The 115343-nt window shown below is 69.4% G+C and carries 92 protein-coding genes, 1 tRNA gene and 3 rRNA genes (2 of these 96 cut by a window edge); 56 read left to right on the plus strand and 40 right to left on the minus strand.

Annotation, left to right across the window (positions count from 1 at the left end):
* The 4 genes from PGH47_RS31050 to PGH47_RS31065 all read right to left on the minus strand — a co-directional run.
* Positions 1 to 732: the 5' portion of a hypothetical protein gene (locus tag PGH47_RS31050; RefSeq protein ID WP_271666116.1), read on the minus strand. The gene continues 510 nt to the left of window position 1, outside the view; the window shows 732 of its 1242 coding nt (coding positions 1–732); it begins with the start codon at positions 730 to 732; its stop codon lies off the left edge, out of view.
* Positions 732 to 1052, minus strand: coding sequence for a hypothetical protein (locus tag PGH47_RS31055; RefSeq protein ID WP_271666117.1), 321 nt, complete (start codon positions 1050 to 1052; stop codon positions 732 to 734). Before PGH47_RS31055 ends, PGH47_RS31050 begins: the two co-directional genes overlap by 1 nt.
* 330 nt (positions 1053 to 1382) lie before the next feature.
* A complete protein-coding gene (locus PGH47_RS31060) occupies positions 1383 to 1991 on the minus strand; it encodes a hypothetical protein (protein WP_271666118.1) in 609 nt (202 codons plus the stop codon).
* A gap of 33 nt (positions 1992 to 2024) precedes the next feature.
* On the minus strand, positions 2025 to 2531 hold the full coding sequence (locus PGH47_RS31065; protein WP_271666119.1) for a hypothetical protein: 507 nt from the start codon (positions 2529 to 2531) through the stop codon (positions 2025 to 2027).
* A gap of 201 nt (positions 2532 to 2732) precedes the next feature.
* On the opposite strand from PGH47_RS31065, the gene PGH47_RS31070 reads away from it, so the two are divergent.
* From PGH47_RS31070 to PGH47_RS31100, 7 genes are all read left to right on the plus strand, one after another.
* The gene (locus PGH47_RS31070) at positions 2733 to 3059 is read left to right on the plus strand and encodes a WXG100 family type VII secretion target (RefSeq protein WP_271666120.1); all 327 of its coding nucleotides are present in this window, start codon (positions 2733 to 2735) and stop codon (positions 3057 to 3059) included.
* A gap of 48 nt (positions 3060 to 3107) precedes the next feature.
* The gene (locus tag PGH47_RS31075; protein ID WP_271666121.1) at positions 3108 to 4220 is read left to right on the plus strand and encodes a WXG100-like domain-containing protein; all 1113 of its coding nucleotides are present in this window, start codon (positions 3108 to 3110) and stop codon (positions 4218 to 4220) included.
* A 48-nt stretch (positions 4221 to 4268) separates the two neighbouring features.
* Positions 4269 to 4685 (plus strand): hypothetical protein, encoded by a 417-nt coding sequence (locus PGH47_RS31080; RefSeq protein ID WP_271666122.1) that lies wholly within the window; start codon positions 4269 to 4271, stop codon positions 4683 to 4685.
* Between the two features lie 305 nt (positions 4686 to 4990).
* Entirely contained in the window at positions 4991 to 5371 is a 381-nt protein-coding gene (locus PGH47_RS31085) for a hypothetical protein (RefSeq protein ID WP_271666123.1), read from the plus strand.
* Positions 5372 to 5497: 126 nt separating this feature from the next.
* Positions 5498 to 6628 (plus strand): hypothetical protein, encoded by a 1131-nt coding sequence (locus PGH47_RS31090; protein ID WP_093747458.1) that lies wholly within the window; start codon positions 5498 to 5500, stop codon positions 6626 to 6628.
* An 18-nt stretch (positions 6629 to 6646) separates the two neighbouring features.
* Positions 6647 to 6937, plus strand: coding sequence for a hypothetical protein (locus PGH47_RS31095; protein ID WP_271666124.1), 291 nt, complete (start codon positions 6647 to 6649; stop codon positions 6935 to 6937).
* A 4-nt stretch (positions 6938 to 6941) separates the two neighbouring features.
* A complete protein-coding gene (locus tag PGH47_RS31100; protein WP_271666125.1) occupies positions 6942 to 7283 on the plus strand; it encodes a hypothetical protein in 342 nt (113 codons plus the stop codon).
* Positions 7284 to 7451: 168 nt separating this feature from the next.
* Here PGH47_RS31100 and PGH47_RS31105 read toward each other — a convergent pair whose 3' ends face one another.
* The 4 genes from PGH47_RS31105 to PGH47_RS31120 all read right to left on the minus strand — a co-directional run bounded on the left by PGH47_RS31105 (position 7452) and on the right by PGH47_RS31120 (position 17607).
* Positions 7452 to 7982, minus strand: a complete 531-nt coding sequence (locus PGH47_RS31105; protein ID WP_271666126.1) for a hypothetical protein — start codon at positions 7980 to 7982, stop codon at positions 7452 to 7454.
* Positions 7983 to 8505: 523 nt separating this feature from the next.
* Positions 8506 to 10665: an SUKH-4 family immunity protein gene (locus PGH47_RS31110; protein WP_271666127.1), complete on the minus strand. Its 2160-nt coding sequence runs from the start codon at positions 10663 to 10665 to the stop codon at positions 8506 to 8508.
* A 29-nt stretch (positions 10666 to 10694) separates the two neighbouring features.
* Positions 10695 to 16715, minus strand: a complete 6021-nt coding sequence (locus PGH47_RS31115) for a toxin glutamine deamidase domain-containing protein (RefSeq protein ID WP_271666128.1) — start codon at positions 16713 to 16715, stop codon at positions 10695 to 10697.
* A 313-nt stretch (positions 16716 to 17028) separates the two neighbouring features.
* The gene (locus PGH47_RS31120) at positions 17029 to 17607 is read right to left on the minus strand and encodes a hypothetical protein (protein WP_271666129.1); all 579 of its coding nucleotides are present in this window, start codon (positions 17605 to 17607) and stop codon (positions 17029 to 17031) included.
* Positions 17608 to 17803: 196 nt separating this feature from the next.
* On the opposite strand from PGH47_RS31120, the gene PGH47_RS31125 reads away from it, so the two are divergent.
* Positions 17804 to 18175 carry a hypothetical protein gene (locus PGH47_RS31125; RefSeq protein WP_271666130.1) on the plus strand — a complete coding sequence of 124 codons (372 nt, stop codon included), beginning with the start codon at positions 17804 to 17806 and terminating at the stop codon, positions 18173 to 18175.
* A gap of 53 nt (positions 18176 to 18228) precedes the next feature.
* Here PGH47_RS31125 and PGH47_RS31130 read toward each other — a convergent pair whose 3' ends face one another.
* Positions 18229 to 18576 carry an LppU/SCO3897 family protein gene (locus PGH47_RS31130; protein ID WP_443048622.1) on the minus strand — a complete coding sequence of 116 codons (348 nt, stop codon included), beginning with the start codon at positions 18574 to 18576 and terminating at the stop codon, positions 18229 to 18231.
* A 416-nt stretch (positions 18577 to 18992) separates the two neighbouring features.
* Here PGH47_RS31130 and PGH47_RS31135 point away from each other — a divergent pair, with 416 nt between their 5' ends.
* On the plus strand, positions 18993 to 19424 hold the full coding sequence (locus PGH47_RS31135) for a hypothetical protein (RefSeq protein WP_271666132.1): 432 nt from the start codon (positions 18993 to 18995) through the stop codon (positions 19422 to 19424).
* 59 nt (positions 19425 to 19483) lie between these two features.
* Here PGH47_RS31135 and PGH47_RS31140 read toward each other — a convergent pair whose 3' ends face one another.
* The 6 genes from PGH47_RS31140 to eccCa form a co-directional block, all read right to left on the minus strand.
* Positions 19484 to 19792: a hypothetical protein gene (locus PGH47_RS31140; RefSeq protein WP_030949654.1), complete on the minus strand. Its 309-nt coding sequence runs from the start codon at positions 19790 to 19792 to the stop codon at positions 19484 to 19486.
* Between the two features lie 70 nt (positions 19793 to 19862).
* The gene (locus tag PGH47_RS31145; protein WP_271666133.1) at positions 19863 to 21185 is read right to left on the minus strand and encodes an SUKH-4 family immunity protein; all 1323 of its coding nucleotides are present in this window, start codon (positions 21183 to 21185) and stop codon (positions 19863 to 19865) included.
* A 106-nt stretch (positions 21186 to 21291) separates the two neighbouring features.
* A complete protein-coding gene (locus tag PGH47_RS31150) occupies positions 21292 to 23229 on the minus strand; it encodes an ATP-binding protein (protein WP_271666134.1) in 1938 nt (645 codons plus the stop codon).
* Positions 23230 to 23340: 111 nt separating this feature from the next.
* A complete protein-coding gene (locus tag PGH47_RS31155; protein WP_271666135.1) occupies positions 23341 to 23658 on the minus strand; it encodes a DUF397 domain-containing protein in 318 nt (105 codons plus the stop codon).
* Positions 23659 to 23743: 85 nt separating this feature from the next.
* On the minus strand, positions 23744 to 24127 hold the full coding sequence (locus tag PGH47_RS31160; protein ID WP_063767554.1) for a hypothetical protein: 384 nt from the start codon (positions 24125 to 24127) through the stop codon (positions 23744 to 23746).
* Between the two features lie 181 nt (positions 24128 to 24308).
* On the minus strand, positions 24309 to 28253 hold the full coding sequence (gene eccCa / locus PGH47_RS31165) for a type VII secretion protein EccCa (RefSeq protein WP_271666136.1): 3945 nt from the start codon (positions 28251 to 28253) through the stop codon (positions 24309 to 24311).
* Between the two features lie 274 nt (positions 28254 to 28527).
* Between eccCa and eccD the strand changes: the two genes are divergently transcribed.
* The 6 genes from eccD to PGH47_RS31195 all read left to right on the plus strand — a co-directional run bounded on the left by eccD (position 28528) and on the right by PGH47_RS31195 (position 35645).
* The gene (gene eccD / locus PGH47_RS31170; RefSeq protein ID WP_271666137.1) at positions 28528 to 29985 is read left to right on the plus strand and encodes a type VII secretion integral membrane protein EccD; all 1458 of its coding nucleotides are present in this window, start codon (positions 28528 to 28530) and stop codon (positions 29983 to 29985) included.
* A 199-nt stretch (positions 29986 to 30184) separates the two neighbouring features.
* Positions 30185 to 30472, plus strand: a complete 288-nt coding sequence (rpsO, locus tag PGH47_RS31175) for a 30S ribosomal protein S15 (protein ID WP_020138875.1) — start codon at positions 30185 to 30187, stop codon at positions 30470 to 30472.
* 335 nt (positions 30473 to 30807) lie between these two features.
* The gene (locus PGH47_RS31180; RefSeq protein WP_271666138.1) at positions 30808 to 33036 is read left to right on the plus strand and encodes a polyribonucleotide nucleotidyltransferase; all 2229 of its coding nucleotides are present in this window, start codon (positions 30808 to 30810) and stop codon (positions 33034 to 33036) included.
* Positions 33033 to 34412, plus strand: coding sequence for a M16 family metallopeptidase (locus PGH47_RS31185; protein ID WP_107902169.1), 1380 nt, complete (start codon positions 33033 to 33035; stop codon positions 34410 to 34412). Before PGH47_RS31180 ends, PGH47_RS31185 begins: the two co-directional genes overlap by 4 nt.
* A gap of 28 nt (positions 34413 to 34440) precedes the next feature.
* Positions 34441 to 35193, plus strand: coding sequence for a 4-hydroxy-tetrahydrodipicolinate reductase (gene dapB / locus PGH47_RS31190; RefSeq protein WP_125526527.1), 753 nt, complete (start codon positions 34441 to 34443; stop codon positions 35191 to 35193).
* Positions 35193 to 35645, plus strand: coding sequence for a hypothetical protein (locus tag PGH47_RS31195; RefSeq protein WP_271666139.1), 453 nt, complete (start codon positions 35193 to 35195; stop codon positions 35643 to 35645). Before dapB ends, PGH47_RS31195 begins: the two co-directional genes overlap by 1 nt.
* Before the next feature lie 82 nt (positions 35646 to 35727).
* Here the strand turns inward: PGH47_RS31195 and PGH47_RS31200 are convergent, their stop codons facing one another.
* Together PGH47_RS31200 and PGH47_RS31205 are read right to left on the minus strand one after the other, a co-directional pair.
* Positions 35728 to 36282 carry a PH domain-containing protein gene (locus PGH47_RS31200; protein WP_271666140.1) on the minus strand — a complete coding sequence of 185 codons (555 nt, stop codon included), beginning with the start codon at positions 36280 to 36282 and terminating at the stop codon, positions 35728 to 35730.
* Positions 36283 to 36372: 90 nt separating this feature from the next.
* Positions 36373 to 36609 carry a hypothetical protein gene (locus PGH47_RS31205; RefSeq protein WP_126899454.1) on the minus strand — a complete coding sequence of 79 codons (237 nt, stop codon included), beginning with the start codon at positions 36607 to 36609 and terminating at the stop codon, positions 36373 to 36375.
* Positions 36610 to 36819: 210 nt separating this feature from the next.
* Here PGH47_RS31205 and thyX point away from each other — a divergent pair, with 210 nt between their 5' ends.
* The 8 genes from thyX to PGH47_RS31245 all read left to right on the plus strand — a co-directional run bounded on the left by thyX (position 36820) and on the right by PGH47_RS31245 (position 47097).
* Positions 36820 to 37560, plus strand: coding sequence for an FAD-dependent thymidylate synthase (gene thyX / locus PGH47_RS31210; RefSeq protein ID WP_093865877.1), 741 nt, complete (start codon positions 36820 to 36822; stop codon positions 37558 to 37560).
* 200 nt (positions 37561 to 37760) lie between these two features.
* Positions 37761 to 38660 (plus strand): 4-hydroxy-tetrahydrodipicolinate synthase, encoded by a 900-nt coding sequence (gene dapA, locus PGH47_RS31215; protein ID WP_030956132.1) that lies wholly within the window; start codon positions 37761 to 37763, stop codon positions 38658 to 38660.
* A gap of 157 nt (positions 38661 to 38817) precedes the next feature.
* A complete protein-coding gene (locus tag PGH47_RS31220) occupies positions 38818 to 40503 on the plus strand; it encodes a ribonuclease J (protein ID WP_271666141.1) in 1686 nt (561 codons plus the stop codon).
* Positions 40504 to 41003: 500 nt separating this feature from the next.
* Positions 41004 to 42529 (plus strand): 16S ribosomal RNA (locus PGH47_RS31225).
* Between the two features lie 310 nt (positions 42530 to 42839).
* Positions 42840 to 45967 (plus strand): 23S ribosomal RNA (locus PGH47_RS31230).
* Positions 45968 to 46052: 85 nt separating this feature from the next.
* Positions 46053 to 46169 (plus strand): 5S ribosomal RNA (gene rrf / locus PGH47_RS31235).
* The 16S, 23S and 5S rRNA genes sit together here, the layout of an rRNA operon.
* 113 nt (positions 46170 to 46282) lie before the next feature.
* Positions 46283 to 46945 (plus strand): DegT/DnrJ/EryC1/StrS family aminotransferase, encoded by a 663-nt coding sequence (locus PGH47_RS31240; protein ID WP_271668192.1) that lies wholly within the window; start codon positions 46283 to 46285, stop codon positions 46943 to 46945.
* Between the two features lie 76 nt (positions 46946 to 47021).
* Positions 47022 to 47097, plus strand: a tRNA-Thr gene (locus PGH47_RS31245).
* A gap of 58 nt (positions 47098 to 47155) precedes the next feature.
* Here the strand turns inward: PGH47_RS31245 and PGH47_RS31250 are convergent.
* Positions 47156 to 49900 (minus strand): SpoIIE family protein phosphatase, encoded by a 2745-nt coding sequence (locus PGH47_RS31250; protein WP_271666142.1) that lies wholly within the window; start codon positions 49898 to 49900, stop codon positions 47156 to 47158.
* A 380-nt stretch (positions 49901 to 50280) separates the two neighbouring features.
* On the opposite strand from PGH47_RS31250, the gene PGH47_RS31255 reads away from it, so the two are divergent.
* From PGH47_RS31255 to PGH47_RS31295, 9 genes are all read left to right on the plus strand, one after another.
* Entirely contained in the window at positions 50281 to 55761 is a 5481-nt protein-coding gene (locus PGH47_RS31255; RefSeq protein WP_271666143.1) for a HAMP domain-containing protein, read from the plus strand.
* A 244-nt stretch (positions 55762 to 56005) separates the two neighbouring features.
* A complete protein-coding gene (locus PGH47_RS31260) occupies positions 56006 to 56689 on the plus strand; it encodes a response regulator (protein WP_030949665.1) in 684 nt (227 codons plus the stop codon).
* Positions 56690 to 56850: 161 nt separating this feature from the next.
* The gene (locus PGH47_RS31265; RefSeq protein WP_271666144.1) at positions 56851 to 59586 is read left to right on the plus strand and encodes a DNA translocase FtsK; all 2736 of its coding nucleotides are present in this window, start codon (positions 56851 to 56853) and stop codon (positions 59584 to 59586) included.
* Positions 59587 to 59867: 281 nt separating this feature from the next.
* Positions 59868 to 60704, plus strand: a complete 837-nt coding sequence (locus PGH47_RS31270; RefSeq protein ID WP_271666145.1) for a helix-turn-helix domain-containing protein — start codon at positions 59868 to 59870, stop codon at positions 60702 to 60704.
* 94 nt (positions 60705 to 60798) lie between these two features.
* Positions 60799 to 62280, plus strand: coding sequence for a 30S ribosomal protein S12 methylthiotransferase RimO (gene rimO, locus PGH47_RS31275; protein WP_271666146.1), 1482 nt, complete (start codon positions 60799 to 60801; stop codon positions 62278 to 62280).
* Positions 62277 to 63068, plus strand: coding sequence for a CDP-diacylglycerol--glycerol-3-phosphate 3-phosphatidyltransferase (gene pgsA, locus PGH47_RS31280; protein ID WP_271666147.1), 792 nt, complete (start codon positions 62277 to 62279; stop codon positions 63066 to 63068). Before rimO ends, pgsA begins: the two co-directional genes overlap by 4 nt.
* A complete protein-coding gene (locus PGH47_RS31285; protein ID WP_269638211.1) occupies positions 63065 to 63610 on the plus strand; it encodes a CinA family protein in 546 nt (181 codons plus the stop codon). Before pgsA ends, PGH47_RS31285 begins: the two co-directional genes overlap by 4 nt.
* A 109-nt stretch (positions 63611 to 63719) precedes the next feature.
* On the plus strand, positions 63720 to 64100 hold the full coding sequence (locus PGH47_RS31290; protein ID WP_030960654.1) for a helix-turn-helix domain-containing protein: 381 nt from the start codon (positions 63720 to 63722) through the stop codon (positions 64098 to 64100).
* A gap of 311 nt (positions 64101 to 64411) precedes the next feature.
* Positions 64412 to 64711 (plus strand): hypothetical protein, encoded by a 300-nt coding sequence (locus tag PGH47_RS31295; protein WP_271666148.1) that lies wholly within the window; start codon positions 64412 to 64414, stop codon positions 64709 to 64711.
* Positions 64712 to 64778: 67 nt separating this feature from the next.
* Here PGH47_RS31295 and PGH47_RS31300 read toward each other — a convergent pair whose 3' ends face one another.
* The 3 genes from PGH47_RS31300 to PGH47_RS31310 form a co-directional block, all read right to left on the minus strand.
* Complete coding sequence (locus tag PGH47_RS31300; RefSeq protein WP_271666149.1) at positions 64779 to 65543, minus strand: SDR family NAD(P)-dependent oxidoreductase; 765 nt, start codon at positions 65541 to 65543, stop codon at positions 64779 to 64781.
* Between the two features lie 32 nt (positions 65544 to 65575).
* Positions 65576 to 66508, minus strand: coding sequence for a DNA-formamidopyrimidine glycosylase family protein (locus PGH47_RS31305; protein WP_271666150.1), 933 nt, complete (start codon positions 66506 to 66508; stop codon positions 65576 to 65578).
* Positions 66509 to 66641: 133 nt separating this feature from the next.
* A complete protein-coding gene (locus tag PGH47_RS31310) occupies positions 66642 to 71609 on the minus strand; it encodes an ATP-dependent helicase (RefSeq protein WP_271666151.1) in 4968 nt (1655 codons plus the stop codon).
* A 295-nt stretch (positions 71610 to 71904) separates the two neighbouring features.
* Between PGH47_RS31310 and PGH47_RS31315 the strand changes: the two genes are divergently transcribed.
* From PGH47_RS31315 to PGH47_RS31325, 3 genes are read left to right on the plus strand one after another with little or no spacing between them, the layout of a single operon-like run.
* Positions 71905 to 72750: an AraC family transcriptional regulator gene (locus PGH47_RS31315; protein WP_333938220.1), complete on the plus strand. Its 846-nt coding sequence runs from the start codon at positions 71905 to 71907 to the stop codon at positions 72748 to 72750.
* 22 nt (positions 72751 to 72772) lie between these two features.
* Positions 72773 to 73498: an AzlC family ABC transporter permease gene (locus tag PGH47_RS31320; protein WP_271666153.1), complete on the plus strand. Its 726-nt coding sequence runs from the start codon at positions 72773 to 72775 to the stop codon at positions 73496 to 73498.
* On the plus strand, positions 73495 to 73803 hold the full coding sequence (locus PGH47_RS31325) for an AzlD domain-containing protein (protein ID WP_271666154.1): 309 nt from the start codon (positions 73495 to 73497) through the stop codon (positions 73801 to 73803). The genes PGH47_RS31320 and PGH47_RS31325 overlap by 4 nt, the downstream gene beginning before the upstream one ends.
* A gap of 6 nt (positions 73804 to 73809) precedes the next feature.
* Here PGH47_RS31325 and PGH47_RS31330 read toward each other — a convergent pair whose 3' ends face one another.
* Positions 73810 to 74754 carry a hypothetical protein gene (locus PGH47_RS31330; protein ID WP_271666155.1) on the minus strand — a complete coding sequence of 315 codons (945 nt, stop codon included), beginning with the start codon at positions 74752 to 74754 and terminating at the stop codon, positions 73810 to 73812.
* A gap of 80 nt (positions 74755 to 74834) precedes the next feature.
* Between PGH47_RS31330 and PGH47_RS31335 the strand changes: the two genes are divergently transcribed.
* Together PGH47_RS31335 and PGH47_RS31340 are read left to right on the plus strand one after the other, a co-directional pair.
* Positions 74835 to 75029, plus strand: a complete 195-nt coding sequence (locus tag PGH47_RS31335) for a DUF3046 domain-containing protein (RefSeq protein ID WP_271666156.1) — start codon at positions 74835 to 74837, stop codon at positions 75027 to 75029.
* Positions 75030 to 75089: 60 nt separating this feature from the next.
* On the plus strand, positions 75090 to 76373 hold the full coding sequence (locus tag PGH47_RS31340; protein WP_271666157.1) for an AI-2E family transporter: 1284 nt from the start codon (positions 75090 to 75092) through the stop codon (positions 76371 to 76373).
* 69 nt (positions 76374 to 76442) lie between these two features.
* Here the strand turns inward: PGH47_RS31340 and PGH47_RS31345 are convergent, their stop codons facing one another.
* A complete protein-coding gene (locus PGH47_RS31345) occupies positions 76443 to 77660 on the minus strand; it encodes an MFS transporter (RefSeq protein WP_271666158.1) in 1218 nt (405 codons plus the stop codon).
* Entirely contained in the window at positions 77657 to 78247 is a 591-nt protein-coding gene (locus tag PGH47_RS31350; RefSeq protein WP_271666159.1) for a helix-turn-helix domain-containing protein, read from the minus strand. The genes PGH47_RS31345 and PGH47_RS31350 overlap by 4 nt, the downstream gene beginning before the upstream one ends.
* On the opposite strand from PGH47_RS31350, the gene PGH47_RS31355 reads away from it, so the two are divergent.
* The 3 genes from PGH47_RS31355 to recX all read left to right on the plus strand — a co-directional run bounded on the left by PGH47_RS31355 (position 78246) and on the right by recX (position 81149).
* Complete coding sequence (locus PGH47_RS31355) at positions 78246 to 78773, plus strand: GNAT family N-acetyltransferase (protein WP_271666160.1); 528 nt, start codon at positions 78246 to 78248, stop codon at positions 78771 to 78773. The two genes, PGH47_RS31350 and PGH47_RS31355, sit on opposite strands and share 2 nt — an antisense overlap.
* 298 nt (positions 78774 to 79071) lie before the next feature.
* Positions 79072 to 80199 (plus strand): recombinase RecA, encoded by a 1128-nt coding sequence (gene recA / locus PGH47_RS31360; protein WP_093747493.1) that lies wholly within the window; start codon positions 79072 to 79074, stop codon positions 80197 to 80199.
* A gap of 8 nt (positions 80200 to 80207) precedes the next feature.
* Positions 80208 to 81149 carry a recombination regulator RecX gene (recX, locus tag PGH47_RS31365; protein WP_443048577.1) on the plus strand — a complete coding sequence of 314 codons (942 nt, stop codon included), beginning with the start codon at positions 80208 to 80210 and terminating at the stop codon, positions 81147 to 81149.
* A 225-nt stretch (positions 81150 to 81374) separates the two neighbouring features.
* On the opposite strand, the gene PGH47_RS31370 is transcribed toward recX, so the two are convergent.
* The 8 genes from PGH47_RS31370 to PGH47_RS31400 form a co-directional block, all read right to left on the minus strand.
* Positions 81375 to 81824, minus strand: coding sequence for a rhodanese-like domain-containing protein (locus tag PGH47_RS31370; RefSeq protein ID WP_271668194.1), 450 nt, complete (start codon positions 81822 to 81824; stop codon positions 81375 to 81377).
* Between the two features lie 125 nt (positions 81825 to 81949).
* A complete protein-coding gene (locus PGH47_RS31375; protein ID WP_271666161.1) occupies positions 81950 to 82546 on the minus strand; it encodes a cysteine dioxygenase in 597 nt (198 codons plus the stop codon).
* 90 nt (positions 82547 to 82636) lie between these two features.
* Positions 82637 to 82834 carry a putative leader peptide gene (locus PGH47_RS43290; protein WP_443048578.1) on the minus strand — a complete coding sequence of 66 codons (198 nt, stop codon included), beginning with the start codon at positions 82832 to 82834 and terminating at the stop codon, positions 82637 to 82639.
* A gap of 305 nt (positions 82835 to 83139) precedes the next feature.
* Positions 83140 to 84783, minus strand: coding sequence for an FAD-dependent monooxygenase (locus PGH47_RS31380; protein WP_271666162.1), 1644 nt, complete (start codon positions 84781 to 84783; stop codon positions 83140 to 83142).
* Between the two features lie 176 nt (positions 84784 to 84959).
* Positions 84960 to 85868: an amino acid ABC transporter permease gene (locus tag PGH47_RS31385; RefSeq protein ID WP_271666163.1), complete on the minus strand. Its 909-nt coding sequence runs from the start codon at positions 85866 to 85868 to the stop codon at positions 84960 to 84962.
* Complete coding sequence (locus PGH47_RS31390) at positions 85865 to 86539, minus strand: amino acid ABC transporter permease (protein ID WP_125528945.1); 675 nt, start codon at positions 86537 to 86539, stop codon at positions 85865 to 85867. Before PGH47_RS31390 ends, PGH47_RS31385 begins: the two co-directional genes overlap by 4 nt.
* A 96-nt stretch (positions 86540 to 86635) precedes the next feature.
* Positions 86636 to 87478: a glutamate ABC transporter substrate-binding protein gene (locus tag PGH47_RS31395; RefSeq protein WP_271666164.1), complete on the minus strand. Its 843-nt coding sequence runs from the start codon at positions 87476 to 87478 to the stop codon at positions 86636 to 86638.
* 103 nt (positions 87479 to 87581) lie between these two features.
* Complete coding sequence (locus tag PGH47_RS31400; RefSeq protein WP_107907444.1) at positions 87582 to 88358, minus strand: amino acid ABC transporter ATP-binding protein; 777 nt, start codon at positions 88356 to 88358, stop codon at positions 87582 to 87584.
* Between the two features lie 288 nt (positions 88359 to 88646).
* On the opposite strand from PGH47_RS31400, the gene PGH47_RS31405 reads away from it, so the two are divergent.
* Entirely contained in the window at positions 88647 to 89333 is a 687-nt protein-coding gene (locus tag PGH47_RS31405) for a response regulator transcription factor (RefSeq protein WP_107907445.1), read from the plus strand.
* Positions 89334 to 89341: 8 nt separating this feature from the next.
* Positions 89342 to 90733, plus strand: coding sequence for a sensor histidine kinase (locus PGH47_RS31410; RefSeq protein WP_271666165.1), 1392 nt, complete (start codon positions 89342 to 89344; stop codon positions 90731 to 90733).
* A gap of 18 nt (positions 90734 to 90751) precedes the next feature.
* Here PGH47_RS31410 and PGH47_RS31415 read toward each other — a convergent pair whose 3' ends face one another.
* Positions 90752 to 91747, minus strand: coding sequence for a TAXI family TRAP transporter solute-binding subunit (locus PGH47_RS31415; RefSeq protein WP_271666166.1), 996 nt, complete (start codon positions 91745 to 91747; stop codon positions 90752 to 90754).
* A gap of 118 nt (positions 91748 to 91865) precedes the next feature.
* Between PGH47_RS31415 and PGH47_RS31420 the strand changes: the two genes are divergently transcribed.
* Positions 91866 to 92270: a MazG nucleotide pyrophosphohydrolase domain-containing protein gene (locus tag PGH47_RS31420; RefSeq protein ID WP_126899963.1), complete on the plus strand. Its 405-nt coding sequence runs from the start codon at positions 91866 to 91868 to the stop codon at positions 92268 to 92270.
* Positions 92271 to 92294: 24 nt separating this feature from the next.
* Here the strand turns inward: PGH47_RS31420 and PGH47_RS31425 are convergent, their stop codons facing one another.
* The 3 genes from PGH47_RS31425 to PGH47_RS31435 are packed head-to-tail and all read right to left on the minus strand — an operon-like array spanning position 92295 to position 94332.
* Positions 92295 to 93242 (minus strand): NADP-dependent oxidoreductase, encoded by a 948-nt coding sequence (locus PGH47_RS31425; protein WP_271666167.1) that lies wholly within the window; start codon positions 93240 to 93242, stop codon positions 92295 to 92297.
* A gap of 35 nt (positions 93243 to 93277) precedes the next feature.
* Positions 93278 to 93592, minus strand: coding sequence for a DUF2218 domain-containing protein (locus tag PGH47_RS31430; RefSeq protein ID WP_271666168.1), 315 nt, complete (start codon positions 93590 to 93592; stop codon positions 93278 to 93280).
* A 47-nt stretch (positions 93593 to 93639) separates the two neighbouring features.
* Positions 93640 to 94332, minus strand: a complete 693-nt coding sequence (locus PGH47_RS31435) for a GTP cyclohydrolase II (protein WP_271666169.1) — start codon at positions 94330 to 94332, stop codon at positions 93640 to 93642.
* 164 nt (positions 94333 to 94496) lie between these two features.
* Here PGH47_RS31435 and PGH47_RS31440 point away from each other — a divergent pair, with 164 nt between their 5' ends.
* From PGH47_RS31440 to PGH47_RS31455, 4 genes are all read left to right on the plus strand, one after another.
* On the plus strand, positions 94497 to 94976 hold the full coding sequence (locus PGH47_RS31440) for a MarR family winged helix-turn-helix transcriptional regulator (protein ID WP_271666170.1): 480 nt from the start codon (positions 94497 to 94499) through the stop codon (positions 94974 to 94976).
* 70 nt (positions 94977 to 95046) lie between these two features.
* Positions 95047 to 96573, plus strand: coding sequence for a tRNA (N6-isopentenyl adenosine(37)-C2)-methylthiotransferase MiaB (miaB, locus tag PGH47_RS31445; RefSeq protein WP_271666171.1), 1527 nt, complete (start codon positions 95047 to 95049; stop codon positions 96571 to 96573).
* A 45-nt stretch (positions 96574 to 96618) separates the two neighbouring features.
* A complete protein-coding gene (locus PGH47_RS31450; protein WP_271666172.1) occupies positions 96619 to 96909 on the plus strand; it encodes a hypothetical protein in 291 nt (96 codons plus the stop codon).
* 10 nt (positions 96910 to 96919) lie between these two features.
* The gene (locus tag PGH47_RS31455) at positions 96920 to 97642 is read left to right on the plus strand and encodes a class III extradiol dioxygenase subunit B-like domain-containing protein (protein ID WP_271666173.1); all 723 of its coding nucleotides are present in this window, start codon (positions 96920 to 96922) and stop codon (positions 97640 to 97642) included.
* A gap of 126 nt (positions 97643 to 97768) precedes the next feature.
* On the opposite strand, the gene PGH47_RS31460 is transcribed toward PGH47_RS31455, so the two are convergent.
* Together PGH47_RS31460 and PGH47_RS31465 are read right to left on the minus strand one after the other, a co-directional pair.
* Positions 97769 to 98041: an antitoxin gene (locus tag PGH47_RS31460; protein WP_271666174.1), complete on the minus strand. Its 273-nt coding sequence runs from the start codon at positions 98039 to 98041 to the stop codon at positions 97769 to 97771.
* Between the two features lie 24 nt (positions 98042 to 98065).
* Entirely contained in the window at positions 98066 to 98320 is a 255-nt protein-coding gene (locus tag PGH47_RS31465) for a hypothetical protein (protein ID WP_271666175.1), read from the minus strand.
* 182 nt (positions 98321 to 98502) lie between these two features.
* On the opposite strand from PGH47_RS31465, the gene miaA reads away from it, so the two are divergent.
* From miaA to hflX, 6 genes are all read left to right on the plus strand, one after another.
* Complete coding sequence (gene miaA, locus PGH47_RS31470; RefSeq protein ID WP_271666176.1) at positions 98503 to 99441, plus strand: tRNA (adenosine(37)-N6)-dimethylallyltransferase MiaA; 939 nt, start codon at positions 98503 to 98505, stop codon at positions 99439 to 99441.
* 108 nt (positions 99442 to 99549) lie between these two features.
* Entirely contained in the window at positions 99550 to 100053 is a 504-nt protein-coding gene (locus tag PGH47_RS31475) for a hypothetical protein (protein WP_030950452.1), read from the plus strand.
* 100 nt (positions 100054 to 100153) lie between these two features.
* Positions 100154 to 101029 (plus strand): diaminopimelate epimerase, encoded by an 876-nt coding sequence (gene dapF, locus PGH47_RS31480; RefSeq protein WP_271666177.1) that lies wholly within the window; start codon positions 100154 to 100156, stop codon positions 101027 to 101029.
* 297 nt (positions 101030 to 101326) lie between these two features.
* Positions 101327 to 103498, plus strand: a complete 2172-nt coding sequence (locus PGH47_RS31485; protein ID WP_271666178.1) for a RelA/SpoT family protein — start codon at positions 101327 to 101329, stop codon at positions 103496 to 103498.
* A 116-nt stretch (positions 103499 to 103614) separates the two neighbouring features.
* The gene (locus PGH47_RS31490) at positions 103615 to 105207 is read left to right on the plus strand and encodes a M1 family metallopeptidase (protein ID WP_376059089.1); all 1593 of its coding nucleotides are present in this window, start codon (positions 103615 to 103617) and stop codon (positions 105205 to 105207) included.
* 203 nt (positions 105208 to 105410) lie between these two features.
* Entirely contained in the window at positions 105411 to 106904 is a 1494-nt protein-coding gene (gene hflX, locus PGH47_RS31495; protein ID WP_271666180.1) for a GTPase HflX, read from the plus strand.
* A 152-nt stretch (positions 106905 to 107056) separates the two neighbouring features.
* Here the strand turns inward: hflX and PGH47_RS31500 are convergent, their stop codons facing one another.
* Positions 107057 to 108286: a trypsin-like serine peptidase gene (locus PGH47_RS31500; RefSeq protein ID WP_271666181.1), complete on the minus strand. Its 1230-nt coding sequence runs from the start codon at positions 108284 to 108286 to the stop codon at positions 107057 to 107059.
* A gap of 285 nt (positions 108287 to 108571) precedes the next feature.
* A complete protein-coding gene (locus PGH47_RS31505) occupies positions 108572 to 109792 on the minus strand; it encodes a trypsin-like serine peptidase (RefSeq protein ID WP_271666182.1) in 1221 nt (406 codons plus the stop codon).
* Between the two features lie 735 nt (positions 109793 to 110527).
* Between PGH47_RS31505 and PGH47_RS31510 the strand changes: the two genes are divergently transcribed.
* The 3 genes from PGH47_RS31510 to PGH47_RS31520 form a co-directional block, all read left to right on the plus strand.
* On the plus strand, positions 110528 to 112321 hold the full coding sequence (locus tag PGH47_RS31510) for a diaminobutyrate--2-oxoglutarate transaminase family protein (protein WP_271666183.1): 1794 nt from the start codon (positions 110528 to 110530) through the stop codon (positions 112319 to 112321).
* A 252-nt stretch (positions 112322 to 112573) separates the two neighbouring features.
* Positions 112574 to 114595, plus strand: coding sequence for an IucA/IucC family protein (locus PGH47_RS31515; RefSeq protein WP_443048579.1), 2022 nt, complete (start codon positions 112574 to 112576; stop codon positions 114593 to 114595).
* Positions 114596 to 114634: 39 nt separating this feature from the next.
* Positions 114635 to 115343 carry the 5' portion of a GNAT family N-acetyltransferase gene (locus tag PGH47_RS31520; RefSeq protein WP_271666184.1) on the plus strand. It continues 230 nt past the right edge of the window, so only the first 709 of its 939 coding nucleotides appear in the window; it begins with the start codon at positions 114635 to 114637; its stop codon lies off the right edge, out of view.

Consider the following 115343-nt stretch of genomic DNA (forward strand, 5'->3'; position numbering starts at 1 on the left):
GGCCAGGGCGGGGAAGAGGGCGAGCAGACCGGCGATGGCACCGATGGTGCCCGCGTGCTCCGCCAGGAACTTGCCGACCGACTCGAGGACGTCGCCGACGCTCTCCCAGAAGCCCTTGTCCGGAGCCTTCTCAGCGGTGCCTTCCAGCGCCTTGGCGATGATTTCGGCCTCGTGGGAGTGCTCGGACTCGAGCTCCTTGACCCTGCGGTTGAGGGACTCGTACTCGCTGTTGGCCTTGGTCACTGCCGTGCTCGCCTCGTTCAGCTCCCGCTCGGCGGAGCGCAGCCGCGCGGTCGCGTCGTCGGCCTCCTCCTGCGAGGGGAAGGTCTGGTTGGCGAGCTTGAGGTCCGGGTGCCGGGCTGCCTGGTCGTAAATGTGCTTGGCCTTGTCGGCGGCGGCCTTCTTGTCGGCCGCCTCGTCGTCGTACTTCTTCGCCAGTCCTCGGTTCGAGGCCAACTGGCCGTCCCACTTGTGCAGTTGGGTCGAGGCGGAGCGCAGCGCCGAGGCGGCCTTCTTGATGTACGTCGTCAGGTCGCCGTCGATGGACTTGCGGAACTCCTCGGCCGCGTCGCCCTCCCAGTAGCTGCTCTCGCCGGTGAGCTTCGTCAGCTGACGGTGTGTGTTCTCAAGCGCTGTCGCGGCCGCGGCTACTCGCTGCTGGAGCTTGGTGACCTCGGCGGGGATGCCCGGTACGGGGTTCCAACCGATGTTCGGGTACGGGTTCGCGGCCACTACTTGCCGCCCCCAGTGGTGCTCTTGTCCGCGATCTGCTTGAGCACCTTCTCCAAGGCCTGCTCGACCTCTTCGTAGCCCTTCTTGTTGGACTTCACGCCCTCTTTGATCTCGCTGACCATTTCCTTGGTCTTGTCGGACCCGTACTTCCATTCGTCCTGGAACTTGTCACAGGCCTCGTCGAGCCGAGGGGTGCCGATCTGGTCGGCACGCACGTGGTCGAGGGCGGACCGAGCTTCGTTCAACTCGTCGACGCATCTCTCGAGACTCGTCAGGAACTGCTCGAGCTGCCCGATGTCCGTCTTGAAGTGGTCCCCCATGGGCCGGTCTCTCCCCGCTCGGCTCTGGACACAACGGGCCCGGGTGAATCAGATGATCACCCAGGCCTCGAAGCACCATACATGGACTGACCTGAAGCCATGACCGAGCCTTTGCCTCGGCTTGGCCCTCCGTAGAAGCACCGCGGGATGGGCGCTCGCATGCGGCATGACCCGCGCTGAGCAGCGCCACGAGCCGACGGCAACGGCCGCCGGCGCGCACCGACTCGGCTTCTCGTGAACTGGAGTGTCCACCCTCCGGTCACAGTTCCTGCACCGAAGTCCCATGGAGGTGGCAGCGGCCGCGCGCCCGCCGTGCCACCCCGAGCTCCGTTATACGAAGAACATCACCAGCAAGCTGAGTGCGAAGCCGGCCACGCCCGTCGCGATCAAGGTGTAGACCGTGTTGATCAGGCCCTGGCCCGCTGTCCGCCGGGCGTTGCGGAAGTCGGTGGTGCCGGCGAAGGCGAAGCCTGTGGTGGTGCTGAGGAGGCCCAGGGCCAGGGGGATCAGGGCGGCGAACCACCAGACGCAGCCGACCGCGATGGCGCCGGTCCAGCCGTGGTCCTGCTGGTAGGTGGTGTCGCCGGTCTTGAGGGCCTCGATGACGTCGCCGCGCTGGTGCAGGGCGTCGCTCTTGAGTTCGGCGTTGATGTCCCTGGTGGAGCCGTCGGTCGAGGTGAAGGTGCCGTAGCACCACTTGGTCTTCGTCTTCTTGCGTGAGCTGCTCGACGTGCTGGAGCGGTACTTGTAGTCGACGGTGCAGGTTTCGACCGTGAGTTTGCCCTGTGTGGACGAGGAGTAGGTGTATGGGCCGAGGTAGGCGCCCAGAGCCAGGAGGACGAGGCTCAGGAGGATCAGGCCGGCGCCGATCAGGCGGCCGAGGCCCGTGCGGTCGCCGGGGGTGGCCGCGGGCGGCGGGGTTCCGTGTACTTGTGTCATGGGGGGGGGCTCCTCAGAGGGCGTTTGCGGGTGTCACAGGGCGAAGGCGCAGACCAGTGCTGCCAGGAGGCCCAGGGTGAACAGGCCGCCCACCAGGGGGCCCGTGACGGTCGGGGTCGGCAGGCGTCGCCAGGACGTCGTGAAGTCGGGTCCGTTGCGGGAGCCGAAGCCGGTGAGGAGGCAGTAGATGCCGGCGGCCAGCATGGCGAGGCAGAGCGCGAGAATCGCGGCGTCGTCTCCGGGGTCGCGATCCTGGGGCTGCTCGAACGAATCGTCCACCTGCACCACGGGGATTTTCGAGCCGGTCTCGAAACGCGATGAAGTGTCCACTTCGATATTTCGGTAAGAGGACTCACCGTGTTGCGCGGTCCAGTTTCCCGTGCAACTGAACTGGAGTTCTGTAGAACGCCGGTGCGTGCCGTAATGGGTCTTCGTGTGTGCTTCGCATGAAGAAACCGTGAGGGTTCCTTCGGTGCCCTCGCCTGCGAGTTCACTGCGCAGTTCCGGAATGGTCACCGTGGCGACGAGGGTGGCCGTCAACAGCAGTCCCGATCCGATGAGTCTCCCCATCCGCAGGCTCTCTGAGCTGCTGTAACGCCGTTGTGCTGTCACCACTTGAGGGTCCCTTGGATAACTTGACGATCTCTTTGCCGATCGACTTTCGGGGTCGTGCGCGAGGAGTCTAAGCTATCGGCCTGTCGTGCAATATGACGTGCTGCAAAGGGACTTCGGGGGAGAGCGATGACGTACGACTTCTTTGGCGTGGACACGGACGTACTCCGGCGGCAGGGGCAGAAGTTCGCCGATCTCGGGGGTGATTTCGCCCGCTCCTCCAAGCGACTCCAGAGCGATCTCGAAGGGATCGGGGAGCCGTGGGCGGACGCTGATTTCGGAGAGATTTTCGGCGAGATCTACGCGCCCATTCGTGACGGACTCCTCACGTCCATGGACAGCCTCGCCGAACGGCTTCAGCAGATCGGGCACAACCTCCAGGACAACGCTCGCAACTACGACACCTCGGATGTGTCGAACAGCGGTCTTCTGGGCGGGATCGCCGGCCAACTGTAAGAGCGTTCACGTCTATTGGGGTCATCGCGGTCAAACGGGGATATTGGTATGTCGCTCACACTGCCCGGCGAACTCGTCTGGGTGCTTGATCTGCTCGGTTACAGCTGGCCCGAGGCCGACGAGGAAGCACTCCATCAGGTCGCCGAGACCTGGCGTGCCTTCGGCGCGGAGCTGGAGAAGATCGAGGCGCAGGGCGAGGGTCTCGCCCGGACCGTCGTCGCAAGCAACTTCGGTACGGCCATGGAGGGTTTCAGCAAGGACTGGGGTGCCTACACCGGCGCGAACGGCGAGGACAGTTACCTCCCGGACGCCAGGACCGCGTGCGAAGTGATCGCCTTCGCCTTCGACTCGGCCGCGGTGGCGGTGCTCACGGCCAAGCTGGCCGTGATCGCGCAACTCATCGCCCTGGCCATCGAGATCATCGCGGCGCAGGCCGCTGCCCCCTTCACCTTCGGGCTGTCCGAGGTCGGTGCGCTGGGCGCGACCCAGGCCACTCGGCTGATCGTCCGGGAACTGCTGGACCGGCTCAAGAAGGAGGTCATGGAGGCGGTCACCAAGGCCATGGAGCACGCCACCATGGACGCCCTCAAGAAGATCGCCAAGAAGGTGGTCAAGGAGCAGGTCAAGCAGTTCGTCCAGGAGAAGGTCGTCGACGCCGCCAAGGACAAGGCCCGCGAGGCCGCCGTCGGCATGGCCCAGAACGTCGGCCGGCAGAGCATCGAGGCGTACTTCGACGCACGGTCCGGCATCGACCTCGGTGAGACCGCGGACGTCGCCAAGGATGCGGCCGGTGACTATCTGGGTGACCTCAAGAACGAGGTCACCGGGGGCGAGGGGTCGACGCTCGCCGGCTACGCGGATCCGAACACCTACCTCGACCATGCGAAGGAGACCGCCACGGGGGCGGTCTCGGATCGTGCACAGCAGGGTGTGGATGCAGTGGTCGGGCATGGTGCCGACGGCGGCGCGGACGCCACCCCCAACTCCGGCGCTGAGGCCGGTACGAGCACCGGCGCCGGGGCCGACGGCAGGCCGGCCGCCGACCGGGCTCCGGCCGCCGCCTCCGCGGGGCGCCCCGGATCCACCCGTACCGCCGGCTCCTCCAGCCCCTCCGGTGCCGGTGCGGGCGCGGACGACTGGGCCCGGAACGAGTTCGGGTGATGCCGCCGTCGTCCCCGCCGCCGCCGACCCGAAGGGCGTACCGAACTCATGACCGCGCACCGGGAGATCCAGGACGAGGAACTGATGGGCGTCGCCCAGGACCCCGAGCAGGCCCTGCGGCTGCACCGGTCGCTGCGGACCATCGCCGACACGACGTCGCTCGACCCGGACCTGCGCGAGATGGCGCGGTCCGTCCTGAGTGGGGGCATCGACATCAAGGACGCCTTCCAGGACCCGCGGTACACCGAGGCCGTATATCAGCGGATGCACGAGATCCGTCGGGCGGCGGACGAACGGACGTATGCGGAGCAGCAGCAGTCCAAGGCCCGCTTCGCGGAGTGGGATGCCGGGCAGGAGGCGGACCTGGACCGTGAGCGCGCCGAGCGGGACACGCCGGTGCACGGCTCCGGGCGGACAGGGGCCGGTGGGACGGCGGACGGCCCCGGGCGGTCCGCTCAGCGTTGAGGTTTCTCCTCGAAATTTTCACACCGACTCGGCTGCCGGTCATTTCAGGGTGATTTCCCTGAAAAGATCCACACGCGATTAAATCGTCGCAATCGCGCGAGTTTCCAGGGAGCGCGTGGGGAGAACGGCTTTCGATACATCAACGCGGCACAGGTGTTGTCGAGTTGCTGCGGTGCGTGAGCTTGACGCACAGGGCGTGTGTTGAGCGTTCGCAAGTGCGTTGGTAGGTTCACGCCGGTCGAGACATGCCGAACCGCCCGATGAGGTACCCCTTGGACAGCGCCGCGAATAGTTCCGAAAAGCGCGTGGACGACTCCGAGTTTCTGGAGATGACCCAGCAGGACCCCGCACAGGCCAAGATCCTGCGGAAGTCCCTGGAGCATCTCGCCTCGGGACTCGGCGGTCCGGCGCTCAAGGAGATGGCCCAGGAGGTTCTCTCCGGACGGATGGGGCTGCGCGAGGCGGCCAATGTGTCCGCGTACGCGGAGGAGGCGGTCGTGCAGTCCGCCCCGCTGGCCGAGAAGTGGGCCTCCATGTCCGACAGCGAACGTGAGGCGCTCGCCGCGGACGGGGAGCGCCGGCTCGAGGAGGAGCGGCAGCAGCTCGACGACGAGCGGCGTACGGAGTCCGAGAACCGGTCGGGCACGAAGTCGCGTCACGACGGTCGTGGCTGGTCCTTGTACTGAACGGTCGTGGACCGTCCGTCCTTGTGCCGAGCCCGGTACTGAGTGGCGGCGACGGGCCGTGGACGGTGACCTCGCGGCCGAGCTCGGACCGCCGGTCGTTGATCTGATGCAGGCAATGGGGGAGATGTGAACTTTCGGGTAGAGCCCGGCGCGATCGACGGCTTCTCGAAGCTGGTGGGACGTGCCGCCGACGGCAGCGCCCAGGCCGTCTCGTACACCGGTACGAACGCTCAGATCGACAACTCCGTGGGCGGAGCCGCCTGGGACCTCGTCGCGGGCGACCACGACCAGTACGTGACCGAGGCGAAGAAGGCTCTGGAGAAGGTCAAGAGCCTCATGGAGTCCTCCGAGAAGGAACTGACGGGGACCGCCAAGTACTACCGGGAGACGGACCGGGACACGGCGGCCAAGCTCGACGCCACCTACCCGGGTTCCAAAGTCGGGGACGGCGGCTCCGGCGGCGACCCGCAGGACTTCTCCGACGCCAGCGACGCCGTCGACGTACTGAAGGCGCCCGGCGACCCGAGCAACCCCATCGTCAAATACGCGTCCGGTCACGCCGACGAGTACAAGATGAACCCGGTGCAGAAGACGCTCGGCAGCGTCCTCGACCTGGGCAGTCCGTCCGCGATGGCGGTCGAGGCATGCAAGCTGCTCTTCGACTTCGACCCCTTCGCCGAATGCACCAACTGGGTGTTCGGCGACTGGAACAAGTACAACGACTGCTCCGACGTATGGGGCAATCTCGCCTCCTTCTGCGATGCGGTCGCCGCCAATGTCCGTAAGGGCACGCAGAACGTCGGTCTGAGCTGGGACGGCAATGCCGCGAATGCCGCGACCGTCTACTTCGACGAGTTCACCAAGAAGCTCGAGGAGATCAAGGAGACCTTCAAGTCTCTCCAGACCTGCTATGCGCAGGCGGCACAGATGGCGTTCCAGTTCGCGGAATTCCTGAAGTCGTTCCTGGTGATGTTCTCCGATCTGCTCGTCATCTGGCTGGTGAATCTGCTCGCGGCGCAGGCCGTCAACGCGATCCCGGTCGGCGGGCAGGCCGCGTCGATCGCGATGTTCGCGCTGGCCGCGGCGCAGGCCATCAGGCTGATGCAGATGTGGGCGGAGGCGGCCAAGGCATTCGATACGTTCGCCTCGGCGCTGGCCGCGCTCGGAGTGGTCATGTCCGCTGCTGTGAACGGCTTCTCCGCGGCGGACGGCTTTCCGCAGGTGGGCAGCAGTGGCTACGATCACGCCGCCGTCTAGGAGCTGGGAGCCCGCGTCATGAGTTTCTTCGGTGGGGCCGGTGACCTCGAGCTCTTCCTCTCCCGTGCGCGTGTCATGAGCGTCGGTGCGGTACCGGTCTGCCTGGCCGCGATGGTCTTCTTCATCGGCGAGGAGGGCTGGCGGTTCAGCCTGCTCCTGTGCGGTGTGCTGCCGCCGATCGCCGCCTATTTGGCCGTTCGGGCGAAGCGGGAGATCCGCATCCGCGGAGGGATGGCGGCGTCGGGGTTCGGCCTTGCCATGGCCGCGCTGCCGCTGACCTTCTTCCTGGCGTCGATCGAGGGGGCGTAGCGCGATGGGCTTGCTGCCGGGCGGGGATGGCGAGGAGCTGCGGGCGCGGTTCCGGGCTCAGGGACGGTCGGACCTCGAGGAGGGCCGGCAGCGTGAGGCGCGGCGGGCCCGTGGGATGCACGTGACGTTCGCGGGCCTGGTGGTCGTGGTCTGCCTGGGCCTCACCGTCGTACGGCTCGGTGCGGGTGATTCGGCGGGCGTCTGGGTCGCCTCGTACGCGGTGGGCGCGGTGCTCGGCGGTTTGGGGTTTCTGCTCGCCCGGCGTGGTCGTACGCGTTGGGCGCTGGTCGCCATCTGCGTCGCCGTGGCGGTGGCGAGTCTTGGTGACAGCCCTGCGTTCCGGTGAAGTGGGCCGACCGAACGCCTCGTTTCGGCAGCTGACCGGACCCCGAGAGAACGCCCCGAACGCCTCGGTTCGGCAGCCGACCAGGTCTTGAGAGAACGGCCCGAAAGCCTCGGTTCGGCAGCCGACCGGGCCCCAAGAGGACGGCCCGGAACGACACCTGACCTGACGTCACGCCTGACGGCGCCTGCTGCCGATGAGGTACGCGAGACCCCAGGCGGCCGCCGCGGCGAGCAGGAGCCCGAGTGGGGAGAACCAGTCGACTCCGCCCTCCATCTCGTTGTTCCACCAGGCTTTGGCCGGGATGAGCGGGTCGGCCTCCATCATGTCGCCGATGGCGGCGGGCGACTGGCGGTCGGCGATGATCAGCGGGAGGGCGTTGGTGTAGCCGAAGAAGGCGCCGGCCGCGGCGATCACGGCACCGCCGACGTGGGCGCCCGTGTTGCGGTGACCCACCAGGCCGATCAGCCAGCCGACGATCGCTCCGTTGATCAACGCGTGGACCAGGTACATGGTGTTGGCCTGGGTGACCGTCTGGTCCTCGTACGTGGCCAGGATGAGACCGCTGTAGAGCAACGAGACGATGACCGAGGCGAAGAAGCCGAGGAAGACCGCCCCTACGGGATGACCGCTTGCGTTCGGGCGCTGCCCGTAGGGCGCTTGGAACGGTGGGGTGGGCTGCATCGGGTACATCGGTTGCACCGGCTGTCCTGGGGCAGGGGGCATGCCGGGGTGCATCGGAGGCTGACCGGGAACCGGCGGCGGGCCGAACCCCGGTGCGTGCTGTGGCGGGGCAGGTTGCATGTACGGGTTGCTGCGGTCCTGCGGCGGCTGAGGAGGCTGCGGGGGTGGTTGGAAGGGCGGCTGGCTCATTGGATTCCCACGGAGTGATCGAATAGGAACAGCAAGTTATCAGTGAGATCGGGAGAGGGCCGTCGGGGGCGGAGCGGGCGGTGTGAAGGGCGCGGAGGATGATGCGATTCGCCGAACAGTCCGGTGCGGCGGCGTCAACCACAAACGCTGCGGCGAAGGCCGATCCGGAGGATCGTCAGTCGGTGGCTCGCAGTGCGGCAGTCCAGTAACTGGTGTTTGTGTCTGCGCCGCCGAGGCCCGATCAGTCAGTCGCTGCCGGCGCGCTCGGCTTCCGCAGGGATCACTCGTTCAACACTCCGATCAGGCCTGGTTGGCCGGGGCAGTGGCTGAGGCGGGGTGGTCTCGCGTCCCGTCAGACCCGGTCGTCGAAGTTGTAGTCCTCGAAGACCCTCTGCCAGCCCTGTGTCTGGAAGGCCGAGGGGTCGATGAGGTTCAGCCAGCGACGTACATCCGTCTCCGTGTCCTCGACCGACCAGTCGGAGGCGAACCACCAGTAGTAGAGGCGGACCATGGCGACGAACTGGCCGACACTGCTTCCGGCCAGTGCGTCGTCGAGCCCCGATGAACCGTCCTGCAGCACGCTCCCGTCGCGGCCGTCGAGGAGGAGCCGCGCGCCTTGCCAGGTGCCGAGGAAGAAGTACGTGGACTCTGCCTCGTCCGGCTTGTCGACCAGCCCGGCAACGGGGCGCAGGCCCGTGTCCGCGAGGCCGGTGGTGTCGAGTTCGAGGAAGCCGGTGACACAAGGAAAGCCGACTGTGGAGAGGAATTCGCGCGCGCCTGGGTCGGAGAGCGCGGCCGGCAGAGTCTCCTGCGGGTAACGGCTGACCGCGGCAGATCCCCAAACGGTCGTCAGCCACTCGACAGTGGGGGCCAGGGCAGCGTGCGGCACGACCGCCGGAGCGAGCTCCGTGCTGGTACCCACCAGACGCTTGAGGAGGTCTGCTGAGGTTTGCTGTACGGCGCTCTGATCGATCTCCACCACGCACACTCCGTCCGTGGAGGCCAGAGCGATGTGACGGCCCGATCGCACGCCTCGACGGATGTACTCGGGCATACGAGGCAGATCAACGTCGCCGGCGGCGGCTCCGGCAGGACGCCACCCTTGGGGCCCCTGATCCGCCTGCGTGGTGTCGGGCACCTCCGCGCTCTCTCCGGGCTCGGGCCGGGGTGTGCCCGTGACCAGGTCCCAGGTGCCGATGTGGTCGCGGCGGGTGCGGGCCGTGACCACATCGCCGGCCGGGGTGTGCACGATCCGGAGCGTCCGGACGATGGGGCGCCTGACCAGTGCGTCCGTACTGAACGCGCCGGCACCGACACCTTCGGCCCAGAGGGTCCGCCAGGGCAGGGCCGCCACGGGGCCGGCCGCCGTCAGGAGCCGCTCGGCGGCTGCTTCTTCCGTCGGACCGGCCTGCATCAGGGTCAGGTGCAACAGCGCCAGCCACTCACCCTGGGACGCAGGCTGCACACCACGGCGCACCAGGTAGTGGAGTCGGGCCCCGGCACTACCCTGCGCGATGGGCACGCCATGGAACGCGGCCTCGAACGCCTCGAAGAGCGACTCGTGACCGACCCGGGCGACTGCCGCGGTGTCCTCCACGAAAGCGTCGAACCGGCCGGCCGCCGCCGCGTGACCGGCCAGGGCACGACCGACGTACCAGCGCGTCGCCTCGGAGGCGTCTGCGGCCGACAGCGCGGTGACTGCGCGTGCGTGACAGGACCGGGCGTCCTCGGCGGGCATCTCCGTACGGAGTCGCCGGGCCATTGCCTCCTGCTCGAAGGACACGAGGGTAGTGCCCGCCCCGTCGTCCGACCGGTGGATCCAGCCCCGGGCCACCGCGACGCCGAGCAGCGACTCGAGCTGGGACTCCGGGACGTCCTGGCCGACGGCCGAACAGAGCAGGGCCCACACCGCCATGGGAACGAAACGGTGCTCGGCCATCGCCAGCCCACGGAGGGCGGCCGACAAAGCCGCATCCTCGTCCAGTTCCACGGGGGCGGGCATGCCCTCGAAGCCCCCCTGCAAGGTCAGGTGTCGTCCGCCCAACTCGGCGGCCTTGCCCGGAGCATCGTCGACCTCGACCAGCAGGCGCATCCGCAGCCCGCGCCGATGGTGCTCGATCAGTGCCCGCGCCACCAGATCGAGCACCCGCTCCGGTTCGCGCGAGGTGCGCAGGACCCCCGCCCACTGCGTGTTCGCGAGTACCACCACAGGGTCGTCGCTGACCCGACCGGCCATGGCGGCGAAGTTGCCTTTGAAGGAGTCCGTGGCGGAGAGGCCAAGGGCCCTTGCCACGGCCCGAGCCACCTCCTCCGCGGACCTGCCGGCGCAATCGACGTGCGCCGCGGTGGGGTGGCGAGCAACAACTTCGCGCAGCAGCGCCGTTCTGCCGCTGCCCGCGCGCCCGCCGATCCACAGCCAGGCGCTGGTGTCGCGAGGCCGGTCGATCCACCGCAGCGCACGGTTCAGCGCGAGTTCTGCAGTGACTTCATCCGGGTTCGGGGTGGTACTCATGCGTCAGGTCTTTCCTACCGTCAGGCTTTCTACGCAGGATTGTTTGGCGTCGGCATGGCATAAGCCTTGAGAATATCGGCGACCTTGTTCAAGTGGTCCTGGAAGTCGGCATCCATGGCCTGCGTCGCGTTGTTTATGCCCTCGCGTGGATCGCTGAACGGTGCGACCTGTTCGCCCTTTCGGTAAGCCGTGGCGTAGGTCGTCCCCATCTCCTCCGGCAGGTAGGCGCGAATATAGCCTCCGCAGTCCGCGTGCCCCTTCGACTCGGAGGGGTGGCCACAAGGCTCCCGCTCCGTGTACAGGTGCGTGGGGACGAGCGCCTCTTGCCCCTTGGCGGCGCGGTCCTCGTTGAGGCGTTCGATCCAGCCACCCAAGTGCGGTTCGGAGTGGTCGGGCCGTGGTCCGGCGTGGCTGAACGAACTGTCGGCCACGTAGTGGGTCTGCCCGGTTTCCGGGTCGTGCACCTCCATGACGGCGAAATTGCGCCCCGAGAAATTCGGTTTCAGGTCCTTGGTGGAGTCTACGATCTGGTCGGCCACGCTTTCGCCGTATGCCTGGTCGAGGTGGTGTCGGGTGCGCTGCGTCGGGCTGGCGGACGCTGCGTTGGAGCCGTCCACTTCGGAGAACGGCTTACCGCTCGCGGCCGCGACAGCGGCCCTTGAGTCCCTGAATTTCTCGGCGTCGTTGCCCGGGAAGTTCGTCTGCCGCTTTTCGTCGCGTGCCCGGTGCGCCTCTCGTGCCTCCTGAGTTTCTTCCGACTCCGACCAGCGGTAAGCCGACTGGTCGTCGTCGCGCCGGTAAGGACTGGCGCCTACGCCCTGATTCATGTGGAAATCGTTGCTCAGACGAGCCAGAACACCCACTGCCGCGGCTTGTTGACCTCGGCTCAGATCATTGAACCCGGGGATGCGATCGGCGAGTTCGTCGCGGCGCCAAGTCGTTCCGTTCTCGCTTCCTTCGAGCAGATCACGCAACCCGGCGTTGTCGTTGTTCGCAAAGTCCCGCAGGGTGTCGTAGACCGGGTCCAGGTCGATCTGCCGGATGTCCCGGTGTTCCCGGAAGTCCCGTTGTGCCTGGTCGCCGGCGACGCCATAGTGCTGGTGTTCCGGTTTCTGGTCCTCCTCGAACGGAGTTGAGCCCAGCCGCTCGGGGTCCTTCCCCGTGGTGTCACCGGTGTTGTCACCCTCGTCGTCCCAAGAGTCCTTTGCCTCATCGGGATCGGTTCCGGCAGGTGCCTCGGGGGCACTGCGGGGGGCGCTCGTGGCCTCGGAGGTCTTCGGCTGCGGCTGTGTACCGTCGTCGGAGCGCTGTTCGGGCGTGACCGGCTGTCGGTTCGAGTCCAGTGGGATCGCGAAGACGCCGTTGTTGCCGTTGTGCAGTGGCTTCGAGCTCTGCCGGCCCGTCTGGGCGTCGATGTAGGTGACGCGGCCGTTGTGATTGACGGCGTTCCAGGCGTGGGCGCGGCCGTTGGCGTCCTGGGTGATGATGACGGCCTGGGAGCCGTGGCCGCTGTTGCGGAGGGTGTTCTCCAGGCGGTTGAAGGCGCCGCGGCCGTTGCCCATGTCGCTGAAGCGGGCGCCGAGGGTGTTCTCGATGCGGTCGCGGCCGGCCTTCTCGCCGCGGTCCGACGGGGTCCCGTCCGGGTTGGGGTCTGGGGTGCGGGCGGCTGCTGCCGTGGGGTTGCCGGCGTATGTGTCGACGGTGGACAGGGCCACGTCGGTGCAGTTGTTGTTGCGGCCGGGGCTGTCGGCACCATCGCCGTTGATGTTCCGGACCCAGGGGCCGTCCGCCGGGTCCGGCGGACGGATGGGGTCGCCGTTCTCGTCTCGGGGGACCGAGTTCTCGAGCGACTGCTGCTCGGCGGGGGTGGGGTGGGTGACACCGCCGGGTGGGGTGGTGTCACGGGTGGCGGTGGCCGGGACCGGGTCTGGATGCGAAGGGTCCTGCGGGGAGCCGTCGGCGGAGTCCTCGGGGGTCGTCTGGTCCGCGTCCGTGGACTCGGCGGCGTCGGCATCCTTGGCCTCGGATGCGTCCGGGTCGGTGGACGGAGGATTGGAATCCTGGTCGGTGGGGGGATTCGAGTCCGGGTCGGTGGGCGGATTGGAATCCTTGGGCTGAGACGCTTCCGCGTTCTCGGGGTCGGCGGAGTCCTGGTCCTTGGTCTGGGAAGGTTCCGGGTCCGTGGGCTTGGTGGAGTCCGGGCTCTCGGACTGGGTGGTGTCCGGGCTCTCGGGCTTGGTGGCGTCCGAGTTGTCGGAAGGGTTGTCGTCCGTCGTTTCGGTTGACGGGTCCGACTCGTTGGTCTGCTCGTTCTCGTTCTCGTTCTGCTTCTGGCTGTGACTCGTGTCGGGGGAGTCGTCGGCCTTTTGCTGAGTGGTGTCGGGCCCGTCCTCGGAGGTCTGCGGGTCCTGCTGCGTGGTCTCGGGGCCCGGCGTTGAGTCGTCGGAACTCTGGTTCGCGTTGTCGTCCGGTTCCTGCTGGGAGGCGTCCGGTGCGTCCTGGGTGGTGTCGGACCCGTCCTGAGAGGTGTCCGTCCCGTTCTGGGAGCTGTCTGTTCCCTCTTGGGAGGCGTCCGTCCCCTGGTTGGAGTCCGTTGCGTCCGGCTGGCTCAGGTCGATCGGGTTGCGGTTGGCGTCCAGGGGGATGTGCCAGACGTGTTCCGCCTGGTCGAGGTGGAGGGGCTGGTCGCTGACGTCGCCGCTCTGGGTGTCGATCCAGACGATGTTGCCGTCGTGGTTGACGACGTTGAAGGCGTGGCCGCCTCCCCCGGGCCAGTCGACCTGGACGATGGCCGCCGAGCCGGGGCCGGACTTCTGCAGTACCGACGCGATGTTGTTGGCGGTGTTGGGGTCCCCGCCGGGACCGGCGTAGTTGTGCGACGCGCCCGTCCAGCGGATCTGGTTGTCGTTGGCGTTGTCCTCGGGGGACCAGTAGTCGGGGTTGCCGTTCGCGTCGGTGTCGACCGTGCGCGGCGCCGAGACCTGCGGGTTGCCGTACCAGGTCTCCAGGAAGGAGCGGGAGCAGTCCGCGCAGTTGTTGCTGCGGCCCGGGACCGTGTTGCCGCCGTCGTTCTGGAGCTGCGACCAGGGGCCGTGCGGGTCCGGGAAGCGCTCCGGCGTGCCGTCGTCGTTGCGCGGTACGGCGTCGGCCAGCGCCTGCTGGTCCGCCGGGTCCGGCTCGGTCAGGCCGCCGGGGTAGTGGTCCAGGTCGGCACGGATGTCATCCAGGCTGTCCTGGTTGGGGTGGTGCTGGTTGCCGGGGTCGTTGGGGGTGGCCTGGGGCGAGCCCGGGTTCTGGGGTGCCGTCGGGTCCGCGTGCGAGGGCGGCGGGGTGGTCACGACCGTGTGGATCGGGACCGGCGTCACCTGCTGCTGTTGCTGCTGATCCGGGTTCTGTTGCGAGTTCTCCGGCTTGTCGGGGTGCGCGGCCGGCTGCTGCGGGGTGTTCGGTGTGTTGCCCGTGGGCTGGTGTGCCGGCTTGTTGGGCGTCGGGCCCGCGCTCGGCTGGTTCGGAGTGCTCGGCGTGCCCGGTGTGCTCGGCGTGCCCTGAGTGGGGTGGTTCGACGTCGGGCCGGGCTGGTTCGACGGGGTCGATGGGTTCGACGCGTTGGGCGTGCGGTTGCTCGGCGTCGAGGGGTTGGAGTTGCTCGGCGTGCCGTTGTTCGGAGTCGAGCTGCGGTCCGGTCCCGTACCGGTCGACGTGGACGGCGTCGTCGTATTCGTATTCGGGTTCGTCGACGGCGGTGAGGTCCTGGACGGCGTCGACTGCGACGGGTTCGACTGCGACGGGTTCGACTGCGACGGGTTCGAATGGGACGGGTTCGAATGGGACGGCGTCTGGTTCGGAGCGCTCGTCCTGGGGTCCTGACCCGGAGTGTGCGTACGGGTGTTGCCCGACGCGTCCGGGGTGTTGCGCGGCGACGTCCGATCGCCCGGGGTCGTGTTCCCAGGCGTGTTGTGCGGCGTGGTCCGGTCACCCGGGGTCGTGTTCCCGGGGGTGTTCCGGGGAGTACTGCCATCACCCGGCGTCGCCGTCGTTCCGGGTGTGTTTCGGGGCGCATTCCGGTCGCCCGGGGTGTTCTGCGGTGCCGTACGGTCACCCGGCGTCGTACCCGGGATGTTGCGCGGCGACGTGCGATCACCCGGCGTCGTACCAGGCGTGTTCCGCGGCGCATTACGGTCGCCGCCCGGCGTCGCATTCCCAGCCGTGTTACCGGCCGTGCTGCCCGCCGCATTCCCAGCCGCACTACGAGCCCCGGCCCCGGCCCCGTCCCCCGGAGTCGCACCCCCAGGAGCCCGCTGAGGCCCCGTACGCCCGTCCCCCGCCCCGGCGCCTCGACCGTCCGAGGTCGACGTCGGTGTCGAAGCCGGCGTCGTGGCCGGTGTACTCCGAGGCCCCGTGCCCGCCGTCGGGCTGGGCGTGGAGGCAGGCCCGGTCCCCGTAGGAGACGGGTTGGCGGCGGAAGGATTTCTCGCCGGGCCAGAGTTGGGCGTCGGGCTCGTCGCGGAGGGCGAGCCACCGCCCGACGCGCTCCCGCCGTGATGCGAGCCCGCACCACCACCCGCCGCCGCGGCAGAGGCGACAGGCGACGACGGGATGGCCGAGCCGCCGTCCGAACGACCACCCGAGCTCGACGGCGACGGATCGGACGTGGCCGTCGTCGGCGCGGCGTTCGACTGGGTCGGCGTGGTCGCCGCCAGGCTGTCGATCGACGTGCCGATCGCCCCGTTCCCGGGCGACGACGAAGTGCCGCCGGACGACGACGGCGAGGGCGCCGAATGCGCCGTGGGGGAGGAGAGCCCCGAGACATGGGAGCCGCCGCTGTTGGACGGGCTGCCGGACGAACTCGGGGAGTTGGAGGAGCCGTTCCCGTCCCCGGCGCCGGACGACGGGCCGCCGGGCGACGGGTCGTCGAAGTCCGAAAGGGACGGGCCCGAGGAGGACCCCGTCGGCCTCGGGTACGAGGAGTCCGACGAGGACGAGTCGCGGCCCGAGTCCGAACCCGGGCCGGAGTCCGGGCCCGCGCCCACATCCGGCCCGCCGATGTCGTTGCCGCCCGTGTCGGCGGATATACCGCGGCCTATGTTCGAGCCGACATCGTTGGTCGAACGTGTCGAGGACGAATCCGACGAGGAGTCCGACGACCGTGAGGACCCGGAGTCCGAGCTCGAACCGGACCCCGAGTCGGACGAGGAGTTGGAATTCGAGTCCGACGACGAGTTGGAATCAGACGAGGAGCTGGAGCTGTTCGAGCCGGAGTCACCGTCACTCTTGCCCGTGTCGCCTCCGTCACCGCCCGCCCCGTCGGCCCCGAGGCCATTGCTCGACGGCCCGTTGTACCCGTCGATACGGCTGTCCACCGCGTGGTGGAACTTGTTGCCCGCCTTCTGTCCCAGGCTGTCGCGGACGCCCTCGGCGAGGGTCTGCGGGGTCTGCTTCAGGGCGTCCAGACCCGCCTGGCCACCGGCCTTGATGGTGGCGCTGACGTCGTAGCCCTCCTGGGCGCCGAAGCCGACGTTCACGGTCTGCCGGATGAGGTCGGTGATGATCGCCTCGATCGCGGAGATCGCCGGCTCCTTCATCGCCTCGACGATCGCCTCCATCAACGCCTTTTTCAGCTCGTCGAGGAGGCGGCGCACGATCAGCCGTGTGACCTGGGTGGCGCCGAGACCGGCGACCTCGGACAGGCCGAAGGTGAACGGCGCGGCGGCATGCGCGGCCACGATCTCGATGGCCAGGGCGATCAGCTGCGCGATCACCGCCCACTTGGCGAATTCGACCAGGTAGGCGCAGGCCTCCATCACGTTCGCGATGATGAAGGCGGCTTGTGCCGCGTTCTGGAGGTAGCCGTCGCCTCCGCCGCCGTCGAACTTCTCGTACGTCTTGGAGAACTTGTCGATCGACTCGCCGGCGTTGTGCGCCAGGACCTGCCGGGCGCTGGTGTTCGCCGTGGTGTGCAGGCCGTTGACCTTCTCGCCGAACTCCCGCCACAGCGCGGCCGAGTCCCTGAGCTTGTCCTCGTCCGCAGTGGGCCACCTGTAGCCCAGCATCTCGAGAACCCACTCGAGCTCGTCCGGCAGCATCATCGACACAGCAGCTAGCACCCCCGTAAGCCAGAACGGCCGTACAACTCCCTCACCCGTCAAGGGAAATCACACAGGAGTACAGCCGCCCGCAAAGTTTACGGAATCACCAGCAGGCTGGTTCAGGGGGTTGCTGTCACAAATCCGTTGCAGGATGCCGCGGTTGTCCGGAGAGGTGCACAATCACGTCGGCACGCCGACTGCAATCACGTCGGCAGGCCGACTGCAATCACGTCGGCCAACCGCAATCACGTCGGCCGGACAACCGCGATCCCATGGCTCACGGCGTACGGCCCCGGGTGCGTTCCCGGTGTCCCTTCACGTCGGGCCGGCCGATGTGACCCTGCGCGCGCTCGGACTCGCCGAGCCAGATGTGCGGGACGTACTGCCTGACCGCCGAGACCACCTGCTGCTGTTGGGCGGCGGGGAAGGGCAGCCGGTAGCGCAGGCCGGGCATGTCGGGGTGCAGGGGCTCCTCGTCGCGGACCAGCGTCCACAGGACCGGATCGTCGCGGTCGATCGGGCCGACGGGGAACAGTTCCAGCGAGTAGACCTTCTTGCTTCCGCCGCTCCAGAACAGGCCGACCCCGGCGAGGGTCCGCCAGGGGATGACGTTCTGGGCCTGCCTGCCGGCGACCCACAGGCCGGTGTGGTCGACGAGGAGCCTGTTGTGGCGGTTCGACCAGTTGGTGATGAAGAGGAGCACGCCGAGTGCTCCGAACGCCAACATGAACAGCATGCCCGCAAAACCGGCGATGCTCGACTGGCCCTTCTGGTTCCCGGTCGCAACCAGGGCGGTGCCGAACACGCCCACCGCGCCGATCGCGATCAGGACGACTGAGCAAGGAAGACCGGTCATGGCGGCCCGGCGGCCGGTACGTATGACGACGGCGTTCGGGGAGGGTGTGGGGGTGTGCGGCGGCAACATGGTGCGTGAGCCTATCGAATCCGGGAGGGCGGTCGGCGGGGCGCTCGGCGCCCTGTGGACGAGCCACCGTCGCACCGCACTTGCCCGATGCTTCGATCTCCCGCCACTGGCATTACGCTCCCTCGTCATGACTACGCACGATGGGGAACAGACGCTGGCGGGACGCGACGAGCGCGAGCCGGTCCGGCAAGAAGCGGATGAACTCCGCGTGCGTTTCCAGCAGCTGCCGGATCCGGGCGTCGCGCGGGCACGGTCCCAGCAGGCACGGAGCGCCCGGACCGCCCTCATGGGCGCCGGGGCCCTGGTGGCGCTGTACAGCCTCTTCGGAATCGCGGGACGGCTCGACGGCGGGGCGGGCGCATGGACCGCGGCACACGCCCTGGGCCTCGCCTGCGCCGGCTCCGCCGTGGAGTGGGCCCGCCGCGGACGCACCCGCTGGGCCCTGATGGCGATCATCGTGGGAGCGGTGGGCGCGACGCTGGGGAACGCCTTGCCCTGACGGGCCTGGTCAGCCGTTCCCCACCCACGCGAAGAACCCGATCAACCCGATGCTCACACCTTGGTGAAGCACAACGTGTAGTCGAAGCCCCGGCTGCTGTAGTACTGGATGCCGTAGTCGTACTTCGCCGAGCACTCCTGGCCCTGGCCGGGCAGCATTTCGCCCATCTTGTACTCGGCCTCCGGCGAGCCGCAGTCGACGACCGTGGGCACCGGCTTGCCCTTCGGGTCGGCGACCTTGACGCAGTCGCCGACCTCCGGGTCGTGCGTCTTCGCCTCCTCGGCGGCCGCCGAAGCCGAGGCCTCCGCCTTCGCCTTGCCGCCGGTGGGGCTGGTGTTGTAGTCCCAGACGTAGTAGCCCAGGCCACCGACGATCGCTATGACGACGACGGCCGCCTTCACCGCCCGCAACGCGGCTCCCGGCGGTCGCTGAGGACCGCGCGGCTGCTGCGGGGGCTGCGGCTGCTGCGGATATCCGTACGGCTGCTGAGGCTGCTGCCCGTACGGCTGAGGCTGCTGCCCGTAAGGTTGCTGCGGTTGCCCATACGGCGGTTGCTGCTGACCGTACGGCTGATTCGGGTACTGCGGAGGAGGCGTCGACATGCCTGGGGAACCCCGTAACTGACTGAATTTTGTATGAGCGGGAACAAGATCAACATGAAGTTGACCGGGCGCACGCTACCTTCTGCGGCCGGCCGGGTCGTGACGGGGGTCGGCGGGAGCAGATCGCGCCCGAGTACGGGCGGCGCGCGTCACCCGCGCGTGACGGGAGATACTGCGGGTGTCGAGTTCGGGCAGGAGCAGCGAGGAGAAGCGACATGGCCAGGCAACCCGATAACTCACCGAACCCGCACGGCTCTTCGCAGGAGCGCGGTGTGCTGGACGAGGCCCTCGAACCGGCACAGATCCGTTCGCTGAACTCCGCCCTGCGCAAGCTGACCGAGACCGACGGCGTCAGCAAGGACATGCAGGAGGCCGCCAAGAGGATGCTCTCCGGCCGCCTCGCCCTGCGCGACGCCCTGGACGACCCCGCGGTGGCCCGCGCCCTCGGCGGTGGCATGGCGTCCCTGCGCGGTCAGTGGGAGTCGCTCTCGGAGGAGGAGCGCGACCAGGTCAGGCACGGGGAGACGCCGGGGAGCGGCGGCCCGTCCTCAGGGTCCGCAGATCCGAAGGGCTCGCAGTCTCAGTCCTCCCAGGACGGGAAGAACGGCCAGGGCGGCCGGCACAGCGGCGGATTCTCGCTGTACTGATCCCCGTACCCCGTACCCCGTACCCCGTACCCCGTACCCCGTACCGAACCGCGTACGGCTCACTGAGCCTGACGCTGCTTGCGGTACAGCGCGATCGCCGTCTGGGTCGGGTAGTTGGGGACGGTGACGGTCTCGCCGGTGTCCTTGGCGACCACGATCTTGCTGCCGCCGGGCGGAGCGGGCTGCGGCCGGCCGGCCGCGTCCGTGACCGGCGGGAACACCGCGTACACCAGGTAGCCGATGTCGAACTCCTCGACGCGCAGTTCGGCCGGGGTGCCGTCCGGCAGCTTGGGCTGCGCGTACCGGCCGCGCACGATGGCGAGGGCCTGCTCGGCGGTGGTCGGCGGGGCCGGGTTGTCCGAAGTCACGTGCTGCGCTCCTAGTCGGCTGGGTCTGGATCTCTCGGCGGGACCGTCGCGGTGCTGAGCCCGGGGCGGGTCAGAACAGCCCGTGCCACATCTGCTCGACGATCAGTGACCACCAGGTGTCCGCGTTCGCGAGCGCGGAGGCGTCGACGGCCACCAACTGCTCCTGCAGCACGGCCACTTCGCCGCCCGCCGCAGCCGGGTCGAGGCCGCGCATCCGCTGCCGTGCGTCTGCGAGCAGCGCCAGGGAGCGGCCGAAGGCGGCGGCCGAGACATTGACGTAGCGCGAGGCGGCGGTCACCGGATCCACGGCCCACAGCGCGCCGAGCCCGTCCGGCTGCCCCGCGCCGGGCCGGCACTGCACCGCGATGACCGCGACGCCGTCGAACCCGATCCGGGCCAGATGCGCCAGGACGGCGATCTTCTCCTCACCGGCCGGGCTGCGCCGCTCCCGCAGATTCGTGGCGACATCGGTGAACAGGCCACCGGCAGGCGGCGCCTCGGGCCGGTCCGCGGTGAAGAAGAGCGGGAGGTCGGCGGGGACGCCGGCTTCGGCGAGCGTGGAGCCGGTGCTCTCCGGCAGCGCGCTGCCCGCGACGGCCTCGGCGTCGTAGCGACGTACGCCGTCCTCGCCGAACACCTCGACCAGATACCGGCCGAGGGCCTCGTCGTCCATCGGCTCCGCGGGCGTCACCTGCGCGGGCACCGGCGCACGGTGCGGGCGGGGCGGCGGCTGCCGGCCCGCGATCCGATGCATCGTCTCGACCTGTTCGACCAGCGCCTCGATGCCCTCGGCGCGTACCTCGGGGCGGGCCCCGTAGCTCTGCGAGCAGGACAGCTGCGCGTTGGGGAAGGTGTTGAGGAGCTCGGCCGTGTAGCCGCCGGGGAGGAGGCTGGGACTCAGGTCCGTGTGGATGGCGGTGACACTCTCGACGGGGACGTTCATCCGTCGCAGCTCGGCCCACGCCTGGTACTCGGAAGGGGCGAGGCCGGGGCCGGAGTTGCGGAAGAGGCTCGTCTCCTCGCCGTTCGCCGGGTCGGTGTACGTGAAGACGGCGGTGTTGCCGGGCCCGGTGACCGGCCGGTTCTCTCCCGACGTGCCCTGCCCCGAGTCACCGTGCTTCCGCAGGTACATCCGGACGACCTCGTCGACCGGCACCGAAGGCCAGATCGTCAGCTCGCCGGTACGGCGGTCCACGACCCCGCAGGCGTTGCCGATCTCGGCCGGCGGCCGTCGCTCCCCGGTCTCCGGGTCACGCTCGGGCTCCGCGGGCGCGGCCCACACGACCCAGCCCAGGTCGAACTCCTGCATCCGGACCTCGCGGTGCGACTGCGCCGAGCCTTCCGGGTTGAGCCAACGGTCGGCGATGGCGAGCGCCTGCTCCTGGCTGGTCACGGGAGGCTCCTTCGGAGGGGTCGGTCGCTGGTGGTGCGAGTCAAGTGGGTGATGCGGGTCAGGTGGGGCGCCTGCGGCACGGTGTCCGTCCGGCCGTCGTACGCGTCTACGAGGCTATCCCCGGGTCCGCCGCGCGGATGCGGAGGGCCTTCGCCCCACGCTCGGTCGCGAGGAGCAGGATCCCGTCCGGGCTGAGGTCGGCGGCGGTGAAGGGCGTGTCCGAGATGAGCGCGGCCACGACCTCCTGGTCAGCCCTGGCCCAGACACGCAGGTAGTCGGCGCCCCGGCTCAGCCCCAGCGGGGCGGCGGCACGCTGCTCCTCGGAGGGACGGACGATCAGCGCCGGGTCGACGTCACCGAGGTCACCGGGTCGTACGAGGCCATGGACGAGCACCGCGGCACGGGACTCCTCCCCGGGCCCACCGACCGGCCGGGCCCCGGGCGTGCCCGCCGGGACCACCAGTACGGCCACCGGAGTCGCCGTACCGTCGAGGTGGGGCAGGCTGCCGACCGTGACGGCGCTGATGCCGGGCACGGGCAGGCTCCACAGCGTCCGCCAGGGCAGTTCGAGGCCGAGCCGCTGGTGGATCGCGTCGGCGTACTCGGGCAGGCCGTCCTCGACGAACGCCGTCTCCAGCAGCGCGGCGCGCAGCAGCGTGGGCGGCTGGGTGCGGGTCAGCACAGGAGCCGTACGCAGATACGTCCGGGCCGGAGCGCCCAGCTCCGCCGCCGGTACCGCCTCGACGGCCGCGCGCAGCGGCACCGGGTCGGCGTGCACGAACAGGCCGGGGTCCGTGAGGAGTTGGGGGAGCAGGCCGGCTTCCAGGGTGTGGCCGGCGATGTGGTCACGGACGTACGGGTCGGCCTTGCTCCAGTCCTGCTCGGGCACGGCCTCCAGCAGCGCCATCGCGACCTGGGTCTGAGCGGCGCGGACGCTGGGCAGACCGGCGCGGATCTCGTCCCCGACGGCCGGGTGCAGCAGCCCCAGCGACATGCGCGGGCCTTCCTCCGTGTCCGCCGCCTCCTCTTCCCTCGGCTGTACGAAGGGCCCCGCGAGGAGCATCCCGTCCGCGAGGGCCTGGCTCATGTCCCGCCCGGCGACCGCACTGACCAGCGTCGCCCACAGGCCGACCGGCATTCCGTCGGACTCGGCCAGGGCGAGCGGCGCCAGCAGGAGCCGGAGCGTCCGCGGGTCGGCGCCGAGCCGCCCGGCGTGCAGGTCCAGTGCCTCGCCCACGGAGGTCGGCAGATGCCTCTCGTCGGCCGGGTCGAAGCCCTCCGGAGCCATCAGGATGCCGTTGACGGCGAGCTGGACGACGAGCGGGCTCCCGGCCCTGCGTCCGATCGCCGCGCCCAGAGCGAGACGTACGGCGGGATCCACGGTGAACGGCAGCTCCGGTGCGCCGAACTCCGGGTTCAGCGCGGCCTGCGCGTGCAGCACCAGGCCCTCGGGGTCGGCCCACTCCGGCTCGTCGAGATCGATGACCCGCACGGTGCCGGACGGCAGCCCCGAGGTCAGCTCCGCGACCAGCGGACGCGGCACCTCGGCCAGCAGCCGGACCGTCCCGGTGGCGGCCAGCGGAGCCAGGACCTCCCGGACGACCCGGGCGGGCTCGCCGGTGGCCCGCACCGGGCCGGCGCGGTCGACATCCGGGACGACGACGGTCACCGGCTCGGCGAGCGCGGCCAGTTCGGCGAACACGTCCTCGGTGCTGCCGGCGCCGAGCTCGTAGTGGTCGGCGAGCAGCCAGAGCAGCTGTGCGGCGGTGAGCCCTTCGGCGGTCGGTACCGCGGGCGCGGGCAGGTCCGGCGGCACCGTCGACGGATCCATCTCGTCCAGCGGCAGCCGCTTGCGGTACTCCGGATCGCACAGCATCAGGAACCCGGTGAGCAGCCTCGTACGCCCGCTGCCCGAACCGCCGGTGAGCACCACCACGCGCGGAGCGCCGGGCGCGGACGCACGCCATGCGCTCAGCGCGCGCAGCGCGGCGTCGCGGCCGCCTATATGGGGGTGTGGTGCGTAGTCCTCGGTCGAGCCGGTCATGGGTCCCCGTCCTCCGCCGTCGCGGACGCGTTCGATACGACCCTGATCTTAGGCGTCGAGCAGGTCTGGCGGGCAGGTGGAGGACCCTGCCCGCTGCCGGACGGCGGCCGTCTACTCGGCCGTCACCCCACCACCCCGAGGCGACGCCTCCAGGTCGAACTCCCCGTCCCGTGCGCCGAGTACGAACGCCCGCCACTCCGCCTCGGTGTACCGCAGCACGGTGCCGGGGTCGAGGGAGGAACGCATGGCCACCGCGCCCTCGGGCAGGTACGCGATCTCGACGCGCTCCTCGTGCTGCTCGGTGCCGGGCGCGCAGGTCCACTCGACACCGGAGATGTCGAGGGCGTACAACTCGTCGCGCTCCCGCTCCTTGCGCGCCTTGATGTCCTCGGCCTGAGTCCCGACCTCGTTGTTGCTTGCCTCGGTCATGCCGCTGGGCCTCTTCCCTGACGTGCGAACGACGTACGGGTCTCACCCTACTGACGTCGGTCGCCCCGCACGTGCCCGTCGCGGATCAGAGGTCGTGCGGCCGCAACCTGGCGTGCGCGACCCCGGTCGGTACCTTGACCTGGCCGTCGTACTGGGCCGTGGTCTCCTTCCAGATGGCGTCCTGCTCGGCCTCGTTCAGCTCGTGGGCCACGCCCATCTTGGTGAAGGCGACGCCCATCCCGGCGAGACGTTCCGCGAGGCTGGCCATCGACTCGTACATGCCGTCGCGCAGGCCCTCGTAGACGACGCCGAACTTCTCGCCGATGTCGTCGTCGCCCCACGGCGGGGTGTCGCCCTTCTCGAGCGCGGTCAGCCCGGTCTGCAGGGCTGTCACGGCCTTGCCGAAGTCCAGGCCGACGTTGAACATGTGGAAGCCCTCGGTCTTGAGGACCTCGGGATCGGAATCCATGTAGTCCGACGGCACAACTGCCCCCCGTGGCTCGTCATTTCTGTCGCACCGCCACTTTAACCGGGGTGCCCGCGCGAGCCCCAGCCCCCACCGGCGACGGGGGAGGGGCGGCACCCCACGCGGGTACCGCCCCTCCGGTTCGACCGACCGTCCCTCAGGGCCGGTTCGGCAAGCCATCCCGTCAGAACCGGTTCGGCAGCCATCCCGTCTGGATCAGCTGGCCACCACGCCGGCGCGTGTGGAAGTACCCACGGCCGGGCGGCAGTTGGGTTCCCGTGATGTTGCCGAGCAGCTGGCCCTCGGACCGGTCGCCGGAGAGCACCACGCCCTGGGCGCCGAGCTCACGCATGCGCTGCATCACCGGCTCGTACAGCGAGCGGCTCGCACCGCCCGACGCACGGGCGATGATGACGCGCAGACCGATGTCACGGGCGAACGGCAGGTACTCGAGCAGCGGTGCCAGCGGGTTCACGCCGGTCGCCACCAGGTCGTAGTCGTCGACGATGACGAACGCGTCCGGGCTGCTGTACCAGCTGCGGTTGCGCAGCTGCTCGGGCGTGACGTCCGGGCCGGGCATCCGGCGGTGCATCGAGCCGGCCAGGCCCTCCAGCGTCTCCGTGAGCGCGGGCGCCGAGGCGCAGTACCGCGACAGGTGCGAGTCGGGCACGCCTTCCAGGTGGGCACGCCGGTAGTCACCCATGACGATCTTCGCCTGGTCCGGCGTGTAGCGCTCGGTGATCTGCTTGACGAGCAGTCGCAGGATCGCGGACTTACCGGACTCGCTCTCACCGAACACGATGAAGAGCGGGTCGGTCTCGAAGTCGACGAAGACCGGCGAGAGCGACGACTCGTCGATACCGACGGCGACACCGCGCTCCGGGTGCTCGAAGCCCTTGGGCAGCCGGTCCACCGGCAGCATCGTGGGCAGCAGTCGCACGGCCGGCGCGTGGTTGCCCTGCCAGTTCTCGTTGATGCCGCCGATGAGGATCGACGTCGCCTCGGACAGGTCCTCCGTCGCCGAGGAGCCGTCGACACGCGGCAGCGCCGTCATGAAGTGCAGCTTCTCCTGCGTCAGACCACGGCCCGGCACGGTCGCGGGGACGTTCTGCGCGACCTTGCGGTCGATCTCCGACTCCGTCGGGTCACCGAGCCTGAGCTCGATGCGGTTCTGGAGCATGTCCTTGAGCGCCGGCCGCACCTCGGTGTAGCGGCTCGCCGTCAGGATCACGTGCACACCGAAGCCGAGACCGCGGGTCGCGATCTCCGTGACGGTCGCCTCCAGCATCTCGTAGTCGGTCTTGAACGTGGCCCAGCCGTCGATGACGAGGAAGACGTCACCCCACACCTGGTCCGGCAGCTGGCCCGCAGCCCGGCGCTGCCGGTAGGTCGTGACCGAGTCGACGTTGTGCTCGCGGAAGTACTCCTCACGAGCGTTGAGGATGCCCTCGACCTCACTGACGGTACGGCGCACCTTCTCGGCGTCGAGACGGTTCGCGACACCGCCGACGTGCGCCAGCTCCTCCATCGAGATCAGCGAGCCACCACCGAAGTCCAGGCAGTAGAACTGCACTTCGGACGGCGTGTGGGTGAGCGCGAACGACGAGATGAGCGTACGCAGCAGCGTCGACTTGCCGGACTGCGGACCACCGACGAACAGACCGTGGCCCGCACCGCCCGCGAAGTCCCGGTAGAGCACGTCACGCCGCTGCTCGAACGGCTTGTCGACCAGACCGACCGGCACATTGAGCCGGCCGAGCGCGGTGTAGTCGGGCGCGGTCAGACCGCGCTCCGGGGTGACGGCGAGCTGCGGGAGCATCTGCTCCAGCGACGGCGCCTCCTCCAGCGGGGGCAGCCACACCTGGTGCGCCGGCGGACCCTGGTTGATCATGCGACTGACGAGCACGTCCAGGACGGTGTCCGCGAGCGCGTCGTCCACCCGGTTGTCGGGCTCCGGCTCCTCGATCACCGGCTGCGGCGGCAGCTCCACGTGCTCCGCCGAGAACAGCGCGGGCCGCAGCTGCGTCGAGCGGTGCACCCGGGACGGGCCCTCGCCGTGGTACGCCCCCGACACGTACGCCGCCTTGAAGCGGACCATGGTGTCGGTGTCGTAGCGCAGATAACCGGAACCGGGGATCGACGGCAGGTGGTAGGCGTCCGGGACACCGATGGCCGTACGGGACTCGGCTGCGGAGAAGGTCCGCAGACCGATGCGGTACGACAGGTAGGTGTCCAGACCGCGCAGCTTGCCCTCCTCCAGGCGCTGCGAGGCCAGCAGCAGGTGCACACCCAGCGAACGGCCGATACGGCCGATCTGGATGAACATGTCGATGAAGTCCGGCTTGGCCGTGAGGAGTTCGGAGAACTCGTCGAGCACGATCACCAGCGACGCCATCGGCTCCAGCGCGGCACCCGCCGCCCGGGCCTTCTCGTAGTCGTGCAGGTTGGCGTAGTTGCCGGCCGAGCGCAGCAGCTCCTGGCGGCGCTGCGTCTCACCCATGATCGAGTCACGCATGCGGTCGACGAGGGTGAGGTCGTCGGCGAGGTTGGTGATCACGGCCGCGGTGTGCGGCATGTCCGCCATACCGGCGAAGGTCGCACCACCCTTGAAGTCCGCGAGGATGAAGTTCAGCGTCTCCGAGGAGTGCGTCACCGCGAGACCGAGCACGAGCGTACGCAGCACCTCGGACTTGCCGGAACCGGTGGCGCCGACGCACAGACCGTGCGGGCCCATGCCCTCCTGCGAGGCCTCCTTGAGGTCCAGCATGACCGGCTCGCCGTTCTCGCCGACACCGATCGGCACCCGCAGCCGCTCGTGCAGCGTGCGCGGCCGCCAGGTGCGGGAGACGTCGACCGTGCCCGCGTCGCCGATGCCCATCAGGTCCGTGAAGTCCAGGTTGGACAGCAGCGGTTCGCCCTCCTCCGCGGAACCGACCCGGAAGGGGGCCAGCTGCCGCGCGAGGGACTCGGCCTGCGCCTGGTTGAGGACATCGGGCCTGCCGGTGTACGCCGACTCGTGGCCGACGAACAGCCGCATCCGGTCCGGCTTCGCGTAGACCGTCAGACCCGCGCGCAGCTCCTCCTCCAGCGGACCGGGCGAGATCTCCAGGAACGTCACGCCCTGGAGGCCCTCGCTGCTGGCGAGTTCGGAGTCCGGCGGCACGGTGCCGCCGTCGAGCACCACGATCAGGTGCGGCTGGTCGTAGACCGGGTTGGCCTCACGGTTCCAGCGGGGCCGGTCGCCCAGCTGGTCCGCAAGCGCCTCCTCCAGCTCCCCGAGATCGTCGAAGAGGAGCCGGGACGAGCCCGCCCCGTCCTTGGCCTTCGGGTGCTGGCTGTGCGGCAGCCACTTGATCCAGTCCCAGTCCGCCGCCGCGGAGGGGTGCGCCACCACCGCGATCATCATGTCCTCGGGCGAGTGCAGCGTCGCCAGCTGCGACAGGCTCGCGCGCGCGTTGCCGTAGACCGTGTCCGACTCGCCGCAGATCGTCACGTGGTAGAAGGCACGCAGCGAGATGGCGACCGGCAGGTCGGACAGGCTGCCGTGCGCGTCGAGGAACGCCTTCATGGCCGCCGCGGTCAGCGGCTCCAACTCCTCCTTGGGAGCCGTCTCCGGTGCGACGAGCGGGGTGTTGAGCTGCTGCACACCGCGCCCGATCCGCACGGAGGCGAAGTCCGCGTCCGTCGGCCGCCGCTCCCACAGCCGCTTGCCGTCGGCGGCCACGGCCCACAGCTGCTCCGGGTCGGGGTGCTGGAAGAGCTGGCTCTGCCGCTGGAGTTCCGCGGTCTTGTGCACGTCCTTGCGGACCTGCTCCAGGTAGCGGAAGTAGTCACGCCGGTCCTGGGCCATCCCCGCGCCGCCGCCCTGCCGGGACTTGGCGAACTGGGCGATGGCCATGGCCAGCGTCGAGGCCAGCATCAGCCCGCCGACCACCCTCATATAGGAGGGCAGGTTGGGCATGAAGAAGAAACCGACCGAACCCAGCATGCCCATCATGGGCAGCAGGTTCATGAGCATGCTCTCGTCGCCCTCGCGAGGGATCTCGGGGGGCGTCTCCAGTTTGACCTCGCCGTCCGGGACGGCCGGTGGCACTATCCGCGGTGGCCGCTTGATGATGACGACGCTCACCGATGCACTCATCCTTCGCGATTGATACGTACGTCTTGGCACCGACGCCCCCGTGTACCGCGACGTGATTCTTCGTTCGCGTAGGCGTCGTTCGCGTAGAGGTCGATCCTACTGATGCGCCGGGTGCCCGAGGGAGGGAGGCGGATGGAGATGCGGCGCAGGTCCTGGGAGGAATGCGGGAGGCAGGTCCTGTCGCGGGGGTGCCAGCGGATAGGGTGGCGACCCGCGCCGTAGGAGCGGTGCGAAGAGCCTTGTCTAGCAGGGGGAACACCAGGTGAGCACGGGGACTTCGACAGGTTTCTGCCGAATCACCATCGCAGCGCCGGACAGTCGCGTCGATGTGGCGCTGCCGGAGGACCTGCCGGTCCAGGACCTCTTTCCCGAGATCGTCAGACTCTCGGGCCTGGTCCAGTCGGACACCAGTCCCGCCGGTTACCACCTCGTGACCCGCGAGGGCCAAGTACTCGACGCGAGCCGCTCGTTGCTGGAGCACCGGGTCAGGGACGGCGAGGTGCTGCTGCTGCGCACCTTCGCCGACTCGCTGCCGCCGGCCGTGCACGACGACGTCGTCGACGCCATCGCCGCCGCGGTCAAGCAGGACACCCGCAGCTGGAACGACAACCTGATGCGAGTGGCCGGCCTCGTCGCCGGTTCGCTCCTGCTGGTCATGCTCGGCTTCGTCTTCTGGTTCGCGGACCCGGTACGGCACGACATGCACGGCCTCCAGGGCATCCTGGCCGGCGTGACCGCGCTCGCCCTGACGGCACTGGCCGGCGTACGGGCCCGGGTGTACGACGACCGCGGCTCCGCCGTCGCGCTCGGGATCTCGGCGCTGCCGCACGCGCTCATCGCGGGCTCCGGCGCCATTCCCCAGGACGCGGGCGAGGGCCCCGGCAGGATCCAGTTCCTCGTCGGCTGTGTCGCCGTACTGCTCCTCTCCGTCGTACTGATCATGCTGCTGCCGCAGGGCGACGCCCCCTTCGTCGCCGCCGCGCTGGCCTCCGCGATCGGCACGCTCGCCGTGTTCTGCGGGGTGCTCACCGAGGCGGAGCCGCGGGAGATCGCCGCCGGCACCTCGGTCGTCGCGCTGGCGGTCGTCGGCTTCCTGCCCGGCTGGTCGTCCCGGTTCGCCAAGCTGCCGATCGGCTTCCGCAACCCGGAGGAGCTGGCCCGCGCGCGCCGCGACGGCCAGGAGGGCGACCTCGAGGCCGTCGACGTCCAGCGCATCGTCGCCCAGACCAGCCGCGGCCACGAGCTGCTGCTCGGCCTCGTCGGCGGCTGCGCCGCGGTGATCATCGGCGCCGGCGGCGCGGTGCTCGGCTTCAGCGACAACGGCTGGGCCCAGCTGCTCGCTCTGTGCACCGGCCTCGCCGCGATGCTGCGGGCCCGCCTGTTCCGTTACACCGCGCAGGTCACCTGCCTCTTCGTGGCCGGCGTCGTCACGCTCGCCCTGCTGGTCCTCGGCCTCGCGATCTCGCCGCCGGCCGGCATCATCATCGATCTGCTCCAGGGCGACTCCGGCCCGGTCAACGTACGCACCCTGTGGCTCGGCGCCTCCGTCGGCGTCGGCGTGCTGCTGCTGATCGCGATCGCGCTGATCGTGCCCCAGAAGGGCCTGTCCCCCTTCTGGGGCCGCATGCTGGACCTCGCCGACTCGCTGGTCCTGCTCTCCCTCATCCCGATCTGCCTGGCCGTCCTCGACGTCTACGGCAAGGTCCGCGGCGGCATCTGAACCCCGGCGGTGCCCCGGGGCACCGCCGGTCAGGAGCGTGCCCGCATGCTGGTACGCTGTGTGACGGCCGTTTGTGTACGCGCCCCCGGTTCACCTGGGGGAAGCGCCCAGCGGATCCCCGCCTCCCGAGTCACGGAAGCCCCCCTGAGAAGCAGACCAGGGGCACTCGGTGGCAACAGAAGACTCACGAGGAGTACGCGTGTCGCTCGACGCCGCTACGAAGAAGCAGATCATCACCGAGTTCGGTACCAAGGAGGGCGACACCGGCTCCCCCGAGGTCCAGGTCGCGATGCTCTCGCGCCGTATCTCGGACCTGACCGAGCACCTCAAGACGCACAAGCACGACCACCACTCCCGTCGTGGTCTGCTGATCCTGGTCGGTCAGCGTCGCCGCCTTCTCCAGTACCTGGCGAAGAAGGACATCCAGCGCTTCCGTACGCTGGTCGACCGCCTCGGCATCCGCCGCGGTGCGGCGGGCGCCAAGTAAGACGCCACGAGGGGAGCGGTTCCCGGACGATCGGGAGCCGCTCCCTTTGCCGTACGTACGGAAAGTCAACCGTACGTGCGGAAACATGCGGAGTGTCACACACGCTTTGTAGTGTGGTAGCACAACGCAGTACGGACGACACAGCACGACGAGTACGAACAGAGGAGAAGCGCGCCTAGCCGCCGCCGGTCCTCGGTAGTGGCCCCCGGGGGAGCGAGCCCCGGGTGCTTCGATCGAAGACCGGCCCGCACCGCACGGAGCGCTTCTCCGCCACCGTCCCCCTGCCACACGGGCAGCGACGGGACAAAAGACGACAAGTAACGGAGAAAACGCTAGTGGAGAACGAGACCCACTACGCCGAGGCCGTCATCGACAACGGCTCCTTCGGCACCCGCACCATCCGCTTCGAGACGGGCCGCCTGGCCAAGCAGGCCGCCGGCTCCGCCGTGGCGTACCTGGACGACGACACCATGGTGCTGTCGGCCACCACCGCCTCCAAGAACCCCAAGGACCAGCTCGACTTCTTCCCCCTGACGGTGGACGTCGAGGAGCGGATGTACGCCGCCGGCAAGATCCCCGGCAGCTTCTTCCGCCGTGAGGGCCGCCCCTCCGAGGACGCCATCCTCACCTGCCGCCTCATCGACCGCCCGCTGCGCCCGTCCTTCAAGAAGGGCCTGCGCAACGAGATCCAGGTCGTCGCCACGATCATGGCGCTCAACCCCGACCACCTGTACGACGTCGTGGCGATCAACGCCGCGTCCGCGTCGACGCAGCTGGCCGGTCTGCCCTTCTCCGGCCCGATCGGCGGCGTCCGCGTCGCGCTGATCCGCGGCCAGTGGGTCGCCTTCCCGACGCACACCGAGCTCGAGGACGCCGTCTTCGACATGGTCGTCGCGGGTCGCACCCTGGAGGACGGCGACGTCGCGATCATGATGGTCGAGGCCGAGGCCACCGAGGGCACCATCAAGCTGGTCCAGGGTGGCGCCGAGGCCCCGACCGAGGAGGTCGTCGCCGCCGGTCTGGACGCCGCGAAGCCCTTCATCAAGGTGCTCTGCAAGGCCCAGGCCGACCTCGCCGCGAAGGCCGCCAAGCCGACCGGCGAGTTCCCGATCTTCCTGGACTACCAGGACGACGTCCTCGAGGCCCTGACGGCCGCCGTCAAGCCGGAGCTCGCCTCCGCGCTGACCATCGCCGGCAAGCAGGAGCGCGAGTCCGAGCTGGACCGCGTCAAGGCGCTCGCCGCCGAGAAGCTCCTGCCGGAGTTCGAGGGCCGCGAGAAGGAGATCTCCGCCGCGTACCGCTCCCTGACCAAGCAGCTCGTCCGCGAGCGCGTGATCAAGGAGAAGAAGCGCATCGACGGCCGTGGCGTGACGGACATCCGTACGCTCGCCGCCGAGGTCGAGGCCATCCCGCGCGTGCACGGTTCCGCCGTGTTCGAGCGTGGCGAGACCCAGATCCTGGGCGTCACCACCCTGAACATGCTCCGCATGGAGCAGCAGCTGGACACGCTGTCGCCGGTGACGCGCAAGCGCTACATGCACAACTACAACTTCCCGCCGTACTCCACCGGCGAGACCGGCCGCGTCGGCTCCCCGAAGCGCCGCGAGATCGGCCACGGCGCCCTCGCCGAGCGCGCCCTGGTCCCGGTCCTGCCGACGCGCGAGGAGTTCCCCTACGCGATCCGCCAGGTCTCCGAGGCGCTGAGCTCCAACGGCTCGACGTCCATGGGCTCGGTCTGCGCCTCCACGATGTCGCTGCTGAACGCCGGTGTGCCGCTGAAGGCCCCCGTCGCCGGTATCGCCATGGGCCTGATCTCCCAGGACATCGAGGGCGAGACCCACTACGTCACCCTCACCGACATCCTCGGTGCGGAGGACGCCTTCGGCGACATGGACTTCAAGGTCGCCGGCACCAAGGAGTTCGTGACCGCCCTCCAGCTCGACACCAAGCTGGACGGCATCCCGGCCTCCGTCCTGGCCGCGGCCCTCAAGCAGGCCCGTGACGCCCGCCTCCACATCCTCGACGTGATGATGGAAGCGATCGACACGCCGGACGAGATGTCCCCGAACGCGCCGCGGATCATCACCGTGAAGATCCCGGTCGACAAGATCGGTGAGGTCATCGGCCCCAAGGGCAAGATGATCAACCAGATCCAGGAGGACACCGGCGCCGAGATCACGATCGAGGACGACGGCACCATCTACATCGGTGCCGCCGACGGCCCGGCCGCCGAGGCCGCCCGCACCACGATCAACGGCATCGCCAACCCGACCATGCCGGAGGTCGGCGAGCGCTACCTGGGCACGGTCGTCAAGACGACCACCTTCGGAGCGTTCGTGTCGCTGCTCCCGGGCAAGGACGGTCTGCTGCACATCTCGCAGATCCGCAAGCTCGCCGGCGGCAAGCGCGTGGAGAACGTCGAGGACGTCCTCGGCGTGGGCCAGAAGGTCCAGGTCGAGATCGCCGAGATCGACTCCCGCGGCAAGCTCTCCCTCGTCCCCGTGATCGAGGGCGAGGACGGGGCCGACGCCTCCGAGGACAAGAAGGACGACTCCGACAAGTGACGTCGAGTAGCTCCACGACGACGGCCCGCACCTCCTCGGAGGCGCGGGCCGTCGCCCGTACCCAAACCCTGATCAAGGGCGAGAACGGCATCGGCACCGTCCGCAAGACCACCCTCCCGGGCGGCCTGCGCATCGTCACCGAGACCCTGCCCTCGGTCCGCTCCGCGACCTTCGGCATCTGGGCGCACGTCGGCTCCCGCGACGAGACGCCGGCCCTGAACGGCGCCACGCACTACCTGGAGCACCTGCTCTTCAAGGGCACCACCCGCAGGTCCGCCCTGGACATCTCCGCCGCCATCGACGCCGTCGGCGGCGAGATGAACGCGTTCACGGCGAAGGAGTACACCTGCTACTACGCGCGTGTGCTCGACACCGACCTGCCGCTCGCCATCGACGTCGTCTGCGACATGCTGACCGGCTCGCTCATCCTCGAGGACGACGTCAACGTCGAGCGGGGCGCGATCCTCGAAGAGATCGCCATGACCGAGGACGACCCGGGCGACTGCGTGCACGACCTGTTCGCGCACACCATGTTCGGCGACAACCCCCTCGGCCGCCCGGTCCTCGGCACCGTCGACACGGTCAACGCCCTCACCGCCGACCGCATCCGCCGCTTCTACAAGAAGCACTACGACCCGACGCACCTGGTCGTGGCGGCCGCCGGCAACATCGACCACAACAAGGTCGTACGACAGGTCCGCGCGGCCTTCGAGAAGGCGGGCGCCTTCAAGAACGGCGACGCGGCCCCGATCGCGGCGCGGGGCGGCAGCCGCGCCCTGCGCACCGCGGGCCGCGTCGAGCTCCTCGGCCGCAAGACGGAGCAGGCCCACGTCGTCCTCGGCATGCCGGGACTGGCCCGCACGGACGACCGCCGCTGGGCGCTGGGTGTGCTGAACACGGCCCTGGGCGGCGGCATGTCGTCCCGCCTCTTCCAGGAGGTCCGCGAGAAGCGCGGCCTGGCCTACAGCGTCTACTCGTACACCTCGGGCTTCGCCGACTGCGGCCTGTTCGGCGTGTACGCGGGCTGCCGGCCCTCCCAGGTCCACGACGTGCTGAAGATCTGCCGCGACGAACTCGACCATGTCGCCGAACACGGCCTGTCCGACGACGAGATCGACCGTGCCATCGGCCAGCTCCGCGGCTCCACCGTCCTCGGCCTGGAGGACACCGGTGCGCTCATGAACCGCATCGGCAAGAGTGAGCTGTGCTGGGGCGAGCAGATGTCCGTCGACGACATGCTGACCCGGATCGCGGCGGTGACCCCGGACGACGTCCGCTCGGTCGCCCGCGACATCCTGGGCCGGCGGCCCTCGCTGTCGGTCATCGGCCCGCTGAAGGACAAGCAGGCGTCCCGGCTGAACGACGCCGTGGCCTGACAACCCTCTGCTGAAGGAAGCACAAGAGATGAGCAAGCTGCGCGTGGCGGTCCTCGGCGCCAAGGGCCGGATCGGCTCCGAGGCGGTACGGGCGGTCGAGGCCGCCGAGGACATGGAGCTGGTCGCCGCCCTCGGCCGGGGCGACAAGCTGGAGTCCCTCGCGGAGACGGGCGCCCAGGTGGCCGTCGAACTGACCACGCCCGACTCGGTCATGGCCAACCTCGACTACTGCGTGAACCACGGCATCCACGCGGTCGTCGGCACCACGGGCTGGACCGACGAGCGCCTCGCGCAGCTGAACGGCTGGCTGGCCGCCTCCCCGGAGACCGGCGTGCTCATCGCGCCGAACTTCTCCATCGGCGCCGTGCTGAACATGAAGTTCGCGCAGATCGCCGCGCCCTACTTCGAGTCGGTCGAGGTCGTCGAACTGCACCACCCGAAGAAGGTCGACGCCCCGAGCGGTACGGCCACGCGCACGGCCCAGCTCATCGCCGAGGCCCGCCGGGCCGCCGGCACCGCCCCGGCGCCGGACGCCACGGAGACCGCCCTGGACGGTGCCCGTGGCGCGGACGTCGACGGCGTCCCCGTCCACTCCGTCCGGCTGCGCGGCCTGCTGGCCCACCAGGAGGTCCTCCTCGGCGGCGAGGGCGAGACCCTCACCATCCGCCACGACTCCCTCCACCACAGCAGCTTCATGCCGGGCATCCTGCTCGGCGCCCGCCGCGTGGTGACCACTCCGGGCCTCACCTTCGGCCTGGAACACTTCCTGGACCTGGGCTGATGCGCGCAAAGCTGTCCTACGCCATAACGGCCGCCGTCCTGGTCGTCTACTTCGTCCTGGTCGGCAGCCGTGGCGTGATGCTCATCCAGTCCGGCACGGTCCTCACCGTCACCTTCGGTGTGGCCGTGCTGATCCTGCCGGTCATCGGCCTGTGGTTCCTGTGGAAGAACACCCAGTTCGTCCGCCGGGCCAACGCACTGGCCGCCCAGCTCGACGCCGAGGGCGGCCTGCCCGTCGACGAGCTGAAGCGCACGCCCGGCGGGCGCATCGACCGCGACTCGGCCGACGAGGTCTTCGCCAGGCGCAAGGCCGAGACAGAGGAGGCGCCGGACGACTGGCGCAGCTGGTTCCGCCTCGCGGTCGCCTACCACGACGCCCGGGACACCCCGCGCGCCCGCAAGGCGATGCAGCGCGCGATCGCCCTGCACGACGGCAGGACCATCGAGGTCTGACCGGCCGAACCGTTTGACTCGGCCGTATGCCGAAGGGGCCGGTCCGCAGCTGCGGACCGGCCCCTTCGCGTGCTTCGCGAGGTCAGCCGCGCGAGTTCTCCGCGGCCCACGCCTCGATCGAGTCGGTGGCCCGCTCGAACGCCGCGACCCGGGCGAGGAAGTCGGCGTTGTGCGTGGTCATCAGCATCGGCACGTCGTCCGCCGAGCGACCATGCCGTACGAGCATGAGCGCCTGCCCCTGCACCGTGCGCGGCAGTCCCAGCCAACGCACCGGCTGCTGCACCGTGCGCACCGCGGCGATCTGCTCCCAGGGCACCGTCCGCGTGACGAGGAACTTCACCTGACGCAGCCCGCGCGAGCTGACCCACACGCCCATGCGCAGCAGCCGCAGCGCACCGACGATGATGGCCAGTGCGATGCCGAAGACGACAGCGGCGCCGGGGAGCGTGCCGGTCAGGGCGATGATGACGGCCGCGAACAGCACGTACGAGGCGAGCAGCAGCCACAGCGCGGCCGCGCCCACCCGCCACGGGCCGGGGCGGTAGGGCCGCCGCCAGCGCTCGTGGTCGTCGAAAGGCAGCGCGACGTCGTCGGCTGCCTCGAACGCGCGATCGGCCGTCAGGAAGGGCAGGGGCACGGCTGGTCCTCACTCAATCCATGCATGGGCTGTGCCCGGTGAGGCTATCTACCCGAGTCCCCGCTCACCACCCTTGGGGGTCCGAAGGGGTCAGCGCCCCTGGGACGCCTGGGACTGCTGGGTCGGTGAGCCGGTGTCGGTCGACAGGGCCGGCATGCCGACCACCAGCGAGCCCACAAGGCCTGCGACGATGGTGAGCCCCAGCAGCCAGCGCCCGGCCATCTGACCGGCGGACGCCCGCTCACGGGGCGGGGGAGCGACATTGCTGCGGAATCGGTCGGCTTCGGCGAGGAAGGCGAAGGGTACGGACTCGCGCCGACTGAACATCGGGGGTCTTCTCCTCTCGGGATCGTATGGGTGACCGTCATCAACACAGACGAGCGAGAGCCCCAAAAGGTGCCCGGTTTCACCGAATTCACAGAAATTCGCTGCCGTTCGCTGACGTATGTCGCGACCCGGCACCGAACGCCCCGTTGTCAGTGCCGCCCCGTAGAGTGGGCGCCGCCCCGCAGAAGTGATGGAAGGACCCCCCGAGCCGTGACCGACACCCCCGCAGACGACCTCAAGCCCAGCTTCCGCAGTGATGTCTCCGTCGAGCTGGTCAAGCACAGCGCGGCCGACTCCGACGTGCTGTGGGCCGCCCGTGTCTCCACCGCCGGTGAGCAGTCCCTGGACGAGCTGAAGAAGGACCCGGAGCGCTCCAAGGGCCTGATCAACTACCTGATGCGGGACCGGCACGGCAGCCCCTTCGAGCACAACTCGATGACCTTCTTCATCAGCGCCCCGATCTTCGTCTTCCGCGAGTTCATGCGGCACCGCGTGGGCTGGTCGTACAACGAGGAAAGCGGCCGGTACAGGGAGCTCCAGCCCGTCTTCTACGTCCCCGACGCCTCCCGCAAGCTGGTCCAGGAGGGCCGCCCGGGCAAGTACGTCTTCGTGGAGGGCACCCAGGCCCAGCAGGAGCTGGTCGGCCGCACCATGGAGGACTCCTACCGGCAGGCCTACGAGGCCTACCAGGAGATGCTCGCCGCCGGCGTCGCCCGCGAGGTGGCCCGCGCGGTGCTCCCGGTCGGCCTGTTCTCCTCGATGTACGCCACCTGCAACGCCCGCTCGCTGATGCACTTCCTCGGCCTGCGCACCCAGCACGAGCTGGCCAAGGTCCCGTCCTTCCCGCAGCGCGAGATCGAGATGGTCGGCGAGAAGATGGAGGCGGAGTGGGCCAGGCTCATGCCGCTGACGTACGCCGCCTTCAATGCGAACGGCCGCGTGGCGCCGTAACGCGACCAGGGCACGACCGCTGGCGTCAGCCTCATGAAGTGTCCGTATTGCGGCATTTAGAGAAGTTCATCTAGCCTGATCAAACGGACCCGGCACTGCTTGAACCCCCGAGCAGGCAGTGCCGGGCTCCATATTTGTCCGGACTTACCCGCACCCCCCGAGGGCAGACCCGGCCGGGCGCAACGAGTAGCGTGTAACCCATGGCTCCGACCTCCACTCCGCAGACCCCCTTCGGGCGGGTCCTCACCGCCATGATCACGCCCTTCACGGCGGACGGCGCACTCGACATCGACGGCGCACAGCGGCTCGCCGCGCACCTGGTGGACGCAGGCAACGACGGCCTGATCATCAACGGCACCACCGGCGAGTCCCCCACCACCAGCGACGCGGAGAAAGCCGACCTCGTACGAGCGGTCGTGGAGGCCGTCGGCGACCGGGCCCACGTGGTGGCCGGAGTCGGCACCAACGACACCCACCACAGCCTGGAGCTCGCCCGTACCGCCCAGCAGGTGGGCGCACACGGCCTGCTGGTCGTCACGCCGTACTACAACAAGCCCCCGCAGGAGGGCCTGTACCGGCACTTCAAGGCCATCGCCGACAGCACCGAGCTGCCGGTCATGCTCTACGACATCCCCGGCCGCAGCGGCGTCCCGATCAACACCGAGACGATCGTCCGCCTGGCCGAGCACCCGCGCATCGTCGCCAACAAGGACGCGAAGGGTGACCTCGGCCGAGCCAGCTGGGCCATCGCCCGCTCCGGCCTCGCCTGGTACTCCGGCGACGACATGCTGAACCTGCCGCTGCTCTCCGTGGGCGCGGTGGGCTTCGTCTCGGTCGTCGGCCACCTCGTCACCCCCGACCTGCGCGCGCTCGTCGACGCGCATGTCTCCGGCGACGTCCAGAAGGCCACGGAGATCCACCAGAAGCTGCTCCCGGTCTACACCGGCATGTTCCGCACCCAGGGCGTCATGACGACGAAGGCCGCGCTCGCCCTCCAGGGCCTGCCGGCCGGCCCCCTGCGCGCCCCCATGGCGGAGTGCTCGCCCGAGGAGATCGAGCAGCTCAAGATCGATCTTGCCGCCGGCGGGGTACAGCTCTAACACCAGACTTCGCGCGCCGGCCGCGCAGCAGACTCCACAACTGAATAAGCGGGCCACCGGTGCCTGCGCACTACACACAACGACAACTGCTTCTGCACGAACGTCACGCGCGCCACGTGCCCGACCGGTACGTGGCGCGTGTGGTGAGGAGAGTCTTTTGAGTCATCCGCATCCTGAACTTGCCCCGCCCCCGCCGCTCCCCGAAGGCGGCCTGCGGGTCACCCCGCTCGGCGGCCTCGGCGAGATCGGCCGCAACATGACGGTCTTCGAGTACGGCGGCCGTCTGCTGATCGTCGACTGCGGAGTGCTCTTCCCCGAGGAGGAGCAGCCCGGAATCGACCTGATCCTGCCGGACTTCTCGTCCATCAGGGACCGCCTCGACGACATCGAGGGCATCGTCCTCACGCATGGCCACGAGGACCACATCGGCGGCGTCCCCTTCCTGCTCCGCGAGAAGCCGGACATCCCGCTGATCGGCTCCAAGCTGACCCTCGCCCTGATCGAGGCCAAGCTCCAGGAGCACCGCATCCGCCCGTACACCCTGGAGGTGGCGGAGGGTAACCGCGAGCGCATCGGTCCCTTCGACTGCGAGTTCGTCGCGGTCAACCACTCCATCCCGGACGCCCTGGCCGTGGCCATCCGTACGCCCGCGGGCATGGTGGTCCACACCGGCGACTTCAAGATGGACCAGCTCCCGCTGGACAACCGTCTGACAGATCTACACGCGTTCGCACGACTGAGCGAAGAGGGCATCGACCTCCTTCTCTCGGACTCCACGAACGCCGAGGTCCCAGGGTTCGTCCCGCCCGAGCGCGACATCTCCAACGTCCTGCGCCAGGTGTTCGCGGGTGCCCGCAAGCGGATCATCGTGGCCAGCTTCGCCAGCCACATCCACCGCATCCAGCAGATCCTGGACGCGGCCCACGAATACGGCCGCCGGGTCGCCTTCGTCGGCCGCTCGATGGTCCGCAACATGGGCATCGCACGTGACCTGGGCTACCTGAAGGTCCCGCCGGGCCTGGTGGTGGACGTCAAGACCCTCGACGACCTCCCGGACAGCGAAGTGGTCCTGGTCTGCACGGGCTCCCAGGGCGAGCCGATGGCGGCTCTGTCGAGGATGGCCAACCGCGACCACCAGATCCGCATCGTCGACGGCGACACCGTGATCCTGGCGTCGTCCCTCATCCCCGGCAACGAGAACGCGGTCTACCGCGTGATCAACGGCCTGACCCGCTGGGGCGCGAACGTCGTCCACAAGGGCAATGCCAAGGTCCACGTCTCGGGCCACGCCTCGGCCGGCGAGCTGCTGTACTTCTACAACATCTGCCGCCCGAAGAACCTGATGCCGGTGCACGGCGAATGGCGCCACCTGCGGGCCAACGCCGAACTGGGCGCCCTCACCGGCGTCCCGCACGACCGCATCGTCATCGCCGAGGACGGCGTCGTCGTCGACCTCATCGAGGGCAAGGCCAAGATCGCCGGCAAGGTCCAGGCCGGATACGTGTACGTCGACGGCCTCTCGGTCGGTGACGTGGGCGAGCCCGCGCTCAAGGACCGCAAGATCCTCGGCGACGAGGGCATCATCTCGGTCTTCGTGGTGGTGGACTCCTCCACCGGCAAGATCACGGGCGGCCCGCACATCCAGGCCCGCGGCTCCGGCATCGAGGACTCCGCCTTCGGAGGCGTCATCCCGAAGATCACGGAGGTGCTGGAGCGGTCGGCCCAGGACGGTGTGGTCGAGCCCCACCAGCTGCAGCAGCTGGTGCGACGGACCCTGGGCAAGTGGGTCTCCGACACCTACCGGCGCAGGCCGATGATCCTGCCTGTGGTGGTGGAGGTCTGACGGTCCGTCGGACGTTCGACTGCGTGAACCAGGAGCGGGGCGCCTCGATTTGCATCGGGGCGCCCCGCTCCAGTACGTTTACGGCTCCGCCTGACCGGGAACCCGACCGCTTCGTGCGTCGGAACCAGTCCCCGGAGGGGGTGGAAATTCCGACTCAGAATCTCTGATAAAGTCGGAACCGCCGGAAAGGGAAACGCGAAAGCGAGAACCTGGAAAGCGCCGAGGAAATCGGATCGGAAAGATCTGATAGAGTCGGAAACGCAAGACCGAAGGGAAAAGCCCGGAGGAAAGCCCGAGAGGGTGAGTACAAAGGAAGCGTCCGTTCCTTGAGAACTCAACAGCGTGCCAAAAATCAACGCCAGATATGTTGATACCCCGTCTCCAACCGTTCGGTTGGGGCGAGGTTCCTTTGAAATAACACAGCGAGGACGCTGTGAACCGGGAGACTATTCCTCTCCTGGTTCCGCTCTCGTGTGTGTGCACCGGATGACCGGTAAACATTCACGGAGAGTTTGATCCTGGCTCAGGACGAACGCTGGCGGCGTGCTTAACACATGCAAGTCGAACGATGAACCACTTCGGTGGGGATTAGTGGCGAACGGGTGAGTAACACGTGGGCAATCTGCCCTTCACTCTGGGACAAGCCCTGGAAACGGGGTCTAATACCGGATAACACTCCTGTCCTCCTGGACGGGGGTTAAAAGCTCCGGCGGTGAAGGATGAGCCCGCGGCCTATCAGCTTGTTGGTGAGGTAATGGCTCACCAAGGCGACGACGGGTAGCCGGCCTGAGAGGGCGACCGGCCACACTGGGACTGAGACACGGCCCAGACTCCTACGGGAGGCAGCAGTGGGGAATATTGCACAATGGGCGAAAGCCTGATGCAGCGACGCCGCGTGAGGGATGACGGCCTTCGGGTTGTAAACCTCTTTCAGCAGGGAAGAAGCGAAAGTGACGGTACCTGCAGAAGAAGCGCCGGCTAACTACGTGCCAGCAGCCGCGGTAATACGTAGGGCGCAAGCGTTGTCCGGAATTATTGGGCGTAAAGAGCTCGTAGGCGGCTTGTCACGTCGGGTGTGAAAGCCCGGGGCTTAACCCCGGGTCTGCATTCGATACGGGCTAGCTAGAGTGTGGTAGGGGAGATCGGAATTCCTGGTGTAGCGGTGAAATGCGCAGATATCAGGAGGAACACCGGTGGCGAAGGCGGATCTCTGGGCCATTACTGACGCTGAGGAGCGAAAGCGTGGGGAGCGAACAGGATTAGATACCCTGGTAGTCCACGCCGTAAACGGTGGGAACTAGGTGTTGGCGACATTCCACGTCGTCGGTGCCGCAGCTAACGCATTAAGTTCCCCGCCTGGGGAGTACGGCCGCAAGGCTAAAACTCAAAGGAATTGACGGGGGCCCGCACAAGCAGCGGAGCATGTGGCTTAATTCGACGCAACGCGAAGAACCTTACCAAGGCTTGACATACACCGGAAACGTCTGGAGACAGGCGCCCCCTTGTGGTCGGTGTACAGGTGGTGCATGGCTGTCGTCAGCTCGTGTCGTGAGATGTTGGGTTAAGTCCCGCAACGAGCGCAACCCTTGTTCTGTGTTGCCAGCATGCCCTTCGGGGTGATGGGGACTCACAGGAGACCGCCGGGGTCAACTCGGAGGAAGGTGGGGACGACGTCAAGTCATCATGCCCCTTATGTCTTGGGCTGCACACGTGCTACAATGGCAGGTACAATGAGCTGCGATACCGTGAGGTGGAGCGAATCTCAAAAAGCCTGTCTCAGTTCGGATTGGGGTCTGCAACTCGACCCCATGAAGTCGGAGTTGCTAGTAATCGCAGATCAGCATTGCTGCGGTGAATACGTTCCCGGGCCTTGTACACACCGCCCGTCACGTCACGAAAGTCGGTAACACCCGAAGCCGGTGGCCCAACCCCTTGTGGGAGGGAGCTGTCGAAGGTGGGACTGGCGATTGGGACGAAGTCGTAACAAGGTAGCCGTACCGGAAGGTGCGGCTGGATCACCTCCTTTCTAAGGAGCACTTCTCACCAACTCCGGTTGGTCAGAGGCCAGTACATCAGCGAATGTCTGATGCTGGTTGCTCATGGGTGGAACGTTGATTATTCGGCACGATCCAGGATGGATCAGGCGCTAGTACTGCCCCTCGGGGCGTGGAACGCTGATCTGGTCAACTGATCGTGCCGGGCACGCTGTTGGGTGTCTGAAGGTACGGCCGGTCAGGCTGCCTTCAGGTGCCGGCCCCAGTGAACTCGTGCTTCGGTGCGGGGTGATGGGTGGCTGGTCGTTGTTTGAGAACTGCACAGTGGACGCGAGCATCTGTGGCCAAGTTTTTAAGGGCGCACGGTGGATGCCTTGGCACCAGGAACCGATGAAGGACGTGGGAGGCCACGATAGTCCCCGGGGAGTCGTCAACCAGGCTTTGATCCGGGGGTTTCCGAATGGGGAAACCCGGCAGTCGTCATGGGCTGTCACCCTTGTCTGAACACATAGGGCAAGTGGAGGGAACGCGGGGAAGTGAAACATCTCAGTACCCGCAGGAAGAGAAAACAACCGTGATTCCGGGAGTAGTGGCGAGCGAAACTGGATGAGGCCAAACCGTATACGTGTGAGACCCGGCAGGGGTTGCGTATGCGGGGTTGTGGGATCTCTCTTTTACAGTCTGCCGGCTGTGAGACGAGTCAGAAACCGTTGATGTAGGCGAAGGACATGCGAAAGGTCCGGCGTAGAGGGTAAGACCCCCGTAGTCGAAACGTCAGCGGCTCGTTTGAGAGACACCCAAGTAGCACGGGGCCCGAGAAATCCCGTGTGAATCTGGCGGGACCACCCGCTAAGCCTAAATATTCCCTGGTGACCGATAGCGGATAGTACCGTGAGGGAATGGTGAAAAGTACCCCGGGAGGGGAGTGAAATAGTACCTGAAACCGTGTGCCTACAAGCCGTGGGAGCGTCGGACGTCAAGTTTACTTGCACATGTCTCGTGACTGCGTGCCTTTTGAAGAATGAGCCTGCGAGTTTGCGGTGTGTTGCGAGGTTAACCCGTGTGGGGAAGCCGTAGCGAAAGCGAGTCCGAATAGGGCGATATAGTAGCGCGCTCAAGACCCGAAGCGGAGTGATCTAGCCATGGGCAGGTTGAAGCGGAGGTAAGACTTCGTGGAGGACCGAACCCACCAGGGTTGAAAACCTGGGGGATGACCTGTGGTTAGGGGTGAAAGGCCAATCAAACTCCGTGATAGCTGGTTCTCCCCGAAATGCATTTAGGTGCAGCGTCGTGTGTTTCTTGCCGGAGGTAGAGCACTGGATAGGCGATGGGCCCTACCGGGTTACTGACCTTAGCCAAACTCCGAATGCCGGTAAGTGAGAGCGCGGCAGTGAGACTGTGGGGGATAAGCTCCATGGTCGAGAGGGAAACAGCCCAGAGCATCGACTAAGGCCCCTAAGCGTACGCTAAGTGGGAAAGGATGTGGAGTCGCAGAGACAACCAGGAGGTTGGCTTAGAAGCAGCCACCCTTGAAAGAGTGCGTAATAGCTCACTGGTCTAGTGATTCCGCGCCGACAATGTAGCGGGGCTCAAGCGTACCGCCGAAGTCGTGTCATTCATACAACAGGGCCAACGCCCGTATGGATGGGTAGGGGAGCGTCGTGTGCCGGGTGAAGCCGCGCCGGAAGGCAGTGGTGGACGGTTCACGAGTGAGAATGCAGGCATGAGTAGCGATTCACACGTGAGAAACGTGTGCGCCGATTGACTAAGGGTTCCTGGGTCAAGCTGATCTGCCCAGGGTAAGTCGGGACCTAAGGCGAGGCCGACAGGCGTAGTCGATGGATAACCGGTTGATATTCCGGTACCCGCTGTGAAGCGTCAAACATCGAATCCAGTGATGCTAAGCCCGTGAAGCCGCCGGCTGAGTCTTCGGACGAGGTCGGAGTGGTGGAGCCGGTGACCCGAGCTGGTAGTAGGTGAGTGATGGGGTGACGCAGGAAGGTAGTCCATCCCGGGCGGTGGTTGTCCCGGGGTAAGGGTGTAGCCCGAGTGGTAGGCAAATCCGCCACTCATACAGGGTGAGACCTGATGCCGAGCCGATTGTGGTGAAGTGGATGATCCTATGCTGTCGAGAAAAGCCTCTAGCGAGTTTCATGGCGGCCCGTACCCTAAACCGACTCAGGTGGTCAGGTAGAGAATACCGAGGCGTTCGGGTGAACTATGGTTAAGGAACTCGGCAAAATGCCCCCGTAACTTCGGGAGAAGGGGGGCCACGTCTGGTGAGGAGACTTGCTCTCCGAGCTGGGGGTGGCCGCAGAGACCAGCGAGAAGCGACTGTTTACTAAAAACACAGGTCCGTGCGAAGCCGTAAGGCGATGTATACGGACTGACGCCTGCCCGGTGCTGGAACGTTAAGGGGACCGGTTAGCTCAGATTCGTCTGGGCGAAGCTGAGAACTTAAGCGCCAGTAAACGGCGGTGGTAACTATAACCATCCTAAGGTAGCGAAATTCCTTGTCGGGTAAGTTCCGACCTGCACGAATGGCGTAACGACTTCTCGACTGTCTCAACCATAGGCCCGGTGAAATTGCACTACGAGTAAAGATGCTCGTTTCGCGCAGCAGGACGGAAAGACCCCGGGACCTTTACTACAGTTTGATATTGGTGTTCGGTTCGGCTTGTGTAGGATAGCTGGGAGACTGTGAACTCTGGACGCCAGTTCAGGGGGAGTCGTCGTTGAAATACCAGTCTGGTCGTGCTGGATGTCTAACCTGGGTCCGTGATCCGGATCAGGGACAGTGTCTGATGGGTAGTTTAACTGGGGCGGTTGCCTCCTAAAGAGTAACGGAGGCGCCCAAAGGTTCCCTCAGCCTGGTTGGCAATCAGGTGTTGAGTGTAAGTGCACAAGGGAGCTTGACTGTGAGACCGACGGGTCGAGCAGGGACGAAAGTCGGGACTAGTGATCCGGCGGTGGCTTGTGGAAGCGCCGTCGCTCAACGGATAAAAGGTACCCCGGGGATAACAGGCTGATCTTCCCCAAGAGTCCATATCGACGGGATGGTTTGGCACCTCGATGTCGGCTCGTCGCATCCTGGGGCTGGAGTCGGTCCCAAGGGTTGGGCTGTTCGCCCATTAAAGCGGTACGCGAGCTGGGTTTAGAACGTCGTGAGACAGTTCGGTCCCTATCCGCTGCGCGCGCAGGAATATTGAGAAGGGCTGTCCCTAGTACGAGAGGACCGGGACGGACGAACCTCTGGTGTGCCAGTTGTTCTGCCAAGGGCATGGCTGGTTGGCTACGTTCGGGAGGGATAACCGCTGAAAGCATCTAAGCGGGAAGCCTGCTTCGAGATGAGTATTCCCACCCACTTGATGGGGTAAGGCTCCCAGTAGACGACTGGGTTGATAGGCCGGATCTGGAAGCACGGTAACGTGTGGAGGTGACCGGTACTAATAGGCCGAGGGCTTGTCCTCAGTTGCTCGCGTCCACTGTGTTGGTTCTGAAACCACGAACAGCCCCGTATGGCCACATGCGGTGCGGCTGACAGTTTCATAGTGTTTCGGTGGTTATAGCGTGAGGGAAACGCCCGGTTACATTCCGAACCCGGAAGCTAAGCCTTACAGCGCCGATGGTACTGCAGGGGGGACCCTGTGGGAGAGTAGGACGCCGCCGAACTCCTTTTATCGGGTTGGACCCGGAACTTCGGTTCCGGGTCCAACCCTTTTTTGTTGTCCGTCACCTGACGTTCACGTTCCGCAACCAACATCACCCACATGGGTACTGCTGCAATGCTCAGGGCTGCCGGCGTAGGTGTCGGTGATGAGGTTGTCGTGCCGGCCTTCGGGAACGTCGAAGTCGCCGAGGCCGTGGTCCTGGCCGGAGCGCTGCCGGTGTTCGCCGACATAGATCCGGTGACGTACTGCCTGGACGCCGGCGCTGTCGCGGCGGTTGTCACTCGGCGCACGGCGGCCGTCGTCGCCGTACACCGATTCGGTCGGTCTGCCGATATCGCGCGATTGCACGAGATCGGGCAGCGGCACGGGCTGCTGGTGCTGGAGCAGGGTGAGTCCGAGGCTCCGTACGACGAGATCGCTCAGCGCAGGCAGCGGGCCTCGTACCTGGACGCGAAGCTGAAGGGTGTCCGCACGCCGGATGGCGGTGACGGGCACACCTACCAGCAGTACATCGTGCGGGTTCCCGGGAACGGGCGGCCGGATCGGGACGCCTTCGCTCGGGCCGTGCGGGCCAGAGGAGTTGAGTGCCGGGTACCGGTGAAGACCCCGGTGCATCGGCTGCCCGAGTACCGGCGGTGCGTGTCTCTGCCGGAGACCGAGCGGGCCGCTGATGAAACGTTGGCTCTGCCGGTTGACGCCTCGCTGACCAAGAGGGACATGCAGCGCGTCGTGTCCGCCTGCAATGCGCTCGGAGGACTGCTTCAGCCCGCTTTCTGAGCGAGTTTGGGAGCACGGCGCGTTCGGGGTATGCTCTATTTCGTTGCCGCGAGGGAAACTTCGCAAAAGGCAGCTGGCCCCTATAGCTCAGTCGGTAGAGCGTCTCCATGGTAAGGAGAAGGTCAACGGTTCGATTCCGTTTGGGGGCTCCACGCAGAAGGCCCCGCCCATTAGGGCGGGGCCTTTCTCATGCCCTTCTTCCTGTCCGCCTCAGTCCTTGTGGATGCCCGGGACCCGCATCGCCAGGATGGCCATGTCGTCGGACGGGGCGTCAGAGGCGAAGCGTTCGACCGCACGCATGATGCGGGCCGCCACCGCGCCCGCCGTGAGGCCGGTGCAGGTCGTGAGGACGTCGGTGAGACCGTCGTCGCCCAGCATGCGGGTGCCTTCGCGGCGCTCGGTGACACCGTCCGTGACGCAGAGAAGGACGTCGCCCGGGTCGAGCGTGACCGTCTGCTCGTAGAGCTCCAGGTCCTCCATGACGCCGAGCAGCGGCTGCGGTTCCGCGGCGGGCTCGACCGTGCCGTCCTGGCGCAGGCGGAGGGGGAGCGGGTGGCCGGCGCAGACCACCTTCAGCTCGGCGCTGCCGTCCTCCTGGGGCCTCAACTCGCCGTAGAGGAGCGTCAGGAAGCGGCTGCGGGCGCCCTCGTCGAGGATCGCGGAGTTCAGGCGCTCCAGGACCGCCGGGCCGCTGAGGCCCTCGCGGGCGAGGAGGCGGAGGGCGTGCCGGGCGAGGCCCGTGACCGCCGCCGCGTTCGGGCCAGTACCGCAGACGTCGCCGATGGCGAAGCCGTAGGCGCCGTCGCTGATCGGGAAGAGGTCGTAGAAGTCGCCGCCGACCTCGTTGCCCTCGCCGGCCGCGCGGTAGATGACCTCGACCTCGACGCCGTCGATCTCGGGGAGCTCGGGTGGCAGGAGGCTGCGCTGGAGGGACTGGCTGATGGCCGTGCGCTCGGAGTAGAGGCGGGCGTTGTCCAGGGCCAGGGCGGCCCTTCGGGAGAGGTCTTCGGCCAACTCCAGGATTTCCTGGCGGAAGTGCTCGTCGGTGGGCTTCCCGAGGGTGAGCATGCCGATGACGCGGTTGCGGGCCACCAGGGGCAGGACGACCGTCTCGCCGCCGACCGCGGACGCCGTGGCCAGTGTGGGGCCGATGCCGGCGCTGATGCGGCCGATGGGCTCGCCCAGGCCGAGGCTGCGCATGGAGGTGCGCAGGGCGGCCTGGTGGGCGGATTCGGCCGGGGCCGACCAGACGCGGGCGCCGGGGGTGGGTACCGGGTCCGGCGGGGGGATCTTGGAGAGCAACGACTTAATGCCGTCGATGAGTTCCTCGTCCTCATGGAGGACGTATGACAGGTACGGCTCCGAGGCCTGGTCGGCGATCGTGTAGACCGCGCACCAGGTGGCCAGGGTCGGGACCGTCATCTGGGCCATCAGGGCGAGGGTCTGGTCGCGGTCCAGGGTGCCGGCGAGGAGGTCGGAGGCCTCGACGAGGAAGCTGAGGGAGCCGCGGCGCAGGCGTTCGAGTTCGCCGAGGCGGGCCGACTCGACGGCGAGCGCAATGCGGTCGGCGGCGAACTGGAGGCGCAGCGCCTCTTCGTTGGAGTATCTGGCCGGGCCCTCCGCGGCGACGCCGAGGGAGCCGGTGAGGCGGCCCTCGACCTTCAGGGGGACCGTGACGACCGAGCGCATGCCCGTGCCCCTGAGGAGGGGCACGGCGCCGGGGACCATGGTGAGGTCCTCGTGGACCGCCGGCATCCGGGCCGAGCCGTAGCGGCCGGGGCCCGCCTCCACGGGCACGCGTGCGAAGCGCTGGCGGGCCGAGGGCAGGCCGGTGGAGGCGCGGACCTCCAGTTCCGTCTCGTCGTCGGTCGCGAGGAGGAGGAAGGCGGAGTCCCCGTCGAGCATGTCGCGGGCGCGTTCCACCGTGCGCTGGAGGAGGCCGTCGAGGTCGTCCGGGGCGGGCGAGCCGATGAAGACCTCGAAGGGGTCGGTGCTCGTGGCCTCGTTGGCGGCGTCGGAGGCGGGGACGCGCAGCGGGGTCTGGAGGACGGCACGCTCGTGGTTGCGGACCAGGAGACAGACCGTGGAGGGCTCGCCGCCGGTGTCGCGGACCCTGAGGTGGGAGGCGTACACGGGGGTGACGCGGCCGTTGGCGCCGCGGATGCCGTAGCTGCCCTCCCAGCGGGAGAGCTGGAGTGCCTCGGCGATGCCGGTGCTGGTGCCCGGGGTGTGCGGCCAGGCGGCGAGGTCGGTGAGGGGTTTTCCGGTGACCTGCTCGGCCGCGTAGCCGAAGAGTTCCTCGGCGTCCTCGTTCCACGAGGAGATGGAGCCCGTGCGGTCGATCTGGATCACCGCGACGCGGACGCGGCCGTCGGCGAGCGGGAGGAGGTCGGAGGGCAGCGACGGGCCGGCCGCCCGGGTGCCCACCGGGCGCTCGGGGAGGTCGAGTTGGAACCACACCTGCTTGTGGGTCGGTGTGTACTCGACGCCCCAGCGACCGGCCAGGGCCGCGCAGAGCTGGAGGCCGCGGCCGCCCTCACGGTCGGGGCTGCCCATGTTGACCGGTGAGCCCTGGAGCGGGATCTCGCGCTCCGGATACCGGTCGGCCACCTCGATTCGTACACCTTCTTCACTGCGCAGGCACAGGACGTCCGCGGAGGTGCCTGCGTGTACGACGGCGTTGGTCACCAACTCGCTGGTGAGTACGACTGCGTCGTCGACGATGTCGGCGAAACCCCAGCCCTGCAATGTGTCGCGGACGAAGGAGCGGGCGCTCGCGACCGATCGCCCGACGGGGTCGAAGCTGGCTGCCGCGCGCGCGGTGATCACTGAACTCCTCGTCCGGTTGTCGACGTGCAGGGCTACCTGGCCGACCGGCTCACGCCGCTGGTGCGGCATGTGCGCGCCCGTCGGCCGGTCCGGGGATGGTCCCCCCGGGATCAGTCCGGTGGTCATGTCCGGCTGCCCCTCCGATGCCCGCTCGTACTCCTCCTGTCACCGCCCAGGCCGGACGGGACCGGCGCGGCTGGACAGCCGCATGCAAGGTTACTTACCTTCGCCGTCCATGCGGATGCCGGTCTGCAGTGTTTCCGCCCGGAGGGTGTGCGGACGATGTGCGAAGCTGCCGAACTGTTATGGCCGGGTTCAGGCAGGGTGAAACACTGGGCAAGCTTCTTGTGAAGGTCCGGGCAGGCTGAGTGTGATTCGCGTACCGCGGGCAGCAGCACATGGGTGTGGCCTGGTATATCCGGCAGGACTACCCAGCAGTAATGGGTACGCGGTGCAGTAGCAACCCGAGCACAGCAGTAATGGTCGACCCCTGCGGGAGGGACACAGTGGAGTCTGGCGCAGCGACGCGGGGCACTAAGACGCGCGCGAAAGGCGGACAGTCCCTGAAGAACGAACGCAAGTCTCGTGGTGGTGGCACCACTGCCGTTGACACGGCTGCCCTGAACCGGCTGCTCACCGCTCTCGTGGCGATGCGCGACGGGAACTTCCGGAAGCGGCTCACGGTGTCCGGGGACGGCGTGATGTCGGAGATCGCCGCCGTCTTCAACGAGGTGGCGGACCGAAATCTTCACCTCACGGGTGAGCTGGCGCGTGTGCGTCGGATGGTCGGCCGCGAGGGCAAGCTCACCGAGCGGCTGGAGACGGGTGCCTGCGAGGGCTCCTGGGGTGTCGCGATCGACAACTCCAACTCCCTGGTCGACGATCTCGTACGCCCCGTTTCCGAGGTCGGCCGGGTGCTGACCGCGGTGGCCGAGGGTGACCTGTCGCCGCGCATGGAGCTGCGCACGCAGGGGTCGGACGGGACCGGGCATCCGCTGCGGGGTGAGTTCCTCAAGGTCGGGCGGACTGTAAACAACCTTGTCGATCAGCTCTCGACGTTCACCGACGAGGTCACGCGTGTGGCCAGTGAGGTCGGTACCGAGGGCAAGCTCGGCGGGCAGGCACGCGTGCGTGGGATGTCGGGTTCGTGGAAGGACCTCACGGACTCCGTCAACACGATGGCGTACCGGCTGACCGCGCAGGTCAGGGACATCGCGCTGGTGACCACGGCGGTCGCCAAGGGCGATCTGTCCCGCAAGGTCACCGTGCATGTGGCCGGCGAGATGCTGGAGCTGAAGAACACCGTCAACACCATGGTGGACCAGCTGTCGTCCTTCTCCTCCGAGGTGACGCGAGTCGCGCGCGAGGTGGGCACCGAGGGCGAGCTCGGCGGGCAGGCGCAGGTGCCGGGTGTGGCCGGTGTGTGGAAGGACCTCACCGATTCGGTGAACCTGATGGCCGGCAACCTGACGGCGCAGGTGCGCGGGATCGCGCAGGTGACGACGGCGGTCGCCAACGGTGATCTGTCGCAGAAGGTGACCGTCTCGGCGCGGGGCGAGGTCGCCCAGCTCGCGACCACGATCAATCAGATGACCGAGACACTGCGGATCTTCGCCGACGAGGTCACGCGTGTCGCCAATGAGGTTGGTGCCGAGGGCCAGCTGGGCGGTCAGGCGAACGTGCCGGGTGCGGCGGGGACCTGGAAGGACCTCACGGACTCCGTCAACACAGTGTTCCGGAACCTGACCACTCAGGTGCGGGACATCGCCGCGGTGACGACGGCGGTGGCCAACGGTGATCTGTCGCAGAAGGTCACGGTCGACGTGGCCGGCGAGATGCTGGAGCTGAAGAACACCGTCAACGGCATGGTCGACCAGCTGTCCGCGTTCGGCTCCGAGGTCACGCGTGTCGCGCGTGAGGTCGGTGTCGAAGGTGAGCTGGGCGGTCAGGCGCAGGTGCCCGGGGCGGCCGGTACGTGGAAGGACCTGACGGACTCCGTCAACACCGCGTTCCGGAATCTCACCGGACAGGTGAGGAACATCGCCCAGGTGACGACGGCGGTGGCCAACGGTGATCTGTCGCAGAAGGTCACCGTGGACGTCTCCGGCGAGATGCTCCAGCTGAAGAACACCGTGAACACGATGGTGGACCAGCTGTCGTCCTTCGCCGACCAGGTCACGCGGATGGCCCGGGACGTCGGTACCGAGGGACGGCTGGGTGGCCAGGCGGTCGTACCGGGGGTCGCCGGTACGTGGAAGGAGCTGACCGACTCCGTCAACGGCATGGCAGGCAACCTGACTGCCCAGGTGCGCAACATCGCGCAGGTCACCACCGCGGTGGCCCAGGGTGACCTGTCGCAGAAGATCGACGTCGACGCGCGCGGCGAGATCCTGGAGCTGAAGAACACCATCAACACGATGGTCGACCAGCTCTCCGGCTTCGCCGACCAGGTGACCCGGGTGGCCCGCGAAGTGGGTACCGAGGGTCGGCTGGGCGGGCAGGCGCAGGTGCCCGGTGTGGCCGGCGTGTGGCGGGACCTGACCGACTCCGTGAACGGCATGGCAGGAAACCTCACCGCCCAGGTGCGCAACATCGCCCAGGTCGCCACCGCGGTGGCCCGGGGTGACCTGTCGCAGAAGATCACCGTGGACGCGCGCGGCGAGATCCTGGAGCTCAAGAACACGCTGAACACGATGGTGGACCAGCTGTCGTCGTTCGCGGAGGAGGTCACCAGGGTCGCCCGTGAGGTGGGTACGGAGGGCCAGCTCGGCGGTCAGGCCGAGGTGCAGGGCGTCTCCGGCACCTGGAAGGACCTCACCCAGTCCGTGAACTTCATGGCGAACAACCTGACCATCCAGGTGCGCCAGATCGCCGAGGTCACGACCGCGGTCGCCAAGGGCGACCTGTCGAAGAAGATCACCGTCGACGCCAAGGGCGAGATCCTCGAGCTCGTGACGACCGTCAACACGATGGTCGACCAGCTGTCCAGCTTCGCCGAGCAGGTGACCCGGGTGGCCCGCGAGGTGGGCACCGAGGGCATCCTGGGCGGCCAGGCGCACGTTCCGGGTGTCACGGGCATCTGGAAGGACCTCAGCGGCAACGTGAACCTGATGGCCAAGAACCTGACCATGCAGGTGCGGAACATCTCGCAGGTCGCGGCGGCCGTCGCCAACGGCGATCTGACGCGGACGGTCACGATCGAGGCGCGCGGCGAGGTCCAGCAGCTCGCCGACACCTTCAACACCATGGTGAAGACGCTGAGTTCGTTCGCCGACCAGGTCACCAAGGTGGCCCGCGAGGTGGGCACGGACGGGATCCTCGGTGGTCAGGCGCACGTACCGGGTGTGGCCGGTACGTGGAAGGACCTCACCGAGTCCGTGAACCAGATGGCGTCCAACCTGACCGGACAGGTGCGCAACATCGCCCTTGTCACGACCGCGATCGCCAAGGGTGACCTGTCCAAGAAGATCGACATCGACGCCCGTGGCGAGATCCTCGAGCTGAAGACGACGATCAACACGATGGTCGACCAGCTGTCGTCGTTCGCCGAGGAGGTCACCCGAGTCGCCCGCGAGGTGGGCACCGAAGGGCAGCTCGGCGGCCAGGCACGCGTGCGTGACGTCGACGGAACCTGGCGCGACCTCACCGAGTCCGTGAACGAAATGGCAGGGAACCTCACTCGTCAGGTGCGTGCCATCGCGCGCGTGGCGACCGCGGTGACCCGTGGCGACCTGAACCTGAAGATCGACGTCGACGCGTCCGGCGAGATCCAGGAGCTCCAGGACTACATCAACAAGATGATCGCCAACCTGCGCGACACCACGATCGCGAACAAGGAGCAGGACTGGCTCAAGGGCAACCTCGCCCGGATCTCCGCGCTGATGCAGGGCCGCCGGGACATGCACGACGTGGCCTCGCTGATCATGAGTGAGCTGACGCCGGTGGTGACCGCGCAGCACGGCGCGTTCTTCGTCGCCATGCCGCTCCTCGACGGCACCGACCTGGCCGCCGAGAACGACGAAGCCTACGAGCTGCGGATGCTCGGGTCGTACGGCTATTCGATGGGTTCCATGCCGACGTCCTTCCGGCCGGGTGAGGCGCTCATCGGGACGGCCGCCGAGGAGAAGCGCACGATCCTCGTGGAGAACGCGCCCAGCGGCTATCTGAAGATCTCCTCCGGACTCGGCGAGGCGCCTCCCGCGCAGGTGATCGTCCTTCCGGTGCTGTTCGAGGGCAAGGTGCTCGGCGTCATCGAGCTGGCCTCCTTCACCCCGTTCACGCAGATCCAGAAGGACTTCCTGAACCAGATCGCCGAGATGATCGCGACCAGCGTCAACACGATCTCGGTCAATACCAAGACCGAGGTGCTGCTGAAGCAGTCGCAGGAGCTGACCGAGCAACTGCGTGAGCGCTCGGCCGAGTTGGAGAACCGGCAGAAGGCCCTCCAGGCGTCCAACGCCGAGCTGGAGGAGAAGGCCGAGCTGCTGGCCCAGCAGAACCGTGACATCGAGGTGAAGAACACCGAGATCGAGGAGGCGCGGCAGGTCCTGGAGGAGCGCGCCGAGCAGCTCGCCGTCTCGATGCGCTACAAGAGCGAGTTCCTCGCCAACATGTCGCACGAGCTGCGTACGCCGCTCAACTCGCTGCTGATTCTGGCCAAGCTGCTCGCCGACAACGCCGAGGGCAACCTCTCGCCCAAGCAGGTCGAGTTCGCCGAGACCATCCACGGCGCCGGCTCCGACCTGCTCCAGCTGATCAACGACATCCTCGACCTGTCGAAGGTCGAGGCGGGCAAGATGGACGTCTCCCCGACGCGCATCGCGCTCGTGCAGCTCGTCGACTACGTGGAGGCCACCTTCCGGCCGCTGACCGCGGAGAAGGGCCTGGACCTGTCCGTACGGGTCTCCCCGGAGCTGCCGGCCACACTGCACACGGACGAGCAGCGGCTGCTCCAGGTGCTGCGGAACCTGCTGTCGAACGCGGTGAAGTTCACCGACTCCGGCTCGGTCGAGCTGGTCATCCGGCCCGCCGGGATGGACGTGCCGCAGGTGATCCGGGAGCAGCTGCTGGAGGCCGGTTCGCTGACCGAGGTGAACGCGCCGCTGATCGCGTTCTCCGTGACGGACACCGGCATCGGGATCGCGGCCAGCAAGATGCGGGTGATCTTCGAGGCGTTCAAGCAGGCGGACGGCACGACCAGCCGCAAGTACGGCGGTACGGGTCTTGGGCTGTCCATCTCGCGGGAGATCGCGCAGTTGCTGGGCGGCGAGATCCACGCGCAGAGCGAACCTGGACGCGGCTCGACGTTCACCCTGTATCTGCCGCTGCACCCCAGCGAACTGCCCCCGCAGGGCTATCAGCAGCAGCTGCCGGCCCTCGACGCGGGCGCCCTGGTGGCGTCCGCGGCCGACCTGGCGGAGCTGGCCGACGTGGAGATCGAGACACCGGCGGAGGTGCGGTCGTACCGCGAGACCCAGAACGGCGCCGCCGCGCTCTTCAGGCGCCGCCGCAGGGCCGCGCACGAGCTGGAGCAGGGGCCGTCGCAGCAGGAGCAGTGGTCGGTGCCGGAGCGGCAGGAGCCGGCTCCGAAGTCGCGCCGCGGGATCCGGTTCGGCGGTGAGAAGGTGCTGATCGTCGACGACGACATCCGCAACGTCTTCGCGCTGACCAGTGTCCTGGAGCAGCACGGCCTGTCGGTGCTGTACGCCGAGAACGGCCGTGAGGGCATCGAGGTCCTGGAACAGCACGACGACGTGGCGGTCGTCCTGATGGACATCATGATGCCGGAGATGGACGGATACGCGACGACCACGGCGATCCGCAGGATGCCGCAGTTCGCCGGGCTGCCGATCATCGCGCTGACCGCGAAGGCGATGAAGGGCGACCGGGAGAAGGCGATCGAGTCGGGCGCTTCCGATTACGTGACCAAGCCGGTCGATCCCGATCATCTCCTGGCGGTGATGGACCAGTGGATGAGGGACCAGTGACCAGAGCCGAAAGTGTTCACACGGGGTTGCTGACTCAGTGTGGTCGAGGTCGTGTAGAAGTGCGGGATTCGGGGAACCTTCTGGTCTCCTGCTGCGTTTCTGCTACGTGCACAGTGACATCGCGGTGACAGGGTGTGGCGACAGGCGGGGTGCGGCTACCATGACCGGCACGAGGGCGGGCGGCGTAAGGGAGTCGTCCCCTGGGGCGGAGCCCGGTGCACTGCCGGGGCGAGGAGGGCGGGCCATGGTGCAGAAGGCCAAGATCCTCCTGGTCGATGACCGGCCGGAGAATCTGCTTGCGCTGGAGGCGATCCTCTCTGCGCTCGATCAGACCCTGGTGCGGGCATCGTCCGGGGAGGAAGCGCTCAAGGCACTTCTGACGGACGACTTCGCGGTCATTCTGCTGGATGTTCAGATGCCGGGAATGGACGGTTTCGAAACCGCGGCGCACATCAAGCGGCGGGAACGGACCAGGGACATCCCGATCATCTTCCTCACCGCGATCAACCACGGCCCGCATCACACCTTCCGCGGCTACGCGGCAGGCGCGGTGGACTACATCTCCAAGCCGTTCGACCCGTGGGTGCTGCGGGCGAAGGTCTCCGTGTTCGTCGAGCTGTACATGAAGAACTGCCAGCTCCGGGAGCAGGCGGCGCTGCTGCGGCTCCAGTTGGAGGGCGGTGGCGGCAAGGCCGCGGGCGCCGACTCCAAGGAGCCGGCGGGGCTGCTGGCCGAGCTGTCGGCACGGCTCGCGGCCGTCGAGGAGCAGGCCGAGGCGCTGTCCAAGCAGCTGGACGACGAGTCCGCGGACGCCGCCGCGGTGGCCACGGCGGCTCATCTCGAACGCAAACTCACCGGACTGCGGCGGGCGCTGGACGCGCTGGAGCCCGGCACCGGGAGCACCTCGTCGGTGCCGTCGCAGAACTGACCCCGCGTCGGTTCCGGTTGGCGGGCGGACGGCGTCCGATCGTCCTGTGCGTGACGGGGCCGTGAACCGGCGTCAGTTCGCCACCCTGGCAAGGGCGACACGAACGGGTGAAGCAGTGGGCACACGTGTCCACTGTCTTCTCCACCGGTAACCTCACACCCATGGCCTCACGTTCCTCCGCAGCCAAGAAGCCGCCCGCGAAGAAGGCGGCCGCTTCCGCGAAGGCTCCGGCGAAGAAGGCCGCCGCCAAGAAAGCCCCCGCGAAGAAGGCGCCGGCGAAGAAGGCCGCGGCCAAGAAAGTCGCGCCGCCGAAGCCCGCGCCCAACCCCACCGGGGGCGTGTACCGGCTCGTGCGCGCCGTCTGGCTCGGGCTCGCGCACGCGGTCGGCGCCGTTTTCCGCGGCATAGGGCAGGGCGCGAAGAACCTCGACCCCGCCCATCGCAAGGACGGCATCGCGCTGCTGCTGCTCGGCCTCGCGCTGATCGTCGCCGCCGGCACCTGGTCGAATCTGCGCGGTCCGGTCGGCGACCTCGTCGAGATCATCGTGACCGGCGCCTTCGGCCGGCTCGACCTGCTCGTGCCGATACTGCTCGCGGTCATCGGCGTGCGGTTCATCCGGCACCCCGAGAAGCCCGAGGCCAACGGCCGTATCGTCATCGGCCTGTCCGCGCTCGTCATCGGCGTGCTCGGCCAGGTCCACATCGCCGTCGGCTCGCCCGCCCGCAGTGACGGCATGTCCGCCATAAGGGACGCGGGCGGGCTGATCGGCTGGGGCGCGGCGACCCCGCTGACGCACACCATGGGCGACGTACTCGCCGTACCGTTGCTCGTGCTGCTGACGATCTTCGGGCTGCTGGTGGTCACCGCCACGCCCGTCAACGCCATCCCGCAGCGGCTGCGGCAGTTGGGCATCAAGCTCGGCATCCTGCCGGACCCCGAAGAGGACGACGAGTACACCGACGACGAGCGCTACGACGACCAGTGGCGCGAGGCGCTGCCCGCGGCGCGGGGGCGCAAGCGGGCGCCGGCGCGCACGGCGTACGACCCCGATGGCGCCGAGCAGGAGGCCCTCTCGCGGCGCCGTGGGCGGCCGAGGCGTTCCGCGGTCCCGCAGCCCGAGATGGACCGTCCCATGGACGCTGTGGACGTCGCGGCGGCCGCCGCTGCCGCGCTCGACGGCGCCGTCCTGCACGGGATGCCGCCGTCGCCCATCGTCGCCGACCTCACCCAGGGTGTCAGCGTGGGCGACCGCGCGGAGACCACCCCGGTGCCGACACCCGTCCCGGCCGCGCGCCCCAAGCAGGAGAAGCTCCCGAAGACCGAGGTCCCGGACCCCGCGAAGTCCGGGGTTCCGGATCTCACCAAGTCCGCGCCCGACGAGATGCGCGACCTGCCGCCGCGCGCCGAACAGCTCCAGCTGTCCGGTGACATCACCTACTCGCTGCCGTCGCTGGACCTCCTCGAGCGCGGTGGTCCGGGCAAGTCGCGCAGCGCCGCCAACGACGCCATCGTCGACTCGCTCACCACCGTCTTCTCCGAGTTCAAGGTCGACGCCCGAGTCACCGGCTTCACGCGCGGGCCGACGGTCACGCGCTACGAGGTCGAGCTCGGGCCGGCCGTGAAGGTCGAGCGGATCACCGCGCTGACGAAGAACATCGCGTACGCGGTCGCCAGCCCGGACGTGCGGATCATCAGCCCGATCCCCGGTAAGTCCGCGGTCGGCATCGAGATCCCCAACACCGACCGCGAGATGGTCAACCTCGGCGATGTGCTGCGCCTCGCGGCCGCCGCCGAGGACGACCACCCGATGCTGGTCGCGCTCGGCAAGGACGTCGAGGGCGGCTACGTGATGGCGAACATCGCGAAGATGCCGCATGTGCTGGTCGCCGGTGCGACCGGTTCCGGCAAGTCGTCGTGCATTAACTGCTTGATCACTTCGATCATGATGCGGGCGACCCCGGAGGACGTCCGCATGGTGCTCGTCGACCCCAAGCGTGTCGAGCTGACCGCCTACGAGGGCATTCCGCACCTGATCACGCCGATCATCACCAACCCGAAGCGGGCCGCCGAGGCGCTCCAGTGGGTCGTACGGGAGATGGACCTCCGCTACGACGACCTGGCGGCGTACGGATACCGGCACATCGACGACTTCAACGAAGCCGTCCGCAACGGCAAGGTGAAGCCGCCGGAGGGCAGCGAGCGCGAGCTCCAGCCCTACCCGTACCTGCTGGTGATCGTCGACGAGCTCGCCGACCTGATGATGGTCGCCCCACGCGACGTCGAGGACGCGATCGTCCGCATCACGCAGCTCGCGCGTGCGGCCGGCATCCACCTGGTGCTCGCCACGCAGCGGCCCTCCGTGGACGTCGTCACCGGTCTGATCAAGGCGAACGTGCCCTCGCGGCTCGCGTTCGCCACCTCCTCGCTCGCCGACTCCCGCGTCATCCTCGACCAGCCCGGCGCCGAGAAGCTGATCGGCAAGGGTGACGGGCTGTTCCTGCCGATGGGCGCGAACAAGCCCACGCGTATGCAGGGCGCGTTCGTGACCGAGGAAGAGGTCGCGGTCGTCGTCCAGCACTGCAAGGACCAGATGGCACCCGTCTTCCGGGACGACGTCACCGTCGGGACGAAGCAGAAGAAGGAGATCGACGAGGAGATCGGCGACGACCTCGACCTGCTGTGCCAGGCGGCGGAGCTGGTGGTCTCCACGCAGTTCGGTTCGACGTCCATGCTCCAGCGCAAGCTGCGGGTCGGCTTCGCCAAGGCGGGGCGGCTGATGGACCTCATGGAGTCCCGCGGGATCGTGGGTCCGAGCGAGGGATCCAAGGCTCGTGACGTTCTTGTGAAACCTGATGAGCTGGACGGAGTGCTCGCCGTGATCCGCGGGGAGGCATAAAGCGAGCCCTACGCGGAATACGGGAGTGCAGTGGTCGCCTCGCGGGTGGGCGGGTGAGGAGCCGATGCCCGATCGTGACTCACCCGTAAGGGATCATTGAGCAACCGTTCCCCTTCGGCGTACGTCAAGTTGAGGGAAGCGACAATCTCGTGCCCCACCATCGGTCTGACCGGCCATACCGATGGCGTACAAAGTCCCACCGCCCGGTTGCCCCACCCTTTCGTTACCCCCCTAGACTGAACCTCCAGCACAGGTGGCTTAAACGCTCGAAAGGCGCCCCCGTGTCCATCGGCAACTCCCCTGAAGACGAGCGTCCGTTCGAAGACGTGTCCGAGGAAGCCCGCCCCTCGATCGGCCGTGCCCTGAGGCAGGCGCGCCTCGATGCCGGGCTGACCGTCGACGACGTCACCAACGCCACCAGGGTCCGCATCGCCATCGTGCAGGCCATCGAGGCGGACAACTTCGCCCCCTGCGGCGGCGACGTGTACGCCCGTGGCCACATCCGAACCCTGGCGAAAGCCGTCCACCTCGATCCGGCCCCGCTGCTCGCCCAGTACGACGACTCGCACGGCGGGCGGCCGGCGCCGACCCCCGCCGCCCCGCTGTTCGAGGCGGAGCGCATCCGTCCCGAGCGGCGCGGGCCGAACTGGACCGCGGCCATGGTCGCCGCGATCGTCGCGGTGGTCGGGTTCGTCGGATTCACCGCCTTCAAGGGCGGCGACGACAGCGGCAAGTCCGCCGTCGCCGAGGGCGGCTCGACGCCGACGTCCGACAAGACCACGCCCACCCCGAAGACCGACAAGCCCAAGGATCCCGACCCGGAGCCTTCGGACAGCGCCATCGCGGCCGTCCCGCAGGACAAGGTGACCGTCCAGGTGAGCGCCGTCGACGGCAGGAGCTGGGTCGGGGTCAAGGACCACAACGGCCGACTGCTCTTCGACGACCTGCTCAAGAAGGGCGACTCGAAGACCTTCCAGGACAGCGAGAAGATCAACCTCGTCCTCGGAGACGCGGGTGCGATCGACCTGTTTGTCAACGGCAAGAAGATCGACGACGACTGGCAGCCGGGCGCCGTGGAGCGCCTGACGTACACCAAGGGCGACCCGCAGGCGGGATAAGTCCGGCTGAACGGTCGAGCTGAGGACGGGGTTGGCCAAGATCGGCCAACCCCGTCGACGTGGGCTGTCAGTGAGACAAAGTAGTCTTGAGCCCATGCCTGAACGCCGTACCGTCGCACTCGTCACTCTTGGCTGCGCCCGTAACGAGGTGGACTCGGAGGAGCTCGCAGGCCGCTTGGAGGCGGACGGCTGGGACCTCGTGGAGGACGCCGCCGACGCGGACGTCGCTGTCGTCAACACCTGTGGCTTCGTCGACGCCGCCAAGAAGGACTCCGTCGACGCCCTCCTGGAGGCCAACGACCTCAAGGACCATGGAAGAACCCAGGCCGTCGTGGCGGTGGGCTGCATGGCCGAGCGGTACGGCAAGGATCTCGCCGAGGCCCTCCCCGAAGCCGACGGAGTGCTCGGCTTCGACGACTACGCGGACATCTCCGACCGCCTCCAGACCATCCTGTCCGGCGGCATCCACGCCGCGCACACCCCGCGCGACCGGCGCAAGCTGCTGCCGATCAGCCCTGCCGAGCGGCAGGAGTCCGCGGTCGACGTCGCGCTGCCCGGGCACGCCCCCGTCGACCTTCCGGAAGGGCTCGCTCCGGCCTCCGGCCCGCGCTCGCCCCTGCGCCGCCGCCTCGACGGCTCCCCGGTCGCCTCGGTGAAGCTCGCCTCCGGCTGCGACCGGCGCTGCTCCTTCTGCGCCATCCCGTCCTTCCGCGGCTCCTTCATCTCGCGCCGGCCCAGCGATGTGCTGAACGAGACGCGGTGGCTGGCCGAACAGGGCGTGAAGGAGATCATGCTGGTCTCCGAGAACAACACCTCCTACGGCAAGGACCTGGGCGACATCCGCCTGCTGGAGTCCCTCCTGCCGGAGCTCGCCGAGGTCGACGGCATCGAGCGCGTCCGCGTGAGCTACCTCCAGCCGGCCGAGATGCGGCCCGGTCTGATCGACGTGCTGACGTCCACGCCGAAGGTCGCCCCCTACTTCGACCTGTCCTTCCAGCACTCCGCGCCGGACGTGCTGCGCGCGATGCGCCGCTTCGGCGACACCGACCGGTTCCTCGAATTGCTCGAGACCATCCGCGGCAAGGCCCCGCAGGCCGGCGTGCGGTCCAACTTCATCGTCGGCTTCCCCGGCGAGAGCGAGGCCGACCTGGCCGAGCTGGAGCGCTTCCTGAACCACGCGCGGCTGGACGCCATCGGCGTCTTCGGCTACTCCGACGAGGACGGCACCGAGGCCGCCACGTACGACAACAAGCTCGACGAGGACGTCGTCGCCGAGCGGCTGGCACGTGTCTCCCGGCTGGCCGAGGAACTCGTCTCGCAGCGGTCCGAGGAGCGCGTCGGGGAGACCGTGCACGTGCTCGTCGAGTCGGTGGGCGACGAGGACTCGGAGGAGGGCGCCTACGGCCGTGGGGCGCACCAGGCGCCCGAGACGGACGGCCAGGTGCTGCTCACGAGCGGCGAGGGGCTGCGCGTCGGCCGTATGGTCGAGGCGAAGGTGGTCGGTACGGAAGGTGTCGACCTGGTGGCCGAGCCGCTGCTGGGCTCGCTCGCGTGTAGTGAGGAGGCGGACAGATGACCGGAGTTCCGGCGTCCGCCGCGGGAGGCTCCCAGGCGGGTGCGGCGGGCAAGGCGAGTGCGATGGGCTCGTCCAAGGCCGGCTCGGCCAAGGGCGTCGGCCCGAAGGCGGGCGGTGCTACGGCGAGCGGCGCCGATACCGGTGCCGAGGGCGGGGCGAAATCGCCGCGCGGCGGAAAGATCGCGGCCGCGGCCGTCAACCAGGCCAGCGTCTGGAACATCGCCAACCTCCTGACCATGCTCCGGCTGGTCCTGGTGCCGGCCTTCGTCGCACTGATGCTGGCCGACGGCGGATACGACCCGGCGTGGCGCTCCCTCGCCTGGGCGGCCTTCGCCATCGCCATGATCACGGACCTGTTCGACGGTCATCTGGCGCGTGCGTACAACCTCGTCACCGACTTCGGGAAGATCGCCGACCCCATCGCCGACAAGGCGATCATGGGGGCGGCGCTGATCTGTCTGTCGGCACTGGGCGATCTGCCGTGGTGGGTGACGGGCGTCATCCTCGGCCGGGAACTCGGGATCACGCTCCTGCGTTTCCTGGTCATCCGGTACGGCGTGATCCCGGCGAGCCGGGGCGGCAAGCTCAAGACGCTCACGCAGGGCGTGGCCGTCGGGATGTACATCCTGGCGCTGACGGGGTGGCTGGCCACCCTGCGGTGGTGGGTGATGGCCGCAGCGGTCGTCCTGACCGTGCTGACCGGGCTCGACTATGTGAGACAAGCCATTGTGCTGCGCAGGCAGGGAATCGCAGAGCGCAAGGCCGCGTTGGAGGAGACGGAAGCGTGAGTTCCCGGGCCACCGACGTGGTGCGACTACTCAAAGTGAGCGGTGAGACGCTCGCTGTGGCGGAGTCGCTGACGGGCGGGCTGGTTGCGGCGGACATCACAGCCGTCCCGGGGGCATCACAGGTCTTCCGGGGCTCGGTGACCGCCTACGCCACCGAGCTGAAGCATCGGCTCCTCGGCGTCGACGCCACCCTGCTGGAGCAGCACGGTGCGGTGAATCCGCAGGTGGCGGCGCAGATGGCGGCCGGCGTACGGAAGGCGCTGGGTGCCGACTGGGGCATCGCGACGACCGGTGTCGCGGGGCCCGACATGCAGGACGGACACCCCGTGGGGACCGTTTTCGTCGCCCTGGACGGCCCGATCGGGTTTGGTTCCGGTTCTGCCGGTGGCGGAAAAGTGGAGGCCCTGCGGTTGAACGGCGGCCGCGAGGAAATTCGTATGGAGAGTGTACGGAGCGTACTCGCACTGCTCCTGAAGGAGCTTGCGGGCGAACACAGTGGGAATGAGCGGGCACAGGATACGGAACGGAACGGGGGGTTTTGATGTTTGCAGCCCTGAGTGAACACGACATCGCTCCCCGCACGGCCGCGGCGCAAGGCGGTACGGTGGGGCGTGAAGGATGCGGCTACGCGGTCCGAGGAGGGAGCCACCGATGATTCTGCTCCGTCGCCTGCTTGGTGACGTGCTGCGTCGGCAGCGCCAGCGCCAGGGCCGTACTCTGCGCGAAGTCTCCTCGTCCGCCCGAGTCTCACTCGGCTATCTCTCCGAGGTGGAGCGGGGGCAGAAGGAGGCTTCCTCCGAGCTGCTCTCCGCGATCTGCGACGCGCTGGACGTACGGATGTCCGAGCTCATGCGGGAAGTGAGCGACGAGCTCGCTCTCGCCGAGCTGGCCCAGTCTGCTGCGGCCACACCCAGCGAGCCTGTACCCGCGTCGGTCCGTCCGATGCTGGGTTCCGTGTCGGTGACCGGTGTGCCACCGGAACGGGTGACCATCAAGGCGCCTTCCGAGGCTGTGGACGTGGTCGCCGCGTGACGGTGACGCCGGTGCGCATGGGCTGACCATGCGCTGAGGAGTTGTGTGAGACCCCGGTCGGGGCTTCTCCAGGGAGACCTGGGGGAGAGCGGCCGGGGTTTCGTGCTGTCCGGGGCCGGTGCCTTCGGCGGGGGCCGGCGGGCCTGTCGTCGCCGTCGGGTCCGTTTGCCGGGGTGTGACCGCGCGGTCATGGTGGGTGTGATGGCGCGCGACGCGGCGTGAAGGCGTTGGCCCGCGCCGTCACTGTTGCCGTTGCTGCGCCCTCCCGGCCGGTGTGGCGGGCGGCCTAGCCTCGGGCTGGAGGTGAGCGGATGGCGCGGCCGATAGTCCGCTGGGGGGCGGCTCTCGGGTTCGGGGCGCTGTGGTGGTGGGCCGTGCTGCGGCTCGCGCTGGCGCCGGACGCCGGGGTGCTCGAAGCGGGCGTCGCCGCCGGGGGCTGGGGGCTGAGTCTGTTGCCGGTGCACTGTGTGCCGAAGGCGCGGGCCGTGGGCGCCGTCGATCCGCGGCGGTGGGCGCGGGCCTGGCGGGCCGGGCGGACGGGACGGGCCGCCGCGGCGGCTACCACGGCATTGCCGCACCGGGGTTCGGATGCGGGATCTGGGCCGTGGTGAGGGGCGGTTACCACGGCATTGCCACGTCGCGGTTCGGACGCGGGATCTGGGCCGAGGTGCAGGGCGGCTACCACGGCATTGCCACACCGCCGTTCGGGCGCAGGATCTGGCCCGTGGTGAAGGCCGACGCGTCGGATGCCAGGTGGAGCACCGCGTGCGCGACGTCCTCCGCTTCACCGACCCGGCCCAGCGGCGACATCCGGGCCATGAAGGTCTCGGTGTGAGTCTGTGCCTCGGTGTCATGGCGGTCGGTCATCGGAGTGCGGATCCAGCCCGGCGCGACGGCGTTCACGCGGATCCCGTGCGGGCCCATCTCGGTGGCCAGCGTCTTCGTGAGCTGTACGACGGCCGCCTTCGCCGCGCCGTAGCAGAGCAGGCCGGGGCCGCCGGTGTCCACGGCGCCCGAGGCCATGGTGACGATGCTGCCCCGGACGCCCTGGGCGAGCATCGCGCGGGCCGCCTCCTGGCAGGCGTACAGGACACCCTTGAAGTTGACGCTCAGCACCCGGTCGAGGTCCTCGTCGCGGGTCTCCAGGACCGGGCTGCTGTGCATGATCCCGGCGACCGCCGCCATCACGTCCAGCCTCTCGCAGGCGGCGACGGCCCGGCCGAGCTGGGCGCGGTCGGTGACGTCGAGGAGGTGGACGTGGGCGGTGCCGCCGCTCGACTTGATCAGGGTCGCCGTGTCGTGCAGGCCCTGCGCGTCACGGTCGGCGCAGTGCACGGCCGCACCGGCCTCGGCGAGCAGCACGGCCGACGCGCGGCCGATACCGCTGGCGGCGCCGGTGACGAATGCGGTGCGTCCGGTGAGGTCGTACGCCTTTACGGCCATGAAGGGACGGTACGAGTGAATCTGACGGATCGTCAATTAGTCGTACGGTGTTGGGTTCCGCGGTTCTGGGTTCCGTGGTGTGGGGTGGCGCCGGGCGTCCGGCTCGGGGTCGGGCCCGCCTGGCAGTTGGGGCACCAGTAGGTGGGGCGCTCTCGGGAACCGTCGCCCTGGTCGGCCACGCGGACCGGGGTGGCGCAGCGCAGGCAGGGGCGGCGGGCACGGCCGTAGACGAAGAGGTCCTGGCCGCGGCGGCCCGTCGTGTTGCGGATCGGGCGGTCGCGGTTTGCTTCCAGGAGTTTCTTGGCGAGGAGCGACAGTTGGGCGGTGTGCTCGGCGGGGAGCGCGCCGATGGGTAGCCAGGGGGTGACGCGGAGGAGGAAGCACAGCTCGCTCTTGTAGACATTGCCGATGCCGGCGAGGTTGCGCTGGTCCAGCAGGGCCTCGCCGAGCTGGCGGCCAGGGTCGGTGAGGAGGTTGGCGAGGGCGCGGTCGGGGTCCCAGTCCGGGCCCAGCAGGTCGGGGCCGAGGTGGCCGACGGCGCGGTCCTCCTCGGTGGTGCGGAGGAGTTCGAGGACGGGGAGGCGGTAGCCGACAGCGGTGTGGGTGTCTGTGGGAGCCGGGCGGGCGTCGGGGGTGGCTGGGGTGTTGGGCCTGTGGGTGGGGGCGGGGGCGGGGGCGGCGGTGAGGATCGCTCGGATCTGGTGGACGGGGCCGCCTGTCCAGCGCTGCTGGTCGGTGAAGACCTTCCAGGAGCCTTCCATCCCCAGGTGCGAGTGGATCGTGAGGCCGCCTTCGACGCGGGTCAGGAGGTGTTTGCCGCGGGGGGTGACATCCAGGACGGTGCGGCCCGTGAGGTCGGCCGTGGCGTACTTGGGCACCCGGAAGTCGCTACGGGACAGCGTCCCGCCGGCGAGGGCGGCGTGCAGCCGCTTCGCCGTCTGCCAGACCGTGTCTCCTTCGGGCATGGGTCAAGGGTGGCATGGGGTGGGTGGGGGCGTGCGGGTGAGTGAGGGTCCAGGGTGGCGGGCCGGGGTGGGTTGTGGCCCGGGGGCGGTCCGGGTGGGCTGGTGGTCAGGGCTGAGTGCCGGGTGTCTGGCGTCAGGCACGTAGGCGTAGGCCTCTGGGCGTTGCGATGAAGCCCGCTCCCTCCAGGAGGGTGCCCATGGGGGACGTCAGTGCCGAGGCGCCGTTCACCCGTTCCACCGTGACCGTGCCGAGGGAGCCCGCACGGGCGGCCGAGGCGAGGGCCTCCGCCGCCGTGTGCAGACGGGGGTCGTCGGTGGGTTCCGTGTCCGGGGCCGAGGGCCAGGCCAGGAGGGTCTTGCCGCCGCGCTCCATGTAAAGGGTCAGCTCCCCGTCGACGAGGACCACCAGGGAGCCCGCCTTGCGGCCCGGCTTGTGCCCGGCGCCGGTGGGAGGCTCGGGCCAGCCGAGTGCGGCGCCGTAGGCGTTCGCCGGGTCGGCGGCGGCGAGGACGACGGCCCGGGTGTCAGGGGTGGGCCGGGTGCGGCGGGAGGCGGAGCCGGGGTCGAACTGGCCTCCGCCGTTGTGCCAGGCCGGCCCCTGCGGGGTACGGCGGCCGGCCTCGGGGGCGAGGTCGCGGGGCGAGACCCATTCGCTCGGTCCGAGGTGGGCGTCCAGGAAGTCGTGGTCGAGGTCGGGGATGTCGTAGGCGGGGGTGCCGTCGGGGTTGTCGTACGTGGGCGTGCCGTCGGGGTTGTCGTACGCCGAAGTGCCGGCCCCGTCGGCGTCGGGACTCCCCGTGCCGTACGGAGGAGTCGGGCCGAAGGCGTCGGGGGCGGCCGGACCCGGCAGGTCGTCGCCGCGGTCGCGGGCGTTGGAGACCGCGCGGAGGCGGTCCACCGCGCCGTCCATCGCGAACTGGGCCGCGCCGAGTCCCTCCACCACATAGCCCCGACGTGCCTGGCCGCTCTCCTCGAAGACGGACAGGATGCGGTACGTCGCAGAGAAGCCGCCCTCGACGCCTTCCGCGCCGACCGCTCCCCGGGTCACCACGCCGTGCCGGTCGAGGAGGGTGCGGGCGAGGGCGTGTGCGCGGACGGTGGGGTCGGGTTCGTGTGCCGGCAGGACGGACCAGCGGCCGGCGACGGTCGGTGGGCCGGTGCGGGACGCGGGGCGGGCTGAGGCCGTGAGGGAGCCGTAGCGGCCCCGGGGAATCGTGCGCTTGGCGCGGTGGGCCGTGGAGCCCGCGGTGCGGCCCGAACCCAGCAGGGAACGCATGGGGGCGAGGGTGTCGTTGGTCAGACGGCCCGACCAGGCCAGCTCCCAGAGCGCGTCGGCGAGTTGGGGATCGGTGGCGTCGGGGTGGGTGGTCGCTCGGATCTGGTCGGCGATCTGGCGGAAGAACAGGCCGTAGCCGCCGGAGAGGGTGTCCAGGACGGACTGGTGCAGCGCTGTCAGCTCAAGGGGGTGGGGTTGCGGCAGGAGCAGCGGAGCCGCGTCCGCCATATAGAGGGAGACCCAGCCGTCCTTCCCGGGGAGCGAGCCTGCTCCGGCCCAGACGACCTCGCCGGCCGAGGTGAGTTCGTCGAGCATCGCGGGGTTGTAGCCGGCGACGCGTGACGGCAGGACGAGCTTCTCCAGGGCGGACGCGGGCACGGACGCGCCCTGCAACTGTTCGATGGCGCGGACGAGTCCGTCGATTCCGCGCAGCCCGTGGCCCTTGCCGATGTGCTGCCACTGCGGCAGGAACTGCGCGAGCGCGGCCGGCGGCACCGGCTCCAGTTCGTGCCGCAGCGCGGCGAGGGAACGGCGGCGCAGTCGGCGCAGGACCGTCGCGTCGCACCACTCCTGGCCGATGCCGGCCGGGTGGAACTCGCCCTGTACGACGCGCCCGCCGGCGGCCAGCCGCTGGAGCGCGCCGTCGGTGATCGCCACGCCCAGTCCGAAGCGGGCCGCCGCCGTGGCCGAGGTGAAGGGGCCGTGGGTGCGGGCATAGCGGGCGAGGAGATCGCCGAGCGGATCCTTGACCGGCTCGGTGAAGGCCTCGGGGACGCCGACCGGCAGAGCTGTGCCGAGCGCGTCGCGCAGGCGGCCCGCGTCCTCGATCGCCGCCCAGTGGTCGGTGCCGGCGACACGGACCTTGATGGCGCGGCGGGCGCCGGCCAGCTCCTGGGCCCAGTGCGGCTCGGCGCCCCGCTCGGCCAACTCGGCGTCGGTGAGCGGGCCGAGGAGGCGCAGCAGGTCGGCGACGCCCTCGGCGTCCTTCACGCGGCGGTCCTCGGTGAGCCACTGGAGCTCGCGCTCCAGCTCGGTCAGCACCTCGGCATCCAGCAGCTCACGCAGCTCAGCCTGGCCGAGCAGCTCGGCGAGCAGCCGCGAGTCCAGCGACAGGGCGGCCGCGCGGCGTTCGGCGAGCGGGGAGTCACCCTCGTACAGGAACTGCGCGACGTACCCGAAGAGGAGGGAGCGGGCGAAGGGGGACGGCTCTGGGGTGGTGACCTCGACGAGGCGCACCTTGCGGGACTCCAGATCGCCCATCAGCTCCACGAGTCCGGGCACGTCGAAGACGTCCTGGAGGCACTCGCGGACCGCTTCCAGGACGATCGGGAAGGAGCCGAACTCGCTCGCCACCTGTAGCAGTTGGGCCGCGCGTTGGCGCTGCTGCCACAGCGGGGTGCGCTTGCCGGGGTTGCGGCGCGGCAGCAGCAGCGCGCGGGCGGCGCACTCGCGGAACCGGGACGCGAACAGGGCCGAGCCGCCGACCTGGTCGGTGACCATCTGGTCGACGTCACCCTTGTCGAAGACGACGTCCGCCGCGCCGACCGGGGCCTGGTCGGCGTCGTACTCCGTGCCGGCCTTGCGCGGCTCCTGGTCCAGCAGGTCCAGGCCCATCAGGTCGGCATCCGGCAGGCGCAGCACGATGCCGTCGTCGGCGTGCATGACCTGCGCGTCCATGCCGTATCGCTCGGAAAGCTTCGCGCCCAGCGCCAGGGCCCAGGGGGCGTGGACCTGGGCGCCGAAGGGGGAGTGCACGACGACGCGCCAGTCGCCGAGCTCGTCGCGGAAGCGCTCGACGACGATCGTGCGGTCGTCCGGGACGTGACCGCACGCCTCACGCTGCTCGTCCAGGTACGACAGGACGTTGTCTGCCGCCCACGCGTCCAGGCCGGCCGTGACCAGGCGCAGGCGGGCGTCGTCCTTGGACAGCGAGCCGACCTCGCGCAGGAACGCGCCCACCGCGCGGCCCAGTTCCAGGGGGCGGCCCAGCTGGTCGCCCTTCCAGAACGGCAGGCGGCCCGGTACGCCCGGTGCCGGGGAGACCAGGACGCGGTCGCGGGTGATGTCCTCGATGCGCCAGGAGCTGGTGCCCAGCGTGAAGACGTCGCCGACGCGGGACTCGTAGACCATCTCCTCGTCGAGCTCACCGACCCGGCCGCCGCCCTTCTTGGGGTCCGAGCCGGCGAGGAACACGCCGAAGAGGCCGCGGTCGGGGATGGTGCCGCCGGAGGTGACGGCGAGGCGCTGGGCGCCGGGGCGGCCGGTGATCGTGCCGGCGACCCGGTCCCAGACCACGCGCGGGCGCAGTTCCGCGAAGGCGTCGGACGGGTAGCGGCCGGCGAGCATGTCGAGGACCGCGGTGAAGGCGGACTCGGGGAGGGACGCGAAGGGCGCGGCCCGGCGGACGGTGGCGAGGAGGTCGTCGAACTGCCACGTGTCCATCGCCGTCATCGCGACGATCTGCTGGGCGAGGACGTCGAGGGGGTTGGCGGGGACCCTGAGGGACTCGATGGCGCCCGTGCGCATGCGCTCGGTGACCACTGCCGCCTGGACCAGGTCGCCGCGGTACTTCGGGAACACCACGCCGGTGGAGACGGCGCCGACCTGGTGGCCCGCGCGGCCCACGCGCTGGAGGCCGGAGGCCACGGAGGGGGGTGATTCGACCTGGACCACGAGGTCCACCGCGCCCATGTCGATGCCGAGTTCGAGGCTGGAGGTGGCTACGACGGCGGGGAGGCGGCCGGCTTTGAGATCCTCTTCTACGAGGGCGCGCTGCTCCTTGGAGACGGAGCCGTGGTGGGCTCGGGCGATGACCGGGGGTGCGCCCTGTGCTGCTCCTGAGCCGCCCATGAGTTCCGCCGGGGCGTGGTGTTCGTCCAGGGTTTCGCCGGTGGCGCGCTCGTAGGCGATCTCGTTGAGGCGGTTGCAGAGGCGTTCCGCGAGGCGGCGGGAGTTGGCGAAGACGATCGTGGAGCGGTGGGACTGGACGAGGTCGGTGATGCGCTCCTCGACGTGTGGCCAGATCGAGGGGCGCTCCGCGCCTTCGGAGCCGTCTGCCACCGGGGAGCCGCCCAGTTCGCCGAGGTCCTCGACGGGGACGACGACCGAGAGGTCGAACTCCTTGCCCGACTTCGGCTGGACGATCTCCACTTTGCGGTGGGGGGAGAGGTAGCGGGCGATCTCGTCGACCGGGCGGACCGTCGCGGAGAGGCCGATGCGGCGGGCCGGCTTCGGGAGGAGCTCGTCCAGGCGCTCCAGGGTGAGGGCCAGGTGGGCGCCGCGCTTGGTGCCCGCCACCGCGTGGACCTCGTCCAGGATCACCGTCTCGATGCCGGTCAGGGCGTCGCGGGTGGCCGACGTCAGCATCAGGAACAGGGACTCGGGGGTGGTGATGAGAATGTCCGGGGGGCGGGTCGCCAGGGCTCGGCGCTCTGCGGCGGGGGTGTCGCCGGAGCGGATGCCGACCTTCACCTCGGGCTCGGGGAGGCCCAGGCGGACGGATTCCTGGCGGATGCCGGTCAGGGGGCTGCGGAGGTTGCGCTCCACGTCCACGGCGAGGGCCTTGAGGGGGGAGACGTAGAGGACCCGGCAGCGCTTCTTGGGGTCGGCCGGTGGGGGTGAGGAGGCCAGCTGGTCCAGGGCGGCGAGGAAGGCTGCGAGGGTCTTGCCCGAGCCGGTGGGGGCTACGACCAGCACGTCCGAGCCCTCGTTGATGGCTTGCCACGCGCCTGCCTGGGCCGGCGTGGGCGCGGAGAAGGCGCCCGTGAACCAGCCGCGGGTTGCGGGGGAGAAGCCGGTCAAGGCTCGGTGTGGGTTGCTGACCATGCGTCCATCCTGCACCCGGGGTCTGACAATCGGGCTGAGCTGGGGGAATGGTGGTGCCTGCGGCGGCCTGTGCCGGTGCGTGGGGGTTCGTGCAGCGCCTGCGGGTGTGTGGTGGGTCGGGGCCGTGCCGGGGGGTGTCCGTCCTCGGTCGGGCGGTTGCCCGGCTTCAGAAGGGTGCTGTGTCTTGACGCCCGCCGCTGCGGGCGGACACCCCCCGGCACGTCCCCTTGCCGCCGTGCGCGGGTGCTGCGGCGTGGGGTGGCCCCTGATGGCCTGCTCTGACCGGTCGCGGAGAATGGGGGGTATGGGTTCTCGGGAGCGGGCGCGGCACTGGCGTTACGCCGAGTTGCCCGGTGTCGATCTGCTGCGGGCCCGGTACGTGGAGAAGACCTTTGTGCGGCATACCCATGAGCACTTTGTGATCGCTGCGATCGCTGAGGGTGTGGAGGTCTTTCATCATCGCGGGGCCGATCAGTACGCGGCGGCCGGTGCGCTGGCGTTGGTCAATCCTGATACGCCGCACACGGGGCGGGCCGGGGTGCCTGAGGGGTGGCAGTACGGCGCCGTGTATCCGTCGCCGGAGCTTGTGGCTGAGATCGCTGCCGAGACCACTTCTGTGCGGGGTACGCCCGGGTTTGTTCGGCCTGTGCTTGATGACGCTTATGCGGTGAGGTTGGTTCATCAGGTGCTGCGGGCCGCTGACGAGGGGAACGCGCTGGCGGCGGACACCTTGTTGCGGGTGGCCGTTACGCGGTTGCTGCGGTTGAACGGTGGGGCGATGCCGCAGCGGGAGGTGCGGACCGCGGGGGGTCTCGTCGCCGTACGCGCGCGTGAGGTGCTGGAAGGGCGGATGGCCGAGCCGCCGAGTCTGGAGCAGCTGGCTGCCGATCTTGATACGAGTCCGTTCGCCCTGCTGCGGGCCTTTCGGGATGTGTACGGGATGCCGCCGCACACCTGGCTGACCGATGCGCGGGTGCGACGGGCCCGGAGGCTGCTGGATGCAGGGGTGTCGCCGGCCGAGGCGGCGCTTGCCGTGGGGTTCACCGATCAGCCGCATCTGAATCGCCACTTCGCCCGGATCATCGGCGTACCGCCGGGGGCGTATCAGCGGGAGCGCAAGAACGTACAAGACCTGCGGTAGCGGGTTGCCTAGCGTCGAGGGCGTGCAAGAACGGAACGCTCTCACTGATCTTCGCGTCGGCCCGGACGACAAGCCCGATGCCGCCGTCGTACGGGACGCCCTGGGCGTCGGGGTCGCCGTCGGGCTGTCCGGGTTCGCCTTCGGGGTGACGTCGGCGGGCAGTGGGCTCACGCTCCTGCAGACCTGTGTGCTCAGCCTGCTGGTCTTCACGGGGGCGTCGCAGTTCGCGCTCGTCGGGGCGATCGCGGCCGGTGGCAGTCCGTTCACCGCGGCTGCCGGGGCCTTCTTCCTGGGCGTGCGCAACGCCTTCTACGGGCTGCGGCTGTCCGAGGTGCTGCGCCTCACGCGCGCGGTGCGGCCGTTCGCCGCGCAGTGGGTGATCGATGAGACGACGGTCGTCGCACTGGCGCAGCCCACTCGGCGCAGTGCGCGGATCGGGTTCGTGGTGACCGGGCTGAGTCTGTACGTGCTGTGGAATCTCACGACGCTGCTGGGCGCACTGGGGGCCGAGGCCATCGGTGACACCGCTGCCTGGGGGCTCGACGCCGCCGGGCCCGCCGTGTTCCTCGCGCTCCTCGCGCCCATGCTGAAGACCGGCACCGAGCGGGCTGTCGCCGGCCTTGCGGTGGTTCTGGGGCTCGGGCTGCTGCCCGTGCTGCCGGCCGGGGTGCCCGTACTGGTGGCCGCGCTCGCCGCGCCCGTCGTGCTGTGGGCGCAGGGACGGCGCCTGGGAGGGGAGACGCGGTGAACACCTGGATCGCCATCGGCGCCACCGTCGTCGGCTGCTACGCCGTCAAACTCATCGGGCTCCTCGTGCCCGCGGGCGCCCTGGAGAAGCCTCTCGTACGGCGTCTTGCCGCACTGTTGCCCGTCGCCCTGCTCGCCGCCCTCACGGCCCAGCAGACGTTCGGCGACGGGCAGGTGCTGGTGCTGGGCGCGAGGGCGGCAGGGGTCGCGGCGGCCGCCGTGGCGCTCGTTCTGCGAGCGCCCTTCCTGCTCGTCGTCGGCGCGGCCGTGGTGGTGACCGCCGGGGTGCGGGCGCTGGGCGGGTGAGGCGGGTCAGCCGATGTGGCGGCCGTACGCCCTGAGGGTGCGCAGCGCCTGGATCGTCACCATGGGGCGGGCCTCCAGCAGGATGCCCGGCGTCCACTGGCGCCAGCGGACGGGCCAGCCGCCGTCCTCCTGCTGCTCGCCGGCGAGGTGGTCGAGGGAGCGGCTCATCTCGTCGTCGGTGAACCACGCGCGCGCGAGCGAGCGCGGCGTCCGCGCGTAGTCGTGCGGGAAGTGGTGCTCGCCCTGGGCGTAGCCGGTCGGGACGGCGTACGAGTCGAGGTTGTCCGGCTCCAGTACCGCGAGGCGCTGATCGCGCACCAGGCGGCCAAGTCGGTCCGCGGCCGCCTCCGCGCGCGGGCGGTCGGGAGCGGAGTCCAGGAAGGCCACGGCGGCCTCGATCTCGTACGGATGCGACTTCTCCAAGGACTCCACCGCCTGCCAGCAGAAGTCCGTGGCCCGGAACAGCCAGGCGTGCCAGACCTCGTTGCGGTGCAGCAGCCCGACCACCGGACCGGTCGCCAGGAGCGAGCTGGGCGGGTCGTCCACGACCGGGATGAAGGGGGCCGTCGGGTAGCCGCGCTGGCCGGTGTGGACCGCCGGCAGGGCGCCGTCCGGCGTGGAGACCGACGTCAGATACCGGCACACGCGGTCCACGCGCTGTCCGCCGCAGCGCTCGACGGCGTCCAGGATGTGGAGGGCGTGACCGACGTGCAGCGGCTGGCTGACCGGGCCGCGCAGATCCGGCTCCAGCGCGTGGCCGTACCCGCCGTCCTCGTTGCGGTAGGCGTCCAGGGCGGTCTCCACCGGGTCGGCGGCGCCGTTCAGGAAGTGGTACGCGAAGAGGCGCTGTTCCAGCACGCGCGCGGTGAGCCAGACGAACTGCTCGGCTCGGAAGAGCGGGAAGTGCGCCGGGGGTGTCGGTGGGAGTACGGAAGCTCCGGGTTCGGGCATGCGTCAGACCGTAGGGCGGAAAGCGGTCTCGGCAAGCGGTCCCGGCTCAGGCCCACCCCCAGGGGCGGGATACTGGAGGCATGCGGTTGACGGTCTTCTGGCAGCGGATGGCGGAGCAGTTCGGTTCGGGGTACGCCGACACCTTCGCGCGCGACCATGTGATGGCGGAGCTCGGCGGACGCACGGTGCACGAGGCGCTGGAGTCCGGCTGGGAGGCCAAGGACGTGTGGCGTGTGGTGTGTGCCGTGATGAACGTTCCGGGGGAGAAGCGCTGACCGGTAACGAAGATCGGCGGACCGGGGCCGATTGTCGGTGGCGTGGGCGAGACTTGCTCCGTGGCACGCACTGACGAGACCGGGGAGATCGCCCGGCACGGGTCCCCGTTCGGCACGACGCCGCCCGATCCGCCTCCGGCCGGGGGCGACGCCGGGGCGAACGGGCGTATGCCGCGCTGGCTGCCGCGCGCCCTGGTGCTCGCGCTGGCGCTCGTCGGCGTGTTCCAGCTGGGCAGCTGGGCCTTTCACCAGCTCACCGGGTTGCTGGTCAACATCCTCATCGCGTTCTTCCTGGCCCTCGCCATCGAGCCCGCGGTGAGCTGGATGGCCTCTCGCGGCCTGCGCCGGGGGCTGGCCACCGCCCTCGTCTTCTTCGCCGTGATCATCGTGTCGGCCGGATTCGTGACCTTGCTGGGGTCCATGCTCGCGGGCCAGATCATCAAGATCGTCGAGGACTTCCCGAACTACCTCGACTCCGTCATCAACTGGATCAACGCGCACTTCCACACCGAACTGCGCCGCGTCGACGTCCAGGAGGGCCTGCTCAAGTCCGACTGGCTGCGCAACTACGTGCAGAACAGCGCCACCGGCGTCCTGGACGTGTCCGCCCAGGTCCTCGGCGGTCTCTTCCAGCTGCTGACGATCACGCTGTTCTCGTTCTACTTCGCCGCCGACGGCCCCCGCCTGCGCCGCGCACTGTGCTCCGTACTGCCCCCCGCCCGGCAGGCCGAGGTGCTGCGTGCCTGGGAGATCGCCGTCATCAAGACCGGCGGCTATCTGTACTCGCGCGGTCTGATGGCGCTCATCTCCGGCATCGCCCACTACATCCTGCTGGAGATCCTGGATGTGCCGTACGCACCCGTGCTCGCGGTGTGGGTGGGCCTGGTGTCGCAGTTCATCCCCACCATCGGCACGTATCTCGCGGGCGCCCTGCCCATGCTGATCGCGTTCACGGTCGATCCCTGGTACGCGCTGTGGGTGCTGATCTTCGTCGTGGTCTACCAGCAGTTCGAGAACTACGTCCTTCAGCCGAAGCTGACCGCCAAGACCGTCGACATCCACCCCGCGGTCGCCTTCGGCTCGGTCATCGCCGGCACCGCGCTCCTGGGTGCGGTGGGCGCGCTGATCGCCATCCCGGCCGTCGCCACGTTGCAGGCGTTCCTGGGGGCGTACGTGAAGCGCTACGACGTCACCGACGACCCCCGCGTGCACGGGCACCGGGGGCGGGGGCAGGGGTTGTTCGCACGCGCGCGTGAGCTGTGGATACGTCCGCCGGAACAGCCCGGCAAGAAGCCCCCGGAGGGGACCGGGGGGTCAGTAGGGTCGCGGGACGGGGCGGATTGACCTTGGCCGGGCGGGCTTGTCGCGTGTGACGCGGGGGAGCGTCGTCCGAGTCATGAAGCGTCGTCCGAGTCATGAAGCGTCGTTCGAGTCATGAGGCGTCGTTCGAGCTATGAGGCGTCGTCCGAGCTGTGAGGCAGAGGGCGCGCGTCCCAGGGCGGCGGCCAGGAGGAGCGCCGTGATGGCCGTGAGAGCCGTGCCCTGCCAGCCGGCCATGTCGAGCAGAGGTGCGGCGAGGGCCGTGCCGATGGCGCCGATGGTGAAGTAGAGCACCAGATAGACGCTGCTGAGGCTGCCCGAACGGTGGGGGTCGAGGGCGATGACGCGGCTCTGGTTGGCGGCCTGCGCGGCGAAGCAGCCGGCATCGAACAGGGCGAGCCCGAGCGCCGTGGCCGGCGGGCTGTCCAGGCCCGTGGCGAGCAGGGCCGTTCCCGCGGCGGCGGTCAGCATGCAGACGGTGATCACGGTCCGGGGCGTGTAGCGGTCGGTGAGGCGCCCGGTGACGGGGAGCGCGGCGAAACCGAGGAGTCCGGCCAGGCTGTACAGGCCGATCGCGGTGGGGCCCAGAGCGTGGGGCGGCCGGGCCAGCGTGAGGGCGAGGGCGACCCATATGAGGTTGAAGGCGAAGTACCACAGGCCACCGGTGGCCACGGCTCGGCGCAGCTGCGGGTGGTGGCGCAGGAGCGGGGGAAGCGAGGCGAGGGTGGCGCGGTAGCCGCGGTCCGGCCGGGGCCGTTGCCTCGGCAGGAGGGTGAGAGCGGCGATCGCGCCGAGCAGGGCGACGGCGGCGAAGACGAGAAGCATCCGGCGCCATCCGACGATGTCCGCGAGTGCCCCTCCCGCGAGACGGCTGAGCAGGATGCCGGCCGACATGCCGGCGGCCACGGTGGCGACGCCCGTCCCACGGCGTCCGGGCGGGGCGTACCGGCCCGCGATGTTGCCGGCCTGCGCGGCGACGCCGGCGGAGGCGCCGATGAGCAGGTAGGCGGCCAGCAGCGGTACCGGGCCGGTCGCTGCCGCGGCGAGGACCAGGGCTGCGGCCAGCGTGCAGAGCTGCGCCGAGACCAGTCGGCCCGGAGCGACGTGGTCGGTGAGGGGCAGCAGGAAGGCGAAGCCGAACATGCAGCCGACCAGTGCGGCCGTGGGGACGAGGCCGATCACCGGGGCGGGGACCTCCAGATCGGTGGCCACGGCGGTGAGCGCGGGCTGGATGGCGTAGTTGTTCGCGATCGCCGTACCGGCTATGCAGGCGAGCAGGAACGTGCCGCCCCGGGGAAGGGCGTGGCTCACGGCTGGGTGCCGCGGGTGAGGACGACGGCGTAACGGCACGCGGTGTCGGTGGTGTTGGCGAAGACGCGGTCGCTGGGCTCCCCGAGCTCGATGGTGTCGCCCGCGTCGAGTTCGTGGACCGTGTCGCCGTCGTGGAAGGTCAGACGGCCGTCGAGGACCCAGACGGCCTGCCGGACGAAGGCGAAGGCCGCCGCCGGATACGGCACGCGTGCGCCGGCGGGCAGGCGGATCTCGGCGATCTCCGCGGGGAAGTGGGGACTGGTGATCTGGCGGCGCCGGTAGCCGGTGGCGGGGTCGCGCCACTCGGCCGCCTCGGCCTGGCGGCGCACCTCCCCGAGCCCGTCCGTCTCGTCGCGAGCTCCTTCTGCGAGGGCGAGCAGGGAGGACACGCTGAGCTGGAAGGCGGCCGACAGCTTGCCGAGGACGACGGCGGTGGGGCTGCTCTCGCCGCGCTCGATCCTGCTGATCATGGCCTGCGAGACACCGGAGGCATCCGCGAGCTGGGCCAGCGTCCAGCGCCGCCGCTCTCGTTCGGTGCGGATGCGGGATGCGATCTGCCCCACCAGAGGATCTACTATGTTGGACATGAATCCAATATACGAGAGAGAGCGGGCGGTCGTGACAGTACGTCCGGCCGACTCCGGCGACGTGGAGGTCATCCGCGGGATCCGCAACCACGCGATCGAGCACTCGACGGCCCTGTGGACGCAGACCCCGCAGTCTCCGGCCGAGGCCGTGACCTGGCTGGCCGCCCACCTGGAGCGCGGCTCGGCCTTCGTGGCCGAGGCGGACGGCGAGGTGGCCGGGTTCGCGGTCTACGGGCCGTGGCGGGAGCTGGAGGGCTATCGCCACACGGTGGAGGACTCGGTCTACGTCCGCGAAGGCCGGCACGGACTCGGCATCGGCTCCGCACTGCTTGCCGCGCTCATCACCGCCGCGCGTGAGGCGGGCCACCACGTCGTCATCGCCGGCATCGAGTCGGAGAACGCCTCGTCGATCCGGCTGCACGAGCGATTCGGGTTCCAGTGCGTCGGCGTGATCCCGGAGGTGGGCACGAAGTTCGGCCGGTGGCTCGATCTGACGCTCATGAGGCTGGCGTTGGGCGGGGGCTAAGGGTGGTATCGAGCTAGGTCGGCGGGTCCGTCGAGGCGTGTCCGAGTCCGGCCGTGGTGTGTGCGAGGCCGGTCGCGGGCGTGTGTCCCCAGGTGTCGCGTGGTGCGCTTGACACGAAAATCGAACATCCATTCTCATGGAAGTGCCGGCGAGGCGCTCGGCAGGCATTTCGCCACGGTTTCGACGGAGAAGTGCCCGAGTTATCCACAGGCCGGACGGGCGTCGGGGCGCATTGTCAGTGGCAGGCGTTAGCGTCTTTGACGTGAAGCGATCGACTCAAGCAAACCGGGTGGAACCCATGGCAGGAACCGACCGCGAGAAGGCCCTGGATGCCGCACTCGCACAGATTGAACGGCAATTCGGCAAGGGCGCGGTCATGCGCATGGGCGAGCGGCCGAACGAGCCCATCGAGGTCATCCCCACCGGGTCGACCGCGCTCGACGTAGCCCTTGGCGTCGGCGGTCTGCCGCGCGGCCGTGTGGTGGAGGTCTACGGCCCGGAGTCCTCCGGTAAGACGACCCTGACCCTGCACGCGGTGGCGAACGCGCAGAAGGCCGGCGGCCAGGTCGCCTTCGTGGACGCCGAGCACGCCCTCGACCCCGAGTACGCGAAGAAGCTCGGCGTCGACATCGACAACCTGATCCTCTCCCAGCCCGACAACGGCGAGCAGGCCCTGGAGATCGTGGACATGCTCGTCCGCTCCGGCGCCCTCGACCTCATCGTCATCGACTCCGTCGCCGCGCTCGTCCCGCGCGCGGAGATCGAGGGCGAGATGGGTGACAGCCACGTCGGTCTCCAGGCCCGTCTGATGAGCCAGGCGCTGCGGAAGATCACCAGTGCGCTCAACCAGTCCAAGACCACCGCGATCTTCATCAACCAGCTCCGCGAGAAGATCGGCGTGATGTTCGGCTCCCCGGAGACCACGACCGGTGGCCGGGCGCTGAAGTTCTACGCCTCGGTCCGTATCGACATCCGTCGCATCGAGACCCTGAAGGACGGCACCGACGCGGTCGGCAACCGCACTCGCTGCAAGGTCGTCAAGAACAAGGTCGCGCCGCCCTTCAAGCAGGCCGAGTTCGACATCCTCTACGGCCACGGCATCAGCCGCGAGGGCGGCCTGATCGACATGGGCGTGGAGCACGGGTTCGTGCGCAAGGCCGGCGCCTGGTACACGTACGAGGGCGACCAGCTCGGCCAGGGCAAGGAGAACGCGCGCAACTTCCTGAAGGACAACCCCGACCTGGCCAACGAGATCGAGAAGAAGATCAAGGAGAAGCTGGGCGTCGGAGTTCGGCCCGAGGAGCCGGCCGCCGAGCCGGGCGCGGACGCCGCGGTCTCCGCCACCCCGGACGACGCCGCGAAGACGGTGCCGGCACCGGCTGCGACCAAGGCAGCCAAGACCAAGGCCGCGACCGCCAAGAGCTGATCCGTACTGTGTCTGATCCAAAGGCGTGGCGAACCGACTGGGCCGAGCACACCGCCTATCCGGACACTCCGCGGGGGCAGGGGAGAGGCGGCGACGAGGGCTCCTCCGGTATGGGCGGACACACCGCCGGAGGAGACACGGTCCATGACGCGGACGGGGGAAACGACGGCACGGCGCCGTACGGCGCGAGTGGCGCTCACGGCACCGGCGATGCGTACGGCACGGGCGACTCGTATGACGCGGGTGGCTCTGGGGGATACGGCGATTGCGGCGACGAGTCGGGCCCGGCGTACGGCGCCGGTGCCTCCGGTGGCGGCTCGCGTCGTGGCCGCGGTGGGACTCGGGGCTCGGACGGCTCACGGGGGCGTCGTCGACGCGGTCGTACCGAGTCGTCCGGTGAGGACGGAGGTGCCTCTTCCTCGTCGAGGGCCGAGGAGAGGACGCCCCCAGCGGACCCGGTGGAGCGGGCGCGGGCGATCTGTCTGCGCCTGCTCACCGGGACCCCGCGCACGCGGAAGCAACTCGCGGACGCCCTGCGCAAGCGGGAGATCCCGGACGACGTCGCCGAGGAGGTGCTGTCGAGGTTCGAGGAGGTCGGCCTCATCAACGACAGTGCGTTCGCGGACGCCTGGGTGGAGTCCCGGCACCACGGCCGAGGGCTGGCGCGGCGCGCGCTCGCTCAGGAACTGCGCACCAAGGGCGTCGATTCCACACTGATCGACGCGGCCGTCTCCCAGCTCGACTCAGAGCAGGAAGAGGCGACCGCCCGCGAACTCGTCGACCGCAAGCTCCGCTCCACGCGGGGCCTCGACCGTGACAAACGCCTGCGCCGCCTCGCGGGCATGCTCGCCCGCAAGGGCTACTCCGAGGGCATGGCCCTGCGGGTGGTCCGGCAGGCGCTGGAGGAAGAGGGCGAGGACACGGAGTTCCTGGGGGACGAGGGCTACTGATCGTCCTTCCTGGGGGACGAGGGCTTCTGAGCGTCGCTCCCCGCCCGTCCGCTGACAGACCGACCGAGCCGCAGGATCCCGGCCCGGAGCACTGTGGACGCGCGGGGGCGCCCATCGCGTTCCGGGCGGGGACCGGCGTGTGTGGGTGTTGGGCACGCCCGTCGGGGCGGTGACCGGTCGGTGGTCAGTGGTCGGTAGTCGGCGGGCTTCGGGCTGAGCCGATGATCAGGGGGAGTGCACGGCCTGGGGCGGTGGAGGCGGGCCCACCTCCGTCGTCACCGGCAAGCCCTCGGCCCGCCAGGCCTGGAATCCGCCGACCAGATCGGTGGCCCGGCGCAGCCCCAGCCGCCGTAGCGTCTCGACCGCGAGGCTCGACGCGTATCCCTCGTTGCAGATCACCACGACCCGCAGATCGTGACTGGTCGCCTCGGGGGCGCGATGGCTGCCCTGAGGGTCGAGCCGCCACTCCAGTTCGTTGCGCTCGACGACCAGGGCACCGGGCATGAGGCCGTCCCGTTCGCGCAGGGCCGCGTACCGGATGTCGACCAGCAGAGCCTCGCCGCCCTGAAAGGCCTCGTATGCCTCCCGGGGCTTGATCCGCTCGTAGCCGGCGCGCACCCGCTCCAGGAAATCGTCGATGCCGACCGGCGGTTCAGCCGTGCTGTTGCCGCCCACTGGCGATCGGAAGCTCCCGACGCTCTGCTGCTCGCTCCCACCGCTCACGCCGCCGCCCCTCGACTCCGGCCCGCCAAAAGGCCGTTCGTCAACGCCACCCACCACAGACTCGCCTCCCGCCCCGCTCACTGCCAGTCCTCCGGACGTTCCACCTGCTCCAGGCGCAGGACCGGTCCGCTGCGGCTGAAGCGGCGCATCTGTGGCAGGGGCGGGTAGTAGGCGTGGACGGAGATCGCGTGCAGGTCGGTGGACTCGTTGAGGACCTCGTGGACATGGTGGCGGCCGAAGGAACGGCCCTTGCCGGCCGGCAGACGGCGTGAGCGGTCCACGTCGTCCGCCAGCTCCAGGGTCTTCCAGCCGTCGGCCGGCAGCCGGACGGCGAGGGAGTGCTCCTTGAGCTCACCGCCCGCCGTCACGAAGGCCCCGACCGAGTCGGCGTGGTCGTGCCAGCCGGTGCCGGTGCCGGGCGGCCAGCCGATCAGCCAGGCCTCGCTGCCGCCGGGGCCTTCGAGCCGTACCCAGGTACGGCCCTCGGGGTCGAGCGGGAGCGAGGCGATCAGCTCGGCGTCGGAGGCTGTACGGCGTACGAAGTCGAGGAGTTCCGCCTGCGTGGGGGAGGGGTGCGGGGCAGAGGCCGGGGTGGAGTGGGGTGCGGGATCCGAAGCGGGGTTCGGCGTGGCAACCGGCTCGGAAGCGCCGACGGCGGCGGGAGAGACAGACACGGGCACCGTCCTGAAGAGAGTTCGCGAAGAGCCCGCTACGGCACCGGCCGAGGGCGCGGTACGTGCGGGAAGAAGAAGGGGGATGCGAATTCAGCAGGACGGGCGACACACGCAGCCCGCATAGCGGACGAGGTCCATATGGACCCTCCGCCACAGGCGCACACAGGTGTCGGTCACGATCCGGAGTACACCACGCCGGTGCGGGCCGGTCAACTCACTGTCACTATGCGGACCGCACAGTGAGGGTGAGTGCTGTTTTCGGGCGTGACGGGTGCTGGGGGTGATCACCTGCTGCCCGGTTGCCGTCCGATTCCGCCCGGCGGGTGGTGGGCGGCTCTCTACGGGCGATCGGCTGCGAGAGGCAGCACCGGGGCGACGACGGGGTCACGGGAGGCAGCCCTCAGGACGAGCCGGCATCGGAAGGGCAGGCGTCGGACGGACGGGCTCGGACGGGCAGGCGTCGGACGGACGGGCTCGGACGGGCAGGTTCGGACGGACGGGCTCGGACGGGCAGGTTCGGACGGACGAGGCTCGGACGGGCAGGCCCTCGGCCAAGCAGCCCCTGACGATCGGACCCCGGGCGATGACCGGGCTCAGCGCGAGCCGGCCGTCGCGCTCGCCTCCTCCTCCGCGCTCGCCTTGACCGGTCCGCCCAGTGCCGTCTCGGCCGCCGTGTACAGGTCCGCGGGCCGTACGCCGCTCAGCGCCGTCACCAGATGACCGTCGGGCCGTACCAGCAGGACGGTGTGTGCGGCCGCGCCCGGATAGCTCTCGGCGACGAGCAGCTCGGCCGGGTACGGCAGCGCCGTCACCGCGGCCGCGAGCCGGGGCATGATCCCGGCGGTCGCCCAGTGCTTGCGCTCCCACACGCCCGTGCCCGGCGCGATCAGCAGGACCAACATGGCGCCGCGCCCGAGCCGGTCCCGCAGCTGGACGAAGGAACCGTCCTCCGCGGTGACCCGTACATCCGCGACCGGCGCACCGCGCGGCGTGTCCACCGGGACCTCGCCCTCCAGCTCCTTGGGCGCGAGCGGCGACTCGGCGTACGTGCCGGGCGAACCGATCGCTCCCTGCCCCAGATGACCGTCCGTCAGCAGGGCGTCCAGGCCCCGGGCGGAGCCGCGGACGTACGAGCGCAGCCCGCTGCCCGTGCGCAGCAGCGGCAGCGCCTGGTCGGCGGCGCGCAACCGGGCGGCGACGACCGCGCGCCGCTCGGTCTGGTAGCTGTCGAGCAGCGCCTCGCGCGGGCCGTGGTGCCAGGCCGGCGCCAGCTTCCAGGCGAGGTTGTCGGCGTCGCGCAGGCCCTCGTCGAGGCCGTGCGTGCCGAGTGCGCCGAGGCAGTGCGCCGCGTCCCCGGCGATGAAGACGCGGCCCACGCGCCAACGGCGCGCCAGGCGGTGGTGGACCGTGTGAACCCCGGTGTCGAGGAGCTCGTACGACGGTGTCGGTCCCTCGGACCAGCCGGCCAGCGTCTCGCGGACGTGCCCCACGAGCAGCTCGGGTGTGACCAGGTCCTTGCCCGGCGGCAGCAGCCAGTCCAGGCGCCACACCCCCTCCGGGAGCGGCCGTCCGGTGACCTCCCCGCCCGAGGCTCCGGACGTCCGCCACGGCGGCATCCGATGGAGCAACGCCTGGCCCTCCCACGGGAGTTCCACGCGCAGCGCGGCCACGGCGTGTCGCTCGACCGCCGTACGGCCGGGGAAGCGGATGTCCATGAGCTTGCGGACGGTGGAGCGCGGGCCGTCGCAGCCGACCACGTAGCTGCCGCGCCACCAGGTGCCCTTCGGACCGCGCGTGTGGACCGTGACGCCCGAGGTCTCCTGCTCGATGGCGTCCAGGCGGCTCTCCACCGCGATCTTGACGAGCGGCTCGCCGGAGAGTGCGATACGCAGGGCGCCGGTCAGGACGTGCTGGGCGATGTGCAGGGGGGCAGGGTTCGGGGCGCCGAGGTTCTCGGGGTCCTCGGCGGCGTCGTCGAAGGTGACCTCGCGCATCACCTGCTTGCGCCGCACCGACCGCCATCCGGCCCAGTGGGTCCCGGCCTCGCCGAGTGGCACACCGGTCAGACGTTCGATGAGGGCGGTGGTGTCCTCGCGCAGTACGACGGAGCGTGCGAGACGGGGTTCGTCCTTGCCTGGGCCCTCGTCGAGGACGACGCAGGGGACTTCCTGGCGTGCCAGTGCCAGGGCGAGCGTGAGCCCGACGGGCCCCGCTCCGACGATGATCACCGGGTCCATGGCGCGGCGCCCCCTGCCCGCAGCGGTGTCCCCAGGAACGCGAGTGAACAGAAAGTTGGAGCAGGGTGCACGATCACAGAACGTATGCAACCCATTGCCGGTGCTTGCGTCAAGTGACGGAGGGCAGTGGCGATCATGCCACTGCCCTCCGTGTGCTCAAGCGATGTGACCAGGGGTCAGATCGACCCTCCGGCGCCGGTCCCGAAAGTACCACCCGTCGCCGCCGGGTTCAGCTCCTCCATGTCCTCGGCGCTGAGCACCGCACCCGTGCCCCGCTTGCTGCGCCGCAGCCGCTTCTCCAGCCAGCTCGCGAAGCTGGTGAGGATGAAGTTGAGGACGATGTAGATGATCGCCACGACGACGAAGCTGGGGATGACGTTGGCGTAGAAGGCAGCCAGGGTCTGGCGCGCGTTGAGCAGCTCGGTGAACCCGATCATCACGCCGCCCAGCGCGGTGTCCTTCACGATGACCACGAGCTGGCTGACGATGGCCGGCAGCATCGCGGTGACGGCCTGCGGCAGCAGGATCGTCCGCATCGTCTGGCCCTTGCGCAGGCCGATCGCCATGGCGGCCTCCGACTGCCCCTTGGGCAGGGAGAGGATGCCGGCCCGTACGACCTCGGCGAGGACGGACGCGTTGTAGAGCACCAGACCGGTGACGACCGCGTACAGAGGCCGCTGCTCACTGCTGACGTCCGTCCAGCGGTTGTAGAACTCGTTGGCGAACAGCATCAGCAGCAGGACGGGGATCGCCCGGAAGAACTCGATGACCCAGGCGGCCGGAATCCGTACCCACCGGTGGTCGGACATGCGCGCGATACCGAAGAACGCGCCCAAGGGGAGAGCTATCACCATCGCCAGGGCCGCGGCCTTCAGCGTGTCGAGAAGGCCCGGCAGCAGATAGGTCGTCCAGGCCTGCGATTCGGTGAACGGCTTCCACAGGGCCCACTCCAGCTGCCCCTTCTCGTCCATCTTGTCCCAGACGAACCAGGCGAGAAGGCCGAGCAGAGCGAAGAAGACCACCGAGATGACCACATTGCGCCGCTTGGCGCGGGGGCCCGGGGAGTCGTAGAGAACGGAGCTCATCGCTTCACCGCCAGTCGCTTGCTCAGCCAGCCGAGGAAGAGGCCGGTGGGCAGGGTCAGCACCACGAAACCGAAGGCGAAGACCGCGCCGATGAGCACCGTCTCAGCCTCGTTCTCGATCATTGTCTTCATCAGGTAGGCGGCCTCGGCCACGCCGATCGCGGCCGCCACGGTGGTGTTCTTGGTCAGGGCGATCAACACGTTGGCCAGCGGGCCGATGACCGAGCGGAGAGCCTGCGGCAGGATGATCAGCCGGAGGGTCTGACTGAAGGTCAGCCCGATGGCACGGGCCGCCTCGGCCTGGCCCATCGGCACGGTGTTGATGCCGGAGCGGATCGCCTCGCAGACGAAGGCCGCGGTGTAGGCGACGAAACCGAGGATCGCCAGGCGGAAGCCCCGGACGCCGAAGTCGGAGGCGCCCATCGTCACACCGAAGATGTCGGCGAGACCGAGCGAGGTGAAGATGATGATGACCGTCAGGGGGATGTTCCGGACGATGTTCACATAGGCCGTGCCGAACCCGCGCATGAGCGGGACCGGGCTGACCCGCATCGCCGCCAGGAGAGTGCCAAGGATCATGGAACCGATGGCGGAGAAGAACGTGAGCTTCACCGTCATCCAGAAGGCACCCAACAGGGTCGGGTCGTTGTAGTCAGAAAGAAAATCGAACACGATCTCCCGCGCTTCCGGGTGGGTGGCGTACGTGGATAGCGCGGCGCGCCGCCGCCCTGATCGCGGTGGACGGCGGCGCGCCGGTGGACCCTTGCGCTACTGGACGATGTTGCCGATCTTCGGCGCGGGCTCGTTCTTGTAGTTGGCCGGACCGAAGTTCTCCTTGACGGCCTTGTCCCACGCGCCGTCCTTGACCATCTTCTCCAGGGCGGCGTTGACCTTGTTCACGGTCTCGGTGTCACCCTTCTTCACACCGATGCCGTAGTTCTCGTTGCTCAGCTTGAGGCCGGCGAGCTTGAACTTGCCCTTGTACTGCTCCTGCGCGGCGTAGCCGGCGAGGATCGAGTCGTCGGTGGTCAGGGCGTCCACGGAACCGCTCTGGAGGCCGGCGATGCACTCCGAGTAGCCGCCGGTCTCCTTCAGGTTGGCCTTCGGGGCGAAGTCGTTCTTGACGTTCTGCGCCGAGGTGGAACCGGTGACCGAACACAGGTTCTTGCCGTTGAGGTCGGTGGCCTCGGTGATGTCCGAGTCCGTCTTGACCAGCAGGTCCTGGTGGGCAAGCAGGTACGGGCCGGCGAAGTCGACCTTCTGCTTGCGCTCGTCGGTGATCGAGTACGTCGCGGCGATGAGCTTCACGTCGCCACGGGCGAGCGCGTTCTCACGGTCGGCGCTCTTCGTCTCGATGAACTCGATCTGGTCGGGCTCGTAGCCGAGCTCCTTGGCCACGTACGTGGCCACGTCGACGTCGAAGCCGGAGAAGGTGCCGTCGGGCTCCTTCAGGCCGAGACCGGGCTGGTCGTACTTGATGCCGATCTTGATCTTGTCGCCACCACCGGAACCCGACCCGCTGTCGCTGTCGCCGTCGCCGCCACAGGCGGTGGCGGTGATGGAGAGGACGAGGGCGGCGGCAGCCGCTGCGGAGACCTTGCGGAGCTTCATGGTGAACATCCTTTGTGTGGAGAAGAGATGCGTGCCGCCAGGAGCGGCGGGGTGACACAGGTCGTCGGCTGCGAGACGCAGTCCGTCAGGGGTGCGGGATCCGTCAGTGGTGCAGGATCTTGGACAGGAAGTCCTTCGCGCGGTCGCTGCGCGGATTGCTGAAGAACTGGTCCGGTACGGCTTCCTCGACGATCTTGCCGTCCGCCATGAAGACCACCCGGTTGGCGGCCGAACGGGCGAAGCCCATCTCGTGGGTGACGACGATCATGGTCATGCCGTCGCGAGCGAGTTGCTGCATGACCTCCAGGACCTCATTGATCATCTCCGGGTCGAGAGCCGACGTGGGCTCGTCGAAGAGCATGACCTTGGGGTCCATGGCCAGAGCCCGGGCAATGGCCACACGCTGCTGCTGACCACCGGAGAGCTGTGCGGGATACTTGTCCGCCTGGGTACCCACACCCACGCGGTCCAACAGCGCCCGGGCCTTCTCCTCGGCCTTCTTCTTGTCCGTCTTGCGGACCTTGATCTGCCCCAGCATCACATTCTCGAGCACGGTCTTGTGCGCGAAGAGGTTGAAGGACTGGAAGACCATCCCGACGTCGGCACGCAGCCGGGCCAGCTCCTTGCCTTCTGCGGGCAGCGGCTTGCCGTCGATGGCGATCGCGCCGGAGTCGATCGTCTCGAGGCGGTTGATGGTGCGGCACAGGGTGGACTTCCCGGACCCGGAGGGGCCGATGACCACGACCACCTCACCGCGGGCGATCGTCAGATCGATGTCCTGCAGCACGTGCAACGCGCCGAAGTGCTTGTTGACGTTCTTCAGGACGACCAGGTCGCCGGTCGCGGCCACGTCTTCCTTGGCCACCGATACATCGGTCATCGCTCTCAGGCTCCGTCCTCCTCGGTTTCGGAGGACAGTAATAACCGTTGCCGACCTGCGTCATTAGTTCTGAGGGGAATCTGAGCATCACGATCCGATAGCAATCGGACACATGTCGTAGCACTTGCCACCTGCGCGCGTACCGGCTGGATAACGGAAGCCGCCCGCAACCGGAACCCTCTTGACGGCGTCATCGTCCATCAGCGTGACTCTCATGGTGCACGCGCGCGTGCGCACACACTGTGTATCTATCCGAATCGTACGGCCGGTGAACTGAGGGAGGCCGGGATGAGACTCCTCCTCGTCGAGGACGACAACCATGTCGCTGCCGCGTTGTCCGCGGTGCTGGCACGGCACGGCTTCGACGTCACGCACGCGCGCAGCGGCGAGGAGGCCCTTCAGGCGCTCGTCCCCGAGGGGAACGGCTTCGGTGTCGTCCTCCTCGACCTCGGCCTGCCCGACCAGGACGGATACGAGGTCTGCGGCAAGATCCGCAAGCGCACCAGCACGCCGGTGATCATGGTCACCGCGCGCTCCGACGTCCGCTCCCGCATTCACGGCCTCAACCTCGGGGCCGACGACTACGTGGTGAAGCCGTACGACACGGGGGAGCTGCTCGCCCGGATCCACGCCGTCAGCCGGCGCACCGCGCCCGAGGACACCGGGCCGGGCGGCGAAGGCGTGCTGCGCCTGGGCGCCGTGCACATCGAGCTGCCCACCCGGCAGGTCAGCGTCGACGGCTCGGTCGTCCAGCTGACCCGCAAGGAGTTCGATCTGCTCGCCCTGCTGGCCCAGCGCCCCGGGGTGGTCTTCCGCCGGGAACAGATCATCAGTGAGGTGTGGCGCACGAGTTGGGAGGGGACCGGGCGCACTCTTGAGGTGCATGTGGCGTCCCTGCGCGCCAAGCTGCGCATGCCGGCACTGATCGAGACCGTACGCGGAGTCGGCTATCGGCTCGTCGCCCCGGCCTCGTAGCGGGCACGGTGCGCACTCGACTCCTTCCGCTGCTCATCGTTCTGATGGCGGCCGTGCTGCTCGCGCTCGGCGTGCCGCTGGGCATCAGCCTTGCCTCGGCACAGCAGCAGAACGTGGTCGTCGACCGGATCGACGACACCGCCTACTTCGCGGCCATCGCGCGGCCCGCCGCGGACGTCACCTCCGGCTCCCGCGACGACCTGCGCATCCTGAGCCGGGAGCTGGAGAGCTACTACGACGTCTACGGCATCCGGGCCGGCGTCTTCCTGCCGAACGACACGCCGCTCGCCAACGGACCGACGACCTGGTTCCTGCCCGAGACCGGCGAGGTGCGCGACGCCTTCGAGGAGTCCCTGCTCAGCCGCCGCAGCCACGACCCCAAGCAGGTCTGGCCCTGGCAGCGCGGGCGTCTCGTGGTCGCCTCGCCGGTGATCCGGGACGGCGACGTCGTCGCGGTCGTCGTCACCGACTCGCCCACCGGCGAGATGCGCTCGCGGATCCTGAACGGCTGGCTGATCATCGCCGGCGGTCTCACTGCCGCGATGCTGGTGGCCGTCGGCGCCGCCCTGCGGCTGACGGGCTGGGTGCTCAGGCCGGTGCGCGTGCTGGACGTGACCACGCACGAGATCGCCAGCGGCCGGCTGAAGTCACGGGTCGCGGTGGCCAGCGGTCCGCCGGAACTGAGGCGGCTGGCCCGGTCGTTCAACGAGATGGCGGACAACGTCGAGGACGTGCTTGAGCAGCAGCGCGCCTTCGTCGCCGACGCCTCGCACCAGCTGCGCAACCCGCTCGCGGCGCTGCTGCTGCGCATCGAGCTGCTCGCCTTCGAACTGCCCGAGGGCAATGAGGAGATCGCCTCGGTGCAGGCCGAGGGCAAGCGCCTCGCGCAGGTCCTGGACGATCTGCTCGACCTCGCCCTGGCCGAGCACACCGCAGCCGACCTGCGGCTGACCGACGTCGGCGCGCTGGCCGCCGAGCGCGTCGCGGCATGGGCGCCGACCGCCGAGGCCAAGGGGGTCCGGCTGGTCGGGAGCTGCCCGCCCACGACGGCCTGGGCCGACCCGGTCGCACTGTCCAGCGCGCTGGACGCGGTGATCGACAACGCGGTGAAGTTCACGCCGGAGGACGAGAGCGTCGAGGTGACCGTCACCTCCGTCGGCGCCATGTCGACGATCGAGGTGGCCGACAACGGCCCCGGCCTCACCGACGAGGAGATCGCCCGCATCGGCGACCGCTTCTGGCGCAGCGGCCGCCACCAGAACATCAAGGGCTCGGGCCTCGGCCTGTCGATCTCCCGGGCACTGCTCTCCGCGGGCGGCGGCACCATCTCGTACGGCCATCACGAGCCGCGGGGGCTGCGGGTGACGGTGACGGTGCCGAGGTCGGGACCGTCCGCCTGAGCTGCGCTTCTACGTCAGCTACGGCTTGACCGAGCGGTAGTACCGCTGAGCCCCGTCGTGCAGTGCCAGTGGGTCGGTGTAGATCGCCGTGCGCAGGTCGACGAGCTGGGCGGAGTGGACGTGGGCGCCGATGCCGTCGCGGCTCTTGATCACCGTACGGGTGAGCCACTCGGTGAGGCGGGGGTCCATGTCCTTGCGGGTGATCAGCAGATTGGAGACGGCGATCGTCGCCACCGTGTCGCCGTTCTGCACGGTGGGGTACGCCGACTCCGGCATGTTGGTCGCCCGGTAGAAGTGCGCCGTGTCGCCCTGCGCGTGCACCTTGGCGACCAGGTCGGCGTCGATCGGCACGAACCGGAACGCGGACGACTCGGCGATCTTCTCCAGCCCGTCCGTCGGCACGCCGCCCGACCAGAAGAAGGCGTCGAGCTCGTGCCCCAGCCGCTTTGGCCCGGTGTCGATGCCGTCCGACCGGGGCGTGATGTCATTCTCCGGGTCGATGCCGGCGGCCTCCAGCACCCGGGTGGCGATCAGCCGTACGCCGGAGTTGGGCAGCCCTATGGCCACCCGCTTGCCCTTGAGGTCGGCGACGGAGCGGATGTCCGAGTCCGGCGGGACGACGAGCTGTACGTAGTCGTCGTACAGGCGTGCGACCCCGCGCAGCCGGTCGGTGACGGGCTTGCCGCTCATCTTGTACGTGTCCACCGCGTCGGCGGCGGCGATCGTGAAGTCGGCCTTGCCGGTCGCCACGCGCTCGACGTTCTCCTGCGAGCCGGCGCTCGTCAGCAGCTTCACCTTCAGCTGCGGCATGTCCTTGGCGAGCTCGTTGCGCAGGAGCTCGCCGTACTCCTGGTAGACCCCCGCGCGCGTGCCGGTGCTGAACGTGATCGTCCCGCTCGGCGGGTCCTCGCCCAGGGGCAGCAGCCACCACAGCAGCAGCCCAAGGGCCACGACCCCGGCGACCGCGGCCTGCGCGGCCCGGCTCCTGCTGATGCGGTCGAGTGCCTTGGACATGGTCGCGATCCTGCCAGCCGGTACGCCGTGCTGACCAGGGCCGAGGTCACAGGGGCGAGCCGCCTCCATGATCGGGACCGTGACCGGGGCTGTCCTGGCCGGTCGCTACAGTCGCCGCATGAGTTCCTCTCCTGCCGACCTGGTCCGTGAATTCCACCTCGCCTTCGGGCTGGCCGCGCGCAGTACGCCGACGGAGGTGTCCCGGGACCTCGCCGCCCACAGAGGGGAACTGCTCGCGGAGGAGGCCGCGGAGGTCGCCGAGGTGTCGGTGACCGGCCCGCTGGACAGGCTCGCGCACGAGCTGGCGGACGTCGTCTATGTCGCGTACGGCACGGCCCTGGTCCACGGCATCGACCTCGACGCCGTCCTGGCCGAGATCCACCGCTCCAACATGACCAAGCTGGGCCCCGACGGCCAGGTCGCCCGCCGGGCCGACGGCAAGGTCCTCAAGGGCGAGCACTACGAGGCACCGGACGTGTCGGGCGTGCTGCGCAGCCAGGGGTGGGCGGCCGACGGGGCGTGAGGGCCTGCATGCCTGCCGGTGCCGTCAGAGCAGGATCACCGTCTTGCCGCGCGAGCCACCCGCGCGGGCGCGGATCACGGCCGCGGGGGCGTCGGCCAGGGGCACCTCGGCGTCGATCGTGATGCGGAGCTTGCCCGCGTCGGCGAGCGCGGCGAGGGACTCCAGCTCCTTGCGGCTCGGATCGTTGACGAGGTTGACGCCGTGCACCTCGCGGGCGGCCAGGGCGTCGGGGTCGGCGGCCCGGTTGGTGCTCACGAAGGTGCCGCCGGGCTTGAGCAGCCCCGCCAGGGCGTCGACGTCACCGCCGGGTGCGGTGACCAGGTCGAGGACCGCGTCGATGCCGTCGGGATGGGCGGCCAGGACCTGCTCGGCGGTGGGCGCGGCCGTGAAGTCGACGGTCTCGTCGGCGCCGAGATCGCGGAGGTGACGGGCGATGTCGCCCGTGGCGGTGGCCAGCACCGTGGCCCCCTGGAGCGCGGCGAACTGGATCGCGGACTGGCCCACTCCGCCGGACGCGCCGTTGATCAGGATCACCTGCCCGGCGTCGAGGCGGGCCGCCTCGATGGCCTGGTACGCGGTCACGCTGGCGGTGGGCAGGGCCGCCGCGACCGGGAACGGCAGGTCGTCGGGCATCCGGGCGAGGGTGCCGTTCTCGGCGGCGATCACGTACTCCGCGTAGGAGCCGCGCCCGTGCGCGAGGTTCATGAACTGGCCGTAGACGGTGTCGCCGGGCCGGAAGTGGATGACGCCGGAGCCGATGCGCTCGACCACGCCCGCGCCGTCCGAGCCCATGACCAGCGGGAAGCCGTGGTCGACCAGGCCCTTGAGGGCTCCGTCGGCGACCTTCCAGTCGAAGGGGTTGAGCGCGGCGGCGTGCAGCCGGACCAGCAGCTCGCCCGGGCCCGGTTCCGGCACGGGCAGATCGGTGAGGAGCGGCTCGGCCCCGAAGCCGGTGATCGTGACGGCCTTCATGACGGTGCCTTTCTCTCGGACGCCGGGAGGGCGCGTCAGTCCTGTGCGGGGTTCTCCTGGGCGGTGGGCTCGTCCCAGACGACGATCAGTTCGTTGCGCCGCCCGAAGCGTTCGAGGTGGCTGCCCACGACGTCCCGGATCGTGGCCAGCGCGGATGCGTCGGGCGCGGTGACGCGGATCAGCAGGTGCTCGGGCCGGGGTTCGAGGGCGACGTCGGTGTTCTGGAACGTGAGGCGGTGGCCGCCGTCCGGCGTCTCCTCGGCCGGGATCTTCCGGCCGAAGTGGGAGGCGAGCTGCTTGGCGTAGCGCGGGGCGGCGTCGGTGGCGACGCGGGCGAGGGAAGAGGGCATGGGAATGCTCCGGGGTCGACGGGTCCGTGCCTGTCGGGCGGGGACGGTCAGCCGGCCAGCGTGGCAACCGTGCCGGGGCCGGCCTGCTCGGGCAGGGCGATGGTGTGGTGAGTCCGCTCGGCCTTCGCGTGCAGATAGCGGACGTTGCTGTCGGTGGCGAAGACGCCGGTCGGCCGTACGAAGCGCACGGGGACGCCCAGGTCGCGCAACTGGCCCGCCTTGTCGGGGTTGTTCGTGAGCAGGTCGAGCTCGCCGATGCCCAGGGCGGTGAGCATCTGGGCGGCGGCGGTGTAGTCGCGGCCGTCCTCGGGCAGGCCCAGCGCGGTGTTGGCGTCGTAGGTGTCCAGACCGGCGTCCTGGAGGGCGTACGCGTCGAGCTTGTTGTAGAGGCCGATGCCGCGGCCCTCCTGGCGGAGGTAGAGCAGGACGCCGCCGGTGGCCGCGATTCGCTCCACGGCCTCGCGCAGCTGCGGACCGCAGTCGCAGCGGGCCGAGCCGAACACGTCCCCGGTCAGGCACTCCGAGTGCAGCCGCACCAGCGGTGCGGGCGCGGCCGTGGGGTCGCCCAGGACCAGCGCCACATGCTCCTCGCCGTCCACCAGGCCGTGGAAGGTGACCGCGTCGGCGGTGACCTCGTAGCCGTCGGGGAAGCGGAGCGGGATGGTCACGCGGGTGCGTATCGAGGCCGCTGGGGAGGGGGCGGAGGAGCGGGGGTGACCTGCTGCGGGGGCGGCGTCCATGGGTGCTCCTTCGAGGGTCGGCAGGTTCAAATTTGAACCTCGATGCCTCGACCCTAGCGTGAAGTTTCAAATTTTGAGCAACCTGTTCGGTGTTGCACCGGTCACATCCGGCGGCCGTACCCGGCCCGCGGTTCGAATTTGAACCATCGCGCTAACGTGGACGCATGGCCGAACCCCAGTGGTTGAACGAGGAAGAGATGCGCGCCTGGCAGGCCTTCGTGGCCGCGGGGTCGCTCGTCAATCGCCGGCTGGACCAGCAGCTCAAGGACGACGTCGGGATCACACACCTTCAGTACGAGATCCTGGTGCGCCTCGCCGCCGCCGAGAACCGCGAGATGCGCATGAGCGGCCTCGCCGACGCGCTCCTCAACACCAAGAGCGGCCTGACCTACCAGATCACGCAGCTCGAGAAGGCCGGCCTGGTCACCCGGCGCTCCTGCCCGAGCGACGTGCGCGCGGTCTACGCCGTCCTCGCCGACGCCGGCCGCAGGATGCTGGAGCGGGCCGCGCCGGGCCATGTCGCCCTCGTGCGCAAGCTGCTCATCGACGTCCTGACGCCCCGGCAGCTCGCCACCGTCGCCGACGGTCTCGGGGAGGTCGTGCAGCGCATGCAGGACGGCGAGGCCGGGACCGCTCGGCAGTGATCACACGGTCCTCGGCGTCGAACCGGAGTTCGGGGCAAGGCGCCTCCGCCGACCGCCTACCCTTGAACGCATGACCAGCAGCAGTGACCGGAGCCCGGCAGTGGAACCCCGCGGAAATCTCACCTATGAGGTTCGCACCTACGGGTGTCAGATGAACGTCCACGATTCCGAGCGGTTGTCCGGCCTGCTCGAGGACGCCGGTTACGTGCGCGCGCCCGAGGGCTCCGACGGCGACGCCGACGTCGTCGTCTTCAACACCTGCGCGGTCCGCGAGAACGCCGACAACAAGCTGTACGGCAACCTCGGCCACCTCGCCCCGAAGAAGGCGAGCCGGCCCGGGATGCAGATCGCGGTCGGCGGCTGTCTCGCGCAGAAGGACCGCGACACCATCGTGAAGAGGGCGCCCTGGGTGGACGTCGTCTTCGGCACGCACAACATCGGCAAGCTGCCGGTCCTGCTGGAGCGCGCCCGGGTGGCCGAGGAGGCGCAGGTCGAGATCGCCGAGTCGCTGGAGGCGTTCCCCTCCACGCTGCCGACCCGGCGCGAGAGCGCCTACGCGGCCTGGGTGTCGATCTCCGTCGGCTGCAACAACACCTGCACCTTCTGCATCGTTCCGGCCCTGCGCGGCAAGGAGAAGGACCGCCGCACCGGCGACATCCTCGCGGAGATCGAGGCCCTGGTCGCCGAGGGCGTCAGCGAGATCACGCTGCTCGGCCAGAACGTCAACGCCTACGGCTCCGACATCGGCGACCGCGAGGCGTTCAGCAAGCTGCTGCGGGCCTGCGGGAAGATCGACGGCCTGGAGCGCGTCCGCTTCACCTCGCCGCACCCGCGCGACTTCACCGACGACGTCATCGCCGCCATGGCCGAGACGCCGAACGTCATGCCGCAGCTGCACATGCCGCTCCAGTCCGGCTCGGACACCGTCCTGAAGGCGATGCGCCGCTCCTACCGCCAGGATCGCTACCTGGGGATCATCGAGAAGGTCCGCGCGGCCATCCCGCACGCGGCGATCACCACCGACATCATCGTCGGCTTCCCGGGCGAGACCGAGGAGGACTTCGAGCAGACGCTGGACGTCGTGCGCGAGGCCCGCTTCGCGCAGGCCTTCACCTTCCAGTACTCCAAGCGCCCCGGCACCCCGGCCGCGACCATGGACGGCCAGATCCCCAAGCAGGTCGTCCAGGCACGCTACGAGCGTCTCGTCGCCCTCCAGGAGCAGATCTCCTGGGACGAGAACAAGGCGCAGGTCGGCCGCACCATGGAGCTGATGGTCGCCGAGGGCGAGGGCCGCAAGGACGGCGCCACGCACCGTCTGTCCGGCCGCGCCCCCGACAACCGCCTGGTCCACTTCACCAAGCCCGACCAGGAGGTCCGTCCCGGCGACGTCGTCACGGTCGAGATCACCTACGCCGCCCCGCACCACCTCCTCGCCGAGGGCGCCGTCCTCGACGTGCGCCGCACGCGCGCGGGTGACGCCTGGGAGAAGCGGAACACCGCCGAGGCCGCCAAGCCGGCCGGTGTCCTGCTCGGCCTCCCGAAGATCGGCGTTCCTGAGCCGCTGCCGGCGGCGACGGGCGGCTGCGCGGCACACTGAGAACACACGACTCGACCAGGGGTGGTCGGGAAAAGGGGGCGGGACATGGCGCAGTGGGCCGTGGTGGTGCAGTCCGGTTACGGCGATCAGTACCAGTGCGATGAGGCCGCCCGCTTCGAGGGCACCCTGGAACAGGCCCGCGCCCGCCTCTACGAGATCGCCTGCACCTACAAGCACCGCAGTGGGCTGCGGCAGAAGCACCGCGAGGTGTTCCGGGTCGGTGACGGGGACGCGTACTACGCGGTCGTCGAGGGCATGATGACCACCCATCGTGTCCTGTTCCAGCTGGCCGAGCGGGTGTGGAGCATCGACTCGGAGCCCAAGACCTGGGAGTAGGCTCCCGATCATGCTCGTCGCCGTCGCAGTGTGCCCCTGCCCACCGCTCCTGGTGCCCGGCGTCGCCGCCGGTGCCGCACCCGAGCTGGACTCCGCGCGTGCCGCCTGCACGGACGCGCTGGGGCTGCTGGCCGCGGCCCGGCCGGACCGGCTCGTGGTCGTGGGACCCGGCGACGAGAGCGAGCACGGCGGGTACGCCGGGGGGACGCGGGGCACCTTCCGCGGCTTCGGCGTGGACATCGACGTAACGCTGGGGCGGCCCGAGGCCGACGACCCCGAGCCGTCGCAACGCCGGCTCCCGACGTCGCTGGCCGTCGCCGCGTGGCTGCTGGAGCGGACCGCTTGGGCGGGTGCCCCGATCGAGGGACTCGTGGTGGGGGAACCTCTGACGCCCGAGCGGTGTATTGAAATCGGAAGGGACGTCGCCGTCCGGGCCGAGCGGGTGGCGCTGCTGGTGATGGGCGACGCCAGCGCCTGCCGCACGCTCAAGGCTCCCGGCTACCTCGATGAGCGGGCGGCACCTTTCGACGCGTCCGTCGCGCGTGCGCTGGGCAAGGTGGACCTGGCCGCGCTCAAGACGCTGGACACCGAGCTCGCACACGAACTGAAGGTCTCCGGACGGGCTCCCTGGCAGGTCCTCGCGGGCGCCGCCGAGGAAGCGGGACTGTCCGGGGCTCTGCTGTACGAGGACGCGCCGTACGGCGTCGGGTACCTGGTCGCGACCTGGTCGTAGGCGCGGGGCGGCCAAGGCAACGCAGACGCGGAGCGACTGGCAACGCAGACGCGGAGCGACTCCGGGACACGAACGGCGGACGGCCGGGAGCCGTGAAGCTCCTCGGCCGTCCGTCGATGTGCCGTTTCAGGTGGTCGGCGGGGGTGAATCCTGCGGCGGCGTGCCGCCACCGGCCGCCGGGTCGTCGCCCTTGTGGTGCGCCATCCGGCCCATGGCGCCCTTGGCCTTGCCCGTGCCCGTGTGGATCTTCTCGCTGTACTTGCCCTTGGTCCGCTCGTCGACGGCCCTGGCGGCCCGGTCGAGACCGTGGTGGACCTGCTCCTCGTGCCGCTGCGCGAAGTCGGAGACCTTGTCCTTGGCCGGGGCGAGTTTGGCTTTCAAATTGTCCATCAGACCCATCGTTCACCTTCCCGCGCGGGGCAGTTACGTGCGGGCGCCCTCACCGGCCTCGCTGTCGGCGGCCTCGTCGGCGGACTGCTGCTTGGGGATCTCGACCCCGTCGTCACCGTCCGACGCGACGGCCTCCGACGTGGTCGGAGCCGCTTCCTCGGCCTGGGCCTCGACCGACCCCTTCGCCTCTGCCGTCTCCTCCGCCGTTGGTGTGTCGGCCTGAACCTCGACGGTTGACGCCTCTTCCGTGGCCTTCGACCGCCGGAAAAGTCGTGCGAAAACGCCCATATCCACTCCATACGTTACTCGTGCGGGCGAAATCCCGCGTCGCCCGGTGCGTCACATCGCGCCCCCGGGTGGCCGCCTCCGTGAAACCGGCGGCGGCAACCTCGCAACACGCAACGACCCCGCGCGTGTGCCGTCACGTAACTCGTTCGAGGCCACCCCGTGAGGTTTGCGAGACTGGGGCGGTGAGCAGTGCACCCCCCGCCCCGCGCGTCATCGCCGTAGTCGGCCCCACCGCAGCCGGAAAGTCCGATCTGGGCGTTTTCCTGGCCCGGCAACTCGGCGGCGAAGTCGTCAACGCCGACTCCATGCAGCTATACCGAGGGATGGACATCGGCACCGCCAAACTGACGCCCGAGGAACGCGCGGGAGTCCCGCACCACCTCCTGGACATCTGGGATGTCACCGTCACGGCGTCCGTCGCCGAGTACCAGCGCCTCGCCCGGGAGCGGATCGACGCCCTGCTCGCCGAAGGGCGCTGGCCGATCCTGGTCGGCGGCTCGGGGCTGTACGTCCGCGGGGCCGTCGACAACCTGGAGTTCCCCGGCACCGACCCCGAGGTCAGGGCCCGCCTGGAGGCGGAGCTCGCGCTGCGCGGCTCAGGGGCGCTGCACGCCCGGCTGGCCGCCGCCGACCCCGAGGCGGCGCACGCGATCCTGCCCAGCAACGGCCGCCGTATCGTCCGTGCCCTCGAAGTGATCGAGATCACCGGCCAGCCCTTCACCGCCAACCTCCCCGGCCACGACTCGGTCTACGACACCGTCCAGATCGGCGTCGACGTGGCCCGCCCCGAGCTGGACGAGCGCATCGCGCGACGGGTCGACCGGATGTGGGACGCCGGACTCGTGGAGGAAGTGCGCGCACTGGAGGCGCAAGGGTTGCGAGAGGGGCGTACTGCCTCGCGCGCGCTCGGCTACCAGCAGGTGCTCGCCGCGTTCGCCGGTGACTGCACCCTCGAAGCGGCGCGGGCCGAGACCGTCCGGGCCACCAAGCGCTTCGCGCGCCGTCAGGATTCATGGTTCAGGCGCGACCCGCGGGTGCACTGGCTCAGTGGGGCTGCGGCAGATCTCACAGAACTTCCGCATCTCGCACTGGCGTTGGTCGAACGACCGGTTACAGCCTGATCACGTGATGGCATCGGGACGCTCCGGCCGCCGTCCCGGCCTCCGGCGCCATGCCATCATCGAGCTTCGATCGACCAAGTGGAGTCCGAGTTGGGAGGGCGCGTGGCGATGGAGGCCGGCCCTCGCGACACCGCACAAAGCACCGAGAACGTCACCACTGACACGGGTGAGCGGGAACCGGACGGCGACCGCCTGAGCCCGGACGGGCCCGACGAGACCGAGGGCGGCGTCACCGACGACGGTCCCGAGCCCGAGGAGATGTACGCCAGCGGGCCCGAGGTCGAGGTCGAGCTGCGCCCGCAGCGCCGACTGCGCATCTGGCAGCTCGCGCCCATCGTGGGCCTCGCCGCGGTCGGCTCCCTGATGTTCGCCTTCCCGCTGGCCTTCGACTTCGGCGACAGCGGCGCCGTGATCGCCATGCTGGGGCTACTGATCTGCTCCTGCGCGGCCGGCTGGGGCATGATGGCCGCCCGCCGGGTCGGCTACACCTGGCCAGGGCTGCCGCAGCGCGGCTCCGCGCGCAGGCCCGACTGGCGCGTGGTGCTGGCGTACGTCCTGGTCGTCGCCGCGGTCGTCGTCCTCGCCGTGTGGCGCGTCGCAAGGCTCCGCTGAGGCGCTCCTGACAGAGGCGTGGGGCTGTGCGGCTCCGCAGTGTGAGCGCCGACCGGCCGCCACCGGCCCGCGGCAAACTCGCTTCACTTACGATCGGTGCATGAGCACGCGCACGCCGATCGCCTTCCTCAAGGGTCACGGCACCGAGAACGACTTCGTGATCGTCCCGGACCCGGACAACGTCATCGACCTGTCGCCGGCCGCCGTCGCCGCGCTGTGCGACCGCCGCGCCGGCATCGGCGGTGACGGACTCCTGCACGTCGTGCGGTCCGCGGCGCACCCCGAGGCCAAGGACATGGCGGCCGAGGCCGAGTGGTTCATGGACTACCGCAACGGCGACGGCTCGATCGCGGAGATGTGCGGCAACGGCGTGCGCGTCTTCGCCCGCTACCTCCAGCACGCCGGTCACACCACCGAGGGTGACCTCGCGATCGCCACGCGCGGCGGCGTGAAGACCGTGCACATCGCCAAGGACGGCGACGTCACCGTCGGTATGGGCAAGGCCCGGCTCCCCGAAGGGCACGTGACGGTGAGCGTCGGCGAGCGGACCTGGCCCGCGCGCAACGTGAACATGGGCAACCCGCACGCGGTCGCCTTCGTGGACGACCTCGCGCACGCCGGCGACCTGTACTCCCCGCCGCCGTTCAGCCCGGCCTCGGCCTACCCGGACGGCGTCAACGTCGAGTTCGTCGTCGACCGCGGACCCCGGCATGTCGCCCTGCGCGTGCACGAGCGCGGCTCCGGTGAGACCCGGTCGTGCGGCACGGGCGCGTGCGCCGTCGCCGTGGCCACCGCGCGCCGGGACGGCACCGACCCGGCGGTGACCGGCGCCCCCGCGACGTACACCGTCGACGTGCCCGGCGGCACCCTGGTGATCACCGAGCGGCCCGACGGCGAGATCGAGATGACCGGTCCCGCGGTGATCGTGGCCGAGGGCGAGCTCGATGCGGACTGGCTGGAAACCGCCGTTCGCTGAGTGCTCGGGGTCTGGGATGCCGGGCCGTGGGGCGCCTGTGGTTTGGGAGTAGCGGTTCTGACGCCCCGAAAGGATTGGAAAACGCGAACTCCGGCTGGTCGCGTGGCGCAAAATCGTAAACCTGCAAACCCTCGCTCGAATGGGTGATCCGTTTCACGCTCGGCGAGAGGCGGTCAGTCGCACGTGGTGGGCTCGGTAGCATCAAGCACCGGCCCGGACGGGGGACAAGCCGCCATCCCCTGAGCCGTGTCCGCCATGGGGTACCCCGTCCGCCGGTTAACGCAGCCGGAGGTGCCCATGAGTGCGGAGGCAACGAATTCCGCGACGCCAGGCCCGGTAGCAGGCCCTGTCCCGCCTGCCGTGCCACGCAGGAAGGCCCGCGCCCGCCTCGACCTGCGCCGCCTCGGCCGGGCGGCGCTGCTCGGCCCCGCCTCACGCGACCGGCTGCCCGACGCGATCGGCCATGTCGTCGACGCCCACCGGGCGCACCACGCCGACGCGGACCTCGAACCGCTGCGCCGCGCCTATGTGCTGGCCGAGTCCTCGCACCGCGGCCAGATGCGCAAGAGCGGCGAGCCGTACATCACGCACCCTCTCGCGGTGACCCTGATCCTCGCCGAACTCGGCGCCGAGACCACCACCTTGACGGCCTCTCTGCTGCACGACACCGTCGAGGACACCGATGTGACCCTCGATCAGGTCGGCCAGGAGTTCGGCGCGGAGGTGCGCTTCCTCGTCGACGGGGTCACCAAGCTGGAGAAGGTCGACTACGGCGCCGCCGCCGAGCCCGAGACCTTCCGCAAGATGCTCGTCGCCACCGGCAACGACGTCCGCGTGATGTCGATCAAACTCGCCGACCGGCTGCACAACATGCGCACCCTCGGCGTGATGCGCCCCGAGAAACAGGCGCGCATCGCAAAGGTCACCCGTGACGTGCTCATCCCGCTCGCCGAACGGCTCGGCGTCCAGGCGCTCAAGACGGAACTGGAAGACCTCGTCTTCGCGATCCTGCATCCCGAGGAGTACGAGCACACCAGGGAGCTGATCGTCGAGAACGCCTCCCGCAAGGACGATCCGCTCGCGGAGATGGCCGAGCGGATGCGGGCCGTCCTGCGCGAGGCCGACATCCAGGCGGAAGTCCTCATCCGGCCAAGGCACTTCGTCTCCGTGCACCGCGTGTCCCGCAAGCGCGGGCGGCTGCGCGGGGCCGACTTCGGGCGGCTGCTGGTGCTGGTGGGGGAGGACGCCGACTGTTACGGGGTCCTGGGCGAACTGCACACCTGTCTGACGCCCGTCGTCTCGGAGTTCAAGGACTTCATCGCGGTCCCCAAGTTCAACCTGTACCAGTCGCTGCACACCGCCGTGGCCCGCGAGGACGGTCAGGTCACCGAAGTCCTCATCCGCACCCACCAGATGCACAAGGTCGCCGAGGCCGGTGTCGTCGCGCTCGGCAACCCCTACGCGCTCTCCGCGGAGGAGCAGGCCGTCGCCGGTGACGGTGAGCGCGCCGACCCGACACGGCCCGGCTGGCTGTCCCGGCTCCTCGACTGGCAGGAGGCGGCGCCGGACCCGGACACCTTCTGGTCCACGCTGCGCGAGGACCTCGCCCAGGACCGCGAGATCACCGTCTTCCGGCCCGACGGCGGCGCCCTCGGACTGCCCGAGGGCGCGACCTGCGTGGACGCCGCGTACGCCCAGTACGGCGAGGACGCGCACGCGTGCATCGGCGCCCGGGTCAACGGGCGCCTGGCGACCCTCAGCACCGTGCTGCGCGACGGCGACACCGTTCAGCTGCTCATGGGGCAGGATCCGGCCTCGGAGCCCTCCAGGGAGTGGCTGGAGCACGCGCACACGCCCGCCGCGCGGATCGCCATCCAGCGGTGGCTGGCCGCGCATCCGACGCACGCGGCCGCGGAGCCCAAGGACGCCGAGGTGGCCTTCCGGGGCGAGTCGGACGGGTCCGCGAGCGCGGCGTCCGCCGGGGAGGGCACGGTCGTGCGCCCGGTCGGCCGCTCCGCCGCCAACGTCCTGGTCGACCGGCCCGGCGCGAGCGTGCGCCTCGCCGGCTGCTGTACGCCCGTACCGCCCGACGAGATCACCGCGTTCTCCGTGCGCGGGGGAGCGGTGACGGTGCATCGCGTCGAGTGCGCCGCGGTGGCGCGCATGAAGGGCACGGGGCGCGCGGAGATCGACGTGCGCTGGGGAGAAACCGCCGAGTGCCGGGTCACCCTGGTCGCCGAATCGTTCGTCCGCCCGCATCTCCTGGCCGACCTCACCGAAGCGATGGCCCAGGAGGGCGCGGAAATCGTCTCGGCGACGGTCGAGCCTCCCTCGCAGCAGCGGGTGCGTCACACCTACACGGTCCAACTGCCGGACGCCGCACTGCTTCCGGGCCTCATGCGGGCCATGCGCAACGTGGGCGGCGTGTACGACGTCAGCAGGGCCCAGCCGCAGACACAGGGGGTGTGAAGGCGGGCGGCGGATCGATGTGCGCCTTTGGGCGTGCACCCGCCTGACCGACCCGTTCGAGTGTGGCGGTCGCGCGCCGTCGACGTCCTCCGCTTGTGCGCTGATAGCCCTGGTCCATGCTGCTCAACCCCCGCAACAAGGCTCAGCGCGCTGCCCGTCCACGCCGGCGTCTCAAGGTGCCCGCGATGCTCGTCGGCACTGTCTCCCTCTGCCTGCTCGCCGCCAGTGCACCCGCCACGCCCCTGGGCGTCGGCGACCGCCTCTACCCGCATCTGGGCAACCCCGGCTACGACGTGGCGTCGTACGACCTGTCCTTCACCTACCCCGGCACCAACGACAAGCCCCTCCAGGCCGTCACCACCATCGACGCCTGGACGACCGAGGACCTGGAGCAGGTCAATCTGGACTTCGCTCACGGCAAGGTCGACTCCGTCGAGGTCGACGGGGAGCCCGCGTCGTTCCGCAGCGCCGGTGAGGACCTCGTGGTCACGCCCGGGCAGCCGCTGCCCGACGGCAGCTGGATGCGGATCACCGTGCGGCACACCAGCGACCCCGTCTACGGCAAGGAGCGCGAGGGCGGCTGGGTACGGACCGCGGACGGGCTGGCCATGGCCAACCAGGCCGACGCCGCGCACGTGGTGTTCCCGTGCAACGACCACCCCTCCGACAAGGCCCTCTTCACCATCCGCGTCACGGCGCCCAACGGCTACACCGCCGTCGCCAACGGCCTGCCGACCGACGTGGACCGCGCGGGCGGCTCGACGACCTGGACGTACCGGACCCGGCATCCCATGGCCACCGAGCTCGCGCAGGTCTCCATCGGCCGCTCCAAGGTCGTTCACCGCGAGGGACCGCACGGCCTGCCCGTACGGGACGTCGTGGCCACCGCGGACCGCGAGCGCCTCGAGCCCTGGCTGAAGAAGACCCCCGGCCACATCGCCTGGATGGAGAAGAAGGTCGGGCGGTACCCGTTCGAGACGTACGGCCTGCTCATGGCCCACGCCACCACGGGCTTCGAGCTGGAGACGCAGACCCTGTCCCTCTTCGAGCGGGAGCTCTTCACGCAGTCCGCGTTCCCGCAGTGGTACGTCGAGTCGATCATGGTGCATGAGCTGGCGCACCAGTGGTTCGGCGACAGCGTCAGTCCGCGGACCTGGTCCGACCTGTGGCTCAGCGAGGGGCACGCCACCTGGTACGAGGCCCTGTACGCGGCGGAGAAGGCGGACCGCCCGTTCGAGACGCGGATGAAGGCCGCGTACGCCGCGTCCGACCGCTGGCGCGCCGCCGGCGGACCGCCCGCGGCGCCGAAGGCACCCGCGCCCGGCAAGAAGAACGGGATCTTCCGGCCCAACGTCTACGACGGCGCGGCCCTGGTGCTGTACGCCCTGCGCCAGGAGATCGGCGCACCGGCCTTCCAGAAGCTGGAGCGCCTCTGGGTGAGCCGCTACCGCGACGCATCCGCCTCGACCGCGGACTTCGTCGCCCTCGCGGAGGAGGTCTCCGGGCGCCGGCTCGACGGGTTCATGAACGCGTGGCTGTACGGCGCGAAGACCCCGCCGATGCCCGGTGAGCCGGAGTGGAAGTCCGTGGACCCGGCGAAGACGGTCAAGAAGGCGCACAAGGCGGCCGGGAAGACCGGGGGCAAGTCCGCCGGCAAGAGCGGTGGCAAGTCCGCCGGCAAGGCCGTCGGCAGGGCGACCGGGAAGTAGGACCGGTCCGGAAATAAGGCGGTGACGAGACGGGCCGTGCCGTGCGACCATCATCGGGTCGGCGCGGCACGGCCCGCGGGAATCTCCTGGGGTGCTCGTGCGTTGTGAGCAGTGACGGAACAGGTTCCGGATGCCACGGATTCGTTCCGCTGCGCCGCTGCCACCGTCGCCGTAACCGGATTCCCGATCGACGTAAGGACCCAATGACCTCCTCTTCTTCCTTTTCCCAGGACACACAGCGTTTCGTGCAGACCTATGCCGACGGCCGCCGGGCCGATGCCCTGATGGAAGAGGACGTCGCCTGGAGCCACGAGATCGACGGAGAGCGGGACGGCGATCAGTTCGACCGCTCCGAGCGTGCGGCTCTGCGCCGTGTGGCGGGCCTCTCCACCGAGCTCGAGGACGTCACCGAGGTCGAGTACCGCCAGCTCCGACTGGAGCGGGTCGTGCTCGTCGGTGTCTGGACCTCGGGGACCGCGCAGGACGCGGAGAACTCACTGACGGAGCTCGCAGCCCTCGCGGAGACCGCGGGCGCGCTCGTGCTCGACGGCGTGATCCAGCGCCGCGACAAGCCCGACGCGGCCACCTTCATCGGTTCGGGCAAGGCCATCGAGCTGCGCGACATCGTCGTCGAGTCCGGCGCCGACACCGTCATCTGTGACGGCGAGCTCAGCCCGGGCCAGCTCATCGCCCTCGAGGACGTCGTCAAGGTCAAGGTCATCGACCGTACGGCCCTGATCCTCGACATCTTCGCCCAGCACGCCAAATCCCGAGAGGGCAAGGCGCAGGTCGCGCTCGCGCAGATGCAGTACATGCTGCCGAGGCTCCGCGGCTGGGGTCAGTCGCTGTCCCGGCAGATGGGCGGCGGCAAGGGCGGCGGCCTCGCCACCCGTGGTCCCGGTGAGACCAAGATCGAGACGGACCGGCGACGGATCCGCGAGAAGATGGCGAAGATGCGCCGGGAGATCGCGGACATGAAGACCGGCCGCGAGATCAAGCGCCAGGAGCGCAAGCGCCACAGGGTGCCCTCGGTCGCCATCGCGGGTTACACCAACGCCGGCAAGTCGTCCCTGCTCAACCGCCTCACCGGCGCCGGCGTGCTGGTCGAGAACGCCCTGTTCGCGACCCTGGACCCGACCGTGCGCCGGGCCGAGACCCCGAGTGGTCGTCTGTACACGCTGGCCGACACCGTCGGCTTTGTACGGCACCTGCCGCACCACCTGGTCGAGGCGTTCCGCTCCACCATGGAGGAGGTCGGCGAGTCCGACCTGATCCTGCACGTGGTGGACGGCTCGCACCCGAACCCGGAGGAGCAGCTGGCCGCCGTGCGCGAGGTGATCAGGGACGTCGGCGCGATCGACGTACCGGAGATCGTCGTGATCAACAAGGCGGACGCGGCCGACCCGCTGACGCTGCAGCGGCTGATGCGGATCGAGACCCGCTCCATCGCGGTCTCGGCGCGCACCGGCCAGGGCATCGACGAACTGCTCGCCCTGATCGACAACGAGCTGCCGCGGCCGTCCGTCGAGATCGAGGCCCTGGTGCCGTACACCCTCGGCAAGCTGGTCGCCCGCGCCCACACCGAGGGCGAGGTGATCTCCGAGGAGCACACCCCGGAGGGCACGCTGCTCAAGGCACGGGTGCACGAGGAGCTGGCGGCGGATCTCGCGCCGTACGTCCCGACGCCGACGGCCTGAGCCGACTGCGACGGTCAGAAGTGACGAAGGCCCGCTCCCCTGTCGCAGGGGAGCGGGCCTTCTGCCTGTCCTCGGTGCTGCCTGTCCTCAGTGCTGCCTGTCCTCAGTGCTGCTTGTGCTCAGTGCTGTTTGTGCTCAGTGCTGTTTGTGGATCACCGGCCGCCGTACGTCCTGCTCATGTTCTGGTACAGCGTCTCGGCCCCCCTGCCGAGCTGCGGGCCGGCGAGCCAGGTGTTGTCCTCCGGACCGATCGAGGTGTTCGACACCAGCTTGGTGTCGCCGTTGACGACCCGGAACCAGCCGCCGCCCGACGAGCCGCCGGTCATCGTGCAGCCGATGCGGTACATCGTCGGCAGCGCCGGGCTCAGCGAGAGACGGCCCGGACGGTCGACGCACTTGAACATCTTCAGGCCGTTGAACGGCGGTGCCGCCGGGTAACCCCAGGCGCCCATCGTGTCGACCTCCGTCGCGGACGGGGCGGTGAAGTCGACGTCCAGAGCGCCGGTGGTCTCCTCCAGGGACTTCGCGCCGGACTCCGGCTGCACATGCAGTACCGCGTAGTCGTACGTGGCGCCCGCGCCGCCTGTCTCCGAGCCGCCCTGGATCCACTCGTTGGACGTCGAGACCCAGTCGGCCCACCAGTTGCCGTAGGGGGCGATCTCCGTGGGCGTGGCATTGCCCAGCTCCGCCTCGGACTTGCCGAGGTCGTTGTATGCCGGGACGAAGGCGATGTTGCGGTACCAGCCGCCGCCCTGGCCTGCGTGCACACAGTGGCCCGCCGTCCAGACGAGGTTGGACTTGCCGGGGTGGTTGACGTCCTTGACGACCGTGCCGGAACAGACGGCCGGGCCGTCGGGGGTGTCGAAGAAGACCTTGCCGACGGGCGCCGCGTTGTCGTGGTACGGCGTCTTCTCGGCCGTGGCCTGGACGGGCGCCGGCTCCGGATCGCTCACGCCCTGGTCGGCGGAGGCGTCCTGCGTGGTGACCGTCTTGTTGGCCTCCTTCGCGGACTGCATCCGCTCAGGCTTCCACAGACCCTCGATGACCGGGTTGACGAAGTCCTCGGCCTCGCTGAGCCACTTGTCCTGGTCCCAGTCCTTCCAGGCGCCGTCCTTCCACTGGTCGACGTCGATCCCGTGCTCCTTGAGCTTGTCCGCGATCTCGGACGGGATCTGGATGCCGTCGCCGGTGTTGCCGGAGTCACCGGCCCCTGCGGCCTGGGAGGCGGCGGCGTCGGCCTTGTCGCTCGCCGGGTCGTCGGCCGAGCCGCCACAGGCGGTCGCGGTCAGCGCCAGCGCTGCGACGAGGCCGGTGGCGGCGAGAACGGAACGCCGCCTGCGATGTGGAACTGCGGACGATGGAGCGGAACGCGTGGAACGCATGGTGCGGTAAACCCCCGTTGAAGCATGGTTCTGCGAAATGGGCGCCGTGATGGCCGTTGCTTGTGCGCCCCGCTCAGGAGCCGACTGCCATCTCTGCGCGGCCCCCCGGACGCGACATCCCACTATGCCCGTGGAGTTGAGAGCGAACGGCGGTGAGGCGGTGAAGGTTTCACCCTGGTGACGGTTCCTCCCCGATACAGGGTTCCCCCTGCTATGGGTCTCCCTCCCGGTGACGGATCCCTTCACCGTCCCACCGCCGCCGTCAACCCCGCGCTTCGGCGCGCGTCACTGACCGGTGAACTTCTCGCTCACCCCGTCGAACACGGCCTTGGCCTCCTTGCCCAGCCGCGGACCCGCCAGCCAGCCCGCGTCCACCGGACCGATCGAGGTGTTCGACACCAGCGCCGGCTTGCCGTCCGAGCCCGTCGCGATCCAACCGCCACCGGACGAACCGCCGGTCATCGTGCAGCCGATGCGGTACATGGTCGGGTCGGACGCCCTCAGCGACAGCCGGCCCGGCTGGTCCTGGCACTGGTACAGCTTCTGGCCGTCGTACGGCGCGGCAGCCGGGTAACCGACGGCTTTGATGCTGTCCACGTCGGGGACGGCCGGCGCGTTGAAGTTCACGGGAAGGGCCGAACCGACCGTCTCCTCCAGGGACTTGCCGGTGCCGCCCGCCTCCGGCTTCACATGCAGCACGGCGAAGTCGTACGGCGCGCCGTCCCCGCCCGTCGGACCGCCATCAGCGATCCACTGGTCCGAGGTCTGCACCCAGTCCGCCCACCAGACGCCGAACGGGGCCGCCTGCTCCTTCGTGGCGTTCTCCATCGCGGCCGTACCCATGGCCTTGTCGTTGTACGACGGCACGAACGCGATGTTGCGGTACCAGCCGCCGCTCTTTCCGGCGTGCACACAGTGGCCCGCCGTCCACACCATGTTGGACTTACCGGGGTTGGCCGGGTCCTGTACGACCGTCGCAGAGCAGACCATCGTGCCTTCGGGGGAGTCGAAGAACACCTTGCCCGCCTCGGGGGCGTTGGCGTGGTACGTGGGCGCCACGGCTTGCGCGTCCACGGGCTGCGGCGTCGGGTCGGTGACGCCCTGGTCACCGGAGAGGTCAGTGTCGTCGACGCCCCGGTCCGGGTCCTCGGCGTCGCGCATACGGTCCGGGTCCCACAGGCCCTCGATGATCGGGTTGATGTAGTCCTTGGCCTCGCGCAACCAGTCGTCACGGTCCCAGTTCTTCCAGGCCCCGTCCTTCCAGTTGTCGAGATCGATCCCGTGTTCCTTGAGCTTGTCCTTGATGTCGTCCGGGATCGTGATCTTGCCCTCGCCACCGGCCGCGGCGGACGCACTGGGCTCGCCACTCGCGTCGGCGTCGCCCGACTCGCATGCGGTGACGGTGAGCGTCAGTGCCGCGGCGAGCGCGACCAGGGGCAGCGGGGAGGTTCTGCGGCGCGCACTCCTCCCCCGACGGGCGGTGAACGACGGCCGTATCGATCGCATGATCTGTCTCCCCCTGAGGTGACGGTTCGTGGTGCCGCAGCCGTGACGCTTTCGCCGATCGCTTGCCGATCCCTTGCTGATCGCTCGCCTGTCCTGCGTGCTTTCACGGCGCGTTGGGACGGCCTCACACACTATGCGGTCGCTGTGGGTGCGTTCCGACAGAACGGCAACGGTTTCGCTACGGGTCGTCTGAACAGGCAACTTGTCGCGTGGGGTGCCGATTTGAAGTATCCCGGGTCCGGTTTTGTCGGGCACGGTGTTGTTGGGTGGGGTGATGTTGAGTGGGGTGATGTTGGGTGGGGTGTCTTGTGCGGCGGATGTCGCGGTGAGGTTTGTGACGGGGCGGTGTGGTGGCTGCCGGTGCCGGTGCCGGGCGTCGATGCGTCGGCGTGCACGCCGGCTCTGAGCTGGAAGGCGTCGAGGGCGGCCGGACTCTTCAACGGGTCCGGGGGGGCGCGGGGAGTGGACTGCCAGGCCATGGCGGCTGTCGGAGGCTGCTGCCGTGACGCGTGCGGTCCCGCCCACCGACGGTTTTGTCTCAGCAACGATCTCCAACCAACCCGTAACCCGGTGAACGGTCCACGGTTGGTAGCCGTGGGGGTCCGCCGCCCGTGAGCGGCCCCCTGTGCCCAGTTCCCCGGAGTTTCGAGTGGACGCTCGCGGGGCTTCGTATGTCGGGTCGGGCGAGGAAGCGAAAGACCTGCTCGCCCCTGGACAGCGGGAGGACAGGGAGCCATGGCCGTGACCGAATCTGTGCGCGGGGATACGTCCGACTCGGCGGGGGGCGTCGCCGCTCACGAGGGGATCCTGCGACGGCAGTCGGCGCGCGAGTCGGCGGCGCGTACCTACGCGCGTGCCCTGCCCATCGTGCCGGTGCGAGCACGTGGGCTGACCATCGAGGGCGCGGACGGCAGTCGCTACCTGGACTGCCTCTCCGGTGCCGGGACACTGGCGCTCGGACACAACCACCCCGTGGTCCTGGAGGCCATCCGCAAGGTCCTCGACTCGGGCGCCCCCCTCCATGTCCTCGACCTGGCGACCCCGGTCAAGGACGCCTTCATCACCGAGTTGTTCCGCACCCTGCCGCCCGGGCTCGCCGACAACGCGCGCGTGCAGTTCTGCGGACCCGCCGGCACCGACGCCGTGGAAGCCGCCTTCAAACTCGTCCGCGCCGCGACCGGACGCACCGGCATCCTCGCCTTCAGCGGCGCTTACCACGGCATGACCGCCGGTGCCCTCGAGGCATCCGGAGGCGCCTACGACGTCCGGGTCGCGCGCCTGCCCTATCCGCAGGACTATCGCTGCCCCTTCGGCGTCGGCGGCGAACACGGCGCCGAACTCGCCGCCCGCTGGACCGAGACCGTCCTCGACGACCCCAAGTCGGGCGTCCGGCACCCGGCCGGGATGATCCTCGAACCCGTCCAGGGCGAAGGCGGAGTGATCCCTGCCCCGGACGAGTGGATGCGCCGCATGCGCCAGATCACGGCCGACCGGTCCATCCCCCTGATCGCCGACGAGGTCCAGACGGGTGTCGGCCGAACCGGCTCCTTCTGGGCGGTGGAGCACAGCGGCGTCACCCCCGACGTGATGGTCCTCTCCAAGGCCATCGGAGGCAGCCTGCCGCTGGCCGTCATCGTCTACCGCGACGACCTCGACGCCTGGCAACCCGGAGCCCACGCCGGCACCTTCCGCGGCAACCAACTCGCCATGGCCGCCGGCATGGCAACCCTCGCCTACGTCCGCGAGAACCGCCTCGCCGAGCGCGCGGCCGACCTGGGCACCCGGATGCTGGACCAACTCCGGGGACTCGCGGCTGAGTTCGACTGCATCGGGGATGTGCGGGGGAGGGGGTTGATGATCGGGGTCGAGGTGGTGGAGCCGGAAGCTGAACCCTTGCGGGAGCGGGAGCGGGAGCGGGAGCGGGAGCGGGAGCGGTCGGCGGGCCTGGCGCGTGAGGGCGGCGTGCTGGGTGATCCGGACTGGCGTGGGGGAGTCGGTGACCTGGCGGTGCCGGGAGATTCGGCTGGCCCTGGGAGGCCTCACGGTGCTGGCGTTGGGGTCGGCGGGCTGGTGGGCCCCGGCTCCGCCCGGACGCCGGGCGGCTGGCCGACGGGCGTCACCCCTGCCGACCGGGCAGCAGGCGCGGCAGCGGCGGCGATGCAGGGCGGCCAGGACCACCACCCCAGGCCGGCAGCCCCCGAGCTTGCGGTCGCCATTCAGCGCGAGTGCCTCCGACGTGGCTTGATCGTCGAACTCGGCGGTCGTCACTCCAGCGTCGTACGGCTCCTCCCACCCCTGACCATCAGCGACGAGCAGGCGACCGCCGTGCTCGACCGACTCGCGGACGCGGTGGCTGCGGTATCCCGCAACCACCCCGGTCACGACCGACTGCAACGCCCGCAACCTGGACAGCAGCGACGTGCCGACCGAGCCCAGAGTGCGGACCGTGCCGATCGCGCAGGCCCAGGCGACCGTGCCGATCGCGCAGACCGAGGCCATCGCGCTGATCACGCTGACGAGGCGGGGTAGCGCGGCAGTCGACAGCAGGGGCGTGCCGGTGCGCTCCCTGATCCGTGCGTTGGCTTCGTCGTCCGTTCGTTGTGGCCGCTCCAGCCGACGGCCTACTCCCTCGCGATGCATCCCGCCCCTCCGCAACCTCGCCTCCAAGTGACACACCCCCTCCACATGCACCTGCCGAACGCTGCACTCCAGCCGCCCCCACCACACCGCAGTACGGCTGCACTGCCGCGCGAGTCGGAACCACCCCCACGAGGACCAACCTTGAACAGCACCCCCACAACTGCCGGCCGTCGTTCCACCCCACCGGAGCGAGGAGACGCACCGCAGGGACCCGCCCCGGCCGACAGGGCAGCTTCCGCTTCCTCTTCCGCCTACGCAGCAGCCGCGGCGCAGGGGCCGGTCCGCACACCGCCCCAGGCTGACGTCCCGGACGCTGAACGGCTGCGCAGCGAAACCCCCGACCTGCTGGAGCACCCCGACCCGCACACCGCAGCCCAGGCCGCCGCAGTGGAGAACCTGCTCCGCTGCTGGGTACGAGAGACCAATGTCCTGGCACCCCACGACGGGCTTCTCCGCATCCTGCTGCCCGCCACCGGCACGGCCCTGGTAGCCCCCGTCCACTACTGGTCCCCGACGGGATGGCACCGCTTCGGCCTTCCGTACCTGGCCGCCGCTACAGATCAGTCCTCACTCATCGACTCGGTCACCCTCGCCGCCCTACTCACCAGGGAAGCGTTGTACCGAACCCCCGACGCGCCCGAGACCTCCTCAGTGCCGACGCCTGCACCCGTGACGCTCACCGCGATGGCCGCCGCCACGGACCTAGTTGCCCGCGTCGCCGACTCCGCCCAACGAACCGTCACCTTCATCAGCGAGCGCCGGAACTGCCCCTCCGACAGCCCTGACCTCTTCCTCGCCGCCGAGCAGGCGCTCCTCCTCGGACACCCGCACCACCCGACACCGAAGAGTCGCGAGAGCCTCTCCGAGACCGAAGCCCGGCTGTACTCACCCGAACTGCGTGGCTCCTTCCCCTTGCACTGGCTGGCCGTGTCCCCTTCCGTACTCGCCACCGACTCGGCGTGGACCGAACGTGGCCGTGCCATCCCCGCGTCCCAGCTCACTGCCCGCCTTGCCGGCCCTGACCTGTCCCTTCCCGACGGCTACACGGCCTTGCCACTCCATCCCTGGCAACTGCGCGAAGTTCTGCATCGCCCCGAGACCGCCGCCCTGTTCGATGCCGGCCTGCTTGCCGACCTCGGTGACCACGGCGAACCGTGGCATCCCACCTCCTCCGTTCGCACTGTCCATCGGTCCGGCGCACCGGCCATGCTCAAGCTCTCGCTGGGCCTGCGCATCACCAATTCCCGCCGTGAGAACCTCCGCAAGGAACTGCACCGTGGCGTAGAGGTGCACCGACTCCTGCGCAGTGGCCTCGCGACGCAGTGGCAGGCAGCGCACCCTGAATTCGACATCGTTCGCGACCCGGCCTGGCTCGCCGTCGACGGGCTGGATGGAGGCCCCGTCCCCGGTCTAGACGTCATGATCCGGCACAACCCGTTCCGCCCTTCCGACGATGTGTCCTGCGTAGCCGGACTCGTCTCACCCCTTCCTCACCCACAAACCGACGTCACCGCAGCCCGACGCCGGTCGGACAGGGAGCCGCTGCGGTCCCGGCTGGCCGAGCTGATCACGCGTCTCGCGACACGAACCGGCCGCCCCCGGGGAGCTGTGGCCGCCGAGTGGTTCCTGCGTTACCTCGAACATGTCGTTCGCCCTGTGCTGTGGCTGGACGCCGAGGCCGGCGTCGCCCTGGAGGCGCACCAGCAGAACACGCTGCTCCTGCTGGACGGCGACGGCTGGCCCTCCGGCGGCCGCTACCGCGACAACCAGGGCTACTACTTCCGCGGGTCCCGGCGCGCGGAGCTGGATGCCCGACTGCCCGGCATCGGCGAGCACAGTGACACCTTCGTCTCGGACGAAGTCACCGACGAACGGTTCGCCTACTACCTCGCGATCAACAATGTGCTTGGTCTCATCGGTGCGTTCGGCTCCCAGCGTCTCGTCGACGAACAGTTGCTGCTCGCCGCTTTCCGCCGCTTCCTCGGCGAAGTGGCCGCCGGTCCAACCCGGCTCCGCACCTCACTGCCGGCGCACCTGCTCGACTCACCCGTCCTGCGCTGCAAAGCCAACCTCCTGACCCGAATCCACGGCCTCGACGAACTCGTAGGCCCGGTCGACACCCAGTCCGTCTACGTCACGATCGCCAACCCCCTCCATTCCTGAGGAACATGCCCCATCCCGCTTCCTGAGAGGAGCGTCCCCGTGCCTCCCACCGACGCGAGTGCCAACGCAGGTACCACCCCGGTCACCGACATCGGCACCACGAGTCCGAGCGCTCATGAGAGCCGTATCGGCCCGGCTGCCGACGCGGGCGCAGACAGCGAGGACACGTTGGATCTGCATCTGCCCGACGAATTCGTCGCGCTCTTCGCGGAGGACACTGGCGCCGACGGGAGCCGAACCCTTGGCGCAACCGCAACCGCAACCGCAACCGCAACCGCAACCGCAACCGCAACCGCAGGCCAAGCCAGCGCGTCAGCCACAAGCGCTGCAACCGTCAAAGGCACAGGCACAGGCACAGGCACTTGTGCGCCTGAGGCCCCGCCCGCTTCCGCCACCCCGTACCCCGAAGATCTCCTCGGCGACGTCGCCGACTGGGGCCCGGTCAGCACCCCGGCAGGGGCACTGCACCTAGTACCCGTACGGATCGAGCGAGACCTCCCGATCATCAGCCGCTGGATGAACGACCCTGCCGTCACAGCGTTCTGGGGCCTCGCCGGACCGGAGAACGCCATTGAGGAGCACCTGCGGTCCCAGCTCGTCGGCGACGGACGCAGCGTCCCGTGCATGGGCCTGCTGGAAGGCACGCCGATGAGCTACTGGGAGATCTACCGAGCCGACCTCGACCCGCTGGCCCGCCACTACCCGGCCAGGCCCCACGACACCGGAGTCCATCTCCTTATCGGTGGCA

The organism is Streptomyces sp. HUAS 31 (genome assembly GCF_028198125.1).
GTDB lineage: Bacteria > Actinomycetota > Actinomycetes > Streptomycetales > Streptomycetaceae > Streptomyces > Streptomyces chartreusis.

Bases quoted from the DNA above. Each gene is read 5' to 3' on its own strand.
- dapB (WP_125526527.1), top strand. From the start codon at position 34,441: ATGAGCAAGCTGCGCGTGGCGGTCCTCGGCGCCAAGGGCCGGATCGGC.
- PGH47_RS31485 (WP_271666178.1), top strand. From the start codon at position 101,327: ATGAGTGCGGAGGCAACGAATTCCGCGACGCCAGGCCCGGTAGCAGGC.
- miaB (WP_271666171.1), top strand. From the start codon at position 95,047: ATGACCAGCAGCAGTGACCGGAGCCCGGCAGTGGAACCCCGCGGAAAT.
- PGH47_RS31150 (WP_271666134.1), bottom strand. From the start codon at position 23,229: ATGACCGGCTCGACCGAGGACTACGCACCACACCCCCATATAGGCGGC.
- PGH47_RS31315 (WP_333938220.1), top strand. From the start codon at position 71,905: ATGGGGGGTATGGGTTCTCGGGAGCGGGCGCGGCACTGGCGTTACGCC.
- PGH47_RS31160 (WP_063767554.1), bottom strand. From the start codon at position 24,127: ATGGATTCCGATCCCGAGGTCCTCAAGACCGAGGGCTTCCACATGTTC.
- PGH47_RS31385 (WP_271666163.1), bottom strand. From the start codon at position 85,868: ATGAGCTCCGTTCTCTACGACTCCCCGGGCCCCCGCGCCAAGCGGCGC.
- PGH47_RS31475 (WP_030950452.1), top strand. From the start codon at position 99,550: ATGGAGGCCGGCCCTCGCGACACCGCACAAAGCACCGAGAACGTCACC.
- PGH47_RS31465 (WP_271666175.1), bottom strand. From the start codon at position 98,320: ATGGGCGTTTTCGCACGACTTTTCCGGCGGTCGAAGGCCACGGAAGAG.
- PGH47_RS31075 (WP_271666121.1), top strand. From the start codon at position 3,108: ATGTCGCTCACACTGCCCGGCGAACTCGTCTGGGTGCTTGATCTGCTC.
- PGH47_RS31450 (WP_271666172.1), top strand. From the start codon at position 96,619: ATGGCGCAGTGGGCCGTGGTGGTGCAGTCCGGTTACGGCGATCAGTAC.
- PGH47_RS31155 (WP_271666135.1), bottom strand. From the start codon at position 23,658: ATGACCGAGGCAAGCAACAACGAGGTCGGGACTCAGGCCGAGGACATC.
- PGH47_RS31460 (WP_271666174.1), bottom strand. From the start codon at position 98,041: ATGGGTCTGATGGACAATTTGAAAGCCAAACTCGCCCCGGCCAAGGAC.
- PGH47_RS31500 (WP_271666181.1), bottom strand. From the start codon at position 108,286: ATGCGTTCCACGCGTTCCGCTCCATCGTCCGCAGTTCCACATCGCAGG.
- dapF (WP_271666177.1), top strand. From the start codon at position 100,154: ATGAGCACGCGCACGCCGATCGCCTTCCTCAAGGGTCACGGCACCGAG.
- recA (WP_093747493.1), top strand. From the start codon at position 79,072: ATGGCAGGAACCGACCGCGAGAAGGCCCTGGATGCCGCACTCGCACAG.
- PGH47_RS31240 (WP_271668192.1), top strand. From the start codon at position 46,283: ATGCTCAGGGCTGCCGGCGTAGGTGTCGGTGATGAGGTTGTCGTGCCG.
- PGH47_RS31265 (WP_271666144.1), top strand. From the start codon at position 56,851: ATGGCCTCACGTTCCTCCGCAGCCAAGAAGCCGCCCGCGAAGAAGGCG.
- PGH47_RS31425 (WP_271666167.1), bottom strand. From the start codon at position 93,242: ATGAAGGCCGTCACGATCACCGGCTTCGGGGCCGAGCCGCTCCTCACC.
- PGH47_RS31505 (WP_271666182.1), bottom strand. From the start codon at position 109,792: ATGCGATCGATACGGCCGTCGTTCACCGCCCGTCGGGGGAGGAGTGCG.
- hflX (WP_271666180.1), top strand. From the start codon at position 105,411: ATGACCTCCTCTTCTTCCTTTTCCCAGGACACACAGCGTTTCGTGCAG.
- PGH47_RS31490 (WP_376059089.1), top strand. From the start codon at position 103,615: ATGCTGCTCAACCCCCGCAACAAGGCTCAGCGCGCTGCCCGTCCACGC.
- dapA (WP_030956132.1), top strand. From the start codon at position 37,761: ATGGCTCCGACCTCCACTCCGCAGACCCCCTTCGGGCGGGTCCTCACC.
- PGH47_RS31205 (WP_126899454.1), bottom strand. From the start codon at position 36,609: ATGTTCAGTCGGCGCGAGTCCGTACCCTTCGCCTTCCTCGCCGAAGCC.
- PGH47_RS31415 (WP_271666166.1), bottom strand. From the start codon at position 91,747: ATGTCCAAGGCACTCGACCGCATCAGCAGGAGCCGGGCCGCGCAGGCC.
- PGH47_RS31110 (WP_271666127.1), bottom strand. From the start codon at position 10,665: ATGAGTACCACCCCGAACCCGGATGAAGTCACTGCAGAACTCGCGCTG.
- PGH47_RS31350 (WP_271666159.1), bottom strand. From the start codon at position 78,247: ATGTCCAACATAGTAGATCCTCTGGTGGGGCAGATCGCATCCCGCATC.
- PGH47_RS31250 (WP_271666142.1), bottom strand. From the start codon at position 49,900: ATGACCACCGGACTGATCCCGGGGGGACCATCCCCGGACCGGCCGACG.
- PGH47_RS31405 (WP_107907445.1), top strand. From the start codon at position 88,647: ATGAGACTCCTCCTCGTCGAGGACGACAACCATGTCGCTGCCGCGTTG.
- PGH47_RS31120 (WP_271666129.1), bottom strand. From the start codon at position 17,607: ATGACCGGTCTTCCTTGCTCAGTCGTCCTGATCGCGATCGGCGCGGTG.
- rimO (WP_271666146.1), top strand. From the start codon at position 60,799: ATGCCTGAACGCCGTACCGTCGCACTCGTCACTCTTGGCTGCGCCCGT.
- PGH47_RS31335 (WP_271666156.1), top strand. From the start codon at position 74,835: ATGCGGTTGACGGTCTTCTGGCAGCGGATGGCGGAGCAGTTCGGTTCG.
- PGH47_RS31395 (WP_271666164.1), bottom strand. From the start codon at position 87,478: ATGAAGCTCCGCAAGGTCTCCGCAGCGGCTGCCGCCGCCCTCGTCCTC.
- PGH47_RS31430 (WP_271666168.1), bottom strand. From the start codon at position 93,592: ATGCCCTCTTCCCTCGCCCGCGTCGCCACCGACGCCGCCCCGCGCTAC.
- PGH47_RS31295 (WP_271666148.1), top strand. From the start codon at position 64,412: ATGGCGCGGCCGATAGTCCGCTGGGGGGCGGCTCTCGGGTTCGGGGCG.
- PGH47_RS31055 (WP_271666117.1), bottom strand. From the start codon at position 1,052: ATGGGGGACCACTTCAAGACGGACATCGGGCAGCTCGAGCAGTTCCTG.
- PGH47_RS31510 (WP_271666183.1), top strand. From the start codon at position 110,528: ATGGCCGTGACCGAATCTGTGCGCGGGGATACGTCCGACTCGGCGGGG.
- PGH47_RS31060 (WP_271666118.1), bottom strand. From the start codon at position 1,991: ATGACACAAGTACACGGAACCCCGCCGCCCGCGGCCACCCCCGGCGAC.
- PGH47_RS31135 (WP_271666132.1), top strand. From the start codon at position 18,993: ATGGCCAGGCAACCCGATAACTCACCGAACCCGCACGGCTCTTCGCAG.
- PGH47_RS31080 (WP_271666122.1), top strand. From the start codon at position 4,269: ATGACCGCGCACCGGGAGATCCAGGACGAGGAACTGATGGGCGTCGCC.
- PGH47_RS31300 (WP_271666149.1), bottom strand. From the start codon at position 65,543: ATGGCCGTAAAGGCGTACGACCTCACCGGACGCACCGCATTCGTCACC.
- PGH47_RS31435 (WP_271666169.1), bottom strand. From the start codon at position 94,332: ATGGACGCCGCCCCCGCAGCAGGTCACCCCCGCTCCTCCGCCCCCTCC.
- PGH47_RS31455 (WP_271666173.1), top strand. From the start codon at position 96,920: ATGCTCGTCGCCGTCGCAGTGTGCCCCTGCCCACCGCTCCTGGTGCCC.
- PGH47_RS31330 (WP_271666155.1), bottom strand. From the start codon at position 74,754: ATGCCCGAACCCGGAGCTTCCGTACTCCCACCGACACCCCCGGCGCAC.
- PGH47_RS31440 (WP_271666170.1), top strand. From the start codon at position 94,497: ATGGCCGAACCCCAGTGGTTGAACGAGGAAGAGATGCGCGCCTGGCAG.
- PGH47_RS31260 (WP_030949665.1), top strand. From the start codon at position 56,006: ATGGTGCAGAAGGCCAAGATCCTCCTGGTCGATGACCGGCCGGAGAAT.
- PGH47_RS31355 (WP_271666160.1), top strand. From the start codon at position 78,246: ATGAATCCAATATACGAGAGAGAGCGGGCGGTCGTGACAGTACGTCCG.
- pgsA (WP_271666147.1), top strand. From the start codon at position 62,277: ATGACCGGAGTTCCGGCGTCCGCCGCGGGAGGCTCCCAGGCGGGTGCG.
- PGH47_RS31125 (WP_271666130.1), top strand. From the start codon at position 17,804: ATGACTACGCACGATGGGGAACAGACGCTGGCGGGACGCGACGAGCGC.
- PGH47_RS31195 (WP_271666139.1), top strand. From the start codon at position 35,193: ATGCGCGCAAAGCTGTCCTACGCCATAACGGCCGCCGTCCTGGTCGTC.
- PGH47_RS31310 (WP_271666151.1), bottom strand. From the start codon at position 71,609: ATGGTCAGCAACCCACACCGAGCCTTGACCGGCTTCTCCCCCGCAACC.
- PGH47_RS31070 (WP_271666120.1), top strand. From the start codon at position 2,733: ATGACGTACGACTTCTTTGGCGTGGACACGGACGTACTCCGGCGGCAG.
- PGH47_RS31100 (WP_271666125.1), top strand. From the start codon at position 6,942: ATGGGCTTGCTGCCGGGCGGGGATGGCGAGGAGCTGCGGGCGCGGTTC.
- PGH47_RS31420 (WP_126899963.1), top strand. From the start codon at position 91,866: ATGAGTTCCTCTCCTGCCGACCTGGTCCGTGAATTCCACCTCGCCTTC.
- PGH47_RS31380 (WP_271666162.1), bottom strand. From the start codon at position 84,783: ATGGACCCGGTGATCATCGTCGGAGCGGGGCCCGTCGGGCTCACGCTC.
- PGH47_RS31290 (WP_030960654.1), top strand. From the start codon at position 63,720: ATGATTCTGCTCCGTCGCCTGCTTGGTGACGTGCTGCGTCGGCAGCGC.
- PGH47_RS31095 (WP_271666124.1), top strand. From the start codon at position 6,647: ATGAGTTTCTTCGGTGGGGCCGGTGACCTCGAGCTCTTCCTCTCCCGT.
- PGH47_RS31400 (WP_107907444.1), bottom strand. From the start codon at position 88,358: ATGACCGATGTATCGGTGGCCAAGGAAGACGTGGCCGCGACCGGCGAC.
- PGH47_RS31305 (WP_271666150.1), bottom strand. From the start codon at position 66,508: ATGCCCGAAGGAGACACGGTCTGGCAGACGGCGAAGCGGCTGCACGCC.
- PGH47_RS31115 (WP_271666128.1), bottom strand. From the start codon at position 16,715: ATGCTGGGCTACAGGTGGCCCACTGCGGACGAGGACAAGCTCAGGGAC.